The sequence below is a fragment of the Pantoea sp. AS142 genome (assembly GCF_037152305.1).
Taxonomy (GTDB): Bacteria; Pseudomonadota; Gammaproteobacteria; order Enterobacterales; family Enterobacteriaceae; genus Pantoea.
Map to the genome: position 1 here is coordinate 57,415 of NZ_JBBCMO010000003.1, position 115,343 is coordinate 172,757.

96 protein-coding genes, 4 pseudogenes and 1 riboswitch (2 of these 101 only partly in view) are annotated in these 115,343 nt (G+C 53.9%); of the genes and pseudogenes, 55 read left to right on the forward strand and 45 right to left on the reverse strand.

Annotated features, from left to right (window positions below):
* On the forward strand, positions 1-210 hold the end of the coding sequence (locus WFO64_RS08275; RefSeq protein WP_337010633.1) for a CGNR zinc finger domain-containing protein. Its footprint begins 378 nt before the window's first position; 210 of the gene's 588 nt are visible here — the last part of the coding sequence; the start codon falls outside the window, past its left edge; it ends in the stop codon at positions 208-210.
* Between the two features lie 216 nt (positions 211-426).
* On the opposite strand, the gene proP is transcribed toward WFO64_RS08275, so the two are convergent.
* Positions 427-1,893, reverse strand: coding sequence for a glycine betaine/L-proline transporter ProP (proP, locus tag WFO64_RS08280; RefSeq protein WP_337010635.1), 1,467 nt, complete (start codon positions 1,891-1,893; stop codon positions 427-429).
* Between the two features lie 308 nt (positions 1,894-2,201).
* On the reverse strand, positions 2,202-3,380 hold the full coding sequence (locus WFO64_RS08285) for an aminotransferase class I/II-fold pyridoxal phosphate-dependent enzyme (protein WP_337010637.1): 1,179 nt from the start codon (positions 3,378-3,380) through the stop codon (positions 2,202-2,204).
* 219 nt (positions 3,381-3,599) lie between these two features.
* On the opposite strand from WFO64_RS08285, the gene WFO64_RS08290 reads away from it, so the two are divergent.
* The 9 genes and pseudogenes from WFO64_RS08290 to WFO64_RS08330 all read left to right on the forward strand — a co-directional run bounded on the left by WFO64_RS08290 (position 3,600) and on the right by WFO64_RS08330 (position 12,912).
* Positions 3,600-4,412: a MetQ/NlpA family ABC transporter substrate-binding protein gene (locus WFO64_RS08290; protein WP_337010639.1), complete on the forward strand. Its 813-nt coding sequence runs from the start codon at positions 3,600-3,602 to the stop codon at positions 4,410-4,412.
* On the forward strand, positions 4,409-5,434 hold the full coding sequence (locus tag WFO64_RS08295; RefSeq protein WP_337010641.1) for a methionine ABC transporter ATP-binding protein: 1,026 nt from the start codon (positions 4,409-4,411) through the stop codon (positions 5,432-5,434). Before WFO64_RS08290 ends, WFO64_RS08295 begins: the two co-directional genes overlap by 4 nt.
* Positions 5,427-6,095 (forward strand): methionine ABC transporter permease, encoded by a 669-nt coding sequence (locus WFO64_RS08300; RefSeq protein WP_337010643.1) that lies wholly within the window; start codon positions 5,427-5,429, stop codon positions 6,093-6,095. The genes WFO64_RS08295 and WFO64_RS08300 overlap by 8 nt, the downstream gene beginning before the upstream one ends.
* Before the next feature lie 3 nt (positions 6,096-6,098).
* Positions 6,099-8,414 (forward strand): molybdopterin-dependent oxidoreductase, encoded by a 2,316-nt coding sequence (locus WFO64_RS08305; protein ID WP_337010645.1) that lies wholly within the window; start codon positions 6,099-6,101, stop codon positions 8,412-8,414.
* Positions 8,415-8,544: 130 nt separating this feature from the next.
* Positions 8,545-9,564 (forward strand): isopenicillin N synthase family dioxygenase, encoded by a 1,020-nt coding sequence (locus WFO64_RS08310; RefSeq protein ID WP_337010646.1) that lies wholly within the window; start codon positions 8,545-8,547, stop codon positions 9,562-9,564.
* Positions 9,565-9,586: 22 nt separating this feature from the next.
* On the forward strand, positions 9,587-10,390 hold the full coding sequence (locus tag WFO64_RS08315; RefSeq protein ID WP_337011029.1) for a MetQ/NlpA family ABC transporter substrate-binding protein: 804 nt from the start codon (positions 9,587-9,589) through the stop codon (positions 10,388-10,390).
* The gene (locus WFO64_RS08320; protein WP_337010648.1) at positions 10,383-11,171 is read left to right on the forward strand and encodes a methionine ABC transporter ATP-binding protein; all 789 of its coding nucleotides are present in this window, start codon (positions 10,383-10,385) and stop codon (positions 11,169-11,171) included. The genes WFO64_RS08315 and WFO64_RS08320 overlap by 8 nt, the downstream gene beginning before the upstream one ends.
* Positions 11,159-11,827, forward strand: a complete 669-nt coding sequence (locus WFO64_RS08325) for a methionine ABC transporter permease (RefSeq protein WP_337010650.1) — start codon at positions 11,159-11,161, stop codon at positions 11,825-11,827. The genes WFO64_RS08320 and WFO64_RS08325 overlap by 13 nt, the downstream gene beginning before the upstream one ends.
* A gap of 8 nt (positions 11,828-11,835) precedes the next feature.
* Positions 11,836-12,912: pseudogene (locus tag WFO64_RS08330) on the forward strand (iron-containing alcohol dehydrogenase family protein).
* A gap of 159 nt (positions 12,913-13,071) precedes the next feature.
* Here the strand turns inward: WFO64_RS08330 and malG are convergent.
* Positions 13,072-13,236: pseudogene (malG, locus tag WFO64_RS22545) on the reverse strand (maltose ABC transporter permease MalG); the annotation flags it as partial.
* 311 nt (positions 13,237-13,547) lie between these two features.
* Between malG and WFO64_RS08340 the strand changes: the two are divergent.
* The 4 genes from WFO64_RS08340 to WFO64_RS08355 all read left to right on the forward strand — a co-directional run bounded on the left by WFO64_RS08340 (position 13,548) and on the right by WFO64_RS08355 (position 16,257).
* Positions 13,548-14,114, forward strand: coding sequence for a YfiR family protein (locus tag WFO64_RS08340; protein WP_337010652.1), 567 nt, complete (start codon positions 13,548-13,550; stop codon positions 14,112-14,114).
* 1 nt (position 14,115) lies between these two features.
* On the forward strand, positions 14,116-15,330 hold the full coding sequence (locus WFO64_RS08345; protein ID WP_337010654.1) for a diguanylate cyclase domain-containing protein: 1,215 nt from the start codon (positions 14,116-14,118) through the stop codon (positions 15,328-15,330).
* A complete protein-coding gene (locus tag WFO64_RS08350) occupies positions 15,327-15,800 on the forward strand; it encodes an OmpA family protein (RefSeq protein ID WP_337010656.1) in 474 nt (157 codons plus the stop codon). The genes WFO64_RS08345 and WFO64_RS08350 overlap by 4 nt, the downstream gene beginning before the upstream one ends.
* Positions 15,801-15,867: 67 nt before the next feature.
* A complete protein-coding gene (locus WFO64_RS08355) occupies positions 15,868-16,257 on the forward strand; it encodes a hypothetical protein (RefSeq protein ID WP_337010658.1) in 390 nt (129 codons plus the stop codon).
* Between the two features lie 55 nt (positions 16,258-16,312).
* Here the strand turns inward: WFO64_RS08355 and WFO64_RS08360 are convergent, their stop codons facing one another.
* Positions 16,313-17,215: a LysR family transcriptional regulator gene (locus tag WFO64_RS08360; protein ID WP_337010660.1), complete on the reverse strand. Its 903-nt coding sequence runs from the start codon at positions 17,213-17,215 to the stop codon at positions 16,313-16,315.
* Positions 17,216-17,315: 100 nt separating this feature from the next.
* Here WFO64_RS08360 and WFO64_RS08365 point away from each other — a divergent pair, with 100 nt between their 5' ends.
* On the forward strand, positions 17,316-18,383 hold the full coding sequence (locus WFO64_RS08365) for an SDR family oxidoreductase (RefSeq protein WP_337010662.1): 1,068 nt from the start codon (positions 17,316-17,318) through the stop codon (positions 18,381-18,383).
* Between the two features lie 89 nt (positions 18,384-18,472).
* Complete coding sequence (locus tag WFO64_RS08370) at positions 18,473-19,129, forward strand: SDR family oxidoreductase (RefSeq protein ID WP_337010664.1); 657 nt, start codon at positions 18,473-18,475, stop codon at positions 19,127-19,129.
* Between the two features lie 302 nt (positions 19,130-19,431).
* On the opposite strand, the gene fumA is transcribed toward WFO64_RS08370, so the two are convergent.
* Both fumA and WFO64_RS08380 read right to left on the reverse strand, forming a co-directional pair.
* Complete coding sequence (gene fumA, locus WFO64_RS08375) at positions 19,432-21,078, reverse strand: class I fumarate hydratase FumA (protein WP_337010666.1); 1,647 nt, start codon at positions 21,076-21,078, stop codon at positions 19,432-19,434.
* A gap of 155 nt (positions 21,079-21,233) precedes the next feature.
* Entirely contained in the window at positions 21,234-22,742 is a 1,509-nt protein-coding gene (locus WFO64_RS08380; RefSeq protein ID WP_337010668.1) for an anion permease, read from the reverse strand.
* Positions 22,743-23,331: 589 nt separating this feature from the next.
* Here WFO64_RS08380 and WFO64_RS08385 point away from each other — a divergent pair.
* Positions 23,332-26,112, forward strand: a complete 2,781-nt coding sequence (locus tag WFO64_RS08385; RefSeq protein WP_337010670.1) for a flavocytochrome c — start codon at positions 23,332-23,334, stop codon at positions 26,110-26,112.
* Positions 26,113-26,175: 63 nt separating this feature from the next.
* Complete coding sequence (locus WFO64_RS08390; RefSeq protein ID WP_337010672.1) at positions 26,176-27,147, forward strand: FAD:protein FMN transferase; 972 nt, start codon at positions 26,176-26,178, stop codon at positions 27,145-27,147.
* Here WFO64_RS08390 and dcuR read toward each other — a convergent pair.
* Together dcuR and dcuS are read right to left on the reverse strand one after the other, a co-directional pair.
* On the reverse strand, positions 27,128-27,847 hold the full coding sequence (gene dcuR / locus WFO64_RS08395) for a two-component system response regulator DcuR (RefSeq protein WP_337010674.1): 720 nt from the start codon (positions 27,845-27,847) through the stop codon (positions 27,128-27,130). The two genes, WFO64_RS08390 and dcuR, sit on opposite strands and share 20 nt — an antisense overlap.
* Positions 27,844-29,478 carry a DcuS/MalK family sensor histidine kinase gene (gene dcuS / locus WFO64_RS08400; RefSeq protein ID WP_442956137.1) on the reverse strand — a complete coding sequence of 545 codons (1,635 nt, stop codon included), beginning with the start codon at positions 29,476-29,478 and terminating at the stop codon, positions 27,844-27,846. Before dcuS ends, dcuR begins: the two co-directional genes overlap by 4 nt.
* A 311-nt stretch (positions 29,479-29,789) precedes the next feature.
* On the opposite strand from dcuS, the gene mqo reads away from it, so the two are divergent.
* Positions 29,790-31,439 (forward strand): malate dehydrogenase (quinone), encoded by a 1,650-nt coding sequence (mqo, locus tag WFO64_RS08405; RefSeq protein WP_337010677.1) that lies wholly within the window; start codon positions 29,790-29,792, stop codon positions 31,437-31,439.
* Between the two features lie 74 nt (positions 31,440-31,513).
* On the opposite strand, the gene WFO64_RS08410 is transcribed toward mqo, so the two are convergent.
* The gene (locus WFO64_RS08410) at positions 31,514-31,825 is read right to left on the reverse strand and encodes a VF530 family protein (RefSeq protein ID WP_337011032.1); all 312 of its coding nucleotides are present in this window, start codon (positions 31,823-31,825) and stop codon (positions 31,514-31,516) included.
* A 209-nt stretch (positions 31,826-32,034) separates the two neighbouring features.
* Between WFO64_RS08410 and WFO64_RS08415 the strand changes: the two genes are divergently transcribed.
* The gene (locus WFO64_RS08415) at positions 32,035-33,348 is read left to right on the forward strand and encodes an MFS transporter (RefSeq protein WP_337010679.1); all 1,314 of its coding nucleotides are present in this window, start codon (positions 32,035-32,037) and stop codon (positions 33,346-33,348) included.
* Between the two features lie 319 nt (positions 33,349-33,667).
* Here the strand turns inward: WFO64_RS08415 and WFO64_RS08420 are convergent, their stop codons facing one another.
* Both WFO64_RS08420 and WFO64_RS08425 read right to left on the reverse strand, forming a co-directional pair.
* Positions 33,668-35,134 (reverse strand): pyridoxal phosphate-dependent decarboxylase family protein, encoded by a 1,467-nt coding sequence (locus WFO64_RS08420; protein WP_337010681.1) that lies wholly within the window; start codon positions 35,132-35,134, stop codon positions 33,668-33,670.
* 14 nt (positions 35,135-35,148) lie between these two features.
* Positions 35,149-36,534, reverse strand: coding sequence for a diaminobutyrate--2-oxoglutarate transaminase (locus WFO64_RS08425; protein ID WP_337010683.1), 1,386 nt, complete (start codon positions 36,532-36,534; stop codon positions 35,149-35,151).
* Positions 36,535-37,174: 640 nt separating this feature from the next.
* On the opposite strand from WFO64_RS08425, the pseudogene WFO64_RS08430 reads away from it, so the two are divergent.
* From WFO64_RS08430 to cspE, 3 genes and pseudogenes are all read left to right on the forward strand, one after another.
* A pseudogene (locus WFO64_RS08430) lies at positions 37,175-37,453 on the forward strand (ABC transporter six-transmembrane domain-containing protein); the annotation flags it as partial.
* Positions 37,454-37,887: 434 nt separating this feature from the next.
* Positions 37,888-39,075 carry an MFS transporter gene (locus WFO64_RS08435; protein WP_337010686.1) on the forward strand — a complete coding sequence of 396 codons (1,188 nt, stop codon included), beginning with the start codon at positions 37,888-37,890 and terminating at the stop codon, positions 39,073-39,075.
* A 436-nt stretch (positions 39,076-39,511) separates the two neighbouring features.
* Positions 39,512-39,724: a transcription antiterminator/RNA stability regulator CspE gene (gene cspE, locus WFO64_RS08440; RefSeq protein WP_003855207.1), complete on the forward strand. Its 213-nt coding sequence runs from the start codon at positions 39,512-39,514 to the stop codon at positions 39,722-39,724.
* 187 nt (positions 39,725-39,911) lie between these two features.
* Here cspE and WFO64_RS08445 read toward each other — a convergent pair whose 3' ends face one another.
* Both WFO64_RS08445 and WFO64_RS08450 read right to left on the reverse strand, forming a co-directional pair.
* Positions 39,912-40,928 carry a lipoate--protein ligase A gene (locus WFO64_RS08445; RefSeq protein ID WP_337010688.1) on the reverse strand — a complete coding sequence of 339 codons (1,017 nt, stop codon included), beginning with the start codon at positions 40,926-40,928 and terminating at the stop codon, positions 39,912-39,914.
* Positions 40,929-41,786: 858 nt separating this feature from the next.
* Positions 41,787-42,608 (reverse strand): alpha/beta fold hydrolase, encoded by an 822-nt coding sequence (locus WFO64_RS08450; RefSeq protein ID WP_337010690.1) that lies wholly within the window; start codon positions 42,606-42,608, stop codon positions 41,787-41,789.
* Between the two features lie 1,353 nt (positions 42,609-43,961).
* Here WFO64_RS08450 and WFO64_RS08455 point away from each other — a divergent pair.
* From WFO64_RS08455 to WFO64_RS08465, 3 genes are all read left to right on the forward strand, one after another.
* Entirely contained in the window at positions 43,962-45,860 is a 1,899-nt protein-coding gene (locus tag WFO64_RS08455) for a hypothetical protein (RefSeq protein ID WP_337010692.1), read from the forward strand.
* 405 nt (positions 45,861-46,265) lie between these two features.
* A complete protein-coding gene (fdhF, locus tag WFO64_RS08460; protein WP_337010694.1) occupies positions 46,266-49,238 on the forward strand; it encodes a formate dehydrogenase subunit alpha in 2,973 nt (990 codons plus the stop codon).
* Positions 49,238-49,723, forward strand: coding sequence for a DUF1641 domain-containing protein (locus WFO64_RS08465; RefSeq protein ID WP_337010696.1), 486 nt, complete (start codon positions 49,238-49,240; stop codon positions 49,721-49,723). Before fdhF ends, WFO64_RS08465 begins: the two co-directional genes overlap by 1 nt.
* Before the next feature lie 16 nt (positions 49,724-49,739).
* Here the strand turns inward: WFO64_RS08465 and WFO64_RS08470 are convergent, their stop codons facing one another.
* On the reverse strand, positions 49,740-50,150 hold the full coding sequence (locus WFO64_RS08470; RefSeq protein WP_337010698.1) for a GFA family protein: 411 nt from the start codon (positions 50,148-50,150) through the stop codon (positions 49,740-49,742).
* A gap of 43 nt (positions 50,151-50,193) precedes the next feature.
* Between WFO64_RS08470 and WFO64_RS08475 the strand changes: the two are divergent.
* Positions 50,194-50,312: pseudogene (locus WFO64_RS08475) on the forward strand (UilS family quorum-quenching N-acyl-homoserine lactonase); the annotation flags it as partial.
* Between the two features lie 35 nt (positions 50,313-50,347).
* Here the strand turns inward: WFO64_RS08475 and WFO64_RS08480 are convergent.
* The 4 genes from WFO64_RS08480 to WFO64_RS08495 all read right to left on the reverse strand — a co-directional run bounded on the left by WFO64_RS08480 (position 50,348) and on the right by WFO64_RS08495 (position 53,425).
* A complete protein-coding gene (locus tag WFO64_RS08480; RefSeq protein WP_337010700.1) occupies positions 50,348-50,989 on the reverse strand; it encodes a DUF1109 domain-containing protein in 642 nt (213 codons plus the stop codon).
* Complete coding sequence (locus WFO64_RS08485; RefSeq protein ID WP_337010702.1) at positions 50,976-51,530, reverse strand: sigma-70 family RNA polymerase sigma factor; 555 nt, start codon at positions 51,528-51,530, stop codon at positions 50,976-50,978. The genes WFO64_RS08480 and WFO64_RS08485 overlap by 14 nt, the downstream gene beginning before the upstream one ends.
* A 71-nt stretch (positions 51,531-51,601) precedes the next feature.
* Positions 51,602-52,843, reverse strand: coding sequence for a protein-disulfide reductase DsbD family protein (locus tag WFO64_RS08490; protein WP_337010704.1), 1,242 nt, complete (start codon positions 52,841-52,843; stop codon positions 51,602-51,604).
* Between the two features lie 24 nt (positions 52,844-52,867).
* Positions 52,868-53,425 carry a peroxiredoxin gene (locus WFO64_RS08495; RefSeq protein ID WP_337010706.1) on the reverse strand — a complete coding sequence of 186 codons (558 nt, stop codon included), beginning with the start codon at positions 53,423-53,425 and terminating at the stop codon, positions 52,868-52,870.
* Between the two features lie 366 nt (positions 53,426-53,791).
* On the opposite strand from WFO64_RS08495, the gene WFO64_RS08500 reads away from it, so the two are divergent.
* The 3 genes from WFO64_RS08500 (at position 53,792) to WFO64_RS08510 (ending at position 57,378) form a co-directional block, all read left to right on the forward strand.
* On the forward strand, positions 53,792-55,000 hold the full coding sequence (locus WFO64_RS08500; protein ID WP_337011034.1) for an aldose 1-epimerase family protein: 1,209 nt from the start codon (positions 53,792-53,794) through the stop codon (positions 54,998-55,000).
* 490 nt (positions 55,001-55,490) lie between these two features.
* Positions 55,491-56,261, forward strand: a complete 771-nt coding sequence (locus tag WFO64_RS08505; protein WP_337010708.1) for a transporter substrate-binding domain-containing protein — start codon at positions 55,491-55,493, stop codon at positions 56,259-56,261.
* Positions 56,262-56,298: 37 nt separating this feature from the next.
* Positions 56,299-57,378, forward strand: a complete 1,080-nt coding sequence (locus WFO64_RS08510) for a DUF2817 domain-containing protein (protein ID WP_337010710.1) — start codon at positions 56,299-56,301, stop codon at positions 57,376-57,378.
* Between the two features lie 2 nt (positions 57,379-57,380).
* On the opposite strand, the gene WFO64_RS08515 is transcribed toward WFO64_RS08510, so the two are convergent.
* Complete coding sequence (locus WFO64_RS08515) at positions 57,381-58,154, reverse strand: 2OG-Fe(II) oxygenase family protein (protein WP_337010712.1); 774 nt, start codon at positions 58,152-58,154, stop codon at positions 57,381-57,383.
* 99 nt (positions 58,155-58,253) lie between these two features.
* On the opposite strand from WFO64_RS08515, the gene WFO64_RS08520 reads away from it, so the two are divergent.
* A complete protein-coding gene (locus tag WFO64_RS08520; RefSeq protein ID WP_337010714.1) occupies positions 58,254-59,156 on the forward strand; it encodes a LysR substrate-binding domain-containing protein in 903 nt (300 codons plus the stop codon).
* Positions 59,157-59,266: 110 nt separating this feature from the next.
* Here the strand turns inward: WFO64_RS08520 and uca are convergent, their stop codons facing one another.
* The 6 genes from uca to WFO64_RS08550 all read right to left on the reverse strand — a co-directional run bounded on the left by uca (position 59,267) and on the right by WFO64_RS08550 (position 67,070).
* The gene (uca, locus tag WFO64_RS08525) at positions 59,267-62,872 is read right to left on the reverse strand and encodes an urea carboxylase (RefSeq protein ID WP_337010716.1); all 3,606 of its coding nucleotides are present in this window, start codon (positions 62,870-62,872) and stop codon (positions 59,267-59,269) included.
* A gap of 149 nt (positions 62,873-63,021) precedes the next feature.
* Complete coding sequence (locus WFO64_RS08530) at positions 63,022-63,657, reverse strand: urea amidolyase associated protein UAAP2 (RefSeq protein WP_337010718.1); 636 nt, start codon at positions 63,655-63,657, stop codon at positions 63,022-63,024.
* A 10-nt stretch (positions 63,658-63,667) separates the two neighbouring features.
* On the reverse strand, positions 63,668-64,396 hold the full coding sequence (locus tag WFO64_RS08535; RefSeq protein ID WP_337010720.1) for an urea amidolyase associated protein UAAP1: 729 nt from the start codon (positions 64,394-64,396) through the stop codon (positions 63,668-63,670).
* A complete protein-coding gene (locus WFO64_RS08540) occupies positions 64,393-65,178 on the reverse strand; it encodes an ABC transporter ATP-binding protein (protein ID WP_337010722.1) in 786 nt (261 codons plus the stop codon). The genes WFO64_RS08535 and WFO64_RS08540 overlap by 4 nt, the downstream gene beginning before the upstream one ends.
* Positions 65,175-65,990 (reverse strand): ABC transporter permease, encoded by an 816-nt coding sequence (locus WFO64_RS08545; protein WP_337010724.1) that lies wholly within the window; start codon positions 65,988-65,990, stop codon positions 65,175-65,177. Before WFO64_RS08545 ends, WFO64_RS08540 begins: the two co-directional genes overlap by 4 nt.
* 24 nt (positions 65,991-66,014) lie before the next feature.
* Complete coding sequence (locus WFO64_RS08550; protein ID WP_337010726.1) at positions 66,015-67,070, reverse strand: putative urea ABC transporter substrate-binding protein; 1,056 nt, start codon at positions 67,068-67,070, stop codon at positions 66,015-66,017.
* Positions 67,071-67,129: 59 nt separating this feature from the next.
* A riboswitch (guanidine-I (ykkC/yxkD leader) is annotated at positions 67,130-67,228 on the reverse strand.
* Positions 67,229-67,512: 284 nt separating this feature from the next.
* Between WFO64_RS08550 and WFO64_RS08555 the strand changes: the two genes are divergently transcribed.
* Both WFO64_RS08555 and WFO64_RS08560 read left to right on the forward strand, forming a co-directional pair.
* A complete protein-coding gene (locus tag WFO64_RS08555) occupies positions 67,513-68,562 on the forward strand; it encodes an ABC transporter substrate-binding protein (protein WP_337010727.1) in 1,050 nt (349 codons plus the stop codon).
* A complete protein-coding gene (locus WFO64_RS08560) occupies positions 68,562-69,248 on the forward strand; it encodes a molybdate ABC transporter substrate-binding protein (protein ID WP_337011036.1) in 687 nt (228 codons plus the stop codon). Before WFO64_RS08555 ends, WFO64_RS08560 begins: the two co-directional genes overlap by 1 nt.
* A gap of 49 nt (positions 69,249-69,297) precedes the next feature.
* Here the strand turns inward: WFO64_RS08560 and WFO64_RS08565 are convergent, their stop codons facing one another.
* Positions 69,298-69,879, reverse strand: coding sequence for a DJ-1/PfpI family protein (locus WFO64_RS08565; RefSeq protein ID WP_337010729.1), 582 nt, complete (start codon positions 69,877-69,879; stop codon positions 69,298-69,300).
* A gap of 167 nt (positions 69,880-70,046) precedes the next feature.
* Entirely contained in the window at positions 70,047-70,430 is a 384-nt protein-coding gene (locus WFO64_RS08570) for a cupin domain-containing protein (protein ID WP_337010731.1), read from the reverse strand.
* 284 nt (positions 70,431-70,714) lie between these two features.
* Here WFO64_RS08570 and WFO64_RS08575 point away from each other — a divergent pair, with 284 nt between their 5' ends.
* Positions 70,715-71,512, forward strand: a complete 798-nt coding sequence (locus tag WFO64_RS08575; protein ID WP_337010733.1) for a MetQ/NlpA family ABC transporter substrate-binding protein — start codon at positions 70,715-70,717, stop codon at positions 71,510-71,512.
* A gap of 128 nt (positions 71,513-71,640) precedes the next feature.
* Here WFO64_RS08575 and WFO64_RS08580 read toward each other — a convergent pair whose 3' ends face one another.
* Positions 71,641-72,348: a phage antirepressor KilAC domain-containing protein gene (locus WFO64_RS08580; RefSeq protein ID WP_337010735.1), complete on the reverse strand. Its 708-nt coding sequence runs from the start codon at positions 72,346-72,348 to the stop codon at positions 71,641-71,643.
* A 391-nt stretch (positions 72,349-72,739) separates the two neighbouring features.
* Between WFO64_RS08580 and WFO64_RS08585 the strand changes: the two genes are divergently transcribed.
* Positions 72,740-73,174 carry a 6,7-dimethyl-8-ribityllumazine synthase gene (locus WFO64_RS08585; protein ID WP_337010737.1) on the forward strand — a complete coding sequence of 145 codons (435 nt, stop codon included), beginning with the start codon at positions 72,740-72,742 and terminating at the stop codon, positions 73,172-73,174.
* A 50-nt stretch (positions 73,175-73,224) separates the two neighbouring features.
* Positions 73,225-73,698 carry a nuclear transport factor 2 family protein gene (locus WFO64_RS08590; protein ID WP_337010739.1) on the forward strand — a complete coding sequence of 158 codons (474 nt, stop codon included), beginning with the start codon at positions 73,225-73,227 and terminating at the stop codon, positions 73,696-73,698.
* Positions 73,699-73,744: 46 nt separating this feature from the next.
* Here the strand turns inward: WFO64_RS08590 and WFO64_RS08595 are convergent, their stop codons facing one another.
* Positions 73,745-74,140 carry a hypothetical protein gene (locus WFO64_RS08595; protein WP_337010741.1) on the reverse strand — a complete coding sequence of 132 codons (396 nt, stop codon included), beginning with the start codon at positions 74,138-74,140 and terminating at the stop codon, positions 73,745-73,747.
* Between the two features lie 356 nt (positions 74,141-74,496).
* Between WFO64_RS08595 and WFO64_RS08600 the strand changes: the two genes are divergently transcribed.
* The 3 genes from WFO64_RS08600 to WFO64_RS08610 all read left to right on the forward strand — a co-directional run bounded on the left by WFO64_RS08600 (position 74,497) and on the right by WFO64_RS08610 (position 77,518).
* Positions 74,497-75,267, forward strand: coding sequence for a MerR family transcriptional regulator (locus WFO64_RS08600; RefSeq protein WP_337010743.1), 771 nt, complete (start codon positions 74,497-74,499; stop codon positions 75,265-75,267).
* Positions 75,268-75,388: 121 nt separating this feature from the next.
* Positions 75,389-75,778: a DUF1090 domain-containing protein gene (locus WFO64_RS08605; RefSeq protein ID WP_337010745.1), complete on the forward strand. Its 390-nt coding sequence runs from the start codon at positions 75,389-75,391 to the stop codon at positions 75,776-75,778.
* 465 nt (positions 75,779-76,243) lie between these two features.
* Positions 76,244-77,518, forward strand: a complete 1,275-nt coding sequence (locus WFO64_RS08610; RefSeq protein WP_337010746.1) for a Glu/Leu/Phe/Val family dehydrogenase — start codon at positions 76,244-76,246, stop codon at positions 77,516-77,518.
* 42 nt (positions 77,519-77,560) lie between these two features.
* On the opposite strand, the gene WFO64_RS08615 is transcribed toward WFO64_RS08610, so the two are convergent.
* Positions 77,561-78,730 carry an ROK family transcriptional regulator gene (locus tag WFO64_RS08615; protein ID WP_337010747.1) on the reverse strand — a complete coding sequence of 390 codons (1,170 nt, stop codon included), beginning with the start codon at positions 78,728-78,730 and terminating at the stop codon, positions 77,561-77,563.
* 297 nt (positions 78,731-79,027) lie between these two features.
* Here WFO64_RS08615 and WFO64_RS08620 point away from each other — a divergent pair, with 297 nt between their 5' ends.
* The 6 genes from WFO64_RS08620 (at position 79,028) to WFO64_RS08650 (ending at position 86,320) form a co-directional block, all read left to right on the forward strand.
* Positions 79,028-80,275: an extracellular solute-binding protein gene (locus tag WFO64_RS08620; RefSeq protein ID WP_337010749.1), complete on the forward strand. Its 1,248-nt coding sequence runs from the start codon at positions 79,028-79,030 to the stop codon at positions 80,273-80,275.
* Between the two features lie 9 nt (positions 80,276-80,284).
* On the forward strand, positions 80,285-81,193 hold the full coding sequence (locus tag WFO64_RS08625; RefSeq protein ID WP_337011038.1) for a carbohydrate ABC transporter permease: 909 nt from the start codon (positions 80,285-80,287) through the stop codon (positions 81,191-81,193).
* Positions 81,183-82,022: a carbohydrate ABC transporter permease gene (locus WFO64_RS08630; RefSeq protein ID WP_337010751.1), complete on the forward strand. Its 840-nt coding sequence runs from the start codon at positions 81,183-81,185 to the stop codon at positions 82,020-82,022. Before WFO64_RS08625 ends, WFO64_RS08630 begins: the two co-directional genes overlap by 11 nt.
* A 2-nt stretch (positions 82,023-82,024) precedes the next feature.
* A complete protein-coding gene (locus WFO64_RS08635) occupies positions 82,025-82,972 on the forward strand; it encodes a carbohydrate kinase family protein (RefSeq protein ID WP_337010753.1) in 948 nt (315 codons plus the stop codon).
* Between the two features lie 2 nt (positions 82,973-82,974).
* Positions 82,975-84,060, forward strand: coding sequence for an ABC transporter ATP-binding protein (locus WFO64_RS08640; RefSeq protein WP_337010755.1), 1,086 nt, complete (start codon positions 82,975-82,977; stop codon positions 84,058-84,060).
* 1,132 nt (positions 84,061-85,192) lie between these two features.
* A complete protein-coding gene (locus WFO64_RS08650; RefSeq protein ID WP_337010757.1) occupies positions 85,193-86,320 on the forward strand; it encodes a Fic family protein in 1,128 nt (375 codons plus the stop codon).
* Positions 86,321-86,392: 72 nt separating this feature from the next.
* Here WFO64_RS08650 and WFO64_RS08655 read toward each other — a convergent pair whose 3' ends face one another.
* The 15 genes from WFO64_RS08655 to WFO64_RS08725 form a co-directional block, all read right to left on the reverse strand.
* Positions 86,393-87,787, reverse strand: coding sequence for a glycoside hydrolase family 1 protein (locus tag WFO64_RS08655; RefSeq protein ID WP_337010759.1), 1,395 nt, complete (start codon positions 87,785-87,787; stop codon positions 86,393-86,395).
* 11 nt (positions 87,788-87,798) lie between these two features.
* The gene (gene bglF, locus WFO64_RS08660) at positions 87,799-89,652 is read right to left on the reverse strand and encodes a PTS beta-glucoside transporter subunit IIABC (RefSeq protein ID WP_337010761.1); all 1,854 of its coding nucleotides are present in this window, start codon (positions 89,650-89,652) and stop codon (positions 87,799-87,801) included.
* Positions 89,653-89,787: 135 nt separating this feature from the next.
* Entirely contained in the window at positions 89,788-90,621 is an 834-nt protein-coding gene (licT, locus tag WFO64_RS08665) for a BglG family transcription antiterminator LicT (protein ID WP_337010763.1), read from the reverse strand.
* Between the two features lie 188 nt (positions 90,622-90,809).
* Positions 90,810-90,938, reverse strand: a complete 129-nt coding sequence (locus tag WFO64_RS08670) for a hypothetical protein (RefSeq protein WP_337010765.1) — start codon at positions 90,936-90,938, stop codon at positions 90,810-90,812.
* A 987-nt stretch (positions 90,939-91,925) separates the two neighbouring features.
* Complete coding sequence (locus WFO64_RS08675; RefSeq protein ID WP_337010767.1) at positions 91,926-92,267, reverse strand: YebG family protein; 342 nt, start codon at positions 92,265-92,267, stop codon at positions 91,926-91,928.
* A gap of 158 nt (positions 92,268-92,425) precedes the next feature.
* A complete protein-coding gene (locus WFO64_RS08680) occupies positions 92,426-93,220 on the reverse strand; it encodes an SIR2 family protein (RefSeq protein ID WP_337010769.1) in 795 nt (264 codons plus the stop codon).
* The gene (locus tag WFO64_RS08685) at positions 93,217-93,777 is read right to left on the reverse strand and encodes a non-canonical purine NTP pyrophosphatase (protein ID WP_337010771.1); all 561 of its coding nucleotides are present in this window, start codon (positions 93,775-93,777) and stop codon (positions 93,217-93,219) included. Before WFO64_RS08685 ends, WFO64_RS08680 begins: the two co-directional genes overlap by 4 nt.
* A 156-nt stretch (positions 93,778-93,933) precedes the next feature.
* Positions 93,934-94,833 (reverse strand): ABC transporter substrate-binding protein, encoded by a 900-nt coding sequence (locus WFO64_RS08690; protein WP_337010773.1) that lies wholly within the window; start codon positions 94,831-94,833, stop codon positions 93,934-93,936.
* Positions 94,830-95,624, reverse strand: a complete 795-nt coding sequence (locus WFO64_RS08695; protein ID WP_337010775.1) for an amino acid ABC transporter ATP-binding protein — start codon at positions 95,622-95,624, stop codon at positions 94,830-94,832. The genes WFO64_RS08690 and WFO64_RS08695 overlap by 4 nt, the downstream gene beginning before the upstream one ends.
* A complete protein-coding gene (locus WFO64_RS08700) occupies positions 95,608-96,534 on the reverse strand; it encodes an amino acid ABC transporter permease (protein WP_337010777.1) in 927 nt (308 codons plus the stop codon). Before WFO64_RS08700 ends, WFO64_RS08695 begins: the two co-directional genes overlap by 17 nt.
* 9 nt (positions 96,535-96,543) lie before the next feature.
* On the reverse strand, positions 96,544-97,056 hold the full coding sequence (locus WFO64_RS08705) for a GNAT family N-acetyltransferase (protein ID WP_337010779.1): 513 nt from the start codon (positions 97,054-97,056) through the stop codon (positions 96,544-96,546).
* 10 nt (positions 97,057-97,066) lie between these two features.
* Positions 97,067-98,008: an ABC transporter substrate-binding protein gene (locus tag WFO64_RS08710; RefSeq protein WP_337010781.1), complete on the reverse strand. Its 942-nt coding sequence runs from the start codon at positions 98,006-98,008 to the stop codon at positions 97,067-97,069.
* 11 nt (positions 98,009-98,019) lie between these two features.
* On the reverse strand, positions 98,020-99,333 hold the full coding sequence (locus WFO64_RS08715) for an LLM class flavin-dependent oxidoreductase (protein ID WP_337010782.1): 1,314 nt from the start codon (positions 99,331-99,333) through the stop codon (positions 98,020-98,022).
* 80 nt (positions 99,334-99,413) lie between these two features.
* Complete coding sequence (locus WFO64_RS08720) at positions 99,414-100,565, reverse strand: amidohydrolase (RefSeq protein WP_337010784.1); 1,152 nt, start codon at positions 100,563-100,565, stop codon at positions 99,414-99,416.
* A 19-nt stretch (positions 100,566-100,584) separates the two neighbouring features.
* Positions 100,585-101,583, reverse strand: a complete 999-nt coding sequence (locus tag WFO64_RS08725) for an MsnO8 family LLM class oxidoreductase (RefSeq protein WP_337010786.1) — start codon at positions 101,581-101,583, stop codon at positions 100,585-100,587.
* A gap of 658 nt (positions 101,584-102,241) precedes the next feature.
* On the opposite strand from WFO64_RS08725, the gene WFO64_RS08730 reads away from it, so the two are divergent.
* From WFO64_RS08730 to WFO64_RS08775, 10 genes are all read left to right on the forward strand, one after another.
* On the forward strand, positions 102,242-102,655 hold the full coding sequence (locus WFO64_RS08730) for a hypothetical protein (RefSeq protein ID WP_337010788.1): 414 nt from the start codon (positions 102,242-102,244) through the stop codon (positions 102,653-102,655).
* A gap of 821 nt (positions 102,656-103,476) precedes the next feature.
* Positions 103,477-105,030 carry a pyridoxal phosphate-dependent decarboxylase family protein gene (locus tag WFO64_RS08735; RefSeq protein ID WP_337010790.1) on the forward strand — a complete coding sequence of 518 codons (1,554 nt, stop codon included), beginning with the start codon at positions 103,477-103,479 and terminating at the stop codon, positions 105,028-105,030.
* A 10-nt stretch (positions 105,031-105,040) separates the two neighbouring features.
* Entirely contained in the window at positions 105,041-106,333 is a 1,293-nt protein-coding gene (locus WFO64_RS08740; protein ID WP_337010792.1) for a lysine N(6)-hydroxylase/L-ornithine N(5)-oxygenase family protein, read from the forward strand.
* Position 106,334: 1 nt separating this feature from the next.
* A complete protein-coding gene (locus WFO64_RS08745) occupies positions 106,335-108,686 on the forward strand; it encodes a GNAT family N-acetyltransferase (RefSeq protein ID WP_337010794.1) in 2,352 nt (783 codons plus the stop codon).
* A 78-nt stretch (positions 108,687-108,764) separates the two neighbouring features.
* A complete protein-coding gene (locus tag WFO64_RS08750; RefSeq protein ID WP_337010796.1) occupies positions 108,765-109,991 on the forward strand; it encodes an MFS transporter in 1,227 nt (408 codons plus the stop codon).
* 222 nt (positions 109,992-110,213) lie between these two features.
* Positions 110,214-111,848: a TIGR04028 family ABC transporter substrate-binding protein gene (locus WFO64_RS08755; RefSeq protein WP_337010798.1), complete on the forward strand. Its 1,635-nt coding sequence runs from the start codon at positions 110,214-110,216 to the stop codon at positions 111,846-111,848.
* Between the two features lie 13 nt (positions 111,849-111,861).
* The gene (locus WFO64_RS08760) at positions 111,862-112,803 is read left to right on the forward strand and encodes an ABC transporter permease (protein ID WP_337010800.1); all 942 of its coding nucleotides are present in this window, start codon (positions 111,862-111,864) and stop codon (positions 112,801-112,803) included.
* Positions 112,800-113,651 (forward strand): ABC transporter permease, encoded by an 852-nt coding sequence (locus WFO64_RS08765; RefSeq protein WP_337010802.1) that lies wholly within the window; start codon positions 112,800-112,802, stop codon positions 113,649-113,651. Before WFO64_RS08760 ends, WFO64_RS08765 begins: the two co-directional genes overlap by 4 nt.
* On the forward strand, positions 113,648-115,267 hold the full coding sequence (locus WFO64_RS08770) for an ABC transporter ATP-binding protein (RefSeq protein ID WP_337010804.1): 1,620 nt from the start codon (positions 113,648-113,650) through the stop codon (positions 115,265-115,267). The genes WFO64_RS08765 and WFO64_RS08770 overlap by 4 nt, the downstream gene beginning before the upstream one ends.
* A protein-coding gene (locus tag WFO64_RS08775) for a putative FMN-dependent luciferase-like monooxygenase (protein WP_337010806.1) crosses the window boundary here: on the forward strand, positions 115,264-115,343 show its start. Its footprint extends 928 nt past the window's final position; only the first 80 of its 1,008 coding nucleotides appear in the window; its start codon is at positions 115,264-115,266; the stop codon falls past the right edge of the window. The genes WFO64_RS08770 and WFO64_RS08775 overlap by 4 nt, the downstream gene beginning before the upstream one ends.

The following is a 115,343-nucleotide window of genomic DNA, read 5'->3' on the forward strand; positions in this document are numbered from 1 at the left end:
GTGATGCAGCGGCTGGGACAGGTTGCGGAACAGGCCGCAAGTTTGCTGGCGCAGGAGGACTTCAGCCGGGTCCGCGCCTGTGAACACCCCGCCTGTACCCTGTGGTTTTATGATCGTACCAAAGCCCATCGCCGCCGCTGGTGCAGCATGGCGCTGTGTGGCAATCGGGCGAAAGTCGCGCGTTTCAGAGCGATTAATTCAGGTGGCTAAAGAGACAGGACATCAGAGAAAGAACGTCTGCTGTGAGGCCGGTGCTGCACAGGTAACTCGGTCAGAGCGGAAAGGTGCAAAAGCCGCCGTCCGTGGCCGCCCGGCGCAGGGCGCTTTGCTTTTCCGCCCGCTTTCCCGGTGATGAGTATGATGCGTTGCGGCTAACAGATTGGCTGGCAGAAAAAAAACACCCTGCAGAGCAGGGTGTCAGAACACTTATTTAGCGGCTGTCGCGGCTGGCTTGTGCCGTTTACGCAGCTTGTCGATCAGTCGATGCGCTTCCGCTTTGGTCGCTACCGCAGGTGATGAACCGGTCAGCGGCTGACGGGCCGTCTCCCTCACCGTCAGGATGGTCAGCAGGCCAATCACGCCTGCGCCCATCATGTAGTAGGCCGGCATCATGTTGTTTTTGGTGGTATCAACCAGCCACGCTGTAATGAGCGGCGTCGTCCCCCCAAACAGTGACACGGAGAGGTTAAAGCCAATTGCCAGCGCGCTGTAACGGATATCGGTGGTAAACAGCGCGGGAAGCGTCGAGGGCATAGTGCCGCTAAAGCAGGTGTGCAGCACGCCCAGAATCAGCAGGCCACCAAAGACTGCCCACATATTGCCGGAGCCAATCAGCATAAAGCTAGGAATGGCGAGCAGGATCAGGCCCACAGCCCCAAAGCCAATCACCGGACGACGACCAATGCGATCGGTCCAGCGGCCCCACAGCAGCGTCAGCGGCATCATCACGAACATCGCTACCATCACCAGCAACAGGCCACTTAACTCTGGCAGACCCAGCACGCCGGTCAGATAACTCGGCATGTACGAGGTGAGCATGTAGTTAGAAACGTTAAACAGCAGGACCAGACCAATACATTTCAGCATTGGCGCGCGGTATTTGCTCAGCATCTGCATCAGCGTCAGACGCGGTTTGCTCTGCTCCAGCGCCTCCTGTTTTTCCATATGCTGCTGGAACGCTGGGGTCTCTTCCAGCTTTAGTCGCACATAGAGACCAAACAGGCCCAGTGGCGCGGCAATAAAGAATGGCACACGCCAGCCCCAGGACATCATCGCCTCATTCGACATCACGGTCGTCATCACCGTGACCAGGCTGGCACCCAGCAGGTAACCGCCAATGGTGCCGAACTCCAGGAAGCTGCCCATAAAGCCACGGCGTTTATCGGTGGAATACTCCGCGATAAAGGTCGCGGCACCGCCATATTCGCCGCCGGTTGAAAAGCCCTGAATCAGACGGGCCACCAGCAGCAGAATGGGGGCCATGATCCCTATCGAAGAATAGGCCGGTATTAGCCCGATACAGAATGTCCCGATCGACATCATGATCATCGTCATTGCCAGCACTTTCTGTCGGCCGATGCGGTCACCCAGTGGGCCAAACACCAGGCCGCCAATCGGACGCACCAGGAAGGCCGCCGCAAACGTACCAAAGGTCGCGATCAATTGCACCGCGTTGTTCGCATCCGGGAAGAAAACTTTGCCGATGATAACGGCGAGATAGCTGTATACGCCAAAGTCGAACCATTCCATCGCATTACCTAACGCCGCTGCGCCAACCGCACGCTTCAACATGTCGTTATCGATGACGGTAATGTCGTCAACAGTCAGCTCTTTTGGCTTTCTGTTCCAGAAATGTTTTTTTGGGTGTTCAGGCGATGAGTTTCTGGTGTCCATATTCTCCTCAGGTACATCAATGAAGGAGTCTTATAGCTTTCGCAGCCGCAAACAATGTTCAGAAGAAACCGTGGAAATGAAAGCTATAAGAAGCCGAATAATTTTAAGTGAAGCGGCAGAAACCGCAGCCGCTAAACCTTAGACTACGATTGTAATTTTTTGCAAGTTTTCAGCCGAAATAACTGCTTTTACTGACAAACATGGCATGGTGAACTTATTCGCGCCTGCTTACGGGCCTGAACATTTGGCCATATTACGCGTTAGGGCTCGGATTATTTCTGGCCCTGATTTAATCAGTTATACCGACGCTAACTAAACAGTTTCAGTTCATCGATGCGATTTAGTGCCTGCAGTAATGCCTCGGTCCCGGCGGTCAGGCTGATGCGAATATAATCCCGTCCGGCGGGGCCAAATCCGTGACCTGGTGCTACCAGCAGATGACACTCTTGCAGTAAGAGGCTGGCGAACTGCTCGCCGGTGAAACCGGGTGGCGCGGGCAGCCAGAGGAAAAAGGTGCCCTGGCGGGCGTGTACCGGCCATTTTATCTCTTCCAGCCGGGCTAATACCACGCGGCGCCGCTGGTGGTAGCGCTCTGCAAGCAATGATAATTGCTCAGCAGGCAGGGACAATGCAGTGATGGCGGCATCCTGCACGGCACCATAAACCGTGCTGTAACTGTGCGCATGCAGTTTCCTGAATGCCTTGATTATTGAGGCATTCCCGACCGCGAAACCCACCCGCCAGCCTGCCATCAATGCGCTTTTCGACAGCGTGTAAATTTCAACTCCCCAGGCTTTGCCATCGGGATGGGCCAGCAGACTCAGTGGCTGTTCGCCCGACTTACTTCCCAGGGTGGCATAGGCGAAGTCATGAATCAGCGGAATATGATGCTGGCGGGCGAAGGTCAGCGCGTCTGCGAACAGCGCGGGTGTTGCCAGTGCGCCGGTGGGATTATGGGGATAGTTGAGCAGCAGCAGGCCAGCACGCTCAGCAATCTCGTCCGGCACCCGCGTAAAATCAGGCAGAAAAACATTGTGCGCCTCCAGCGGAATGCCATAAAAATCGGCACCGGCCTGACGGGCCGCCGAACGGTAAAGCGGATAACAGGGATCGGTAGAGATTAAGACCTGCCCTGGATTGAGCAGGGCGCGGGGGAAGCCATTGACACCAATGTGCGCACCCTGAAACAGCGCCACTTCGGTATCAGGATCCAGCGTGACACCATAATGTTGCTGGTAAAAGGCTGCGATAGCCTGTCGCAGGGCGGGTTTGCCCCAAAATGAGGGATACTCATGATTTTCCGGCCGCGCCGCTGCAGCCTGTAAAGAAGCAATTATCGCGGGCGGCGTCGGCTGACGCGGACTGCCAGAGGAGAGATCGATAAGCGGTAACGTCGACTCATCCCGCTGTGCTGCCTGTTTTTCCAGTAGGCTGAAGAGGTTCTCTTCCAGCTCCCCGACCAAATCTGAAGCTGCAAACTCCGTCATAACGCTCCCGTAATAAAAAGTGTCAAGCAGAGAAGAATGACACAGCCGCGATTAATGTCTTTAGCAAAAATAACGCTGACTTTTGCCACGCTATGAATATTCAGCTTGCGACTATCGTTAGCATAAATAAGCCAAAGTCGGGGAGAGGTTTTGCCTGTTCCTGGCGGCGATGGCTGTGATTAAATCGATCGCTCTCACAATAATGAATCAGGGCAAGCTATGCGCATCACATCCCGGGGAATTATTCTGGTAATCACCTCTGCCACACTCTTTATTTCTGCCGCTCAGGCAGCAGGCCACAAAAAAATACGCATTGGATTTAATCCAGGTCCTTATAAAGAACAGTTTGAAAAAGGGGTGGCGCCTTGGTTAATTAAGCAGGGTTACACCCTGGAATATAAAGATTTCAGCGATGGGATTCAGGTTAATGATGCTGTCCATCGCGGCACGATTGACGCCAATATCATGCAGCATCCGGTCTATCTGAACTCGGTTAACGAGCGGCTTGGCATTGATAACGTCGGTATTGTGCAGGTGCCAACTCCGCCAATGGGGCTTTATTCTGAGCGGGTGAAGACGCTGACTCAACCCGCGCCGGGCAGCACGGTTTCTGTGCCAAACCAGCCCTCAAATGAGTACCGTGCGGCGTTGTTACTCCAGAGCATCGGCTGGCTTAAAATCAGTCCTGACAGTGATGTCGCCACCTTTTCGCAAAAAAATATCACGGCCAATCCTTACAAGATCGTGTTGAAAGAGATGGATAATGCGCAGCAGGTACGCGCACTGCCCGACGTCGACTATGGTGTCATTCAGGGTAACTTTGCAGTATCCAGTGGCATGAAACTCAATTCGGCACTCAAACTGGAAGCGTCCACCAGCCAGTTTATTAACGTGGTGACGGTAGCGGGTAAAAATAAGCAGGCTCAGTTTTCTCAGGACATTATTGCCGGGTATCACTCAGCTGAATTTAAAGCGTACATAACAGGTAATGCGCAATATGCGGATTATCTACTGCCAGACTATTTCAAATGAGTCAGGTAGCTATTGAGTTGCGCCAGGTCAGCAAAACTTTCGCACGCAACGGTGCAGAAGTGCAGGCGCTGGATGGGATCACTCTGCGCATTAATCAGGGCGATATCTTTGGCGTCATCGGCACCAGCGGCGCCGGTAAAAGTACGCTGCTGCGCCTGATTAATCATCTGGAAACCCCCACAGCTGGCACGGTGGCGGTGCAAGGTGAAGCGTTACAGGGGATCAGCAAAAAGCGGTTAATTGAAGTCAAAAAGCAGATTGGTATGATCTTTCAGCACTTCAACCTGCTCAATGCCCGAACGGTGTTTCACAACGTGGCCCTCCCGCTGATTTTGCAAGGGCGGGATCAAAAGTTCATTGCCGACCGCGTGGCGGAACTGCTGGCGTTCGTTAACCTCAGTGACAAAGCTCACAGCTACCCGGACGAACTCTCCGGCGGTCAAAAACAGCGCGTCGGTATTGCCCGCGCGCTGGCGACCAATCCTGCAATTCTACTGTGCGATGAGGCGACCTCCGCGCTGGATCCCCAAACCACGGTACAGATTCTGCTGCTGTTGCAGGAGATTAATCAGCGTTACGGCATCACCATTGTCCTGATCACCCATGAGATGTCGGTGGTCCAGAAGATCTGCAATCGGATGGCGGTCATGGCGCAGGGTCGCATCATTGAACAGGGCGATGTCCTTACGCTGTTTGCTGAACCGCAGCAGGCGGAAAGCGCCAGCTTTGTTCAGTCGGTGATCCACGATCGCCTGCCACAGCAGACGCTGGCGCTGCTGAGTCAGCATCCGGCAGTCAAGGTATTGCGGCTGGAGTTTGTCGGCAGCACGGCACAGCAGCCGATCATCAATCGTCTGATCCGTGAACATGAGGTTGAAGTCAATATCCTGTTCGCCAGCATGACTGAGGTGCAGCGTACCATTCTGGGTTTCATGATTGTGCAGATCAAAGGCGAGGCCGCCCCGCGCGAGGCGGCAATCCAGTTTCTCACCGCAACCGGAGTAAAAATCAGTGATGTCTGAACTTTTTGACACTGCCGTTACCGGTGATCAGTTTCTGACGGCGATGCAGGACACGTTAATCATGGTGGGGCTGTCGCTGGGCTTTGGGTCGCTGCTGGGACTGCCGCTTGGCATTATCCTGGTGATCTGTCGTCCAGGTGGCATACAGCCAAATCGTCTGGTGCATCAGCTGCTGAACCCGATCGTGAATATCATCCGTTCACTGCCCTTTATTATTCTGCTGATCACTATTCTGCCGCTGACGCGCCTGCTGGTAAACACCACCATCGGCACTGCCGGAGCCATTGTCCCGCTGGTGATATTTATTGCGCCCTATATTTCGCGGCTGGTGGAGAGTGCTCTGCTGGAGGTAGATGAGGGCATTCTCGAGTCAGCTAATGCGATGGGCGCCAACACGCTGCAGACCATCTGGTATTTCATGATTCCGGAAGCGGCCTCTTCGCTGGTGTTAGCGCTGACCACCGCCACCATCGGCCTGCTGGGGGCGACGGCGATGGCGGGCACGGTGGGCGGCGGCGGCATTGGGGATCTTGCTATTACGTATGGTTATCAGCGCTTTGATGCCTTTGCCACAATGTCGACTGCGCTGGTGCTGATCGTGATTGTCCAGCTCCTGCAAACCCTGGGTGCGCGCCTCTCGCGCCGTATCCGACGCGAGTAAACCATGAAAAAGAATGATTTAGCCGTTATGCACTGGGGAACCTATCACGTCACGACGGAAGGGGAGGCGCTGACGTCGGTCAGGCCGGTGGCGTGGGACCGTAATCCTTCTGCCATCGGGCAATCGTTGCCGGGCGCGGTGCAAAGCGAAACCCGGGTCAAAAATCCGGCAGTGAGGCTGGGTTATCTGCAGAATAGAAACGCATCACGTAACAGGCGTGGCAAAGAGCCATTTGTGGAGGTGAGCTGGGAGGTTGCGTTACAACTGGTGGCGGATGAGCTGGCGCGGGTAAAAACAGATCACGGTAATGAAGCGATCTACGCGGGCTCATATGGCTGGTCAAGTGCCGGACGTTTCCATCATGCCCAGAGTCAGCTTCACCGCTTCTTTAATCACTATGGCGGTTACAGCGCCAGCACTAATACCTACAGCATTGCGGCCGGTGAACGCACGTTGCCACACATCATTGGTAATCTGGATGAGTTACAACGTCACCATACTCACTGGCCGGTGCTGGCAGAACATTGTGAACTCTTTGTGGCCCTTGGCGGGTTGCCGCTGCGCAATGCCCAGGTCAATGGCGGTGGAGCTAACGATCATGCGCTGGCCTATTGGTTAACCACACTGAGGAAGAATGGCACCCGGTTTATCAACATCAGTCCGGTCAGAAACGATCTTACTGGGGTGGCAGATGCGGCGTGGCTGGCTATCAAGCCCGGCTCCGATACGGCGCTGTTACTGGCCATTGGGCAGGTTTTAATTGCGGAGTCCCTTTACGACGCGCCGTTTGTGGCGCGTTACACCGTGGGTTTTGAACCTTATGCGGCTTATCTGCGTGGGGAGCGCGACGGGATAGCCAAAACGCCAGAATGGGCCGCCACACTGACCGGGCTGGCGGCCGCGCAGATCCGTGGATTAGCACGTCAAATGGCGGCACATAAAACGATGATTAATATTGCCTGGTCAGTGCAGCGGGCGCGGCAGGGCGAGCAGGCTTTCTGGGCCACCGTTGCCACCACCGCCCTGCTGGGCCAGATTGGTACCCCTGGCGGCGGACTAGGATTTGGTTATGCCTCAACCAATCTGGCGGGGGCCGCCCGGCGTCAGTTCTCCGGGCCGAGACTCCCTGCTGGCCGTAACCCGGTGCAGCAGACTATTCCGGTGGCACGCATCGCCGACATGTTGCTTAATCCCGGTGGCCAGTATGAGTTTGATGGGCAACAGCGGGTCTATCCCGATATCCGGCTGGTCTATTGGGCGGGCGGTAACGTCTTTCATCATCATCAGGATATCAACAAACTTATACGCGCCTGGCACCAGCCTGAAACTGTGATTGTGCATGAGCAGTTCTGGACGGCGCAGGCAAAATTTGCCGATATCGTACTGCCCGCCACGACTTCGCTGGAGCGTGAAGATATCGGCAGTGCCAGCAACGACGGCTTTATCATCGCTATGCCGCAGCATTTACCGCCGTTTGGAACCGCAAAATCTGATTACGCGATTTTTGCCGCTCTGGCGCAGCGGCTCGGTTTTGCTGACGCCTTTACACAGGGACGTAATGAGCGCCAGTGGCTTCAGTCACTCTATGAAGAGTCCCGGCCACGCGCGGCGGAGCAGGGCATCGAACTCCCCCCATTTGAGACGTTCTGGTCACAGGGAATGCTGGAGTATCCTGCGCCCGGGACGCCGCAGATCCTGCTGAAAGCGTTTCGTGATAATCCGGAGTCAGCCCCGCTCAGCACGCCATCGGGTAAAATCGAGTTTTTTTCTCAGCGAGTGGCTGACTTTGGCTATGACGAAGCGCCCGGATTTGCCTGCTGGTATCTGCCGGAATATCAGGCGCAACAGCAGGAAAAGCAGCAGTGGCCGTTGCATCTGCTCTCCAGCCAGCCGCGGACCCGTCTGCATAGCCAGTACGATCATGGTCAGATCAGCCGAGCCACCAAAATTGCCGGACGCGAACCGCTCTGGATGCACCCGGAGGATGCGGTGTCGCGTGGCATTGAGGAGAACAGCATTGTTAAAGTGTTTAACGGACGTGGCGCGCTGCTGGCGGGCGTGCATCTGACGCAGGATATCCTGCCGGGTGTGGTACAGATGTCGACCGGTGCCTGGTATGACCCGCTCAATCAGCAGGAGGATCAGCCGCTGGATAAACACGGTAATCCCAATGTGCTGACCCAGGATTGCGGGAGTTCGCGACTGGGTCAGGGGTGCAGCGCTCAGACCTGTTTTGTTGAAATAGCGCTTTATCAGGCGCCGCTACCTGAGATTACGGCGTGGTCACCGCCAGAATTTGCAGGCTGGAATGCAGAGTAATCTGCGGGTGTGTGCCTTAGGTGTGGTGTGATATTCCCATCCGCCGCATATCCATAGCAGGTTTAGTTGGTAGTTAAGGCATAAATGGAATGGCAGTGTAAGGCTATTCCATGCCAACAGAGTGTTAATCATGAGCGCGTTAACCACATTAGAATTGCCGATAATTGATTTCGCCTTATTGTCAGGTAATCAACAACAGCAGCAACAGTCTCTGGAGAAATTAAATCAGGCCGCGCGTGATGTCGGTTTCTTTTATTTAATTAATCACGGTATCGACCGGGAATTATTAAATGAGGTTCAGCATGTCTCGCGGAAATTTTTTGCTCTGCCGCAAGCGGATAAATCCGCGGTGGCAATGGTCAACTCACCCCATTTTCGTGGCTATAACCTGGCGGGTGTGGAAATAACCCGCAGCCAGCCCGACTATCGTGAGCAGTTTGATATTGGCGCGGAACGTGATGCACTGCCCGTTACCCCCGATTCCCCTACCTGGCAACGGATGCAGGGACCGAATCAGTGGCCTGAAGCCTTACCAGAACTGCAAGCCGTGGTCACCCGCTGGCAGCAGCAGATGACAGCGGTGGCGCTTGAGCTACTGCGCGCCTTTGCCGAAGCGCTGAATCTGCCACGTAACGCCTTCGATAACCTCTACGGCGACTATCCCAACGAACATATCAAACTGATCCGCTATCCGGGCCGAACAGAGGGGGAATCACGTCAGGGTGTTGGCGCCCACAAAGATTCGGGTTTCCTGACGATGTTACTGCAGGACGACCAGCCGGGCTTACAGGTTGAAGTGACGCCGGACAACTGGATTGACGCGTCGCCACTGCCGGGCGCGTTTGTGGTCAACATTGGCGAACTGCTGGAGCTGGCGACCAACGGCTATCTGCGCGCAACGGTGCATCGCGTGGTGTCGCCGCCGCAGAGCAGCGAGCGTTTATCCATCGCTTTCTTCCTGGGTGCCCAGCTTGATGCGGTGGTGCCCATCTATCAATTGCCCCCGCAGCTGGCTGAGCTGGCCCAGGGACCGAGTAGCGATCCGCTTAACCCGCTGCTGCGCGAAGTCGGCTGGAACTACCTCAAAGGGCGGTTGCGTTCGCATCCGGAAGTCGCCCAGCGCTTCTACCCGGAACACACCTCCCACTGATAACGATAAGAGATAAATGATGATGATTAAAAAGCGCTTTCTGGCTCTTGCCGGTCTTTCACTCCTGATTGCACAAAGCTTACAAGCCGCGCCGCTGCGCGTAGCTGCGGATCCGGTGCCGCACGCGGAAATCCTGGAGTATGTCAAAACCCTGGATCCAAAACTGGATATCAAGATTGTTGAGTTAAGCGGGGGCGTGAATGCCAATGAACTGCTGGCATCCGGAGATGTAGATGCCAACTACTTCCAGCATTTACCCTACTTAAAAGATCAGGAGAAAGCGCTGGGGATAACCTTTGCCGTGGTCGCCAGCGTACATATTGAGCCTCTGGGTATTTACTCTCGCAAGGTGAAATCGCTGGCGGCATTACCAGAAGGAGCCAGCATTGCCGTTCCGAACAACACCACTAACCTGAGCCGTGCGCTCTGGCTGTTGCAGGACAAAGGGGTGATAAAACTTAACGCTCAGGGCAAAGCGGATTCGACGCTCGTCACGCCGAAAGATATCAGTGAAAATCCGAAGAAAATTAAAATCGTTGAGATTGAATCGCCGCAACTGCCACGCTCACTGGATGACGTTGAGGCTGCCGTCATTAATGGCAACTACGCGCTGGAAGCGGGGTTGACCCCGGCGAAAGATGCGCTGGGTCTGGAGTCGGCGGCGCAAAACCCTTACGCCAATCTGCTGGTGACCACGCCAGAACTGGCGAAAGATCCCCGCGTGTTACAGCTGGCAAAAGATCTGCGCTCGCCGCAGGTGGCGGAGTTTATCCGTAAAAGTTATCAGGGCTCTGTTATTCCGGTCGCGGACCAGCAGCATGATTAAACTCAGTCACCTCAGCAAGCAGTACGCTGGCGCGCACACGCCCGCGTTAGACAATATCTCACTCACCATTGAAGAGGGCACCATCTTTGGTATCCTGGGCCGGAGCGGAGCAGGTAAAAGTACACTGCTGCGCTGCCTGAATCGGCTGGAGAGTCCCTCCAGCGGACGGATTGAGATTGATGGACAGGATCTTGCCGCGATGAGCCTGGCGCAGTTGCGTCAGCAGCGACAGCAGATGGGCATGATTTTCCAGCACTTTAATCTGCTGCATTCGCGCAATGTGCATGACAATGTCGATCTGGCGTTAGAGATTGCCGGTCTGCCTGCGGCTGAACGCCGCCAGCGGGTCGCCTCGCTGCTGAAACTGGTGGGGCTGGAGTCTTATGCGGCGGCGTGGCCGTCGCAGCTCTCTGGTGGACAGAAACAGCGCGTCGGCATCGCCCGCGCACTGGCCGCCCGACCCCGATATCTGCTGTGCGATGAGGCGACCAGCGCGTTGGACCCGGAAACCACAGCCTCAATTCTCGACCTGCTGGCAGACATTCAGCAGCAGCTGACTATCACCATTGTGTTGATCACCCATGAAATGGCGGTAGTGAAACGCATCTGTGATGGTGCGGCGCTGCTGGAAAATGGCCAACTGGTCGAGAGCGGCAGTCTGAGTCAAATCATGGGACGTGAAGAGGGACGCCTGCGCAAAATGCTGCTGAAGGATGGTGAAGCAGACCGGGCGTTTATTGAAAAATATCAGCGTGAGGCATTACCCCGATGCGTAGCATGAGTCGTGATCGGTTTCAGGAACTGCTGCTGAACGCCACGGGAGAAACCCTGTATATGGTATTTCTGGCGGCACTTTTCACGGTCGCGATAGGGTTGCCAGTGGGCGTGCTGCTGTTTCTGACCCGCCCAAAAGGTATTCTGCCCAATCGCGCGATTTCACTGTTGCTGAATACGCTGGTGAACACCGGTCGCGCCTTGCCATTTGTGGTGCTGCTGATCGCGCTTATTCCCTTCACCCGTCTGTTGGTCGGCACCACTCTGGGCAGCACCGCTGCGATTGTGCCAATTACCCTGGGGGCGTTTCCCTTCTTTGCCCGCATCGTTGAGAACGCATTGGATGAAGTCGATCGCGGCCGCATTGAGGCGGTGGTGTCAATGGGCGGCACCCTGTGGCATATCGTCAGCCGGGTGCTGCTGCCAGAAGCGCTACCCGCGCTGGTGGCGGGCATTACCCTGACCATTGTGATGTTGATTGGCTTCTCGGCGATGGCGGGGGTAGTCGGGGGCGGCGGTCTGGGCGATTTGGCGATTCGCTACGGCTATCAGCGCTTCGATAACCAGATTATGGCGGCCACTATTGTGGTGCTTCTGGCGCTGGTGATGCTAATCCAGAAACTCGGTGACCGACTTGTACGTTCGCTGGCTTATCGACGATAAGGGCAAAGATGTTTCGTGTGATGTCGCCAAAAGGCTATCTGCAACGGGCAGGACTCAGGGCCGAAGTGGGTGGAATTATCCGGCCGCTTGCCTCCCATATCCATATCCTCAGCTCACCGCGTGCCTGGCAGGCAGTGAATCCCGCACTGAGCATCAGCCTGGAACAGGCGGGTATCCGCTGGCAACTCGACTATTTAAACGGCGAGTGTACCGATGCGGCGATTGCTGCCCTGCAACAGCAGGTGCTGGCGCAGGGCGCATCACTCATTCTGGCCGTGGGCGGTGGTCGGGTAATGGATTGTGCCAAAGCGGTCAATGATCGCCTGCCCGATGTCAGGCTGGTCAACGTCGCCACGCTGGCCGCGACCTGTGCTGCCTGGTCTCCGCTGGCGATTATCTATAATGAGCGCGGCGGTCATCAGCACAGCCAGCCGCTCAACGCCATGCCGGAATGGATTCTGGTGGACAGTGAAGTCATTGCCCGCAGCGATGTACGTTACCTGCGTGCCGGTATGGTGGATGCGCTGGCGAAATGGTTTGAATTTGAGCCTTATCAGCGGCAGACGCCACATCAGGCGGCGCTCGATCTCAAAGTTGCTGCGGCCTGGCAGGCGGTGACAGTGCTGAAACGCTGGGGCGAAACGGCGGTGGCGGATAACATCAGACAGCAGGTCACTCCGGCGCTGGAGAAAGTCACAGAAGCCAATATTGTGCTGGCGGGGCTGGCTAACAGTATTCAGGATGCGATGGCCACGCCTGGCTTTGCCCATATCATCCACGATCGTCTGACTCACCAGCCGGAACTGCATCACTGGCTGCATGGTTAAAAGGTCGGTTTCAGCTTACTGGTCCAGTCCTGGATTGAACAGCAGGGTAAGGGAGTCGATCCTGAACTGCTGGCGTTATTACGCCGTTTCCACTCTCCCCTGACGCTGCCTGCCGCGATCAACGCCGACCGGGTGCGGCAGATTGCGCAGCAGATCCACTTTCCCGCCGCCAGCCTGCCGCATCTTCCCTTTACTTTCGATCAGCATCAGCTGGAGCAGGCTTTACTGGCGACGGGCCGGTTAACCGGATCATCGTGAGCACAACGCGGCATGAAAGAGAGCGATAAAAAGGTAGCCTGCAGACCGCCGTATCATTCAACCTCAACCGGTGTTATGTAAGCAGGGGCAACTACAATGATGATCGTTTAGCCTTCCACCCCGCAGCCAGCGCTGCGCCAGCAGGAAAACCAGGGTGATTGGAATCGTGGAGTACACCGCCGCGGCCTCTTTCAGTGATCTGTCGATGGTTTCAACATTGCCCTTAATAGTCCAGACATGGCGCGCAATACCGCCCGGATAGGCGAAGATCACGCCACCAAGGGTATTCAGCCCGATAAAGGAAAGATACTGGCCGAATCGATCCGCCACTCACGTCACCGCCTGCGGCTTAACGCGGCGATCACTTTTCGCATAGGCTCGCGATAACGTGAATGGACAGGATATCTTAGCTGTAAGAAATATCCTACGGAGAGGCAAAGCCCTTCATTGACGCGCTCTTTTATGGCCGCTTACGGCAAACATAATGGCGCGAATAAGCGCGAAATATTATAAGAAAGTACAACCAGAGGGGGGGTATCGAATCAAAATCGGTGTACACCTTTAACTACCGCTGTGCTAATATTTCCGCGCTTACTAAGGCGTCCTGCCATGTATAGGATTTCCGGGAACGCAGTATGATCGATAATCATCAAATTCATCTTCGTCATGACGTTGATGTGCTGCTGTTCCTGCGCCACATCTGCAAAATGGTCTGTGCGGTACTTATTTCACTGCTGCTTATTCCTCATATCGCCTGTGCCGAAATAAAAGATGGCAAAGCCAATCGTATTGTCAGTGGTATTATTAGTTTCTCCCACTGGACAAATTTAAAAAACCCGCCTCAATTATGTGTTTTTTCTTCAGCCCGGCATCTCTCCTTGCCGGAAAACATCCCATCCTCAGCAGCGACATTCACCGTTGTTTATCTTGCTAACGCAAGCGACCTCCCGAGACAGAGATGCGACGCACTCTATTTCGGCAACGAGACGTCGCTACAGCAGGTTGAGGTTATTCAAAAACTTAAGGGAAAAGCCGTCCTTACCCTTGCGGAGAACAATGCGGACTGCTCCCGGGGCGCCGCTTTTTGCCTGATATTTCAACCGGAGCGCACGCTGTTTTCCGTTAATCTTGATTCGCTTGCCAGAAGCGGTGTCAGGGTGGATCCGGACGCGCTTTTGCTCTCCCGCGAGGGAAGCGATTAAAATGAAATTCAATAAATTAAAAAATGACAAATCATCGATACGCAATAAACTGCGAAAAATAAGCACTATCAATTCTGCGGTTATATTACTGTTGTGCTGGCTGTTGCTCTCTTCTACGTCACTGCTATTTATTAAAAATTATGAGAAACGAAACCTTGAATTAATCGGCGCGACGCTAAGTACCACACTAACCGCTGCGACTGTTTTTGCTGACAGTTACGACGCGCATACTAAAATCGCCCGGCTTGGCAATGAGGGTATGTACGATTCTGCGCAGCTGGTTACCAGGGAGCACCTTGTTTTGGTCCACTGGCATGCTTCGAAGGAACAGACAGGCTGGTATTCGCGGTTGTTGCGTGAGTGGATTTATCACAAACCTCTTCGCGTCAATATCATTCACTCTGACGTGATTGTCGGCACATTAACACTGGAAGGCACCGTTAACGGCGCGGTGAGTTTCATTCGTTACTCATTCATAATTCTTACCAGCGGTATGCTATCTGTACTGATTATCTCGCTTATGCTGAGTGAATTTCTGCATCGGGGGATCATCGCAACGCTGCGCAATATTACCAGCTCGATCCACTATGTCATTCATTCTGGGGATTTTTCCTTGCGTATACCGGGGAGCCCGACGAGTGAGTTTCAGCTGTTTTCAGACGACCTGAACTCATTGCTGATGGAAATGCAATCGCTTAAGGCTTCGCTTATACGTGATAATCGCTCGCTGGCAGCCAAAGCGCTGGAGGACCCGTTGACCGGGCTTGCAAACCGCAGCGCCTTTTCTGCACACCTTACCCGACTCCTCGACCAGCAATATGCGGAAAAGCGTTTTGCCTTATTGTTCCTTGATGGCGATCACTTTAAGAGCATCAACGACAATTGGGGCCATGCCGCTGGGGATGAGGTAATAAAAACGATAGGATCGCGTCTCTTATCATTGGCTTCTGAACAGGATTTAGTCGCCCGATTAGGGGGCGATGAATTTGCCATGCTGGTCAGCAGTCGGTCCAGTGAGGCACAATTACAGCTTCTCATGAAGAATATTCATGAAGCCATCATGCAAAAAATTTTTATCGCAGATGGTAAGCAGATAAATATCTCGGTTACTCTCGGCTACGCCTGGTCACAACACGGTGACACAGTGGCGTCTATTCTCGAACGTGCCGATACGAATATGTACAAGAATAAGCGAACAAGTAAGGCTCAAAGATGATAAAAAACATGTCGCTGGTGGTGCTTATTTTGGCGCTGGTCGGTTGTCAGTCGAAAGCGCGTTTTAGCGAGGCACAGATTGCAGCGATGAAGAGGGCGGGGTTCAGTCAAAATATGGAAGGCTGGGGATTAGGCTTGTCAGATAAGATCCTGTTTGGTGTAAACGAATCAGAACTGACACCGTCCAGCAAAAGTAATATTCAGGCGATGGCGAAAAACCTGGCGTCGACCGGTATTAAGCATGTGCGTATAGACGGACACACCGACAATTACGGTAAACCGGATTATAACCAACAGCTATCGTTAAAAAGAGCTAACGCGGTAGCGGCACAGTGGGCGAAAGGTGCGGCTATACCACATGAAAATATTATCACTCGTGGATTAGGCATGAATGCACCGGTTACCAGCAACACTCGCGCACAAGGGCGCGCGCAAAATCGGCGTGTGGCCATTGTGATCACTGCGCCGTGATAATCCGGCGAGGAGTGAAGAGTGCACTGACGCTGGGTCTCTATGCTGTCGTGCTCTGCAACCCGGCATGACTCGATTTCCCCTCCTGTCGTTGCTGATGACGGTATTGATAAATGGCTGGAACTCCACGTCATACACATCGATAGAACGCTTTTACCAGTCAGTAAGAAGAGTGGTTCAGCACGTTGCCTCGCTGAGTAACTGCACAGAAACCGGCTCAGGCAGGCGGGCAATGCCGCTTTCACCCACCCCTTATTTTTATTTTGGGCTAAATGATATTTCAAATTTAGTTCTGATTAAGTGCGTTCAAATCTTCCGCGATTTTATTTTAATGGGATTCCAGCCGGGAAAAATAAAGGCATTTAATGTAAGCGGGTTATTCGCCAGAATAATAAACCAGCTACCGTTCGGGCAGGGCAGGGCAGATCAGGGCGAAATCGGCGTCAGGAAAGATTAACTGAACACGGTCAGAATGAAACATCCCAACCGCAGTTAAGGGAATTAACCAAAGGTTAGCGAATGGTGAGTGCGTTCAGTGCCGATAATAGTGCGTCCACTTTTGGCAGGAACTGTTTGCGGCGTGGCCATACCACGCTCAGCGTCAGCCCGTCGGGCTGCAACTGCGGCAAAATAATCTCCAGTTCACCCGCTGCGACGGCGCGCTGAATCAGCCACGAGGGCATCTGTGCGACACCTAGCCCGGCGATGACCGCCTGCAGTTGTGCGTCAACGTCGCCCAGTGCCAGCCGGTACGGTACCTCGCGCCAGTGTGGTTGACCATCTTCGGTGGTAAACAGCCAGGGTTTGGCCGTGCCATCCACACGCTCATAAAGGATGGCAGGATGGTTCAGCAGCGCCGCTTCATTATCCGGACGTCCCTCGCGGGCCAGATATGCGGGGGAAGCACAGAACTGCATCTGCTCGCGGCCCATGTTACGCCAGCCTAGCGAGGCAGGCAGATCAGGCGTTCCGCCGATCCGTACCGCCACATCCACGCCCTCCTCAAACAGGTCAACGAAGCGATCAGATAAACTCAGGCTCAGGGCCAGTTCCGGGTGCTGCTGGCAAAATGGCATCAGCACCGGCATGACGTTGAGTCGGCCAAAGGTGGTGGGGACTGCCAGACGCAGTCGGCCGGAAGGAATGGTGCGCTGGGCCGCCAGCACCGCTTCTGCTTCGGCCAGATCCTCCAGGATGCGCAGGCAGGTCTGATAATAGGCGCTACCCGCGTCGGTAAGGTGCAGGCTCCGTGTAGTGCGTTCCAGCAGACGCGAGCCTAATCGCGTCTCCAGGCGGCTGACGCTTTTACTGACCGCCGAGCCGGTCACGTGCAGACGCTCAGCCGCGGCGGTAAAACTGCCGCACTCGACACTGGCAACAAACGGCAAAATATCTTTGAGGCGGTGATCGTGCATTGATTAATGAACTCAGGTTGAGAATGCTGTGAATTAATGCCAGAGATAAGAACTGAATTCTCTATTAGGCTTAGCATTACGCAAAACGAGGAGAATTCAAATGAAAAAGCACGCTTTGATTGTGGGCATTAGCGGCGTTATTGGTCGCGCTTTAGCCGATAAATTACAGCAGGAAGGCTGGCAGGTCAGCGGCCTGTCACGCGGACGCGGGGCAGTACCTGAAGGTGCTACCAGTCTGACGGCCGATCTGACCGATGTGGATGCCGTTCGTGACGCACTGAAAACGGTGAAACCGGATGCGCTGTTCTTTAGCGTCTGGGCGCGTCAGGAAAATGAAAAGGAGAATATCCGCGTCAACGGCGGCATGGTGCGCAATGTGATTGAAGCCCTCGGCGATCGTCTACAGGGTTCGCACGTAGCACTGGTCACCGGGTTGAAGCACTACCTGGGTCCGTTTGAAGCCTACGGCAAAGGTGCCGTGCCGGTTACCCCATTCCGTGAAGAGCAGGGCCGTCAGCCGGTCGATAACTTCTATTACGCGCAGGAAGATGAGCTGTTTGCTGGTGCAGAGAAATATGACTATCGCTGGAGCGTGCACCGTCCGCATACCATCATCGGCTATGCCGTGGGCAATGCGATGAATATGGGTCAGACGCTGGCAGTCTATGCGACCCTGTGTAAAGAGAAGGGCTGGCCCTTTATCTTCCCTGGCTCACCTGAGCAGTGGAATGGTGTGACTGATATGACCGATGCGGGTCTGCTGGCTGAACAGTTGCACTGGGCTGCGACTTCACCGAACGCTGCCAATCAGGATTTTAATGCGGTAAACGGCGACGTGTTCCGCTGGAACTGGATGTGGCCAAAACTGGCTGACTATTTCGGCATTGACGCTGCAGACTACCCGTCGCAGATAATGCCGCTGGAAGATCGGATGCAGGAAGCCGCCAGTGCCTGGCAGGCGATTGCTGAGCAGCATCAGCTGCGTGAGGTGGATATCACGAAGCTGGCCTCATGGTGGCATACCGATGCCGATCTGGGGCGTCCGATGGAAGCCTTTACCGATATGAGTAAAAGCCGCAAAGCGGGCTTCACCGGCTATCGCAGCACGCTCGACGCGTTTACTCAGTTATTTGATAAGCTGAAAGCGGAAAAAGTGATTCCGGAATAACTCCAGCAGGCGCCGCATCGGGTGCCTGTTTTGTTTATGGCTGATGACTATACTCTGGCATTCAATCAGTAAATGGAGGATTGGATCCTATGGCGACATGTTTCATTATCGGCGCAGCGGGCAAAGTGGGCCAAAAGCTGACCCGTCAGTTAAGCAGCAAAGGGCATACAGTGACGGCGCTGCATCGCAAAGCGGAACAGGCTGAGGCTCTTCAGGCCGCAGGTGCTACGCCGATGGCGGGCGATATCCAGAAGCTGAGCATAAGCGCACTGGCGGAGTTGATGACCGGTCACGACGTGGCAGTTTTTACTGCCGGTGCGGGCGGTGCCGGGATTGAGCTGACTAATGCCATTGATGGTGAAGGGCTGAAGCTGGCGGTAGCTGCTGCAGAGCAGGCAGGGGTATCACGCTTCATGCTGGTTTCCGCTTTTCCGGATGCGGGCCGCGGTCAAACACCTTCCCAGGGATTTGAGAACTACATGCGGGTGAAACGCCTGGCGGATGCGGAGTTGGTAGCGAGTAAGCTGGAGTGGGTGATCCTGCGACCGGGTACGCTGACCGATGAAGCCGGTACCGGTCGGGTTCATGCCGATCTGGCGATTCCGTATGGTGAGATCCCGCGCGAAGATGTCGCGGCGACACTGGTCGGCCTGATCGAAAATCCGGCGATTAAGTATCAGATCATCGAACTCACCAAAGGTGAAATGCAGATTGATGTGGCGTTGCAGCGGTTGCAGCGGGTCTAAAAAAACCGTTCTTGGTTTTAATCTGTAGTGAATGTCAGGCTCGTATCGCTTCAGGATTGCGCCGTGCTCAGGGAACAGGGTCAGATCGAGAAGACGCAAAAGCTGTCATCCATGACACGCTCGTCCCGCGCCGTCCTCTGACCGTGTTCCCTGCGCGTTAAGCTTATGCGTTGCTGACGGATTAACTCCGCTTTGGTTTATGAATGGGTTTACGACTCAGGCGCAGTCTGACAACGATACGCCCCCGATTTTTCCAACAAAAAAAGCCCCATAATCGGGGCTTTTTTTTCCTGATGCATATTCTACTTAACGCATTTCGCGCAGTGCGCGCGCTCGATGTGCTGGAAGAAGTCATTGCCTTTGTCATCAACCAGGATAAAGGCAGGGAAGTTCTCCACCTCAATTTTCCAGATCGCTTCCATTCCCAGTTCGGGATACTCCACGCATTCCAGACTTTTAATGCTCTGCTGAGCAAGAACCGCCGCCGGTCCACCGATACTGCCAAGATAGAAGCCACCATGTTTATGACAGGCATCTGTCACCTGCTGGCTGCGATTGCCTTTCGCCAGCATGATCTTACTGCCGCCATGGGCCTGCAGCAGATCCACGTAGGAATCCATACGTCCGGCGGTGGTCGGACCCAGTGAACCGGAAGCATAGCCTTCAGGCGTTTTGGCCGGACCGGCATAATAGACCGGGTGATCTTTGATGTACTGCGGTAATCCTTCGCCGTTATCGATGCGTTCTTTAAGTTTTGCATGCGCAATGTCGCGCGCTACGATAATAGTGCCGGTCAGCGACAGGCGGGTAGAAACCGGATAAGCGGAGAGCTGTGCCAGAATCTCTTCCATCGGACGGTTGAGATCAACCTGCAACACTTCACCTTCGCCCTGCTGACGCAGCGCTTCCGGGATCAGGCGGCCTGGGTTGGCTTCAAGTTTCTCAATCCAGATACCTTCACGGTTAATTTTCGCTTTGATGTTACGGTCTGCCGAGCAGGAGACACCCATGCCGATTGGGCAGGATGCGCCATGACGCGGCAGACGCACGACGCGGATGTCGTGTGCGAAATATTTGCCGCCAAACTGCGCACCCAGGCCGAGTTGCTGCGCCGCTTCCAGCAGTTCCTGCTCCAGCTGAACGTCGCGGAACGCCTGACCATGCTCGTTGCCTTCAGTCGGCAGCCCATCGTAATAGTGAGTCGAGGCGAGCTTAACGGTTTTCAGGGTGCTTTCTGCAGAAGTGCCGCCGATGACAAACGCAATATGGTAGGGCGGACAGGCAGCGGTGCCCAGAGTACGCATCTTATCCACCAGGTAATTTTTCAGCTTGCCTGGACTCAGCAGCGCTTTGGTTTCCTGATAGAGATAGGTTTTATTGGCGGAGCCGCCACCTTTGGCGATACAGAGGAACTTGTACTCATCGCCATCCACGCTATAGAGGTCAATCTGCGCCGGCAGGTTAGTTCCGGTATTCACCTCTTTATACATATCCAGCGCGGCATTCTGAGAATAGCGCAGGTTATCTTCGATATAGGTGTTGTAAATACCCTGTGACAGTGCAGCCTCATCTCCACCGCCGGTCCAGATGCGCTGGCCCTTTTTACCCATGATGATCGCGGTGCCGGTATCCTGACACGTTGGTAACACGCCTTTGGCGGCAATTTCAGAGTTTCTTAAAAACTGCAGAGCAACATATTTGTCATTGTCACTGGCTTCCGGGTCATCAAGGATAGAGGCAACCTGCTGCTGGTGGGCCGGACGCAGCATAAAAGAGGCGTCGTGGAATGCCTGCTGAGTCAGCAATGTTAGCGCTTGCGGGTCGACTTTGAGGATCTCCTGCCCCTCAAATTCAGCAACGGAGACATGCTCGCGACTCAGCAAATAGTATTCGGTATCTTCATGGGACAGTGGAAACGGGTTCTGATAGACAAAAGGTTTGTTCGACATTTTTTCTCACTTAATGACCGGCTGAACCTCCGCGGGCAGGCTGCGGGGCGCAACATCATAGGCGAATAATCGTTTATTATGCTTCCCCGCTGCGGTTGCGGCGGGGAAGTGGAGGAATGGTATCTTATAACGTGTTGATCTGCATGCTCTATCCGTCAGAACATCCACACCATCCACGGATAGGCAATCAGCATCATGGAGCCCAGGAAGATGGCACCGAAGATAGTACCCAGACGCCAGTAATCTTTGGTAGGCAGATAACCGCTGCCGTAGTAAATCGGGCTTGGGCCAGTGCCGTACGGCGTGATGATGCCCATCACACCCAGAGAGGTACACAACATCAGGCAGAAGACCGGCATATTAATGCCTGGGATTGAGGCTGCAATGGTCAACATGGCCGGTAACAGTGCGGTGGTGTGCGCGGTGGTACTGGCAAACAGGTAGTGCAGCAGGAAGAAGGCGATTAACAGGACCACTGCTGAAATCTGGGGGTCATAACCCTGCAACAGCATGCCACCTTCTTTACCTAACCAGGTGATAAAGCCGACGCGGGCCAGGCCATCTGCCAGCGCCACCAGGGTAGCGAACCAGGCAAAGGTATTCCAGGCCGGTTTATTACTGGTGATGTCGTTCCAGTTCAGTACGCCGGTCCACAGCATCAGCACCACCACCAGCAGCGCAGCCATCGCAGGCTCAATCCACGAGGTGGCGAAAATCCACATCAGCAGGGCACAGACCACAAACACCAGCAGCAGGATTTCATTGCGGGTCAGTCTGCCCAGTTTTTCAAGTTCAGAAATAGCCCATTTCGGTACTTCGTCGTTGATTTTGACTTCAGGTGGGTAGAACCAGTATGCCAGCAGCGGCATGGTCAGGATCAGCAGCACGCCCAGCGGCAAGAAGGCCAGGAACCACATCCCCCATGAGATATCAAAACCGATGATGCTTTTCACCAGCGCCAGTGCCAGCAGGTTGGGTGCCAGCGCAGAGAGAAACATGGAGCTGGTAATACAGGCTGCGGTAATCGCCACCCACATCAGATAGGAACCGATTTTTCGGGCGCTGGGGTCGTTAGGTTTAGAGCCGTAAAGCGGAGGCAGGTTGGCAATAATCGGGTAGATGGTACCGCCGCTGCGCGCCGTATTTGACGGTGTAAAGGGTGCAAGTAGCAGGTCAGCAAAGGTAATGGCATAACCCAGCGTCAGACTGCGGCGCCCCAGATACTTCACGAGAATCAGGGCCAGGCGACGACCGAACTGCGTTTTGTCATAACCCGCGGCGAACATAAAGGCACCGAAGATCAGCCAGACCGTAGAGTTACCAAAACCGCTGACCGCCCACTTAAAGGACTCACTGGCAATTTTGAATTTTGGGTTAGCCAGCTCAGCCGGGCTGAAGAGCAAAAACTGACTAAACAGCGCAATGACGACGACCCCGGTCAGGCCGATAACTGCGCCAGGCAGCGGTTCAAAGATCAAGCCGACAATCACGCCGACGAAGATGGCGAAGAAGTGCCAGGCGTAAGGTTCGAGTCCGGCTGGCGTCGGCACCAGCAACAACAACACGGCAACGATCACCGGCAGAGCAAGCATGATAGCTTTCTTTTTACCGGCTGCCGCAGGAGCAGCTTTAGGGGGTTCAGTTACAGCTGAGAGTGGTTTCATAGTATTTTATCTGCAAGTTAAGAAGAATGCGATTTGCGCCCCGGACCTTCACTGATGTCTTTCTTTGTTATTCTTAATAGTGTGAATAAACCGCGATGCACTGATTTTTTTAATCTACTGTTTAATCATTGAGCAGCATATTTAAATCCATGTAAATATGATGCGATTTTTGCAAATATAGATTTTGATCCAGATCAAAGAAATTAATTCATTATTCCCCATTTTTAACATTTATTTTCAACTTATATTTTTGATGCTGAAATTTTGACGGTTTTGTGAAGCTGCTCAACTAATCATCACGTCACTCAAACCGGATTTTATCTTTTAAATATATGATTTAAAAACGTTTATTTTTTATGTAAATGAGTGGTTGATTTTTGGTAACCCATGATTAACAATTAATATAACTTCACTTTATGCATTCGGCAAATAAAAAACTCTAAATCATTTAAAAGTTAAAAAAGTAAATTTATCGCTTATGAAATCAAAGAAACGGGTATATTACACTCATGACATCGGACCACTTAATTAAGCGATAATTTGCGTCCGCTAAAAATTTCCAGACTTTTAAATTTTGGAGTTTATCGCAATGAAATCTCTCACCCCCATCCTTAATCCACTTACCCTGCCTAACGGCGCTGTGTTAAAAAACAGACTGGTGATGGCACCGATGACTACCTGTACCGGATTTTATGACGGTACGGTCACCAGCGAGCTGGTCGAGTACTATCGCGCACGTGCAGGCAGCATCGGAACCGTGATTGTTGAGTGCTGCTTTATTGACAACCGCGGCCCGGCATTTCCAGGTGCCATTGCTATCGATAGCGACAACAAAATCCCCGGTCTGAAACGTATAGCGGACGCAATTAAATCTGAAGGTTCTACTGCCATTTTGCAGATCTATCACGGTGGCCGCATGGTCGAGCCGGAACTGATTGGCGGTAAAACACCGGTTGCGCCAAGCGCCATCGCCGCACCGCGTGAAGGAGCAACTAAACCCCTGGCGCTGAGCGCAGAAGAAGTCGAAACCATGATCACCAAATTTGGTGATGCAGTTAACCGCGCCATTAAGGCGGGTTTCGACGGCGTAGAAATTCACGGTGCAAACACTTATCTGATTCAGCAGTTCTATTCACCGAACTCTAACCAGCGTGATGACAAGTGGGGCGGCAGTCGCGATAACCGCGCGCGCTTCCCGCTGGAAGTGCTGGAAATCACCCACAAAATGGCTGAGCGCTTCGCCCATAACTCATTCATCATCGGTTATCGTTTCTCGCCGGAAGAGATAGAAGTGCCCGGCATCCGCTTTGACGACACACTCTATCTGCTGGAAAAGCTGGCCGCGCGAGGACTCGATTATGTTCACTTCTCAGTCGGTCAGTTGCTGCGTCCGTCAATCGTCGATACCCAGGATCCGACGCCTCTGATTGAGAAATTCGTCGCGATGCGCTCGCCTGAGTTGGCAAAAGTGCCGGTGATGGGTGTCGGTGGGGTGGTGAATAAAGCCGATGCTGAGCTGGCGCTGGAGAAAGGCTACGATCTGGTGGCGATTGGTAAAGCCTGTATTGCCTATCCGAACTGGGCTGACCGCATCATTAACAACGAACATCTTGATCTCTATATCGACAGCAATAAACGCGAAGCGCTGCAGATCCCGGAACCCCTGTGGCGCTTCTCACTGGTCGATGCGATGATTCGCGACACGAGCGAATCGGGCCGTAAATACAAAGCGGGCGTTTATCAGGAAAAAGTGGAAGCCGAAGCGCTGAAGCTGAAAATCAATGTCACGCTGGATACCGACCGTATAACCGACATCTCGCTGGTGCCGGATGACACACTGGATGTGGACTTTACTACCACCTTTGAAAGCCTGCGTAACCGCATTCTGGTAGCCAATAGCCCACACGTAGATGCGATTACCGGTGCGACTACCCAGAGTGAGGCGCTGAAAAAAGCAGTTTCCCGCGCGATGACCACTTCCAGCAAAGAGCATGTGATTGAAGAAGGCGGTAATCCTAATGCACCGCAGAACTACGATGTGGTGATTGTGGGCAGCGGTGGTGCAGGTCTGGCTGCAGCCATTCAGGCGCACGATGAAGGCGCTCGCGTGGTGATCATTGAGAAGATGCCGACCATTGGCGGTAATACCATTAAAGCATCAGTGGGCATGAATGCCGCTGAAACCCGTTTCCAGAAGCTCAAAGGCATCGACGACAGTAAAGAACTGTTTTACGAAGAGACGCTGAAAGGCGGTCAGTTCAAAAATAATCCGGTATTGCTGCGTGAGTTTGTTGACCTGGCACCGGAAGCGATTGAGTGGCTGGCGAATCACGGCATTGAGCTCAACGACATCACCATTACGGGCGGGATGAGCATCGACCGTACCCACCGTCCGGCTGACCGTTCAGCAGTTGGCGGCTTCCTGATCAGCGGTCTGGTTAAAAATATTAACAGTCGCAACATTGAAGTCCTGCTTGAAACCTCAGTCGCAGAGATCCTGTATGAGAATGGCGCGGTCACGGGTGTGAAAGTGGTCGATGAGTACAACGATAGCCGTATCCTGAACGCCAGAAGCGTGATTGTGGCAACCGGCGGATTCAGTGCGAACCGCGAACTGGTCGTGAAATATCGCCCTGAACTCGATGGATTTGTCACGACTAACCACAAAGGCGCGACCGGCAGCGGTATTGCGATGCTGGAGAAAATTGGTGCGGGTACCGTGGATATGGGTGAAATCCAGATTCATCCGACGGTTGAGCAGACCACCTCTTATCTGGTGTCCGAATCCATTCGTGGCGGCGGCGCTATTCTGGTCAGTCAGGCAGGCAAGCGTTTCTACAATGAAATGGAAACCCGCGACAAAGTCTCAGCGCAGATTATCGCTTTGCCAGAGAAGAGTGCCTGGATTGTGTTTGATGAGCAGGTGCGGATGAATAACAAAGCGGCTGACGAGTATATCGCCAAAGGCTTTGTGATTAGCGCGCCAACCGTGGCGGAACTGGCGGTGAAACTCAACATGAGTGAGCATCAAACGCTGGAAGCGACTCTGGCCCGCTATAACAACTTCGTTATTATGCAGAAAGACGAAGACTTCGGTCGCCAGACCGCGCTGCGCCATCCCCTGAATGAAGGACCGTTCTACGCGATTCGTATCGCACCGGGCGTACACCACACCATGGGCGGCGTGACCATCGACACGACCACAGCGGTGCTGGATAGCCAGAAACAGGTGATCAACGGTGCCTGGGCTTGCGGTGAGGTGGTCGGTGGCATCCATGGCGCTAACCGTATCGGCGGTAACGCGGTCGCGGATATCATTATCTTCGGTATCCTGGCAGGTGGAAACGCCGCTGCCTACGCCCGACGTTAACGGTACTCTCCGGCATCCGCGTTCCGCAGGTGCCGGTCTTTCCCTTTCAAAGCAGAGTCGCCTATGTTAACTGATGCGCGTGTCTATGCTTACTCCGCTGTTTTAATGGGTTCGCCCATCCTGCTCAAACTCTTCGAAGACAACCAGACCCTGGCCGGACAGGTTTTCCGTCTGATTAAACAGCAGGAGAATCTCTTCACTGTTAATCGCGCGGCATCCGAAGTTATGGCGATTAATCACGCGGCAGGGCAGCATCCGGTGGTCGTCAGTCAGCCGGTGTTTGACTTGATCGCCTGCGCGCATGCGGTGAGCCTGTTGCCCGATAGCCTGTTTAATCTGGCTATCGGCCCGCTAGTGAAGTGCTGGAAAATTGGCTTCCATGGACACAGCGTTCCGTCAGAAGCCGAGCTTGAGGCGCGCATAGCGCTGACTAATCCACAGGACGTGATACTTGATGCCGTCGCTCACAGCGTAATGCTGGCCCGGCCGGGGATGGGGATTGACCTGGGTGCCATCGCCAAAGGCTATATCGCCGACTTGGTACAGGCATTTTTGCGCCAGCAGCAGGTCAGCAGTGCGCTAATTAATCTGGGCGGAAACGTGCAAACGCTAGGTGCGCCGCCAGAAGAGGCGGGCTGGGCGATCGGCCTGAAAAAACCTTTTGGTGAGGCGGATGAGCTGATCGGGGTGATTGGCGTGAATAACCGCTCGGTGGTGACGTCCGGTATCTATGAGCGTTATTTCGAGCGGGGTGGAGTCTGTTATCACCACATCCTCGACCCACGTAGTGGTTATCCGCTGGATAATGAGCTGCTGAGCGTCACCGTGATCTCCGACCGTTCGCTGGATGGCGACATCTATACTACGCTGCTTTATGGCTTAGGGCTTGAACGGGGCATTGCCCACCTGGCCGACAAACCGGGCATCGAAGCGATATTTGTGACCCGTGACAGGCAGATCATCTGCTCGTCACAACGTCACTTTTCTTTTCAGTTACTGGACACTGATTATCGGTTCACTGGCAGTATTGTTTGAGCAAAGTGTGATATTCGGGCTGCAGGCGATAGCGGTAAACCGGACGGCCCGTGACCCCGTAATGAATGCTGGTGAACAGAATATTAATCTGCGCCAACCAGATCAGGTATTTACGGCAGGAGACGCGGGAGATATTCACTTCCGTTGCCAGTTCGTCGGTGGAGAATTCAGTTCCCGGATGGGTGTCGATCCACAGGCACAAGGTGCGCAGCGTCTGCGGCGTTAATCCTTTCGGCAGTCGTTTCTGCTCACTGGCACCTGGCGGATTGCCATGCAATAACTGATCAACGTCTGACTGCTGATAGAACTGATGATTATCCATCAGCGATTTTTTCTGTCGCCAGCCGGTCAGCGCCTCTTCAAAGCGGGCAAACTGGAAAGGCTTAATCAGGTAATCTACCACCCCATAGTTGAGCGAGGTTTTAATGGTGGCCGCATCGGCTGCTGACGAGATAATAATCACATCGATCGGACGTCCAGCGCTACGCAGTTCCGGCAGCAGGTCAAGCCCGTTTTCCTGCTGCATATAGATATCCAGCAGGATCAGATCAATCTGTGGCTCGGCCTCCGCCAGGCGCTCCTTGGCCTGCTGTAAGGTTGAGGCGGTGCCGCAGCAGGTAAAGCCTGGGATCTGTCCGATATAGCAGCGATTCAGCTCGGCTACCATGGCGTCATCATCGACAACTAACACATTGATCATTGGGTAATCATTCCTCTCTCCCACGGAAGTTGCACTAAGAATTGGGTAAATACACCCGGTTCCGACTCAACACTGACGTTGCCGCCCAGGCTTTCGGTCTGCTGCTTAACCAGAAACAATCCGACACCGCGATTTTCGCCTTTTGACGAGACGCCACGTTCAAAAATGGCGCTGAGCTGCATGCCGTCGATGCCCGGTCCGTCATCACTTACTTCACAAGCTAACCAGCCGTTCTGATAATGCAGCATGAGATGAATTTCCCCTTCGGTTTCCGGGTCCAGCGCCTCAAGGGCATTTTCAATTAAATTGCCCAGCACCGTAATCAGTACTGCGCTCTGCTCCTCGCTGCCGCAGTCGGGCAGGAAACTCGCCTCATCGATAATCAGCTGATGGCCTTCATCGGTCACCCGGTTAATTTTGCTAAGCAGGAAGCCGGCAATGATCGGTGATTTGATCTTTTGTAGCAGCGAACCGATTTCCGTCTGATAGGCGTTGGCGGTTTTCAGGATGTATTCTTCCATTTGCGCATAATTTTTCATATGCAGCAGGCCCAGAATCACATGCAGCTTATTCATGAACTCATGGGACCGCTCACGTAATGCGTCTACATAGTTTACCATGCCGTCCAGACGCTGCATTAGCTGGCTGATTTCGGTTTTGTCCCTGAAAGTTGTTACCGCGCCAATAATGCGCTCACGGCTGCGAACCGGCACGGTATTGCTGATTAGGATGCGATTACCCAGGGTCAGCTCCTGATCGTGCCAGGCTCTGCCCGCATGCAGCGCATCCTGCTGATGGCGGTGCATTACGCTCTCTTCGGCAATCAGGTCGCCGCTTGTTGGCATTTCGCGGGTGGTCTCGTGCAGCAACTGTTGGGCCGCCTGGTTGATCAGGCTGACGCGCGATTGATCGTCAACTGCAATCACCCCCTCTTTGATTGAATTCAGAATCGCCTGACGCTGCTCAAACAGGCTGGAAATTTCGTGCGGTTCCAGCCCCAGCAATATGGTTTTTAGCCGTCTGACCAGAATAAGAATACCCAGCAGGCCAACCAGACCGCCAAATAAGCCGGTCCAGATGATATTCCAGCGGCTCTTTGCAACCTGCGCTGCCACATCATTCAACGCAATACCGATCGCCACCACGCCAATTTGCTGATGCTGTGCGTTATAAACCGGTGTAAATACCCTCAGTGCCTCCACCAGGACGCCATGATTTACCGCTACATTTTCTCGGCCACCAAGAGTCGGATAGATATCATTGCCGACAAAATGTTTGCCAATTACCGCAGCATTGGGGTGTGAAAAGCGAATGCCGCGCATATTCGTCACCACCACAAATAGCAGGCCGTTACGTTCGCGCGCGGCTTCAGCCAGCGGCTGAATCTGGCTACTGCCGTCTGGTACCACTAACCCGCGTTGTACTTCCGGGCTGTCCGCCAGGGTACGCGCCACCGCCATCGCCTTATCTTTAAGATGTGATTGAGCAAAGTGATCAATCTGTACAAAATAGAGCAGATGGACAGCGACCAGAACAGTGAAGATAACTGCGGTCATCATCAGGGTGGTCAGAGTACTAAGTTTCATGGGTCGTTTAGTCACGGCATGTCGGTTATGTGGTTGGCTTGTCATTGGCGTTCAGTACGGGTGGGCGGTCGCCTGGAAACATACGCTAACTCACCGCATCAGTACAGTTTTAGCCATCCTTACGCGCACCGGGCAAGCGCACGATAACAATATTTGGGTTAGGGGATTGTATAATTCAAAAGACACTATTAATGTGTGGGCAAAATATGTGAGCAAAACAGCACGCCTTTTGTAATTAAATGAAGGGTAAATTGCTATTTTTAATTTTAAAACTATTTTCACATTAACTCATAAGTAACATTATTTTAAACTTTAAGAACTTTTTTTAACCAGTACCGTCCGAGCTGTAGATTAAAATGATGAATTCAAAGAAAGTAATACCTTCCCTTTCCCTCGCGGCATTGTTAGTTTCATCAGCACTTCATGCTGAAACCTCCCCAGAAAAAACCGACGTCCTGTTAATTGGCGGCGGCATTATGAGCGCCTCAATGGGCACTATGCTGGAAGAGCTGCAGCCTGGCTGGAAACAGATCATGGTCGAGAAGCTGGATGGCGTGGCACTGGAATCCTCTAACGGCTGGAATAATGCCGGCACCGGTCACTCTGCCAACATGGAGCTGAACTATACGCCTGAGCGTAAAGACGGCTCAATCGACGTGACCAAAGCGCTGGAAATCAACGAAGCCTTTATGGTTTCACGTCAGTTCTGGAGTTCACAGATTAAAGAGGGCGTGATGCACGATCCGCGTTCTTTCATCAACTCAACCCCACACATGAGCTTTGTCTGGGGCGAGAACGTCGACTTCCTGACCAAACGTTATGCCGCATTACAGAAAACTGCGCTCTTCCAGGGCATGAAGTTCTCTACCGATCACAAACAGATTGCGCAGTGGGCGCCGTTGGTCATGGAAGGGCGTGATCCAAAGCAAAAAGTGGCCGCAACCTGGACCCCAGTGGGCACCGACGTAAACTATGGTGAGATTACCCGTCAGTTGATCGGTAGCCTGAAGAAGAATGATAACTTCCGTCTGGAAACCTCGTCTGAAGTCACCGATTTCAAACGTAACGGCGATAACTCCTGGCACGTCACAATTAAAGATGCCAAAAGCGGCAACGAACGTGCGGTTGACGCGCGATATGTCTTCATTGGTGCGGGCGGCGGTGCGCTGAAATTACTGCAGAAGACCGGCATCCCGGAAGCGGAAAATTATGCAGGTTTCCCGGTGGGAGGGTCATTCCTGGTCACCGAAAATAGCGCAATTGCCGATCGGCACCTGGCGAAAGTCTATGGTCAGGCGTCAACGGGTGCACCTCCGATGTCCGTTCCGCATCTGGATACCCGTTATCTGGATGGCAAACGCGTCGTGCTGTTTGGACCCTTTGCGACCTTCTCAACCAAGTTCCTGAAAAACGGGTCGCTGTTTGATCTGCTGAGCACCACCACCACCCATAACATCGTGCCAATGACCGACGTGGGTATGGATAACTTCGACCTGGTGAAATACCTGGTTGGACAGGTAATGCTGACGGAAGAAGATCGCTTTGAAGCGCTGAAAGAGTACTACCCGGACGCGAAGAAAGAGGACTGGAAACTGATTCAGGCCGGTCAGCGTGTGCAGATCATCAAAAAAGATGCGGACAAAGGTGGCGTGTTGAAACTCGGTACAGAAATTGTGACCGATCAGCAGAAAACCGTAGCTGCACTGCTGGGCGCCTCTCCGGGCGCCTCTACCGCAGCACCTATCGCCTTAAGCGTGATGCAGAAGCTGTTCCCGGAAGAGTTCAAATCAGCGGAATGGCAGGCCAGGATCCACAAGATGATTCCAGGCTACGGTCAGAAACTGAATGACAACGTGCCTTTGCTGCAGCAGGTCTGGAATGAGACCGCGTCGACCCTGCAACTGACCACGCCGCCAGTGATTAACATGGATGGCAAATCAGCCGAGGCGCCGGCAGCACAGCCTGAGCCTGCAGCGCCTTCAGCAAAACACGACATGGCGCTCTAAAAGAGATCTGGCGTAAAAAAAAGCCCGCACAGGCTATCCTGCGCGGGCTTTTTTATTGTCGATTTGCTTGTCTGTTACTCCGGCTGGTTGCCACGCCAGTTACCCCAGGGATCTTCCACGGGTGCCTGATCCGCTTTTTCAGCCGGTTCGTTGCGAGATGCCGGTTTCACTTTTAACGAGTTGAGGTAGAGCGCTTCGACTTCAGCCCGCGCCCACGGCGTACGCCGTAAAAACTTCAGGCTCGATTTAACGCTGGGATCGCTTTTAAAACAGTTAATATTGATCCGTTTTCCCAGTTCCGCCCAGCCATACTGCGCCACCAGACTGTTTATCTGCATCTCCAGCGTTACGCCATGCAGAGGATCTTTTGAGGGTTGTGCGTTCATCATCTATCCGCCTGATTCAGTCAATGCCGCACATCCTGGCAATCGTCAAGCGGTTGTGCAAGGACCAGACGGTGAAAAAGGGCCGGTGGTGGCGCGCTAACCGCAGATTTATGTGTCTGTGTTAACGCGACAAGCAGAAGAACGCGCAGGAATGCAGCGATTGTGTTAATCATAAGCGACTGAGGATACTTCAAAAAGGATCGCCTGCCATGACTGCGCCCGTCGATAATCTGCTCAGCTCTGCCAGCCACAAACGTGCCCTGATTGCCGGTTCAGTAGGTAATTTTATTGAATGGTATGAATTTGCCGTTTATGGCTTTCTTGCCACCGTGATTGCGCAGAACTTTTTTCGGCTGGAAGGAGAGTCCGCATTGACCGGGCTGCTGCTGACTTACGCGTCATTCGCCATCGCCTTTTTCTTCCGTCCACTGGGCGCAATCATTTTTGGCCGGATAGGTGACCGAATCGGGCGCAAGCCTACGCTGATTTTTGTGTTGATCATGATGACGCTGGCGACGGCCGCTCTCGGCCTGGTCCCCACCTACGCTCAGCTTGGGGTGCTGGCACCCCTGATCGTGACCGGTCTGCGTATTCTGCAGGGGCTGTTCGCCGGGGGCGAGTATGGCGGGGCGGTGTCACTGATGACGGAGGTTGCGCCACTCGGCAAGCGGGGCCTGTATGGTGCGTGGCAATCCTTTACCGTGGCGCTGGGATTACTGACAGGCGCAGGCGTTGTAGCGCTGCTCTCAGTGCTGCTGTCGTCGGAGCAGATGCTGAGTTGGGGCTGGCGCATCCCGTTTTTGATCGCCCTGCCGCTGGGCGTTCTGGCACTCTGGCTGCGGGTTCAGATGGAGGAGACCCCGGCATTTATTAAGCAGCAGGCGCAACCCGTTGCGAAGGTTGACGCCAGCCTGCGAGATACGCTGAAAACGATTCTGCTCGGAATATGCCGGCTGATGGTATGGTCGGCAGCGGGTTACACCTGGCTGGTGGTTATGCCGACTTATCTGCAGTCATCGCTGCATACCGGCTTTAATCAGGCACTGCTGATTGCGGTGATATCGAACCTCGGCTTTGCTGCCACTATCATTCCGGCCGGAATGCTGAGCGACAGGGTTGGCCGCCGCACCGTGATGGTGGCGGCAGCGGTATTGCTGCTGGTGCTTTCGCTACCGCTGCTAAACGTGCTGCAGTCCGAAAGCGCCGGGCTACTGCTGAAAGCGCTGGTGGTGTTTATCGCGGGTGGGGTTGTTGGATTGCTGGCCGGGCCAGGACCCGCGATGCTGGCAGAGATGTTTCCGACGCGGGTACGCTATACCGGACTGGGTCTGGCCTATTCGCTTTCGAACGCGGTCTTTTCCGGCTGCGCTGGATTGATCATCACCGCGATGATTAAACAGACTGGTAATCCTGATATCCCCGCCTGGTATGTGATGGCGACAGCGCTGGTCAGTATTGTTGCGCTGATGACCCTCAACAAAGATGACCATCTTCGGCTACTGGATGAGCCACCGTCGCGCTGACGGGGCGTGGTAGCCAGCCTATCGCACCCTGGCTGTCGGCAATGAGAATAATTGCGGCCAATACTAAAGCCGCAAGAATGATTGCTATTTAACGCATACTAATAAAATTCATTTCCTGATAGTTCTGGCGTGATAGCTGATAAACAGAGATTGAATTCTGGCAGGTATAAACTTGATGACAACACGGATAGGGAGTGCTGGAGGGCAGATTTTCATTCTTTGTATCTGCTACAGAAACATCAGGAAAACCGACGGTGCAGGGGGCATATCTGAAAAAAGGGCGCCTTCAGGCGCCCTTTATTGAATGTGTGCTGGATAACTACACCCGCTGCTGTGCCGTGGTTTCCACCAACGTCAGCAACACTTTGATATCTTCCAGCGTCACTGTAGGGTTAAGCAGCGTCATCTTCAGGCAGGTCACGCCATCATGCTCGGTTACGCCAACGTTAGCGCGGCCTGACTCCAGCAGGGCATCACCGATACGCTGGTTCAGCAGGCCAAGATCCGCATTGCTGAAGTGTGCCAGATGTGCCGGACGATAGCGGAAAAGCACACTGGCCAGCTGCGGCTTCATCACCAGCTCCAGTGCAGGCTGCTCATCGACGTGTTGGGCAACCTGCTGCGCCAGTGTCACACCGTGATCAATGATTTCGGCATACTGCTTCTGACCCAGTGCTTCCAGACCCATCCACAGTTTTAGTGCATCAAAACGGCGGGTTGTCTGAAGGGATTTCGACACCAGGTTCGGCACGCCCTGCGCTTCATCAAATTCAGAGTTCAGGTAGGCCGCCTGGTAGCGCATCAGCTCGTAGTGACGCGCCTCCTTCAGCAGGAAAGCACCACAACTGATGGTCTGGAAGAACTGCTTGTGGAAGTCCAGGGTGATGGAATCGACCAACTCAATGCCATCCAGATAATCACGATACTGCTCAGAGAGCAGCAGCGCGCCACCCCAGGCTGCATCAACGTGCACCCAGATATTCTCTTTTGCCGCCAGCGCTGCAATTTCACGCAGGGGATCGATAGCACCGGCATCGGTGGTACCCGCCGTGGCAACAATCGCCAGAATCTGCTCGCCGTTGGCTTTGGAGGTGGTCAGCTTGTGGCGCAGGTCATCCATATCCATGCGGGCAAAGCGATCGGTTTTCACCTGCGTGACGGACTGATAGCCCAGACCCAGCAGCGCCATGTTTTTTTGTACCGAGAAGTGCGCGTTTTCTGAGCAGAAGACTTTGATCTTTTTAAGATCGCCGGTTAAGCCATCCTGCTGTACCGAATGCCCCTGGCGTGCAAACCAGGCGTCACGCGCCAGCATCAGGCCCATCAGGTTGCTCTGGGTGCCGCCGCTGGTGAAGACGCCTGCGTCGCCTGGCTGATAACCGACCTGCGTACGCAGCCACTCAATCAGCTTCATCTCAATCAGGGTGGCAGAAGGTGCCTGATCCCATGAATCCATGCTCTGATTGGTGGCGTTGATCAATACTTCCGCTGCCTGGCTGATGACCAGGCTCGGGCAGTGCAGATGCGCTACACACTGTGGGTGATGCACAGACAGGCTGTCCTTGAGGAAGTACTCAATGGCGCGTTCAATCGCGGCCTGGTTGCCCAGGCCCTGAGGATTGAAGTCCAGCTTGATGCGTTCACGCAGCTCTGCGACGGTTTTTCCCTGATACATCTCAGGTTGTTCCAGCCACTTAACGACGGCCGCACTACTCTGGGCAATCGCCTGCTGGTAGGCCTCGGTACTTTGTGCTGAGGCCGCCAGAATCGGGTTTAACCGGGACATTGCATTCACTCCACTCAAACTGGTTTCACGCCAGCACACAGCAGGGCGTTTTCAAATTTATCCATAAACACGTCCAGCTCTGCATCCGTGATCAGCAGGGATGGCAGCAGGCGTAATACGCTGCCGTGACGTCCGCCACGCTCCAGAATCAGGCCGTTCTCGAAACATTTTTTCTGCACCAGCGCGGAAAGCTCGCCGTCAGCCGGGAAGCTGCCCATATGGTCGGCGGCTTCGTCAGGTTTTACCAGCTCAATGCCGATCATCAGACCCAGACCACGCACGTTGCCGATCACCGGGTAACGCTGCTGCAGCTCGCCCAGTTTGCCTTTCAGCCATTCGCCCTGTGCCGCAACTTTGTCGGCGATGTTGTTGTCCTTCAGCAGCTTCAGCGTGGTCAGACCGGTCGCCATTGCCAGCTGGTTGCCGCGGAAGGTGCCGGTGTGATGACCCGGAGACCAGGCGTCGAACTCTTTCTTAATGCCCAATACCGCCAGTGGCAGACCGCCGCCGACCGCTTTTGACATTACGATAATGTCTGGCTCAATATCGGCGTGCTCAAAGGCGAAGAACTTACCGGTACGGGCAAAGCCCGCCTGCACTTCATCAAGGATAAGCAGAATGCCATGCTCTTTGGTCACTTTGCGGATGCGCTGCAGCCACTCAGCCGGAGCCGGGTTAACGCCGCCTTCACCCTGAACAGCTTCCAGAATCACCGCCGCAGGTTTGCGTACACCGCTCTCAACGTCGTTGATCAGGTTTTCGAAGTAGTAAGTCAGCGCTTTCACGCCGGCTTCTCCGCCAATGCCCAGCGGGCAGCGGTAGAGGTGCGGATAAGGCATGAACTGCACTTCCGGCATCATCCCGTCGACAGCTTCTTTTGGTGACAGATTGCCGGTGACTGACAAGGCACCGTGGGTCATACCGTGATAAGCACCAGAGAAACTGATCACGCCGGAACGGCCAGTATGTTTTTTCGCCAATTTCAGCGCCGCTTCAACAGCATCTGCACCGGACGGGCCGGTAAACTGCAGGCAGTATTCTTTGCCCTGGCCCGGTAATAAGGAGAGCAGGAACTCAGAAAACTCATCTTTTAACGGCGTGGTTAAATCGAGAGTATGTAACGGCAAGCCGCTGGTAATGACATGTTGAATGCTCTGCAGAACGTCTGGATGGTTATGACCTAACGCCAGCGTTCCGGCACCAGCAAGGCAATCGAGATACTGATTGTTCTCGACGTCGGTAATCCAGACACCCTGAGCTTTCGCAATTGCGAACGGCAATTTGCGAGGATAACTTCGAACGTTTGATTCAAATTCAGCCTGACGGGCTAAATAGGTTTCGTTGGTTGCGTTTAAGTTCTGTGCATTCAAACTATCAATACGGACTTTATCCGTCATCATATCTCTCCTACAACCGGGACGGGCGTCGCGTCACAGTTGAAAAAATGAATTAAAATCGGTGGCTATGTTTAAAGCGCGGCCAATATAGGTGTTTTTAAGGTCCGACTCAATGTTTAATTTCATCGGCAGATATCTGATTCTTTGCTATAGGAATCAATCATTTGGTGGGTTTATGAGCGCATACATTATTGCCGCTTCGTTAACGGCTTTCTAATAAATGGCGTAAAAACACCAGCTTACCCCGTTCCGTATGCACTAAGTTAATGATAATAATCTGTGTAAACAGCTGTTTCCGGCGAAAAACGCCATCAAAAAAGGGACTTTTCAGACGGAAAAAGCATAAGTCTGTTTAACTGCCGAAGTCGCACTTATAGCGACAAAAAACCGCAGACTAAATAAAATAACAAACCTTTTATTAACATTTAATTAAAATCTGGCCATGGCTTAACCTTAAATAATGCTATTAATCCGCTTTCTGACAGAACAAGATCAATAAACTGGGTTAAGTCAGCCAGCACTTCACTTGCTTTAGCTTCAGAAGGATTAATCGTGAGTAAATCGGCAGAGCCGTTAAGCATGGCGCTGATTTGACTGCCGGTGCGGGGAACATCAGTGCAACGCCCTGCTCCGACCGTGACGCCGTCACTTTGGCGTGCTGGCCAGCTTACAGATTCGTCTCTCCGATCGCGAAGCCTGCAGTTATCTGGCCATCGGAAGCGGGGTGGCTGTGCGGTTTGCTGTTACCATCGTGGTGATGTCCAGTCGTGGCGGTACCGATGTCGTCACATCTATTCGATTATTCGGTGATGACCTGGATGTGGATGCTTGCCAGGAGCCTGGATGATAGTCCGCAGCTACTGAAGACATATTCACAGCTGACGAATTGTGGCCGCCGGGTAAAAATACCGGCACGCACTGATTTGCCCGATTCAGCCTCTGCTTACGTTGAGGTTTACCTCCCTGCTAAGAGCATAAACATCCGCCCGACTTTAAACGGCGGCTGATCTTAAGTGTACTGACCCGGTCCAGGGCTGGCAGCAAGCGAGGCCTCGGGGCGGCCTAAAAGTCCAGTCCACCTGGTGCAAAAGCCCTGAATCCATATAAGACGACCTCTAGCCAGGCACCTCCGTGTCTGTGTCAACTCAAAACGTTTGAGACGGTTATCGGAAACGCCGTAACCCATAAAAAAGGGCCGGGTTACCGCTGCCGTCACGGTGCACCAGGCCACAAAATGGGTTGCTAAGCGCACCCTTACTTTTTATAGTCTGACCGCTTCATCCGGACGGGAACAGAGTCTGCTTTCTCCCTCCGGCTCACTTCAGTTTTTTCAGTTCAGGCCATTGGGAATCAATTTTGTTAAGAAAAAATCATAAAACCGACGATGCCGGTTTTGTCTGCTGGGCATTACTGGCGCTTGCGCTGGGCGGTTTTGGCATCGGCACGGGAGAGTTCATCATGATGGGCCTGCTGCCAGATGTTTCACGCTCACTGGCGATTACCGAACCCCAGGCGGGCAACGCCATCGCCAGTTACGCGCTGGGCGTGGTGATTGGCGCGCCATTTATTGCGGTGCTGGCAGCGCGGATGGCGCGGAAATCGCTGTTGCTGATCCTGATGGCGCTGTTCAGCATCGGCAATGTCGCCAGTGCGATGGCCGAGAGTTATCACGGACTGATCGTGGCGCGTTTTCTGACTGGCCTTCCGCACGGGGCTTACTTTGGTGTGGCCTCGCTGGTGGCAGCCTCATTGGTATCGATTGAACGGCGCGGCCGCGCACTGGCGTGGCTAATGCTGGGACTCACGGTGGCGACCCTCATTGGCGTGCCGCTGGGTTCCTGGATCGGGCAGTTATTTAGCTGGCACGTGGTGTTCACTTTTGTAGGTGCGATTGGTCTGCTGACCTGTTTGTTGATTGGCCGTTACGTGCCTTATACGCCTGGCGATGTGAATGCGCATCCGCTGCGCGAACTGGGTGCGCTGAAAAACGCGCAGGTGCTGTTGACCCTGCTGGTGGGCGCGGTGGGATTTGGCGGAATGTTCGCTATTTTCAGTTATATCGCACCGACGCTGATTAACATCGCCGGCATTTCTCCCTCGCTAATTCCCTGGGCGATGGTGGCGTTTGGGCTGGGGATGATCATCGGCAATTTGGTGGGTGGCAGACTGGCTGATGGCCCGGTGCTGTACATTATCGGCTGGACACTGTTGTGGAACGTGATGGTGATGCTGGCCTTCCCGTTACTGGTTCAGCACGTGGCAACCGGACTGCTGGCGACTTTCCTGATTGGCACCTGCTCGGTGCTACTGCCATCGTTACAGATTCGCCTGATGGATGTCGCCAATGATTCGCAAACGCTGGCGGCCGCAATGAACCACTCTGCGCTGAACATTGCCAATGCGATGGGTGCTTATCTGGGTGGCCTGACGGTGTCACTGGGCTATGGCTGGATTTCCACCGCCTGGGTGGGCGTTGCGCTGGGCGTGGCGGGTCTGCTGGTCTTTATAATAACGGCGCGACATGCTGCCCGTCATCAGGTTTAACTGGACTGATACCGGCAAAGCAGGGCGCAGTGATATTTGTTAGTGCATCACTGCGCTTTATTTGTACCTGGCCGCTGTATGGTTTTTCAACAACCTTCACGGCTGCGTTTTTATTTTCTGAACGTTCAGAGAATTTATCCTTCGGCCAGCCTGGAAGTTTAAAAAGGATAGGAAAATCAATAAAGGCGCTCCGGACGTCTGGATGTTAAAATTAAATTAAAATAATGTTTGCTAAAGTCAGACAGGCATGACTTAATAGCGTTCTCGGTTTGGAACACAGACCTTATCAAAGCAGTTTTAGTAAAGCAGTCCTCAGTGCAAGCGATATCACCAGATACCCCTTATTCATGAGTCTCCTCCTAAAAGCCTGGTAAGTTACCTTCTGAAAGACAGGCCATCTTCGCCACTCAGTGGCTCATAAATTAAGGAAATATCGATGTCTAATAAAATGACTGGTTTAGTAAAATGGTTTGACGCTGGTAAAGGTTTCGGTTTTATCTCTCCTCAGGATGGCAGCAAAGATGTATTCGTACATTTCTCTGCAATTCAGAGCAACGATTATAAAACTCTTGACGAAGGTCAGCAGGTCGAATTCACGATTGAAAACGGCGCTAAAGGCCCTTCAGCGGCAAACGTTGTTCCTATGTAAGCCTTAATGATCAATCACGCTTACAATCGCGATGACGGCAACAGCCTGAGCAGATAAGCATGAAATTGGTCGTTAATGAAAACCCGCCTTGTGCGGGTTTTTTGCGTTCAGGATTTGCTGAATGTCTGACCGTTGATTTTTGTCCGCGACAGATACCCGCACAAGTCGGTAAAGCGGCAAAAAGTATTCAACGCACGCTGGCACCCAGCCACTGCTGCAATGCTATTAGCTCCGTGCGCTGCTCTGGAAAATCGTCCATCAGCTGACTCAGCACAGCCTCCAGTGCATCGGGCCGATAGGTGGTACCCTGAAGCCGCTGCGCCAGCGTTTCCAGCGGCGCAGGATTAAGGCTGTCGCTGAAAATCTGACAGCGGCTGATCACGCCGCGTTCGACATCAAAGTGAATCTCTACACTGCCCCAGATAAAGCGCTGGTCCAGAAGGTGTAAGAAGTCAGGTGCCTGGCCGAAGTTCCACTCCCAGCTACTCTGCCGCGCAAACTGCTGTTCAAAACCGGGCAGGTCGGGCAGGGCGTCGGGAGAGATTATCTCCGGCTCGCAGCGCTCTCCGTAATGTTCAAAAAATGCGTCAGTCACCGCTGAGCAGATCGCCTGATAGCAGATTCCGGGCGTTAATTCCGCCAGATTAGCTACCCTGGCACGCACTGACGTTATGCCTTTAGCCTGCAATTTTTTCACATCAGGATTAAGGTAATCAGCCAGTCGTGAGAGGTCAGCATCCATCAGAATGGTGCCATGATGAAAACCACGATCCGGCGTTTCACGGTAGGCTGAACCCGAGATTTTGCGCTGTCCGTCAGAGGTGTTGACGACTAAATCATTGCGACCGGACGCTTCAGCGGGAACACCAAGCGAGGTCAGTGCCCGTAGGATGATGGCGGTAGAGACGCTTTTATCGTACTCCGGCTTACCGGCCATAAAGGTAAAACAGCAATTGCCGAGATCGTGAAACACCGCGCCACCGCCGCTGCTGCGGCGTGCCAGCCGGATGCCATCTTCGGCCATGCGTCGGGTGTTGCACTCTTTCCACGGATTCTGTGCCCGCCCAATGACCACCGTTTCCGCATTGCGCCACAAAAACAGCACCCGCTGGCTGGCGGGCATCTGGCAGAAAATGCATGCTTCTACCGCCAGATTAAACCAGGGATCGTTGGATTCAGATAAGAGTAAACGCAGTGTGGACATGGGTGGCTTCCGTTCCTGAAGAGATGAGGCCCCTGGGACAGGGCAGAATGCCGAGTCTATCAGCAGGGGGGCGGAGCCGCGTGCCTCTTTATGCCGTGATGCTGCGGAATAAAGCCAAATGCCGTCTGCAGGGCAATGACGGCTGTCCACAGCACAGTATCGTGCCGGTATCGATGCTGAGTGTGCTGACTCCCCTGCTTTTTGGGTTTTGACGGCAAAGAATTGGATCACGTGGTATCACTCCCGCTGACGATTCTGGCACAGCTTTCAAGAGAAATTGGCCGTTGGGCCTGCGAACGGGTGCTCCAGATAATTATCAGGCGGACTCCTCGCGTCAGCGCGCAGTGATGTCGGGTGCGCTGCTGTGCGCGACTCTTTCAGGGTGAGGAGCAACAGCGATAACCCTGCCGGACGATAGCTATGCTTACATTTATCTGTCGCGCGGCAGTGGCCGACAATTTAATGCCGGTGACGCGGCGAAGGGGCGCGATGAGAAAAGGCTGTCGTTCAGTCACGATGAAGGGGCGGAGGGGGCGTTATTCGTTCGGCATCCAAATCATGTCAATCATCCAACCCGCTAATGCTCAAACTGCGCAGTCACACCGCACAGTTTGAGATTGTTGATTAAATCTGTCATGGCGAGCTGTAAGAGCGAGCCTGCGCAGCGAATCCGGCCAGAACGGAAAGACGCGAAAGCCGTCCTTCCTGACTCGCTCGCACCGTCCCTGGCGTGGGATGCTTTCCTGTTCTGATCGTGTTCCCTGCGCGTTGAGCTTCTTCGTTGCGGCCAGATTCAGCCTGATTCGGGTTTGTCGGTAGTCTGGAACTGCGTGACCTCAGTTGCGCAGTGTTTTTGCATCACTGCGCGTTAAGAAACGCCAGCAGATCCTGATTCAGCTGTTCCTGATGCGTCACCGCAAAACCATGTGGCGCATTGTCATAAACCTTGAGTTCAGCACCCTCAATCATTTCAGCTACCACTTTGCCGGTAGATTCAAACGGGACGATCTGGTCGTTGCTGCCATGAATAACCAGCGTCGGTACATTCACTTTCGCCACGTCAGCACGGAAATCGGTTTCCGCGAAGGCGGTGACACAATCGACAGTGCTTTTCAGCGAGGCGAGCAATGCAATGTTCAGCGTCTGCGTCATAACGCCATCAGATACCGTCTGTCCTGCATTGGTGCCATAAAAGGGCGTAGCGAATGTTTTGATAAACTGCGCGCGATCCTTAAGCAGGCCATCACGAATCCCTTCAAACACCGACATATCGACACCCTGCGGGTAGTCTGCCGTTTTGCCAAGGATGGGCGTGACGGCACCGAGCAGCGCCAGCGCCGCGACCCGATCACTGCCATAACTGCCAATGTAACGCGTGATATCGCCGCCGCCCATAGAGAAACCAACCAGCGTCACATTCTGCAGGTCGAGATGGGTGATTAAATCGTTGATATCAGATGCAAAGGTATCGTAGTTATTACCGGACCAGGGCTGATCAGAGCGACCAAAGCCACGACGGTCAAATGCAATAACCCGGTAACCGTGCTCAGCCAGGAAGTTCATCTGGCTGTCCCACATATCTGCATCCAGCGGCCAGCCGTGGCTGAACAAAACAGGCTTACCGGTTCCCCAGTCTTTGAAGTAGATCTGTGTGCCGTCGGTCGTTTTAAACATGCTCATGGTATTGCCCTCGGTATGACGTGATGGATAATAAGATGGTGCTGCGCCAGTCACATTAGCGTCACCAAATAGTGAACCGTGGGTGAATTTTCACCCGGATGAAAAGCAAGAACCCGCTGCTCTATCTTTTACTTTGATGGCGTAGTGCGCTTTCTGACGCAGAGGGTCGACCCAGGAGCCGACCCCAAACATCTCAACGAATATGCCTGACTACAGAATAGCTTCATAAAGAGACCCGTTGAGGGTATTGCTGTATATCCTGCGTGCCGATGGTAAAAGCATATTCATCATCAATATTAATCCGTTATTCGTAATTCACCATGACCGGCCCGCGTTCGTTACAGATATTGCGCGCGGAAGCACTTATACCATTCCCCATCATAATGGGCCTGAGATCCCTATTAATCCGCCAGCGCCAGAGGGTGATCCCGCTCGACCTGCCGGGGTAACTACACAACAGCAGCGGCTTCAGAGCAGGCGATTGCGTCGGTTCTTTGCCGATGATATCGCGCAGGGCGTCAGGATTGATCCCTGGCGCTAAGCCGATTCGTCAGCGCGGGTTGTCACCGTCGCGGCGTCAATGTTTTATAAGATGTGATTCATAGAGGTCCAACAGCCTGATCATCACCGTTTTCCCCGGCGTGGCTAACCCTAATGTCATTGGTGATTTGCACCAGTACAATTTTCTATCGTGGTCTGGCGTTGATGTTTCTGCAAAGCATCGTATACAGAGTGCTTGCTTTTATGGTGAAAAAAAGTCAATGAAGCTCACTATATAGTTACAACATACGTATATATTATAGAATAGCCCTAATCATTATCCTGCAAAAGGGTTGTCTTGCAGTCGACTCTTTCAGCGAACCTGCCCGAGCTGAAGGCCATTACCTGAAAAATTATCAGATCCAGATTAAGACCAGAAAGCCGTAATAGAGTACTGAACACATGAATTTAGTCGAAAAATAATAACATTGTATCTTGAAAAACTTTCCCTATACGAAAGTTAGCAGAGGATATTAACTCATACAGTTTCAGCGTTTAACTGTTCGAATTTAACTCGGGATTTATTCACGAAATTATATTTTCTGTGGCCTGGGTGCTAAACGATAAACCTTTAATCTTCATGTTCCACTTCAGAGTGTAATAATCCTAAGGAAATTCTGTAAATCAAAAGCCCTGGCTATTTTTAATTTATTGACATTGAAAGGAATTATTTTGCTTTACATGGCAAAAAACGTTTTTATGAATCGAATAATCGATCAATGGCTGGATCTGTAGATTACGGCTGATGTTTGCAAGTTATACTCTTAGCTAGCATGTCATTCCCATTAACCTTCATACTCTGTGGGTGATACTATGTCTTCTGAACGATCCTATAACAGTAGTGAATACTCATCTTCTGGCCCTGTAGAAAATAATAGCCTGACAGTATATGACAAGGAGGGTAAACCTCTGCTTTTCGATCGGATAGTTATGGAACTGACTGCCAATAGTAATACCGGAAATACCGGCGTTACTACGCTGAATGTCATCGCGGATCTACGCAAATTTGAACCCACTTCTGCAGCACAAATTGCCGTGGTGATGGAATATAACGCCGGAACAAAAACAGGTGGTGGCATATTTGTTTATGATGCTGATGATAAAACGACGCCTGAAGATTTTGGCGTAACGATAGTTACCGCTAAAGGTGCCCGCTGGAAGCGTAATGTCGACAATCTCCGCAATCTTACGGTGTTAGCCTTTGGTGCGATAGAAGGCGGCAAGGTTGATACGGCAGAAGCAGTCATGCATATGTGGAAATGGTCGCAGAAATATAATCCTAACATAGGGATACAGTTCCCAGCCGGACGGTTTCTGATTTCTCATTTTGACATTTCTAAAAGTGAGACCGCTCATTTCCGCCTTGCCGGGGATAATGTCACCTTCGGTTATTCGCCCGCGACGACCCTGGTTTCCGACAAAAAAAATGGCGAAGTGATGTTTAGTGTTATGTCACGATATACAGAAATCAACAGTCTGGTGATTGATGGCGAGAGCACTGACAGCGCTAAAAACAACAAAGGGTTTTACATAAACTCCATTCAGGCCGGTCAATTTATCCGTATCAGTAATATTATGTTCCATAATCTGGGCGGAAAAGCGATTAGTATGCTCGATACCCTGGACTGTAAAATTGACCAATGGTACGCCAGCCATTGCTCTGATAGTGTTATCCATGCCACATGGTCGAATAATCCCCAGGGGAAATGGGATCATATTACTGCTATTGAACTCTCTAACTTCAACATCCAGTACAGCACTGGCAAACCTGCCATCGATCTCCAGCGCGCCACTCAGTCGTTAATCTGGAATGGCTGGATTGAACATACGGAGTTTCCTGGTAATCTATCGAATGGTAGCTGGTCTTTTAGAGGTTTTAATATTGAAGATTGCAGTAACCCTATGCAATGTCACTATACTCGTATTATTAATATCCAGTTCAATCTCCAGGGCGAAAATGGTCTGGATTTATCGGAGTCAGGTGACACCTGGGATACAATATCACTTTACGAACATGGCGATGTCCATATAGAAAACCATGGCATAACCATTGACGGTTCACTGGATTATGATTATCTCAGCTCGCAGAATAAAATGGATAATCGGACGGATAAAGAAAAGTGGTTTTATGTAGGAGAGCTCAAGCCCTCTCAGAATACCGTGCAAACCAAATTACGCATCATCGGCAGTGCCTCTTTTAATAGCCAGGGCGAAACGCAGACCGACTATTCAACCCGTACACCCGAGGGCAGTGCGGAAATCTACCTGCAGAAAATTAACGATACCGACTATATCGGTAGCTGGAAGGGCGAAGGCGCCTCGCCACTGACACGGGTATTATTTCAGCCGGGTTCAACGGCACAATCTATTAAAATCTACGTTAAAGTTGCCATGTATACAGGCTACTGCTCCGCATTTGTCGAAACTAACGACTACAATCGCTTTTCACATGGAGTGCGTTTTATCTTTGACAAAGCTTATACCGAGGTGACTGATAATGCAGAGCTGAAAAAGCTGGAAGAATTACCTGATAATTGCTTTCATCAACACTGGTCTGGAAAAAGCGGCGTAGGGATAGGTTTTAATAATGATAATGTCCTGCTGCTTAAGAGCGTTGAAGTCACCGCGGCTGAACTTGGAACCAGCAGTAAGTATCTTAAGGTTTTTGTAGATGGCAAAGCCTATGGTCTGGAACTGAAAGCATTGAAGTAGTTATTTCCTGAGGGTGAGCCATTATCCATAATGATATTCATGAGTTGCACTTCACGCCCCGCAGTTTGGGCGTGAGTCCCCATTGCTCAGGGCACGTTACTCCATTGTGACGTCATGATGAGTCAGTTCTGCTCATCTCCAGCCTGCCTTTCAATTTGCAGATTGTCATTCTTTCAATCTGAACATACGCGACCTGTAAAAACTGCCCTCAACCTTGCCTGTTAATATTGCCTGGTAAGATGTCATTACATTTAAAAAAGCCTTATCCGTCAGCTGTTAACCTCAATAAGCGTAGCGGTATTCATGGCGCGGCTGGTAATCCTCACTAAGCTTGTGAGGTAACCCTCTTAATGCAGGGATAATTTTCCAGCCTGCAGCTATTCGCAATGTCGCCATGGGGCTTTTATGAATGAAAATTACTGCACCATTGTTTTCAATGGTGAGCGGTTAAAAGGGTTAGCTGATCAACCACTGATCGATTTTCTGGATTCTCACGGAAAAAAATTACCTCATGTCTGTTACCATCCGGCGTTGCCGCCGCTGCAAAGCTGTGATGTTTGCTGGGTGGATGCTAATGGTGAGCGGGTTCGTGGCTGCACGCTTCGCTCTGAAGAAGGGCTGGCGGTGCAGAGTGAAGGTAATGCACTTAAGGCCGCGCAGCAGGAGGGCATGGACCGGCTGCTCAACCGTCATGAGCTTTACTGTACCGTCTGCGAGCACAATACCGGTGACTGCACGCTGCATAATGCCGTGGCCGATATGCACATTCCGATTCAGTACTATCCTCATCAGCCAAAGCCTTACGCAAAAGATCACTCTAATCCGTTTTATACCTACGATCCTGACCAGTGCATCTTATGCGGTCGCTGTGTCGAAGCATGCCAGAATGTTGAAGTCAATGAGACACTGTCGATTGACTACACCCAGGACCATCCACGCGTCTTATGGGATGGCGGAACCGAAATCGCCGGCTCCAGTTGTGTCAGCTGTGGACACTGCGTGACGGTTTGTCCCTGCAACGCGTTGCTGGAAAAGACCATGCAGCCCGATGCAGGCCCGTTCACCGCTATGGATCAGGGGCTGAAGCGACCCCTAATCGACTTTGTTAAAACGCTGGAGAACAGTATCGGCATGGGGCCGATTACCGGCGTATCTAATATTGATGTGGCGTTGCGTCAGTCTGAGATTAAACGTACCAAAACAGTCTGCACATATTGCGGCGTGGGCTGCAGCTTTGAGATCTGGACCCGCGATCGCCATATCCTGAAAATTCAGCCGGTCGCTCAGGCACCGGCCAACGGCATTTCTACCTGCGTTAAAGGTAAATTCGGCTGGGATTTCGTAAACAGTCCCACGCGACTCACCACTCCTCTGATCCGGGAAAATGGCCGGTTCCGACCTGCAAGCTGGGATGAGGCGCTGCAGCGGGTTGCCGAAGGGTTGCAAAGCATCGCTCAGAATTATGGTGGTGACGCGATTGGCTTTATCGGCTCCAGCAAGGCGAGTAATGAAGAAGCCTATCTGACGCAGAAAATAGCCCGGTTGATTTTTGGCACCAACAATGTTGATAACTCCTCGCGCTATTGTCAGAACCCGGCCACAGAAGGGCTGTTCCGCACCGTGGGCTACGGCGGCGATGCCGGGACGATTGAAGATCTACAACAGACCGAACTGATTGTGCTGGTTGGCAGTAATCTGGCGGAAAACCATCCGGTGATTGCTTCGCACATCAAACAAAGTCATAAACATCGCGGGCAGAAACTGCTGGTCGTTGATCCGCGCCGCCATGAAATGGCAGAACGCGCCGATTGTTATCTGCGCATCCGGCCCGGCACTGACCTCGTGTGGGCCTCTGCGATGGCGAAATATATGTTCGAGCACGGCTATGCTGATGATGCCTTTCTGGAGCAGCGGGTCAATCACACTGATGAGTACCGCGCCTCCCTCGCTCCTTTCACGCTGGCTTATGCCAGCGAGATCTGTGGTCTGAGCGAGGCAGAGCTGAGAGAATCGGCGGAGCTAATCGGCCAGGCGGGCAGCGCCTGTATATTGTGGGCGATGGGGATTACCCAGCACAGTCACGGCGCAGACACCAGCACCGCGCTATCGAACCTGCTGCTGGTCACCGGCAACTATGGCCGACCCGGCACCGGCGGCTACCCGATGCGCGGACATAACAATGTGCAGGGCGCCAGTGACTTTGGCTGCCTGAGCAATCTCTATCCTGGCTATGAAAAAGTCACGGACGCCGCGGTACGCGATAAATGGGCGCGTGCCTGGGGCGTCTCACCTGATGCACTTTCCGCTCAGCCTGGTGCAGATAACTTCAAAATGGTGCAGCAGGCCGGTGAAGGCAAGATTCGTGCAATGTATATCACCGGAGAAGAGACTGCGTTTGCGGATGCCGATGCCTCTTCGGTGCATGCTGCCTTCAGTAAGCTGGAATTTATGGTGGTACAGGACATTTTCATGTCACGCACTGCCGAATTTGCCGATGTAGTCCTCCCCGGTGCGCCCAGCGTTGAGAAAGAGGGCACATTTGTGAATACCGAGCGGCGAATCCAGCACTTTTCTCCCGCCATGAAACCGCTTGGCGATAGTCGTCCTGACTGGGAGATCTTTTGCGATCTTGCAGCCCGTCTCGGTCATCCATGGCATTACCCGAATCCGGGCGCGATTATGGCGGAAGCTGCGGGAATTGCAGAGATCTTCGCGGGGGTCAGCTATGAGCAGCTTGTCGGCTGGCAGTCGCAACTCTGGCCGGTGAGTGCCGCAGGTGAAAGCACGCCGCGTCTCTACACGGAGCGGTTTAATTTCCCGGATGGCAAAGCGCGACTTTATCCGCTGAACTGGCAGCCGCCCGCCGAACAGGACGATGCTGAATACAATCTGCTACTGAATAATGGCCGGATGCTGGAGCATTTCCAGTCAATGAACCAGACCGGGCAGGGCGGTCGCATGATGTCGTTGTCGCCCAATGCCTTTGTTGAGATTTCCCCGCTACTGGCCGCCTCGCGCGCACTGAGTGAAGGAGAATGGGTGCGCATTACCTCACGGCGTGGATCGCTGGATGTGCCTGTTATCATCACCGATCGCGTAGCGGGCAACGTTCTCTTCATGCCGATTCATCATGGTCAGGATGGCGTCAACGCGTTGACCGGCGAACATCACGATCCTGACGTCAACACGCCTGCTTATAAAGAGATCGCCGTAAACATGAAGCGCATCAATCGCCAGCCGCAGCTTAATCCGCTGCCGGTGCACAACTTCCGTCACGGCAGTCGTATCCCACTGGATCACCTGCCGATAGAGCAAAAATGGCAGCAGGCAGGCTATCGTGAGCCGCCTGAACATGTTGAGAAACCGGAGAAATTCTAATGGCAGAACGGATGAAATATCAGGTCACGCCAGCACGTACTGAGCCCACTGCCCGGGAGGCGATGGATGAGCTGATCGAAAATCTCCACCAGAACGGGTTTCTGCGGCTGGCGAACGATCTGGTTAAGTCTGACAGCGAGGTGGGCAAAATCCTGGTCTCGGGCCTTAATCAGCCGGGTACTCAGAACGCGCTACAGAATCTCTCGCTACTGATGATGACGCTGGGCAGCGTGCCGCCAGAACGGTTTAATCATTTGTTGTTGGCCGTTCGCGATGCCGCGATGGCCGTTAAACCGGCGCGCGATGAGGTCCGTCAGGAAAAAGCCGCGCCGGGCATCCGCGGCATTATCCGGCTACTTAATGATGAGGATCTGTGGCGCGGGCTGCGCCCGATCTTCGCGGCGCTTGAAGTCTTCTCACAACAGATTGACCGTGAAGAGCAGAAGCCGATTACCCGCTTCAGTGGCAAGCCCACACGGGAGTAATTCAGCCTGCGATCGTTCAGGATTGCGTGGGGGTGTAGCTCAGATGACCGGCTACACCGCCCGCGCCGCCATCTTTTGGGTGATTGATGCCATCGGAAACCGGCACATCGGTGAAATCAAACGGCGAAACCCCCTCAAGACAGGCGACATTGACCCCAAACTGATCGGGCTGTGAGCGACTCTGATGAAAGGTGTAAATGCCGCAGACGGAGCAAAAGTAGTGCCCAACCTGTTTGCTATTAAAGCGATACTCGGTAAGCTGCGCTTCACCGCGGATCAGCTCAACATTCGTCGCAAACACCACTACCGCGCCGCGCATCCGGCAAAATGAACAGTTGCAGCGGCGCACCGTATTAAATCCATCCTTCAGCGTCACTCGGTACGCCACCGCGCCACAGTGGCATTGTGCTGTCATTTCATTTTGCATCGTGATCGCCTGTGTAGTGAAACCAACCAGCTTTCAGCCTACGATTCTGTGTGACGGATTTTGCGGTATCCGGGAGATGCTGCCTGCGTTCGCAGAGGCTGTGATGCAGGCAGGTTACGCTACCGTTACCTATGACTACGCGATTTCGGCGACAGCGATGGTGTCACGAAATAATCTTTAAAGCGAACAGCAAGACATTACTCTCCCAGCCTGACCCAGCGGCGGCCTGCCAGCACCGTCAGCGCCACGATGGTGATGCCCGCAGCCAGATGCATAGAAAAATCGATGATATGCAGATGAGTGTCATGGCACAGCGACAGCAGCATTGATGAAGTAAACGCACTGCCACAGCCGCTCAGTGCCAGACTGCGACCGGGATAGAGTGAACGGGTGCGCTGCAGGGCGAATATAGACATCAGCATCATCGGCACGCTGGCCGACAGCATGAACAGATAGCAGTGTATCCCCTCACCAAACCGGTTCGCGCTTGTTGACGGGGTTGAAGATGACATCGTGATCAGATTCAGCGCCAGCCACATCACCGCCAGCAGCAGCGGCCAGCGCAGGCTGACCGGCTTTCTTCCTGCAATACTCAGCGTAAAGGCTGCCGCCATCGTGCTGCCCGCGATGATGAGTGACAGCAACAAGGCAACCAGCGCGAAGAACGCGCCAGGCTGTGACCAGTCAGTGAGCCTGTTGTGAAATGCCCAACTGGTCAGTGTGCCACAAGGCAAGGCAAGCGCGATCCAGCCCGCGACCCGCCAGGCTGTGGGCCAGACGCGCTGCACCGGCTGCGCAGACGCGCTGAGCTGATTAATTAACTGGTCATGATTTCTCATGATGACCCCGTCCATATTTACGAAGGTTGGCCATTGCGCGATGCAACAGGGATTTAACTGCAGAAAGAGACTGATGCGTTTCAACTGCTGTTTGCGCCAGGCTCTGCTCGCGCAGATGCACAGACTCGACGACCTCTCGCTGGCGACGCGGAAGGGTATCCAGATAACCGGAGAGGATATCCGTATCGGCTGTAGCCTCTTTACTTTCAGCAGGCTGACGCTGCAGCGCCTCCTCATCCTGTACTTCCTGGCGACGGGAGTGTTGACGCAGGGCGTCAATGGTTCGGGCAGAGGCGATAGCGGCAACCCAGGGGAGTATCGGACGCTGCGGGTCATAAGTATGCCGCACCCGATGGATCGCCAGCAGCGTTTCCTGAATCACATCCTCAACCCGTTCCTCATCGCGGATTTTTCTGCACACCAGTGCCCGGATGGCCGGAACCATCGCTTTCAGTAACTGGTTATAGGCCGCTTTGTCGCCCGCCTGCGCCCGGGACATTAATGCTGGCCATTGCTGTGCGCGTTGATCAGTCTTTGACATCGATCATCAGCAGTTCAGCATGTTGTCGCGGTGCCCTGACAACGCGTCAGGAGGTTGTTTAATCAATCGTCTCAGGTTTTCTTTCCTTTTTCCGTCGCCTGATCCAGCGCTGAAATCACAATGCCGGGCGTCAGCACCTGCGGCAGTACCACCGGTTTACCGCCGTTGGCCGGGTAAACCACGTAGAGGGGGAGTCCACCGCGTCCGAAATCGCTCAGCGCCTGTTCAACATCGGGATTGTATTTGGTGGAGTCTGCGACCATGTAAATGGTGCTGGTGCGCGCCATTGCCGCTTTTACCGCCTGCGTCGAAAGCGAGGTGCGATCGTTAACCTGGCAGGTAATACACCAGGACGCGGTAAAGTTCACCAGGATGGGCTTACCCTGACCTTTAATCGCATCAACGTTCTGCGGCGACCAGGCCACCGCGGCAGCAGCCTGTGAGGCGGTTTCCGTTTCAGCAGGCGCCTCGGCAAACCTGTTCAGGTTCATTAACGGGACCACGACCAGCGCCAGAAAGAATGCGGTAGCCACATGCAGCACCCTATGACGCTGTCCCATCATTCGGCGTTTTTGCGCCATGCCATACAGCCAGCCGGCGAAACTGAATAGCAAACAGCAGGCCAGAATGGCGGCGAGCGCCGCCGATCCCGCCTGACGTTCCAATACCCATATCAGCCAGCCCACCGCGCCCAACATTGGAAACGCCAGCCCCTGTTTTAACGTGATCATCCAGGCACCCGGTTTTGGCAATATCCGCGCCAGCACCGGGAAGAAAGAGATGAGTGTAAAGGGCGCAGCAAAGCCCAGCGCCAGCGAAATAAAGATCACCAGACTCACCAGCGGAGGCTGGGTAAGTGCATAGCCCACCGCGCTGGCCATAAAGGGCGCGCTGCAGGGCGTGGCGACAATGATGGCCAGCGCGCCGGTCAGTGCTGAACCCACTAAGCCACCGCGATCGCCGCCGACTTCGCCAACACGCTGTACCGACAATCCCACTTCAAACAGACCGAGCAGGTTGAGTGCCGAGCCCAGCATCACCAGAATTAGCGCGGCGATGACCAGTGGTGATTGCAGCTGGAATCCCCAGCCCACCGATGCACCACCTGCTCTGGCCAGTAACAGTACCGCGGTCAGGGCAACCATTGTGACTACAACGCCCAGCAAAAAGGCCAGGCCCTCCGCGCGGGCCATCGAAGATGATTCGTGATGACGGATCAGGCTCAGTGCTTTCAGCGAGATTACCGGAAACACGCAGGGCATGAGGTTCAGAATAATGCCGCCAAGAAAGGCGGCTGCAATCGCAGTCAGCATGTTGTACCTGCTCTGGAGATGACGTTATGCCGGATTGGCCTGACGATATTTTTTAACAGCATCCATCGCTTTCTGAATATGCGTATCAGGATTTTTATCGGTGAAGCTCAGCAGGATTTTGCCATCGGGTGCAATCACATAGGAGGTGCGGTCTGAAAGCTTCTGACCTTTCATCTCCATTGTACTCTTATATTCCGCCGCGACTTTGGCGCCTGGATCGGCTGCTACGGTGAATTTGTCACGACATTCAAGCTGCGAGAATTTCGCAATCTGATCGGTATTGCCAGCAGTAACACCAATCACGGTCGCACCCTGTTTTTTAAATTCATCTGTCGCTTCAGCAAAATCGTGCGCTTCAAGCGTACAGCCAGCACTGAACGCAACCGGGAAGAAGTAGAGCACAACCGGGCCTTTCTGCAAGGCCTGCTGTAAAGAGAAAGTGGTCGACTTACCCGCCAGAGCGGCGTCGAGTTTAAAGTCCGGCGCTTTTTCACCGACCTGTAACGCCGCAAAAGCGGATGTTGCCGGAACAGTCAGTGCCAGCAGCGTAGCGACGGCAAGGGTTTTCAGGGTGTAATTCATGGGCATTCCTCTCTCCATTGACGAACAGACGGCGTTGTCTGACGTCTCTGATTAAGGTTCGTTTAAAACGGGAAAAAGTTGCGCAATTTTTAAATTTTTTTAATATTTTTTTTATGTCAGGTTATCTTGCTGTTATCGTTCATAAAAACTGGTAATAGCTGAATCGAATACAGCTCCTTCCTCATCACACATAAATTCAGTCGTAATTATTCCTTTTTACCTGTTCATTATGTGATTTAACCCACAATAACGCCGCTTAAAAGCGCCGATTTACCGGCAGGTGAGCATCGTCACGTTTCTCATTATCCTCAGCCAGTAAATTTCGCTTATGGTCTGAAAAAACGATTCAGCAATTGAGGAAGTATGATGAAGATTAAACTGGCGTTAACGGTACTGGCAGTGCTGGTTTCGGGTTCTGCAACGGCTAAAACCTGGGTGCTGACGAGTGCTGAACAGGGAACAGAGCAGGGAAACTGGCAGATTTCCAGCAGTGAGCTGAAGTTTCAGGGTAAACCGTTCAGCATCGAGCAGAAAGTCCTGCACGGCGGCAAACAGGAAGGCAGTAAAATTCTGACGATCCACAGTCAGGATGGCCTGACAATCACGCTCAGCCCGACCCGTGGCATGAACTTATTACGCGTTGAAGGCTTTGGTTCCCGTATGGGGTGGGATTCACCGGTGAAAGAGGTGGTCAATCCTGCTTACATCAATCTTGAAAGCCGCAACGGTCTGGGCTGGCTGGACGGCTTCAACGAGATGATGGTGCGCTGCGGCTATGAATGGACCGGTCATCCGGTAACTGATGAAGGCCGAATCTATACGCTGCACGGTAAAGCGGGCAATACGCCAGTCTCTCAGCTTGAAGTCGACGTAGCCGACGCGCCACCGCATGCGATCCGTATTCGTGGCCTGATCAAAGAGAGCACCTTTAAGAAAACGGATTTGCAAACCATGACCGAGTTGCGCTACGTGCCGGGTAGTAACAGTTTCAGCCTGCATGATGTGTTAACTAACCACGCTGACTATCCGCACGATTACCAGATTATCTATCACAGCAACTTCGGCAAACCCATTCTGGAAGAGGGTGCGCGCTTCCTTGCTCCGATGTCCAGCATAAGCCCGTTCAATGACTACGCTAAAGCCGGGTTAAAGGAGTGGCAGACTTACAAAGGTCAGACCAAAGACTTTGATGAGATGGTGTTCAACATTAAGCCACTTTCCGACAGCAATCATCAGACCGTGGCTGCGGTGGTGAATAAAGCCGGAAACAGCGGCGCATCGATTCAGTTCGATACGCGTCAGCTTCCGATGCTGACTTTGTGGAAAAATACGGACACCTTTAAACAGGGCTACGTGACCGGTATTGAGCCAGGTACCAGTTATGCTTATCCGGTCACCATTGAACGCGAGCAAAAGCGCGTGAAGCAGTTGCAACCGGGCGCCAGCACACAATTTGATTTGACTTACACCTTGCTGCACAGCAGCGAACAGGTTAATGACGTTGAGAAACGTATTAAGAGCATCCAGGGTGAGACAAAGATTGATGAAAGTGAAACGCCGATAGCGAAAGAGTAACTGGACGGTAAAAAGTCCCGACACTTTGTGTTGGGACTTTTCTTTTATAGCTATACCGGCAGGCGTAGATTGAAGAGCGTCGCTGACCGTTTTTGATCTCACGTTGGGATTACTGACAGTAACAGAACCGTATAGAAACAGAGGGGCGGCGTGAGAATGGTTAAATGTGAGGAATGAAGGCGCAATGCGCCTTTTAATTTAACATAAGATAGATTATGCGCACTTACGGAGGAGAGGGTATTGGTGTAAACAACATCGTGAATATTTCGCAGCTCATGTCTGGATCTAACGAATCCCCTACTCTGACCTCAATCAAATAATGTCACCAGCATTAAGTAAACATTAATACCGTAGCAATAATCTCCACACTCACTGAATAATATAAGATTTTAATCTGGTTGAATGCCGCTTATTCGCTGGCAGCAAAATGGACCGCATGTTATTAAATTTGGATGTCGTGCGTAAACTCACCTGCATCGGGAAATAAAACATGAAAAAGAGCTTCTCCCTCGCGTTACTGTTTTCGCTGACAGCGTTCGCCCAGGGTGCACTGGCGCAGCAGACACTGCGCTTTGGCGTTGATCCGACGTTCCCGCCGTTTGAATCCAAGGCGGCTGATGGATCATTGCAGGGTTTTGATATCGATCTGGGCAATGCCATCTGTGCTCAGGCGAAGGTAAAATGCCAGTGGGTGCAAATGGGATTTGATAGCAGCATTCCTGCTCTTCAGGCAAAGAAATTTGATGCCATCCTGTCAGCAATGTCGATGACCGATAAGCGCCGTCAGCAGGTAGCTTTTAGCGATATGTTGTATAACACGCCCAGTGCCCTGCTGGCGCCGGCGGCCAGCACACTGACGACCAACGTTGCCTCGCTGCGTGGTAAAACCATTGGTGTGGCACAGGGCACCATCCAGGAAACCTACGCCAAAACCAAATGGGAACCGCAAGGCGTCAAAGTCATCTCTTACCCTAATCAGATGGAAGTCTATCCCGACCTGGTGGCCGGGCGTCTTGACGGCAGCCTGGCTAATGCCGTCTCCGCCGAACAGGGATTTCTCACCAAGCCAGAAGGCAAAGCGTACGCTATCAAAGGAACACTGGTGGATAAAGTGATTTTTGGTGATGGTGTGGGCATCGCGTTACGTAAGGGGGATGAGGCAAACCTGAAGATGATTAACACGGCGCTGGCGGAGATTCATAAAAGCGGTGCCTACGATCAGCTGACCCAAAAATACTTTAAATTCAAGGTTTATCCCTGATCTGCGCCGCGTGAAGAATCGCAGGAGTCTGCATAATATGGCATTGCCCGATTACCGCGTTCAGCGCGCACGCTTTCTGACCGCTGCGCAGAACAAAGGTGCAGTAATCACAACTTATCAACATCCTCTGCCAGGTCCGAAAGGAGAAACGCTTTATACGGATGTGGCACGTTTAGGACCGGTCACCGCCTCACGCCTGATGCTGGTCGTTTCCGGCACACATGGCGTTGAAGGCTATTATGGTTCGGATTGTCAGATAGCCTGGCTCGACACGCTGGATGAACAATCGTTGCCTGCTGACACCGGGTTGTTGCTGGTTCACCTGCTTAATCCCTGGGGAACGGCGCATTTACGACGAGTGAACGAAGACAATATCGACCTTAACCGTCATTTTCTCGACTTCAGTCAGCCGCTCCCCGCCAACCCGGATTATGCTCTGTGGCACGGAATCTATCATGGCGACCGTGCCAGCGCCGATCGGCAACTGGCTGAAGCACTGGACGGTGCTGGCTGGCAGGCGGTTAAACGGGTGGTAGAAGCAGGACAGTATGCCTTTGCTGAAGGCTTTTTTTTCGGAGGCTTCAGGCCCTGCTGGTCACATCTCACGATGTCGGCGATCATTGAACAGCACCTCACTGCCGCGAAAACCATCATCAGTTTTGACCTCCATACCGGTGCAGGGGCATGGGGTCATCCAATGCTGCTCGCTATTGCAGAGCAGCGTTATACTGCGCATGACTGGGGCAAAGCCATTTACGGTGAGTGGCTGACATTACTGTTTACCGGCGCTGGGCGTGACAGTGTAACGGGTGTAACCGCCACGGCGACGGGATATTTGTCGCAATACCTCCTGAACTCGCTCCCTCATACCCTGATTTTGCCTCTGGTGGTCGAATGCGGAACTTACGAGGGGCAGGATATGCATCAGCGGGTGCGTGAAGATCACTGGCTGCATCTCTATGGCGATTCCACCCGCATTGACGGTCAGGCGCTAAAACAGCATTTGGTCGAGGGATTCTGGCCCAGCGATGGTGACTGGCGTGCGTTAGTGGCTTTCCGCACGCAGCAAATTTTTCTGCGCGGCTGGCGGGCCCTTTCAGACACGCCTTTGGCCTGATTTTACAGTCTGCCGTAAAAGGTCATACGCGCGGTTTCTGATAATGCGATGTCGGGCTGAGTATTGTAAGCCAGCACGGCCAGCATCCGGGTGACCTCTCCTTCGGTTGGGGTCACCCGGTGCAGGGAATTACGGCCACGAAATAGCACCAAATCTCCGGCATTAATTTCCAGCGCGTCAACCGGCTGGCGCTCGTCCAGCACAGCGTCGACACCCGCAAAGTTCATCTCACCGGCATCGGCATTCCGCAGATCCTTTACGTACTGAAACACCCCGCCAGCCCGCGGTTTTTGCACCAGTAAGGTGATAGCAAATGAGGAGTTGTCAAAGTGCCAGCCCAGTTCCTGGCCGTGAGAGGCATAGTGCAGGTTGATCGACGAAAGTGGATCGGCGTAGGGATACAGTGCTTCCTCACCCAGCACATCGCACAGGAAACTTTTGAACAGGTCATCATTATAAAGCTGGCGCAGCGGCGATTCAGCAGCAATAACATCATCGGTAATACAGCCTTTCGTGCTGATCACATCCCGATTACGCGGGTGATCAACGCTAAAAGCATCATCAGGTTTCATCAGATAAGCATTATGTTTGCTGAGGGTGTGATAAGCGAGATGACGCTGGGTATTTCCCTCTTCAATGATTGCCTCTAAGGCTCTGCGTTGTAAGAACTGCCTTAGTACCAGCGCGCCAGACTGGTTTAATTGTTCACGACAGCGTTGACGCCAGTCATGATCGGCCAGCGGATGAAGATCGAGACGAATAAGGGAACCAGACATAGCAACAATTCTCATGATGAGCAGGTGTAATGTTACTCTACCTGTCGTCTGCAACGCTGCGTAACGATAAAAACTTACTACCCTGATAAGGAAGAGTTAATGCCTGCCCATGTGTCAAGGTTGCCAAAAATCAGCGTCATACAGTCATTTAAAGTGGCCGCCGAACTGGGCAGCCTGGCAAAAGCGGCCGCCCAGTTAGCCCTGACACCGGCTGCGGTCAGTCAGCAGATTCGTCAGCTGGAAGAGCAACTCGGCAGCACCCTGTTTTTACGCACCCAGAGCGGCGTGATGCTGACTGAAACCGGAAAAGAGTACTTGCGCTATGTCACCGAAGCCTTCGATATTTTGCACCTCGGTCAGCAAAACATCCGCCATGCGGCCAGCGCGCCAAAGCTGACGGTTTATTCATTACCGGCGCTGGCATCAAAATGGCTGTTGCCTCAACTGGCGAGCTGGCGCGACCATTGCCCGAATATCGATCTCTCACTAAACGGTACCCACACCCAGGTCGATTTCACGGCAATGCCTGCCGATTTTGTTATCTGCTTTGGTGAAGATCGTTACCCACAGTTAGATAAGCGGTGGTTATTTCATGATGAAGTACTGCCCGTGGCCAGCCCGGCTTTATTACAACGCTTTACATCAGAAACGATCTTCAGCAAAGCGCCTTTAATCCACCTGGACTGGGGTAATGAAGGGCGCTTTCTGCCTGACTGGCGGAGCTGGTTTCAGGCCAGAGGTATGGATGAACCCCAGCCACGGCCCGGATTTAGCTTTAATCTGACCTCACTGGCCATTGATGCGGCCGTCGCGGGTGCCGGACTGCTGCTAGGGCAACGACGGCTTATCGCGCCGGAACTGGCGCGTGGCGATCTGGTGGTAGTGGATGATCTTTACCTGCCGCTGAGTAAACCCTATTACCTTGCCTGGCCGCAACGTACGCTGAGCCAGCCAGGCAGTGAGGAGCTGATCAACTGGTTAAGTGAACTGGCCGCGAGCTGATGATAGCCAGTGGCTGGAACGCGAGCCGCCTGCGCCCGCCGTGTGAAACCGCCAGCGGGCGCAGCGTAAGGTTATTACTGCCTCGTCAGGTTCGCCTGTTGTCGTAATCCTTACGCATTATCCTCAACAATCACTACCACGCGTTGCCCTGCGCGCACTGCGCTACCTGGCTGCACGCTGACCTGCTGAATAATGCCGTCACACGGCGCCAGAAGTGGAATCTCCATCTTCATCGACTCCAGCACCACCAGGATATCGCCCGCCCGCACCCGGCTGCCGGCCGTCGCCTGCACCTGCCATAAGTTGCCGGAAACCGGGCTTTCGACCCCCTGCTCGCCCGGCTGCAGCGGCGTGTCACCGCGCAGATCCGCCACACGCTCCGGGCTGTCAAAATGGACCTGGTCGCGGGCTATCCAGCGGTCACGTTCAGCATTAAACGCGCCTTGCTGATGATCGCGAAACTTGCCGATACTCTCCGCTTCACGGGCGAGAAAATTCTGATACTCCGCCAGCCGCAGGCTGCTGTGCTCAATGCGCAGCGGATAGCGCCCAAGTGGAAAATCGCGGCGAATCTGTAGCAGTTCACTGGCCGATACCGGATAAAAACGGAGTTGATCGAAAAAGCGCAGCAGCCAGGGTTTGCCCGCAAAATCGGCCACTTCATGATATCGATTCCACATCTGCAGTGTGCGGCCCACAAACTGATAGCCGCCTGGCCCCTCCATGCCATAGACACAGAGATAAGCGCCGCCAATCCCTACCGAGTTTTCTGCCGTCCAGGTGCGGGCCGGGTTATATTTTGTCGTCACCAGACGATGGCGGGGATCCAGCGGCGTAGCGACTGGCGCACCAAGATAGACATCCCCCAGGCCCATCACCAGATAGCTGGCATCAAATACGGTGTCCCGGACGGCCTGTTCATCAGGCAGATCGTTTATCCGGCGGATAAACTCCAGATTACTCGGGCACCAGGGCGCGTCCTGCCGCACGGTGGTCATATATTTTTCGATGGCCGTGTGACAGGCCGGATCGTCCCAGGAGAGCGGCAGATGGACCACGCGTGTCGGGACCTGAAGATCGTCACTGATGCAGACCGTCTCCCACTCAGCGTGCACCCACGTCAGCAAAACGTCAGGTGATAGTGTCTCCGGCTGGAAGTGGATTTGCAGTGTGCGGATCCCCGGCGTGATATCAATAATGCCGTCAGGGGATTGCGCCTCCAGCGCCTGCATCAATGCGTGCATGCGAAAGCGCAGCACCAGATCCAGTTCCGGCTCACCGGCCTCAAGCAGCAGATGCGTATCGCCAGAGAGACGCGCCACCAGACGTTTATCCGCTTCGCCGCAGGTCATCACAATGGGCGAAAGCAGCGGCGCAGGCTGCCAGTGAGTTTCCTGTGTCTGGAGTGTGTTCAGCTCTGTGCGTCGCGCCTCAGCCAGCCGCCTTGCGGTAAGAATATCTACTGCGACAAAACGCACTTTATCACCGGCGCTGAGCTGTCCTGACTGCCAGAGATCAGCTTCTATTATTGTTACCGGGCAGACGAATCCGCCGAGGCTGGGGCCATCCGGACCGAGGATCACTGGCATATCGCCGGTGAAATCGACCGCGCCCACGGCGTAAGGATTATCATGAATGTTGGACGGGTGCAGCCCCGCTTCTCCGCCGCTGTCGCGTGTCCAGATTGGCTTTGGCCCAATCAGGCGCACGCCAGTGCGGCTGGAGTTAAAATGGACTTCCCATTCCGTTGCAAAAAACGTCTCCATATATTCCGGCGTAAAAAACTCAGGTGCGCCGTGGGGGCCATAAATCACTCTCAGCGTGCGTACCGATGCGAGTTCGGTGCGCAGCGCCAAGGGCAATTCAGTGCCGCTACGGCGCGCGGCGCGCGGTGCCAGATGCAACACGTCGCCGCTGCGCAGCGCCCGTCCGCCATGTCCACCAAATTGACCCAGGGTAAAGGTACTTTTACTGCCTAAATAGTCCGGCACCTGAATGCCACCGCTGAGACAGAGATAGCTTCTTACCCCCGCGCCATTTATCGCCCCCAGCTTCAGTGTGGCTCCAGCCGGAAGGGTGAAAACAGTGTCCATCGGTTGCGCGACGCCATTCAGCGAGACCGCCAGCGGTGCGCCGCAGATGACCGCCTGTATCGCGGTATTAAATTTCAGGGTTGGGCCGTTCAGGGTGATTTCCAGCGCGGCATCCCCTTCAGCATTACCCAGCAGACGGTTTCCGAAACGCAGGGCGCGGTCATCCATCGGTCCTGATGGCGGCACACCCACCGCCCAGTATCCCAGACGCCCAGGGTAGTCCTGAATGGTGGTCTGGGTACCGGCACTCAGCACCTCAACGGTTGCCGCCTGATAGCCGAGTTGTTCCAGACAGCGGGTCCAGGGTTCGCCCCCGGTAAAGGGCGCAAAGGCTAAAATCTGCAGCAGATAGCGGCGATTGGTTTCTACGCCATAGAGCCGGGTTTCCGCCAGCGCCTGTGCCAGGCTGATAATGGCTTCATCACGGGTGGGATGCCAGGCGATGATTTTTGCCAGCATCGGGTCGAAGAATGGTGGGACTTCGCATCCCGCTTCCACCCAGCGGTCAATGCGCAGGAGCTTGTCCTCTGCCGCCGGGAAGAAGACTTCGGTTAACAGTCCCGGCGAAGGCTGGAACTGCCGCCCCGGATCTTCGGCATAAATTCTCGCCTGAACGGCATGTCCGCTGGGCTTCAGACTGGCCGCTAGCTGCTCCAGTAACGGTAAATCCCCCGCCGCCAGCTCAATCATCCACTGCACCAGGTCTACGCCCCAAACCTGCTCCGTCACGCCATGTTCAACCTGAAGTCGGGTATTCACTTCGAGAAAATAGAATTGGTGTGCCGTACTGTCATAAACAAACTCCACCGTCCCGGCGCTACGATAGTTCACCGCTTTTCCCAGGGCGATGGCGGCCGCGCACAATGCCGCCTCCATGCCAGCGGGCAGATTCGGCGCTGGCGTCTCTTCAATCACTTTCTGATTACGCCGCTGTACCGAGCAGTCGCGAACACCCAGCGCGATCACCTCGCCCTTTCCGTCACCGAAAATCTGCACTTCAAGATGACGGGCGCGTTCAATATATTTTTCGAGAAATACCCCGGCGTTGCTGAAGTTGTTCTGACCGAGCCGCTGCACCGTTTCAAACGCCTCTGACAGCGTATGCGCATCACAACAAACGCGCATACCAATGCCGCCACCGCCCGCGGTACTTTTAAGCATCACCGGATAGCCGACGATCTCCGCTGCCTGACGGGCTTCATCAATGTCCGCCAGCAGTTCACTGCCTTCCAGCAACGGCAGATCCTGAGCTTTCGCCAGCGCGCGGGCGGTGTGTTTGAGGCCAAAGGTCCGCAGCTGCTGCGGCGTGGGGCCGACAAAAATCAAACCAGCAGCTTCGCACGCTTCGGCAAAAGCGGCGTTTTCCGAAAGAAAACCATAGCCGGGATGTATCGCTTCGGCCCCGCTCTGCAGCGCGGCGGCAATGATTTTTTCCGTCATCAGATAGGTTTGTGCGGCCGCCCCCTCACCCAGGCTTAGCGCCACATCCGCCTCACGGATATGTAAACTGCTCAGGTCAGCTTCGGCGTAAACGGCAACGCCTTTCACCTGCATGGCACGCAGTGTGCGCAGGATACGACAGGCGATCGCGCCGCGATTGGCAATCAGTAAGGTATCAAACATAAGCGCACTCTCAGGGAGGCGGGTCGTCCCGCAAAAATCACTATTCCCTGGGGCCGTCCCCGGGGCTGACCGGCACTTAACAGGCGTGCGCTGGCGGCGTGTTCATAGGGATGGCATGAAAAGCTGATGTCGACACGGTGACACCTGACTCAGTTCCATACCAGTACTTCTGCGGGCGTGGGGTTCCAGCCGTTACAGGGGTTATTCAGCTGCGGACAGTTGGAGATCAGCACCATCACGTGACATTCGGCAAGTAGCTCAACGTATTTGCCAGGCGCGGATACTCCATCCTCAAAGGTCAGACCACCTTCAGGCGTGACCGGAACGTTCATAAAAAAATTGATGTTGGCGCCGATATCGCGCTTATGAAGGCGGCCATCGTGCAGGCAGGCGCAGAGAAAGTTATCCCGACAGCTGTGCATGTAGCGTTTATTCTGGGCGTAGCGCACGGTGTTGCTTTCCTGCGAGCAGGCACCGCCCAGTGTATCGTGGCGACCACAGGTATCGGCGACAATTGTCAGCAGCGGATTGCCGAGACTGGAATAGAGCACGCTGCCGGTGGTCAGATAGACTTTTCCCTGACGACGCAGCGTGCGCTGAGGATCATAACGTTCCCGCGGGTTATCGGCGTTGTAAAACAGGGTATCAATGGCCTGATTACCTTCGAGGTCGAGCAGGCGAAGCGTTTGCCCTTGTTTAACGTCGAACAGCCACGGCTCCCCTGCCGGGATCACATGGCGATAGAAAGCATCTTCAGGACGACGATCAGAGATGATAAAAGTCATCGTAATCTCCTTATAGGGCAAAAAGTTGGGTATTGTGAAACGCGCGCTGATTTTCATCGCGTGTCAGCATGGCATCCGTGACGGCTTCTGTTCTGTCGGCCTGATACCAGCTCAACTGCACCGGACGTGGGAGATATTCAGTGGCAGGATCCTGTGGATGTGGCAGCGCGGTCAGGACCATCAGCACGTCCATTGGCGCGTACAGCTCAACGAAATCGCCGGCGCGGCTGTTATCCGCGCTGAACCGGAAACGGCTTTCTTCATCAACCGTGACCTTGCTGAAAAAGTTGACCACCATCAGCAGGTCTTCCAGGCCCAAATCCCATTTGCCCATTTCAACCAGCAGATTATCCACGCCATTTCGGTAAAAGCCGTTGCGCAGTTCCTGGTAGCGCCCGGCTCCATACTTTTCGAGCGTTTCAGCAGCGTTGAGTACGCCACCAAACGGGTCATGCCAGCCGCAGCTATCCGCAACGATTGCGGCCAGTACGCGCCCCATGTCGGAGTAGAAACAGTGGCCAGTGGTCAGGCGAGCGGTGTGCTGACCTTTCAGGGTGTCGGGCAGATTCAGTCGTTCACTTTTTTCGTGAGGATTGAGCATCATCATGCTGACGTTAGCCCCGCCGTCGATATCGGTCAGACGCAGGATGTGCCCTTTGCGCAAAATCAGCGAGGTATGCGCTCCGCCAGGCAGCGGCTCGTCGTGCAGGCTTGGTGCTGAATGAAAAAGTGCAGTCATTGGGCGATCTCCTTTAAGGGATAAATGTTGTTTTTACTGCTGGTCGCCAGCTGAGAGAGCCGCGTCTCATTGAGCGGGATGTCGTAAGTGATACGTGCGCCCCATGCATTAGGGGCTTGAGGGTCGATGCGCACCTTGTCGAACACCAGCAGCCGGGTGCCAAGATTGAAACCTTCTGCGAGATCGTGAGTGACCATAAAGACTGTCATTCGGGTTTCACTCCACAACTGGAGCAGCAGTGCATGCATATCTTTGCGGATGCCAGGGTCCAGCGCGCCGAATGGCTCATCCAATAGCAGCACGCGTGGTTGCATCACAAACGCCTGGGCAATCGCTAGCCGCTGCTGCATGCCGCCTGAAAGCTGCGCCGGATATTTATTGAGCGAATGGCCAAGTCCGACTTTCTCCAGCATCTGTCTGGCCTGCTCACGGGCATGGCGTTTTCTGGCACCAAACAGCCTGCCAAAAAATGGTGAAGCCGGAAGTTCGAGGCCAATGGCGACGTTATCCAGCGCGTTGAGATGAGGAAAAACGGAATAGCGCTGAAACACTACGCCACGACTGTGATCGGGTTCCGCTGGCAGCAGGTCGCCATCCAGCGTGATAGATCCCCGCGTTGGCTTCTCCTGACCGAGCAGCAGGCGTAAAAATGTCGACTTCCCACAACCGGATGCCCCTACCAGTGAGCAGAACTCTCCCTCTTTAACCTGCAGATTGATGCGTTCCAGCACCACATGGTCGCCATACTCCTGCCAGATATTTTTGATATCGATAAAGCTCATTCCCGGCCTCCCTCCGCCCAGGCGAAACAGGCTTTGTGCAATTGACGCAAAGCGAGATCCATCAGCCACGCCAGCAGCGTTATCCAGATCACATAAGGAATGATGACATCCATCGCCATATAGCGGCGGACCAGGAAAATGCGATAGCCCAATCCGGCGGTAGCGGAAATCGCCTCGGCAGAGATCAGAAAGAGCCATGCAGATCCCAACAGCAGGCGCAGCGAGGTAGTCAGCCGCGATAAGAGCTGCGGGAGTACGACCCGCAGCACCACTGTCCAGCTATTCGCCCCCAGGGTCTGCGCTTTAATCAACAGTTCGGTGGGGATTTCCCGCGCCCGCTGTTCCAGGTCGCGTGCCAGCATCGGCGTAATGCCGATAACAATGAGCATCACTTTTGACACCTCATCCAGCCCGAAGACGATAAACAGCATTGGCAGCAGCGCCAGTGGTGGGATCATCGATACCACGGTCATGAACGGTGACAGCGCTGCGCGGGGCATCGGGAAGACGCCAACGGCAATACCGATGCCAAGGCCGATCAGTGAAGAGATCACCAGGCCGGTCAGCAGACGGCTTAAACTGATCCACGTATCTGCCCACAGCAGAAACTCGCCGCTGCGCTTATCCGGGGTGAATGCCATCCGGTCGAGGGCCGCGATCATCTGCGACAGGCCGGGCAGCAGTTTGTCCTGAGGATTGACCTCCAGACGCACCGCCGAACTAATGAACCAGATGGCAATCAGCAATACAAAAGGCAATAGCATCAGCGTCAGGCGCATTCCCTGCCGGGGATAGCGGTTGATGTGGCGCATGGCATAAACTCCTGAGGTCGGTGATTACAGCTTGCCTGCAGCAGCCAACTTCAGATAGCTGTCGTCAAAGCGCAGTTTGATGTTTGCTTTATCACCAACGGTGATGTTGCCAGGGAAGCTCATACCGATGAAGTCAGCGCTTTGCGCCCCGTCTCCCAGTAAGCCTTTATCAAACGAGAACGTGGCGACGCGCTGCATGGTTTTCGCCAGATCGGGTGAGGAAATAAATACCTGCGTATCGGATGGGGTCCAGAACAGGTGGGTAGTTTTCAGCTGCGCCTTGTAACCGGCGAGGTCAGTACCGGAATCGGCAGCCATCGCACTCAGCACCTGCGTCTCTCCGGCCTGCATTTTCGCCATCATCTCAAACCAGGCTCCAGTCAGCGCTTTGCCCAGCGCGGGGTTATCTTTCAGGACTTCTGTATTGACGACCATCATGTCGATCAGCTCGCCTGGCACGGCCGAAGAGCTGAACACCTCTGTGGTTTGTGGGGTCTTCTTGATCACTGAAAGTTGCGGATTCCAGGCAACCGCCGCCTGCACGCTGCTGGTACCAAAGGCGGAGACGATATCGGCATCGGAAGTGTTCACGACTTTAACGTCTTTCTCCTGCAGTCCGGCTTTTTCCAGCCCACGGACCAGCAGATAATGCGAAACCGACAGTGCGGGAAGATAGACTGACAGCCCCTTCAGGTCGCTGAGTTTTTTATTCACCCCTTTCAGCACCACGCCGTCGTTACCCTCGGAATAACTGCCGGTAATCAGTGCCGTGGAATCAACGCCCCCCGCCGCAGGAATGGTCAGCGCATCCATGTTGGTCATGGTGCAGCCGTCAAACTGACCCGCGGTGTACTGGTTGATCGACTCGATATAGTCATTCAGCTGGGTGATATGAATTTTGATGCCGTATTTGCTGGCCCATTTATCGATGATTTTCTCGTTGCTGATAGTGCCCCACGGCATCCAGCCCGCGTAAATGGTCCAGCAGAGGTTAAACTCTTTTTTGACCGCGGCGAAAGACGGAATGCTGACCATCAGCGTCAGCGACAGAATTAGCGTCAGGAGTGGTGATTTCTTCATGGTTGACCTCTGGTTGGCACAACAAACGGGCGCAGCGCAAGACACCAGATGGTGCCGCTGTCTCCCGGGCTTTTGTCCCGCCGTGTAACCTCGCAGAGGTCGCCAGCTCTTGGACCAGACATTCACCTGCGTGAACCGGAACCCTAGCCAGCTATTTGCTATTAATTGCGTCGTACGCTGCTTACTGCTGAGGCTTGTGCAATTGGCGTACCAGAAATTAAATCATTTTAAATCAGTGTAATAGACTATTGAAAATCCAGAAGGCACCGGGATGGTGAGTCAGCAATGGGCGTTGCACATAATCAGTGCCGGGCTGTGACATGACTGTTCGCTCAGACAGCCTCTTTCGTACTCACTTCAACGCCTGAACAATGACCCGAGCCGTGACGCAGATGACTTATCGCTATACAATTCGCTACATAACGAATTTCGAGGATAGTTTATGAAGCGCTTCTGGCAGGCATGCACACTCGGTTTACTGATATTCCTTCCGCTCTCTTCCCAGGCATCGCGCCAGATAACCGATCAGATTGGCCGTCAGGTCACGATTCCTGACCACGTAGATCGTATTGTGGTGTTGCAGCATCAGACGCTCAACCTGCTGGTGCAGATGAACGCCACCGATAAAATCGTCGGTGTGATGGCGAACTGGAAGCAGCAGCTGGGGGATGGTTATGCCCGCCTGGCTCCTGAGCTGAACCGCATAACCACGCTGGGGGACCTGACGCATGTCGACCCGGAAAAACTGGTGGCACTGCATCCACAGGTGGTGTTTGTGACCAACTATGCGCCGCATGAGATGATCGACAGCATTACCGCACTTGGCATTCCGGTGGTGGCGATCTCACTGCGTCATGACAATGCGGATGATAAGGCAAAAATGAATCCGACCCTCGACGACGAGGAAATGGCCTACAACAAAGGGTTACGTGAGGGGATTACGCTTATCGGCGAAATCGTCAATAAACCCGCTGAGGCGAAAGCGCTGATTGAGGCAACCGATCAGGGTCGCAAAATAGTTAGCGACCGCCTGAAGGATATTCCAGCCGAGAAACGTATTCGTGCCTATATGGCAAACCCGGAACTGACCACCTACGGCTCAGGGAAATATACCGGCCTGATGATGCTGCATGCGGGGGCGGTTAACGTCGCTGCGGCTACCGTGAAGGGATACAAAACCGTGTCGATGGAGCAGGTTATCGCCTGGGATCCGCAGGTGATTTTTGTGCAGGATCGCTACCCCTCTGTTGTGAATGAAATCAACCATTCACCGCAATGGCAGGCGATCGACGCAGTAAAAAATCATCGTGTCTATCTGATGCCGGACTACGCCAAAGCCTGGGGCTATCCGATGCCGGAAGCCATGGGAATTGGCGAATTGTGGATGGCGAAAAGACTCTATCCGCAGAAGTTTCAGGATGTAGATATGAAGAAGCTGGCTAATCGCTGGTATCAGCGCTTCTATCGCACTTCGTATCAGGAAACAAAATGATCCGTGTACTGGCGGCGGGTAGCCTGAAACCAGTCTGGCCCGCGCTGATGGCATACTTCCCTGCGTCAGTCGAAACCCGGTTTGGTCCCGCTGGTCTCCTCCGCGAACGGATTGAAGCCGGTGAGCCCTGCGATCTCTTTGCTTCAGCCAGTGAGGACCATCCGCAGAAACTGCTGGATGACCGGAGAGCGCTGGCCATCATGCCGTTTGCGACCAACAGGCTCTGTATTACGGTTCGCAGCGATCGGCTGCAGTTGGGAGACGACTGGTACCAGCTGCTCACCCGCGACGCGCTACGGATCGCAACCTCCACGCCAGCAGCTGATCCCTCTGGTGATTACGCACAGGCGCTTTTTTCTCTGATGGGAGAAGCCGGTGAAGCGGTACGCCAGCGCGCACGACCACTGGTTGGCGGGCGTAACTCTGCAGCGATTCCCCCAGACAGGCTGGCGGCAGAATGGATTCTCCTGGAAGATCACGCCGATCTGTTTATCGGCTATGCCAGTTACAGTGCGGCCCTGAGCCAGATTGCCGGGCTGACAGTTGTTGAGATCCCTGCGGCTTTTAATCCTGTTGCGCGCTATGCCTGCGCGCTCATCACGCCAGCCGCACAGCGGCTGGCGGATTTTTTAGCATCGGCGCAGGCAAAAGCGGTACTGCGGCAAGCAGGGTTTTGCCGTGAGTAAAAGGTGCGTCCCGCCAGCATGTCGTTTCAGTGCGCGAAAACGCTGACAATTAAACCTTAGCGAAATCCATATTTAGCGGGTGGCTGATGTGTTCAGCCTGTTCGGTGACGCTTTCGCCCTCACCTGTCAGGCTAAATGCAATCGCGAAGGCGAAGTCAAATGCGGCGCCCAGGTCTTGTCCAGTGAGCAGGTTGCCATCTTTTATGACGGGTGCCTTGACGTAAACGCCATCGCTTACACCTTTTGATGAAGTGCCGGAACTGACATAGCGACGCCCCCTCAAAAGACCGTGTGGCGCCAGGACTCTGGCCGCTGCGGAGCAGATTGGGCAGATCAGGCGACCCGCTTCATCATGTCGGCGTATAAAATCGATGACTGCAGCACTGGCCGCCAGATTTTTGCTGCCGTCAGGACCGCCCGGTACAATCACCGCGTCATACAGCGACTCCCCATTTGCCCCCAGCAACTCATCGGCGATAACCTTCACATGGTGATAGCTGGTTACCTCCCGGTGAGGCTGACATGCCAGGGTTGTAACGCGAATGCCAAGGCGTGAAAGGATATCGAGTGTGATAATGGCTTCAGCTTCTTCAAAGCCAGGGGCGAGCAGCAGGGCAACGTTCTTATCCATGAAAAAATCCCTTTTACATTGGTGGGGTGGATGAAGCAGAAACGTTTAATCCTGGGCTTTATAGGTGTGCAATTTACTGATCTCAATCAAGTCTGAGCGGGCTCTGATTTGGGTTTAATCACGGCAGCAGGCGATGCTGCCGTGATGCGCCATGATGAACATTGAACTCAAAACTCTTCAGGTTCCCCCGGCAATGGCTCCGTCAGATTCTGCCCTTTTACACCGGCATAGGTAATTACCAGTTCGGCTGGCTCCTCCAGGGTATAGCCCCGATGCGCACTGTTGACCGTCTCATTGAGGGCTTCACCCGCCTGGAAAGTGCGTTGTTCGCCGCTCTCTTTGTCCTCAACAATCAGGGTGCCGGAAAGAATAAACGCCGCATTAGGCATCGGATGGGTGTGCCAGGGTAATGACGTATGGGCAGGCAATGACAACCGCATGACCGTGAGTTCCGGTTCGCCGTTGGGATAAGCGTCAATAACCTCACCATTCCAGGCCTGGCTGCTTCGCATCACTTCAATTGCGTTAATCCCGTTATCCTGCTTTGACATAGTTAATCCCTGTTAATAATCAATAAATGCCCGTAATGACGGATTACTAAGCGTAGAAGAAAATTGCGTTGATGCCCGCCTGAGTATGAATACGCTTATTGACAGGAAAATATCAGCCAACTGATGACCGGGATAACGCCAGTCATTAACAGACAGCCTACGTCACTGGTTAATGAATGTTCAAAATCAGCATTATGGTTATAAGATATATTCCACAGCAAGTACGCAACCTGTGAGTTCTGTATTATCTTTGAAACCCTCTACTACCTGAGGGATTTCTGATAATGAAAGGTCTGTTTACGGCATTACTCGCCAGTTCTGTTTTATTATTATCCGCCTGCTCAAAAGATGACGATAACAAAGTTAAAGTCGCAATTAATACCGGGCCTGATGAAGCGATCTGGCAGGTGGTTAAGCAGGTTGCGAAAGATAAATATAAACTTGATGTTGAAGTGCTTAACTTCAATGATTATGTACTGCCAAATGAAGCGCTGAATAACAAAGAAGTTGATGCCAACGCCTTCCAGAGCCTGCCTTATCTTGAGTCACAGTCTAAAGAGCGTGGCTATAAGTTTGCCGTGGTAGGTAAGACTTTCGTCTTCCCGATTGCGGCTTATTCGCACAAAATTAAAAACATCAGTGAACTGCAGAATGGAGCCACGATCACCCTCTCTAACGAAGCCACCACGCTGGGACGCAGCCTGCTGCTGCTTCAGGCGCAGGGTCTGATTAAACTCAAAGAAGGTGTGGGTTATTTACCGACCTCGCTGGATATCATCGAAAATCCAAAAAACCTGAAGCTGGTTGAAGTGGATACGCCACAGCTGACCCGTACTTTAGACGATCCAAACGTTGTTCTGTCGATCATCAATACCAACTTCTCAGCTCAGGCTGGATTATCAGCACACCGCGATGGCTTATTTATGGAAAGTGCCTCGTCGCCTTACGTCAATGCGCTGGTATCACGTGAAGATAATAAAGACAGTGACAAAATTCAGAAGCTGAAGTCTGCGCTGCAATCGCCGGAAGTTGCGGCAAAAGCTCAGGAAGTCTACAAAGGTGATGCCATCAAAGGCTGGTAAACCGCCACCTGACCGATTCTTATCGATCAAAAAGGCCGCACTCTGTTGCGGCCTTTTTGATATCTGCTTTTTAACCTGCACATCTGCCTGCACTGTCACATCAGCGACAACCCGGAGCACAGGTGCAGTTACGCTGCTGCCCCTTTTGGCTGAGCAGAGAGATGCCCTGCCCACAGCCTGGCGACCCATTTCACCCCTTTAGACGTGAAACGTGCCTGAGAAAAAGCGTGCTGGTTTTCGCCAGTTCCGGTATGCAGCGTAAAGTATCCCGCCTGCAGATGGTCGTGCTGTGGCGTCAGGGTTCCTTTCGCGCGATACATGATGTTGCGCTCCAGCAGGAACCGGCGGAACTCAGGTTCTTTCACTTTCAGCATTTTGCAGAGCTGGCGAAAGCCCAGACTATCATCAACCTTAACGAAGTTATCAAAGAACGCCGCCTTGGGTGCTGACAGAGCCAGCTGCTGCTCCGCTGCCTGACGCTGTTCAAACTGCTCAGCCCAGGCGCGTGCTGCTTCAGCCGGATTGGTAAAGTCAGGCAAATGTGAAACTTTTTCGCGATCCTGCCAGCGATCCAGGGCTTCTGCAGTGAAGCCAGGCGACAGACGTGCCACGGCCAGCAGCGAATCTCGCTTGCTGAGACGGTACTCCTGACGCACTTCCCCTTCCCACTCATATTCATTCATTCTGAGTGGCTGGGAGAGACGCTGAGCCGTCTCCAGACTTTTGATTAATCGCTTCACTTCTCCGTGTGTAATACCGGTCATCTGAGCCAGTTCACGGCTGCTCATTGTGACCGATTGTTCCAGAGATTTGAGGCTTTCAGTCGAAATCATCATGGATTTACCCCTCACTAACACTACCGATACCCGTGGGACAGTGGATTTATTATACAAATACCTGTTCAAATATCCAGTATTTTATTTGAGCAGTAACGTAACTGGAACCTGTTGCGCAAAAAGCGGGGTGAGTGGACGCTTTCGGGTGTGAGTAGTACGTTTTAAACGCCGTTTCTGGCACTTTCCGATCTTCTGCGATTATCAGAGGATGCTGATCAGCACACCATTCGTTCACATATCATCACAATGATGGACACAGACCCTTTACATTACAGTATAGTGAAGGCTGTTAGCAGGTTACTGGCCTGCCAGGCTCACTATTTTCTATTCGGGGTGCAGGGCCTCAGTCTGACCCGTTACTACTGGATGTCACCTTTTACTGGAGTAAGTCATGCAGCCGTTGAAAGTCGCTTTTATTAAAGCTAACTGGCACAGCGAAATCGTTTCTCAGGTTCTGACCGGATTCGAGCAGGAACTGGAACGTCGCGGAACGTCATATGAGATGAAAACATGGGATGTTCCGGGCGCTTTTGAAATGCCGCTGCTGGCGCAACGTCTGGCACAGACTGGCAATTACGATGCGATTGTCTGTGCGGCACTGGTGGTGGATGGGGGTATCTATCGCCATGATTTCGTCGCGCAGGCTGTCGTCAGTGGCCTGATGCAGGCGCAACTGGCTACTAATGTGCCGGTCTTCTCGGTGTCGCTTACGCCGCATAATTTCCAGCCGTCGGCAGAGTTTGTCGACTTTTACACCCAGCACTTCGTCAAAAAAGGCCAGGAAGCGGCGCGTGCAGTCTGTCAGATCCACGCCCTTGAACTCTGATGATCCCGGCTGCCTGTAAGGCATCTAGCTGCGTTATTAAGGAGAGAAAGTTGGAAAATTCACGTCCGCCTTTACCGCCATTTACCCGGCCCGAACAAGCGATAGAAAAAGTACGCCTGGCTGAGGATGGCTGGAACAGCCGGGATGCAGAGCGAGTCGCTCTGGCCTATTCAGCAGATAGCACATGGCGTAATCGCGATACCTTTCTGACCGGCAGGGCAGAAATTATCGCTTTCCTGCAGCAAAAGTGGCAGCGGGAGCAGCAGTATCGGCTGATTAAAGAGCTATGGAGTTTTGACCACAATCGGATTGCAGTGCGGTTTGCCTATGAATGGCATGATGAACAACGACAATGGTATCGCTCGTATGGCAACGAGAATTGGGCGTTTAATGAGCAGGGCTTAATGATGCAGCGCTTTGCCAGCATCAACGATCTGAAAATCAGTGATGAACAGCGGCTGTTCCACTGGCCACAGGGCCGGCGCCCTGACAACCACCCTTCACTGAGCGAACTCGGCTTATAGCTCTGGCATTACCAGCGGAGAGCGGGGGCTCTCCGCCGTCATCAACTCAGCCCTGCTCACCCTTATTCTCAACAAAGGTCGCTTTGTTGCGCGTGACCGTGTAAGCCACTTTTTTAACATCTTGTGGTGACGTGGTCACTTCTACCGGCGCAATGGTCACCCGACCCATACCAAACAGCGTCGGAACATAACCGCCAATCTGGTGTTTTCCGGCCGGAACATGTAGCAGCATGCTTTCACCATTCGGCAATCTACCGGCGTCTTTACCATCAACAGTCAGGAACACACTGGAGCCATCATCTGCGCGGGTCTTGATGTGTGAGACATCAATCTGCGTGGGGCCAGCGGCAAATTCATCTGGTGCATCACTTGCGGCATGTTTCGCACAACCGGTCAGTACAGCAGCAGCCGTCACAACGGCGAGAATAAAACGATAACGCATTTGGCACTCTTTCTCCTGATCATCAGAACCCACTATTTTAACGGTTTATAGGGTGGATTAAAGGGGACAGAGGTCAGCATGCTCTTAAAAAAGTTTAATCTCCCCTGACCGGTATATTTACGTAAAGAATGTTTACTGAATAAATACACAGTCTTTCTGTTGCCGGCTGGCGGCATGCTTAACCCACTGATCAGCATGAATTTAATTATAGAATAATGGAGAATAAGCGCAGCGTCACGGGGGTTAATTGACGATTTTGCCCGGTTATTCTTCTGTTAATTCTCTGTTATAAGGTTCATAGTAGTGTTTCATCCCCGGTTAGTGCCGGCGGCCTTTCCCTCTCCAGAGGGCACGATATGCATTCTTATACTACCGATACTGTTTGTGCGATAACTGGCGCGCATCCCGCGAACCTCAAGCGCTGGATGAAGCAGGGATTACTGACGCCGCAGCAGAATCCAGAAAACTGGAGTGAGACTCACCTCACTGAAATCTATACCCTGGTTGGCTTGACGGCCACTGGCGCGACGCTTGAAGAAATCAGGCAGGGTCAACTGGGCGCTTCAAAGGTCACTACTTTTGGCTGGGAAGCACGAAAAGGCGACATGCTCTGGCAGCTTGAATTTGGCACACCGTTGTCGCTTTCTCGTCAGATGCACCATATGTCCAGCAACTACAGTGGTGATGATTTCATCATCAATTTGCTACGCCCTCTGAGCGTATGGCTTTATGCCGATCAACGTCAGGGAGCGTCACGCCGTCTCGATCGATTTGAGCAAACGGTTCAGCAGCAGGCTGATAAAGTCATGCGCATCTCATCACGTAACGAATCATCGATTCCTCTGTTTCTGGAAGCGGTAAGCGTACTTGATAAAACTGAAATCTGGCTGGAAGCGATTCGTCTTACCGCAATGGGCTTTAATGTCGAGGTTGACTCGCGAGCAACTGGACAGCCTGCACTCAAAACCAGGCTTCATCAACATCATGTGATGTGGTGTGGTGCCGGGATCAATCAGGAGATGCAGGACTATTTTGAACAGCAGCGTCAGATTGGTCATTCGGTGATGCTCAGTGGACCTGATTGTAATTTGCATTACATCCAGTCTTCCACATCTACCGCCGCCTGACAGCAGGCAGCTTTTCCTTTCCCTCCTTTTCTCACGCCAGTAAATATTTTTTTTCGTTAAGAATCTCTTAAGGTGGCTTTGTATACTGGTGCCACAACCCTGACTCATTGACGAGACTATGATGAAAAAGACTTTACTGACCTTCAGCCTTTGCCTGTTACCGCTTACTTTTACTGCTGCTCACGCGGCTTCTGCCCTGACTGGTTGTGCCGCCAAAAAGCAGGAGATTGAGACCCAACTCTCTTTTGCCCGCCAGCACAATAATACCCATCAGGTTGCCGGCCTTGAAAAAGCGCTGCGCGAAGTTGAGCAGAACTGTACCGAAGGCAGCTTGTTAAAGCAGCGCCAGGAAAAAGTGGCAGAGAAAAAGATAAAGGTGCAGGAACGTGAACAGGAACTGGCAAAAGCAAAAATGGAAGGTCGCAGTGCCAGCAAGATCCAGAAGCGTGAATATAAACTGGCTGAAGCGCGCGAGGAGTTGAAAGACGCCGAACAGGCTCTGCATCAGTAATGCTGTCAGGCCAGCCCATTGTGCTGGCCCTTTCATTTTAATGACTCTACCCCTGCATAATCCCTCTCTTCTACTTAACTGATTAGCCACGATTATTTCTGCACAATACATTACTTTATATAATCCTTTGATTACTTATTCTCATGCACTTAATTGGTGCAGCAAAGTCAATATGGTTACGATCAATTATTTAACTTTTTGAACACCCTCAAAGAATTGCAAGATAGCGATACTTTCCGCCACATGCATAAACGCCGCACTTCAGATGCATTTTCATGCATTTATTGGCGAAAAAAACGATAATCTCATTCAATTATACTGACCCATACATGGGCATTACTACGCTTCAGGGTGTCAGGTACCCCATCTTATTTGTTTCAGGAGTGTTAGATTATGTCTGCGCACTGCAGTGCGCTCACCATCCATGGCTCCCACAACAAATAACTTCATTAAGAAAGGTTTTTTATGGATAAGTTATCTTATGCGTCTGAAAGCAGCACATCTGCCTGGTCCACCTACTTACAGCAAATCGACCGGGTTGCGCCTTATCTGGGTGACCTTTCACGTTGGATAGATACTTTGCGTCATCCAAAACGTGCATTGATTGTTGATATTCCCCTCCAGATGGATGATGGTTCAATTCGCCATTTCGAAGGCTATCGCGTTCAGCACAACCTTTCGCGCGGCCCAGGTAAAGGCGGTATTCGCTATCATCCTGATGTCGATCTTAATGAAGTCATGGCGCTATCCGCGTGGATGACCATCAAATGTGCTGCGGTTAATCTACCTTACGGTGGTGCCAAGGGGGGCATCCGGGTTGATCCATTCAAGCTTTCCGAAAGTGAACTCGAGCGTCTCACTCGCCGCTATACCAGCGAGATTGGGATTATCATCGGGCCGCAGAAGGATATCCCGGCACCGGACGTAGGCACCAACAGCAAAGTAATGGCCTGGATGATGGACACCTACTCCATGAATCTCGGCACCACCGTCACCGGCGTTGTGACTGGTAAACCGATCCACCTTGGCGGTTCTCTGGGTCGCGAAAAAGCCACGGGACGCGGCGTGTTCATCACCGGACGCGAAGTGGCACGCCGCGCAGGTATTGAAATTGAAGGCGCACGTGTGGCAGTTCAGGGCTTTGGTAACGTCGGCAGCGAAGCGGCACGCCTGTTTGATGAGGCGGGCGCACATGTTGTGGTGATTCAGGATCATACCGCTACGCTGTTTAATGCAGACGGCATCAATATGGCTGCCCTGACCGAATGGCAGATCGCCCATAAGCAAATAGCAGGTTTCCCCGGCGCACAAAACATTGAGAAAGAGGCGTTCTGGCGTACTGAGATGGATATTCTAATTCCGGCCGCGCTGGAGGGTCAGATTACCCGTGAGCGCGCAGAGATCCTGCGCTGCAAAATCGTGCTGGAAGGTGCAAACGGCCCAACCTATCCGGATGCGGATGATATGCTGGCCACGCGCGGCATTATCGTGGTGCCGGATGTCATCTGTAATGCCGGCGGCGTGACCGTCAGCTACTTCGAATGGGTTCAGGACATGGCCAGCTTCTTCTGGAGTGAAGATGAGATCAATCGTCGCTCAGATAAGATTATGACGGAAGCCATGGTTCACGTCTGGGAAAAGTCGAAGGAGAAAGATTGCTCGCTGCGCACCGCGGCTTATATCGTGGCGTGTGAGCGTATTCTGATGGCGCGTAAAGATCGCGGTATCTATCCGGGTTAATGCTCATGGCGCTGTTGCCTGCAACAGCGCCATTTTCCTCACCTACTTCATCAGCACCTGAAACTGCGGGTTGAATTCATCGAAAATCGGCAAGGCTGCGGCCCCGAGTGCTGCGGTATCACTGCCGGTCATGCCGATCTTCAGCCGCATTTCGTTCATATAGCGTCCGCGCACCGACTGATAAAGTGGCGGTAAACGCTCGACTATCTGCTCCAGCAATGGCGCAGGCATCATCCCGCCGATAATTACCGCTTCAGCATCAAATACCGACTCCAGAATATTGATCGCCTGACGCAAGGGCGTCGTAACACTCTCAATCCAGGCGATGAATCGCGCGGATTCAATCTGCAACAGATCTTCCGGCAACGCACGCATCGGATCGAGGCCGCAAAATTCATAGGCGGCCTGTAACGACACATAGCGTTCAAGGCAGCCCTGATTACCGCAGTAGCAGTCGCGACCGCCCGGCTCAACAACTATGTGTCCAATCTCGCCCGCATTATGGGCGTGGCCGGTATAGATATGGCCATCGGTGAAAATCCCCGCGCCCAGGCCGGTGCCAATATAGAGATAGATAAAGGAGTTAAGGTGACGCGCCGTGCCGTGAAAGCGTTCGCCGATGGCGGCGACCGTGGCGTCGTTTTCCAGCGTCACCGGCAGGCCGCTGATCGTGCCCAGTTCAGCCTCGATATCGACCTGCTCCCAGCCGTTCAGCGTGGTCGGTCCCACCGATGAAAGGCCCTCCACGCCAAAAGGCCCCGGCATCACCACGCCAATTCCCAGGACTTTCTGCCACTGCGTGCCGAGGAAGGCGCGCATCTCCTGCAGCACGCTGGCAATGCACGCCAGAGTGGCAGCGGGCTGGGGCTTTTGCACCAGCTCGAGGCGGCGGAAATGCACTTCTCCGCTGAGATCGACCAGCACCAGCAGCAGCGTCTGGTGGTCAAGATGAATGCCGATTGACCAGGCACTGGTGGGATTTAACGTAACTGGAATTGAAGGCTGTCCCCGCCCGCTGCGGCGCGGCTGGCGGCGGGTCAGCAGTTCTGCCTGCTCCAGCTCGGCAACGATATTTGAGACGGTCTGCGGTGTCAGCGCTGTCATGCGTGCCAGCTCAGCGCGGGTCAGCTCACCGTGCAGCCGAATAGCTTCAATCACGACACGCCGGTTGTGCGCCCGCGCATGTTCAAGGTTCGTACCCGAAGTTTTCATGTTGTTTTCCATTACAGCGCAACCCGACAGTATTGGTCTTCGAAAGTATTCGGGCAAACAATATCTTTGATGCTGCACGCAATTTCCACGCGTCAGCATAGGCAATATTGCCATAAAAGCGCAGTGTGGGTTTCAGCATTGTTACGGCTTTGTTTCATAGTCATCCGGCGATGTGGCATGCCGTTTGCTTAAATGTCGACAGGTCAGCGCACATACTGACCTGAATTACGCCCTTTATTAAATCAATCAAATTGATTTAATTAACCGACAGCCTGTTGCTGCCTAGTGGAGAAGATCATGTCACAGCATTATATCCCCCAATTGAAAGCCGGTTTTGCCGCGTTACTGATGTTAAGCGCAGGCAGCGCGTCGGCAGCGAGCCAGATTAACGCGCTGTTTATGACCCAGGCAGCCTATAGCGAAAACGATATCCGCGCGATGACGCAAAATTTTCACAAGCAACACCCGGATGTCAGCGTCAACCTGGAGTTTGTCCCTTATGAAGCGCTGCACGACAAGATCGTAGCGGCGCGTGGGGCTGGCGGCAATGGCTACGATGTAGTGCTGTTCGATGCCATCTGGCCAGCGGAGTTCGCCCGTTTCGATCTGCTGCAGGATGTCAGCGCACGCATTACGCCAGAGGATAAACAAAAGGTGTTCCCGGGCGCGATGAACACGGTGGTTTACAAAGGTAAAACGCTGGGTATGCCGTGGATCCTCGATACCAAATACCTTTACTACAACAAAGCGATGCTGACTAAAGCGGGTATTACCACGCCGCCACAGACCTGGCAGCAGGTGCTGAATGACGCAAAAATTATCAAGGAGAAAAAGATTGTCACTTATCCGCTGGTCTGGAGCTGGTCCCAGGCTGAGGCGCTGGTATGTGACTACACCACGCTGGTGTCAGGATTTGGTGGTCACTTCTATCAGAACGGCAAGCTCAATTTCTCCAGCCCCGCATCACTAAAGGCGCTGAACCTGATGAAAAGCTCGCTTGATGATGGCCTCACTAATCCGGCTTCCCGTGAATATCTGGAAGAGGATGTACGCAAATCGTTTTCTAATGGCGACGCGGCTTTCGCGCTGAACTGGACCTACATGTACAACATGGCGAACGATCCGAAGCAGAGCAACGTGGCGGGCGAGGTTGGCATCATGCCTGCGCCGGGCGATGCGCCGGGAAAAGTTGGTGCGGTCAACGGCTCAATGGGGCTGGGGATCACTAAAGGCAGCACGCATGCTAATGAAGCATGGCAATACATTCAGTACATGACCTCACAGCCGGTACAGAATCAATATGCGAAGCTTAGTTTGCCGATCTGGAAATCCTCCTATCAGGATGAGGCGGTGAAAAAAGATCAGGAGAGCCTGATAGCCGCGGCGGATAAATCGCTAAACGTGATGTTGTCACGTCCAGAGACCGCTGACTACTCGCGCCTGTCCAACCAGTTGCAGCAGCAGTTACAGCAGGTGTTGCTGGGTAAAACCCCGGCGCAGGACGCGATGGCGACGGTTGATAAAAGCGCCGCCCGGCTGCGTTAAGGAGTCATGATGCTGAGTTTGCGTCAACGCGAACAGCGTCAGGCATGGGTGCTACTGGCACCCATGCTGCTGGTGATGCTGTTATTAACTGCCTGGCCTCTGCTGCGCACCATCTGGCTCAGCTTTACTGATGCCGCGCTGATTGCCAGTGGTGAAACACCTGCCTGGATTGGGCTGGATAACTACCTCTATGCACTCAGCGACGCCGATTTTCGAGCGTCGATCTGGCGCACGCTCTATTTCACCTTGGTGTCGGTCACCTTTGAAGGGATTATCGGCATGCTGGTGGCGCTGCTGCTGAACCAGAAATTCATCGGGCGCAACCTGTTACGCGTGCTGGTGATTTTGCCGTGGGCGCTGCCGACCATCGTCAATGCCATGATGTGGCGGCTGAACTTCAATCCTGATTACGGCAGTATCAATGCCCTGCTCAGCCAGCTCGGCTTTATTGATAGCTATCGCAGCTGGCTGGGATCGCCGGATGCGGCGCTCAATGCGGTGATGTTCGCAGATATCTGGAAAAACTATCCGCTGGTCACCCTGCTGGTGTTAGCGGCACTGCAGTCGATCCCTGAGGATTTGTTTGAAGCGGCACGGCTGGATGGTGCATCCGCCTGGCGTCGTTTCCGGGCGATTACCTTTCCGGCGATTGTTGCACCACTTGGCGTTGCGCTGGTGTTACGCACCATCGATGCCTTTAAGATCTTCGACATCATCTACGTGATGACGCGCGGCGGCCCAGTGGACAGCACCAAAACCCTGAGCTTTTTCGTTTATCAGGAATCGTTCAGCTATCTGCGTGCCGGCAGCGGTGCCGCTTACGCGATACTGATGACGCTGATGTGTGCCCTGCTTATCACGCTTTATCTGCTGATGTTATGGCACCAGCGCCGCCGGAGTTCTGCTTATGAAAACTAAACTGCGGCGGATGCTGCGTTATGGGGCCGCGCTGCTGATCGCCATCAGCATTCTGGCCCCGATGGGCTGGCTGTTTCTGATGAGCGTCAGTTCTGCCAGCGATCTCTCCCGCGTACCGCTAGAGTGGCTACCGCGTCAGTGGGATTTCAGCCGCTATCAGGGGTTGTTATCACTGGAACCGAATCAACCGGGTCATATTTTTCTGCATGCCCTCGGCAACAGCCTGCTAGTGGCTACGGTGGCTACGGCGATCTCACTGCTGTTGGCGATACCGGCGGCGTTCAGCTTCTCGCGCTACAGTGGTCGCGATGCCTGGCTTTCCGGCGCGCTGGCGATCTATATGGTGCCGCCCGTAGCGTTTGTGCTGCCGCTCTACTTTCTGCTGCAACAACTGGGGCTGCTCAACACCCGTCCCGGTCTGGTAATGGTTTACTGCTCGCTGATCCTGCCGTTTCTGACCTGGATGCTGAAGAATCAGTTCGACTCGCTACCGCGTGATATCGAACAGGCGGCTCGGCTTGATGGCCTGCGTTTCTGGCAGGTTCTGCTGCGCATCACACTACCGCTGGCGAAGCCGGTGCTGGGTGCCGCCGCACTGTTTGGCTGGCTGCTTGCATGGGATGAGTTTTTCTACGCGCTGTTGTTCACCAGCAATATTTCGGCACAGACCCTGCCGGTGGCGATTGCCGGTTTTACCGCCGGACGCGCAACTGATGACGGGCTGATCGCGGCGATCGGCATTCTGGCTTCGGTGCCGCCACTGTTTATTGCACTCTGGTTGCAGAAGACGCTGGTCAGCGGTCTCACCAGCGGCGGAAGTAAGGGATAATTATGGTCAATACCCTCACGTCTACCCTGTATGTGGTGGGCAATATCAATGTTGATTTAATCATGAGCACGCTCAGCGACTGGCCGCAGCGCGGTACGGAAGTGATGCTGCAGCACAGCGAGTTACGTCCCGGTGGATCAGCAGGTAACTGCGCGCTGGCGCTGGAGGCGATGCAGGTCCCGCATCGGGCTATCGCCAATCAAGGCGATGATGGTTTCAGTCACTGGCTTGCCAGCCACTTCCCCCACAGTGCTGCGCACTGGCCACGCTATGCCTGTGAGACTTCGCTGACGGTGGGCGTGACCCATCCCGATAACGAACGATCCTTTCTCAGCAATCACGGCCATATTGCCGTGCTGACCGCTGAAGATGTGCTGGGTCAGTTGCCGTTGCAGGCGACGCCGGGCGACATCGTGCTGCTGTGCGGCACCTTTCTCTGTCTCGCACTCTATGAACACTATCCGGCGCTGCTGACGGCACTGCAGCAACGTGGCTTCTGTGTGGCCGTCGATACCGGCTGGCCGCCAGCGGGCTGGAGCGAAGAACTCCGTTTACAGGTTGGCAACTGGTTAGCGGAATGTGACTGGCTGCTGCTGAATGAGGTGGAAGCGCTGGGTTTAGCGGGTGCAGACCTGCTGGAGCGAAGCGGTAAACGGCTGGCATCCCAGCTCAGTGGTCGCGGCGGTTGCGTGATCAAGTGTGGCGCAGAGGGCGCGCGTCTCTGGTCTGCCGCCTCTGTACAGTATGCCGCCGCACAGCCCGTGACGGTGGTCGATACCATTGGTGCCGGTGACAGTTTTAATGCCGGTTTTCTCACTGCACTGCTCTACCGCCAGTCATCGCACACGGCGCTGCGTTGGGGTATTGAAGTCGCATCGCAGGCGATAAGCAGTTCTCCACGCCGCTATCCCAGCTGGCAACAACTCCAACTATCAAATGAGGTGCGCTGAACATGGCCAGTATTGAACTTGTACAGGTGGCGAAGCGTTACGGTAAACAGAGCGTACTGCACCCGCTGGATTTAACTATCCTTGATGGCAGTTTCACTGTGCTGGTCGGTCCCTCCGGCTGTGGTAAATCCACCCTGCTGCGCCTGCTTGCTGGTCTGGATACCGTCTCTGACGGGGCGATCATGTTGAACAAGAAACGTATTAACGATCTCGATCCTGCCGACCGGGATATCGCCATGGTGTTTCAGAGTTATGCGCTCTATCCGCATCTCACCGTTGCGGAGAATCTGGCGTTTCACATGCAGGTGAAAAAGGTGAAGCGCGAGGAGCAGAAAAGCAAAATCGCCCGTATTGCTGGCATTCTTGGCATCGATCAGCTGTTACAGCGTTATCCCCGGGCGTTGTCGGGTGGACAGCGACAGCGCGTGGCGATGGGACGGGCCATGGTACGTAATCCGCAGGTATTTTTGTTTGATGAGCCACTCTCTAACCTTGATGCGCAGTTACGCATGGAGTTGCGCGCCGAGATCAAATCGCTGCATCAGCGTTTCAAAACCACTATGGTCTATGTCACCCACGATCAGGTCGAGGCGATGACGCTGGCGGATCAAATTGTGGTGATGAAAGAAGGGGTCATTGTGCAACAGGGCGCGCCGCTGGCAATTTACGACCGGCCGGTTAACACCTTTGTGGCGCGGTTTATCGGTTCGCCGCCGATGAATCTGCTGAATGCCTGTTTCCAGTTTCAGGATGGACTGCCTGGCGTCTGCTGTGGCAAGCAGTGGCTGCCATTGCCGCGTCGCTGGCACAGTGCAGCGCAGCAACAGACCGGTCAGCCGGTTACGTTGGGCGTACGACCACACGATCTGATTAGCGATATCAGCGGCCAACCGGCGGCAGTGAATATCGTTGAGATCACCGGCGAATCGACCCTGTTGCATCTGACCTGGCAGGGTTTTCCGCTGCATATGCAGCTGACCGGTCGCAGCGATGCCGTGCCGGGCGGCACGCTGCCGGTGACCGTTAATCCAGATAAAATGCACCTGTTTGATGCCACCAGCGGCATGCGGCTGACGGAACAGTCATAAACATAAACCCGCCAGCGGCGGGTTTTTAAATCAGTGCGTCAGATACTGGATCAGGGAGTATATGCCTTTCGCTAATACGCAAAAGAACGATCCCTGGCAGCCCATCGCGTTAAGTGAAGTGTCAGACGTGACGATCGCCTTTATGGTGCCCTGAGCGATAATCCTGGCAGGCACTCAGGTGATCAACGTCGGCACACTCTTATAGGCATAGCTGCCCTGCGGTGCCTGACCCGCCTGTGGGGTGAACTCAGCATCGCGGCTATCAAACGCATTCTGTTCGAATATCACCGACATCGACAGATAATCAGAATTCGCGCGCAGCGCTTACGCCATCACCCTGTCGACCGCTTTCCGATCGGTGATACCGGCGGGAGGCAAGACCCGACTTTGCCCAAGATAACTGACATTATCGCGCGCATGACTCAGCTCCTGCTGTATTTGTCAGCCACGGTTCGGTGCAATCTGCTGCAGAGTTTTTTTTGCCCGTGCTTGCTGCTCTTTACCTGACTGACCGCTGAGAACGCTGATAGTCACGGTCTATCTCAGCCTTATCGTCAAACTAACCATGATCAGCCTCTGGGCACGGGTATTCATTTTTTTCTTATGTGTTAACTGGCGCTTCCCCTGGAATTTACCCTTTCCTTGATCTCCATAGGATTACCTTGCTCGTAAGAACCTCTATTGGCAGCGATTTTGAACGTTAATGGCCTTTATCACGTCGTGATAATGGTCTCACAGTGCGTAATTCCTGGAACTTGATCGGGAAGGGATTATTGCGTTGCTATTGACCAGGCTTTTTTTGATCTACAGCAATACAGCCGCCCGCCTTTACTGTCAGTTTATGTCAACAGTTGCTGTCGTTCCCATATCACCGAGGAGAGATCAATGATCGGTAAATCAGGATTAGCCATTGGGATGTTTGTCTGGTTAGCGTATGTCGCCTGGATCGTCCACTACTATTCAGACACGTTTATGCAATTCTCCCGTTAAGCAAACTGGACCTTCGGGTCCTTTTTTTTGCCCTTAATTCAGCTCGGTTGGCCTGTGAGCCAAAAATTCGCTATCATCGACTCACCAAATGAGCCGAATACCATCTTTTATTCGGCTCATCTCCTTTTACTGTGAGCCGACTATGAGCGTTAAGTGGATCTGGCAACAGCCAGACTGGCCCCATTTTCAGTGGCAGGATGCCGTGCTGTTACCGCGCCTGCGCCATCTGCAGCAGCTGCGCGGACTGCTGCTGGGCCGTGCCAGTCTCCATTCAGATAGCGAAACCCAGACGCTGGATACCCTGCTGAGTAATATCCTTTCCTCTTCCGCGATTGAAGAGGAGCAGGTCAACGTGCAATCGGTCCGATCATCGCTCGCGCGCCGGTTAGGCGTCACGGAAGAGCAACCCTATCCTGTCTCGGATCGCTCAGAAGGTCTGGCTGCCATGATGCTCGATGCAATCAACAACCGTAGCCAGCCGCTGACGCTGGAACGTCTCTATCAATGGCATCAATGGCTCTTCCCGGCAGATGAATGGACTGTGCGGCGCCTGAGCGTCGGCACGCTGCGCGGCAGTGAGCCGATGCAGGTCATCTCAGGTCGCATTGATCGCCCCACAGTGCATTTTGAAGCACCACCGCGAGACGGACTAGAGCAACAGCTGGCGCATTTTATGGAGTGGTTTAACAACAGTCAGCATGATGTCATGCTAGACCCATTGCTGCGCGCCGCCATCTGCCATCTGTGGTTTGTCACCCTGCACCCTTTTGATGACGGTAATGGTCGTATCACGCGAGCGTTAACCGATCTGGCGCTGGCGCAGGCCGACAGTCAGAGCATCCGCCTGTATGCCATGTCACCCGCTATTCTGGCGCAGCGTGCAGGTTATTACCGCATCCTTGAACAGACGCAGAAGGGCGACCTTGATATCACCCGCTGGCTGGATTGGTTTCTGGATATCCTGGATGAGAGCCTGCAACAGGCGATAAACGTCATCGATCGCACCCAAATGAAAGCGCGTTTCTGGCTGCGGCATCAGGGGATGGGGTTTAATCCGGAACAGGTAAAAGTGCTGAACCGGTTATTAGACGGCGGCGAACAGGGATTCGAACTGGGGATCAGCGCCAGTCAGTATCAGAAGGTAGCCAGAGTGAGTAAAGCCACCGCTACCCGGCATCTGGCAGATCTGGTTGAAAAAGGCTGCCTTTACCGGCTGGAGGGTGGCGGCAGGAGCACCCGTTATCAGATTAAAACCTGCAATACGCACTGAATGGGGCTGTTTTGACCGCTGAGAACGGAGCGGTACATCGCGATAGCCGCGACGTACCGCTCAGCGTGGAGATTAGCCTTTGAGAGAGGCCCCGTTTGTCGTAATGACCTCTTTATACCAGTAGAAGCTTTTCTTTCGGCTGCGAGCCAGCGAACCTTCTCCATTGTCATCGCGGTCAACATAAATAAAACCGTAACGTTTAGACAATTCGGCTTTAGAGGCGCTAACAAGATCGATCGGCCCCCAACTGGTATAACCCATGACCTCAACACCATCTTCAATGGCCTGACGCACCTGAACCAAATGATCATTGAGATAGCTGATGCGGTAGTCATCCTGCACGACGCCAGTTGCATCCGGAATGTCTTTGGCGCCCAGTCCGTTCTCAACGATAAACAGTGGCTTTTGATAACGATCCCACAGCAGATTCAGCAAGGTACGCAAGCCTAGTGGGTCAATCTGCCAGCCCCACTCAGAACTTTGTAAATGTGGATTTGGCACCATGCTCAGAATATTACCCCGTATCTGCTGCTTCAGCGCCTCATCGGCGGTGGCGCAGCCGGACATATAGTAGCTGAACGAGATAAAATCAACGGTCGATTTGAGTATCTGGCGATCGTCATTAGTGATATCCAGTTGAATATTACTCTCGCGGAAGAACCGCAACATATAGCCCGGATAAGCACCACGGCACTGGACGTCGCCAAAAAATTGCCATTTCCGGTTTTCCTGCAGCGCTTCCAGCACATCATCAGGTTTACAGCTCAGCGGATAGACCAGACCACCCAGCAGCATATTGCCGATTCTGGCATCAGGATTTATCTCGTGACAGGCTTTAACTGCCAGAGCACTGGCGACCAGTTGATGGTGAATCGCCTGATAAATCTCGCCTTTGCTGCTGGTTTCAGGCAGACCCACGCCGGTCATCGGCGCATGAAGAGACATGTTGATTTCGTTGAAGGTTAGCCAGAGTTTGACTTTCTTCTGGTAGCGGGTAAACACCGTGCGGGCATAATGCTCAAAGAAGCCAATCACCTGGCGATTACCCCAGCCACCATACTGCCTCACCAGGTTCCAGGGCATTTCATAATGTGACAGCGTAACAAATGGGGCAATGTGATGTGCTGCAAGCTCATCAAATAACCTGTCATAAAAGGCCAGACCCGCTTCATTGGGTCGATGCTCGTCACCATTTGGAAAAATACGCGTCCATGCGATTGAAACACGCAGACAGCTAAATCCCATCTCTGCAAACAACCGGATGTCGTCCGGGTAGCGGTGATAAAAATCGATCGCCACATCTTTAAGGCTTTGGCTGCCTGCAACGCGCGCCAGTACCGGGCCAAAAATTCCCTGTGGCTGAACATCAGAGGTTGAGAGGCCTTTACCCTCTTCACGCCATGCGCCTTCAACCTGATTAGCGGCAACAGCTCCGCCCCATAAAAATGAATCCGGGAAAGTTTTCATCCTGTTCTCCTTTATCGATGAGTTACGCTGAGTAACGGCGTTTTTGCTGTGACAGCGGCCCCCGCCACGGTCATCACCTCACGATACTCATCGCTGTTAGTGATAATGATCGGGGTTGCCAGGTCATATCCGGCATCAAGAATGGCCTGACGATCAAACTCCAGCAGCAGATCGCCGGGCTTAAAGGTATCGCCCACTGTTACATGTGCCGTGAACGGTTTGCCGTCGAGCCTGACAGTATCGATTCCCACATGGATCAGCAGCTCAATCCCACTATGGCTCAGCAGCCCGATGGCGTGCCGGGTCTGAAACAGGGAGGCAACCTCACCCGCGAAGGGAGCCATGACTTTGTTGTCGGCAGGAATGATGGCCGCGCCCTGACCCAGCAGGCCACTGGCAAAGGTTGGATCCGGCACCTGATCAAGCGCCAGGACGGTACCGGTCATCGGTGAAAGAATGTCATCTTCACCAGGGATCACCGGCATAACCGCGCCTGAGGGCGTGGCACCGGGCATACCCGCAACCAGCGTCATGCCGCAGCTCAGGATCAGCGCCAGTAGCGTCCCGACAATACCGCCCCACAATGTGGCATCGACCCCGCCAGGCGGGATCATCTGGGCGATAGTGAAGATGTTGGCAAAGCCAAAAGAATAAACGTGCGTATTGCTGAAACCGATAATGGCACCGCCGATAGCTCCGGCCACACAACCAAAGATAAAGGGACGCCGCAGCGGCAGATTAACGGCATAGACAGCCGGCTCGGTAATACCAAAAATCCCAGCGGTCACGGATGAGCCCGCCAGCATCTTCTGCCGCGCATCTCGACTGCGCAGAAAAACGCCGAGCGCCGCGCCAACCTGGCCCGTGACAGCAGGCAACAACATGGGCAGCATTGAGTCATGTCCCAGCACCGCAAGATTGTTGATCATCAGTGGCACCAATCCCCAGTGCAAACCAAAAATCACACAGACCTGCCACAGCGCGCCCATGGCCGCCCCAGCTAGCCAGGGGGCCAGCGCATAAATCCACTGGTAACCATTCGCCAGCATCTGACTTAAGCCAGTAGCCAGTGGGCCAATCACCAGGAATGTCAGCGGCACAGTGATGCTCAGACAGATCAATGGCGCAAAAAAGGTTTTCATAGCGGCGGGCAGTCGCCGGGTACTCTGTTTTTCCAGCCAGCAACTCACCCAGGCAGCAAGGATAATAGGGATAACCGACGCGCTGTAATTAAACCAGGTCACAGGGATGCCGAGAAACGCTTCCGTCATCGCACCGGACTGCTGGCTGGCATTAAAGGCGGTAATTATCGTCGGATGGGTCAGCGCCCCGCCAATCACCATGGTAATAAAAGGATTACCGCCAAACTTTTTTCCGGCGGTGTAGCCCAGCACCAGTGGAAAAAAGAAAAACAGTGCATCACTTGCTGCAAACCAGATTTTATAGGTTCCACTGTCAATAGAAAGCCAGCCGCAGACCACGGCCAGCGCCAGTAAACCTTTAAGAATACCTGAGGCGGCAAGAACGCCGATAAACGGGGTAAAAATACCTGACACATTGTCGATCAGGCGGCTGAAAAGATGACCCTCGGCCTGTGGTTCTACAGCGTTCTCGTCAGCCAGGCCCGCTTCAGCATGCACGGCCTGCCAGACATCATTAACATGGTTGCCAATCACCACCTGAAACTGACCGCCGCTTTCAACGACCATAATAATGCCCGGATTTTTCTTCAGTCCTTCAGCATCGGCTTTGTGATTATCTTTCAGTTTAAAACGAAGCCGGGTGGCACAATGAACCAGACTTACGATGTTATCCCTGCCACCGATATGGCTGAGGATATCCTGAGCCAGCGTATGATATTCCATCTCGATTTCCTTAAACCGATGCCCGTGGACATCCATTGACTGAGCCAAAAAAAAAACCTGAGAACGTCCTCCTTTCAGAGAGGCCGCACTCAGGTTTTGCCTGCGTTAAGCAGTAACAATCCCGTTTTATGGGGCTTATTGCCCCTCTTTCCTCACCCTTTCAATATGAATGGCAAGAAACATAATCTCTTCCGCGGTCAGCTCACGCTGATAGTTTTGTTGCAAATGCTGCGCAATTTTCACCGCGCATTTCCAGGCTCTGGGATAGTTATCTTTTACTGCTGTATGCAGCGACACATCGTCATCCTTTACCACGGTAAGCGTCAGCATTCGTTGAGCAAAAAACTTCAGATGGGTGACAAACCGCTGGTAACTCAGTGACGATTCGTTGTATTCCAGATGCAATTGATACTTCACTAATTGCAAAATCTCCTGCATGACCCGAGTGACATGCATCACTTCCGGCATTTCGTTATTAAGCTGTGCCGTCACCAGATGAAGAGCGATGAATCCGGCTTCATCCTCAGCCAGTTCGACATTCAGACGACGGGAAATGATAGCCCTGGCCTGCTGACCCAGTTCGAACTCTTTGGGATAGAGGCGTCTGATATCCCACAGCAACACATTTTTAATCGCCAGACCTTTGTTCTGCCTTTCAATGGCAAAATAGCAGTGGTCAGTCAACGTGATATACAAGCTATCCTGCAATTTCCCCAAACGTTGTGTCGCAAGATCAATAATGCGGTCGCAGGTGGTCATCACTTCAGGAGGGATTTGGTGTAACAACTCCTCCAGCCGACGTACCAGCAGATCACTTTGCAGCGCGAACACTTTCTCAATTAGCGCAGCATTGAGACTGTCACCGACGCGCTTCTGGAAGGCCAGTCCACGCCCCATGACGACCTGCTCGCGCCCCTGCTCATCCTGAGCCATCACCACGTTATTATTAAGAATTTTGGCGATTTTCATCGGAACCCCAGAAACAAAAAAAACCTGACATCGGGCAGAGGCCAGAAGTCAGGTTTTGCCTGCCTAAGCAGTAACAATCCAGTTCGGGCACTCTATCAGTTTTAGTCGCGACCTCAATCTGTCGTAGCAAAAAGCGTGACGGCGATCGAGATCCTCTTGTTCGCTTAAAAAGTTACTCCTGTTCTACGTTAGGTTATCCAGGCATCCTGCGTGTGGAATATATCCGCCAGACGATGCCAGCGCTGAACACCGGGTTGCAGTTCCAGCCAGCTCAGTCGGGTAATAGATTGGCCCCCCATCTCTACTGTGGGGATCATTAATATTCATCCGAAGATCCTGCACGCGTCGGGTCGTCAGATCGTCGGTGTGCTTACGGTAGACGATATCTGCGTCGAGAGGTGCATCGGGAATATGGGGTCACCGTGACAAATCCTGAATAAAGGTTAAAGCTAATTGCTTAATATAGGCGATATGTGAGGCATGATTGTATCCGCTGCCGCCATTCCAGCTCATTTTATTCCGATACTCCGGGTTATGAGTTAATCCATTATCATTAAGCGTTTTACGAAAGCAGAACCTCTCACCCAGAACAGGAACCGGGGGATTGAAACCCTACTACAGTAATATTGCGGGACAATTAGGTTTTGCCTGATGCCCGGTTACAATCCGTTGCTGAAATCAGCAGCACCTTATCACTGCTTTTTAACATTAACTTGCACGGGTAGTTTATATTTTGAGAAAATGTGAGCCCATTAACGCTTAATATCAGGAAGGCCGCCCTGAAAGTGATAACGATTAATTTAAGAGCGCATGAATCTCAACGAAAAAAACCTGACTAATTTTTTAATGAAAAGCGCCGTGTACAGGCGAAAGGCTATTAATTAATCTCCGCGACAGCGAATCGTTTAAACCTGTTCGCCAGAAATACTATCGTTTCTTAGTTAATGTCAGGTAGATAAGCGTGATAAACATTATGACTGCCTGAACAAAAAGCGTGAGCTATGCATTCAGGTCAGTGGGGGATTAAGCCAGCACTCAGCCCCCACATTCTTATGACGGTTTCACTGAGAATCTACGTAAAACTACAGACAAAAAGCAGTGCGGATCCAGGCAACACGCTAGCTTCTGTGTTTTGACCAACCTCGTTCTGAGAGATAAGCGATAACGACCGAGGTAAAAGTAGCAGCAATCATTGAGGGTAATATCGTGGAAGGGTCACTTTCCCTGAATGCCGTGGCACAGAAATGGGCAGCACGCATTCAAAAACAGCAACGCCGGAAGGTTCGCTTCCGGCGTTGTGGCGATTAAGCGGCTTTAACGGCGCGCACTTTCTTTGCAGCAGGCTCTTCTGCCTGCTCATCTGCACCATCGCCTGACACGGCTTCAGGCTGTAAGACGGTTGCTGCTGCTTCGGGCAGTTTACTGGTGCGCAGAATATGCTGAACCGCCTCTTTCTGCTCTGCCATCAGCAGGCCCAGCGTTTCTGCCTGAGATTCATCCAATGCAGGTTGATGCTGTAGCAGCCAGTCAGTGAAGGCTTCGGCCATATCGAGCATTTTGTCGTAGGCATCGGCCTCTTTCTTATTGGCAAACGTCATCTTCTCTTCACCCTTTCTGACTACTACAAATTTTGTTTCAACAGCCATCTTTTCGCCCTCAGGTACTGTGTATTCATACAGTGTATCATGCCTGTTATGCTTTGCCAGCAGAGAATAGCGTTAACAGGTTATCTGCAGGGTAAACTTAACCCGGGACACGCTTTTTTTATTTCTCGTGGCTTATTCTCTACCGCGAGGTCAGCTGACTAGATCAGCAACTCTTCGAGAAACATCGCCAGCGCTTTTCGCGGATCGTCCTCTTCGGAGACGATCACTTCGATTCCCCATTGCCCCAGCACCTCTTTAGCCACCGGGTTATTCCGGTTAGTGAACAGGTACGATTTTGGCCGTGCTGTCGTCAGCCCGGTGCGGCCCCACATTTTGGTCAGACGATAAAAAAGCAGGCGAATGTTGAAATCACTAATGCTGTAGCCGACAAACAGCACTGAATTCCCCATTACGTCGTGGGTCAGTTTGATGTCGAGCGGCGAGTCAAAATAGAGACGCTCAAAATAGCTGCTTTCATCAAGCACAATGGAAGTATCATCATCGAAATCACCGTGCAGCTTGATGATATGACGCTTATCTTCGGTCAGCGAGACCAGGTCCGCAGCGTTCGCCACTTTATAATAGGGTACGCCGTGCGCATCGTGCGCCGCTTCCAGCCAGCGATCGTAATTAGTAGTGTAGATACGCGAAAAATTACCCTGCGTAATCATGGTATGAATTTCAGAAGACCGGACATCGATATCCGGGCGGTGCCACTCCCGGTCCATCCAGCTGCGCAATGGGCCAAGCGAACCTTTTTTCTGTTTGTAATATTCCGCCAGCGACAGATGTGTGCCATAGGTATTAAAGATTTTTGAATCGTAGCCCAACTCGTTAGCGAGATGGGAAATCAGTTCATGCCACTCGGGTAGGCCAAAATTGCGCGAAATACCGGCGCCGGCAAAAAGAATCAATTTACCGGAATCATAGGCGCGTTTGAGTTCAGGTTTCATGCCACTCCCCGCGAGTTTTTTAAAAAGGTGGCGAAGCTATCCAGCGCGATGCGCCGCATCGAGAGCTCATTCTTGAGTTCGCCCATTTCTGCAAAGGTCTGCTCATAACCTTCGGGAATAAATACGCAGTCCCACTGAAAGCCGCGCGTTCCGGCAGGTTTAGCGGCAATGGTGCCGCGCAGTTCGCCCGAAAACTGGTACATTTTGCGACCATCGCAGTAGCCCAGCACCGTTTTGGCCGTCACAGCCTGGCTGTCGAGCCCCTGCACCAGCGCGGTAAAGCGCTCAGCATGCAGGCGGTTCCAGAAGATGCGGGTCAGACCAGCGGGGAGACCATTCAGGCCATCCAGATAGAGACCGGTATGCTCCACAAACAGGGGGCGACCAATCAGCGAAAACGCTTTGGTCAGTTTGTCGCGCACCAGATCAAGCTCGTTTTCGGTCTGAATTTCTTCGATGCGACGGGCGATGGGCAAGACTTCAACCCCGACAGGTTCAAGTATTTTGCGCACCTCCGCCAGCTTTTGCTCATTGGCAGAAAGGAATCTGATTTTCATGGGGCTTCCAGGTCAATTACTCCGCCACGCAGTGAGGATTTTATGAAAACAGGCGGGCAGGATAAATCACTAACGCTGGAGAGTGTAGTTCAATTCTGTAGTCATCAGGTTGCAGAGTGCAGAACCGGCAGCAACTGGGGAGCCGGTTCTGCAGATTCAGTAAATAATGCCCGGTGGATTGACCGTGGAGTGAGTGATCGCTTCATCCTGTTCGCCCCAGCGGGCCAGCACCTGCTGATACTGCCCCCCCGAGAGGGTACCATCCAGTGCAGCCTGCAGCGCGGGTGCCAGACCATTACCCTTTTTTGTGGTCACGGCAACCCAGGCACGAAACGGCCCACTGCCCACCAGCTTTATCTGTCCGCGTGACGCCACTTTCCAGGCCGCCATGGAGTGGGGCCCGAACATCGCATCGGCGCGTCCCGACAGCAGCGTCAGCGTAGCCGATGCATCATCGGTGAGGTAAATCGGCGTCACGGCAGGCAGACCTTTAGCCCGGTTCTGCTGATCCCAGCTCAGCAATATGCGCTCCTGATTGGTCCCTGAAGAGACGATAATGCGCTTACCGGCAATATCCGCCGGGCTATTAATCACGCTGATTTTACTGTCGCTTTTTACCGCAAAGGCGTGGTTATCAGCGCGATAGGTTGCAAAATCGAACTTCTTCTTGCGCTCTTCAGTAACGGCAATATTAAACATTGCGACATCATAGCGTCCGGCGCTGATACCCAGCGGCCAATCCTCCCAGGAGGCAGGAACCAGCTTCAGCTTTAAGCCCAGGCTGTCAGCCAGCAGCCTGGCGATGTCCGGGTCGCTGCCGATCCGCGTGACGTTGTCAGAGGCCAGCAACGACAGCGGCGGTGAGTGGGTCGCCGAGGTCGCAACCGTCAGCGTGCCGGGTTCGATAAAGTGAAAGTCAGCCGGAATTTTCGCGATTGCCTGCGGATTAGCCGGGGCATGGATTGGCGTCTCGTTTTGCAGGACATCGAGTTTCTCAGCCGCCGAACAGGTCAGCACCGGGAGCAGCGTCAGCGCTGTTAACGTCAGCGCCCTCATAAAACGCGCGCCAGAAAACGGCGGGTGCGCTCATGGCGCGGATTGTTGAGCACCTGCGTGGTGCTGCCCTGCTCGACAATCCGGCCATCCACCATAAAGACCACGTTGTCCGCCACTTCACGGGCAAAGCCGATCTCATGGGTCACAATCACCAGCGTGGTGCCGGAACGCGCCAGCTTTTTAATCACATCCAGCACTTCACCGACCAGCTCCGGGTCCAGCGCCGAGGTTGGCTCATCGAACAGCATCACGCGGGGATTGAGCATCAGGGCGCGCGCAATGGCGATGCGCTGCTGCTGCCCGCCCGACAGATGACGCGGCCAGGCATCGGCTTTATAGCGCAGGCCGACAATATCCAGCAGTTCGCCCGCCCGCGCTATTGCTTCAGATTTCGTCAGCTGACGATGGGCAATCGGCGCTTCAATCAGGTTATCCAGCACGCTGAGGTGCGGAAACAGATTGAAGTTCTGAAACACGTAGCCGACGTTGATGCGTTGCCGCAGAATCGCCTGCTCTTTCAGTTCATAGAGCTTATTGCCGCGCTGCTGATAGCCAATGTAGTCACCGTCAATCTGAATGAATCCCTCGTCGACCCGCTCCAGATGATTGATGGTTCGCAACAGTGTCGATTTGCCGGAGCCGGATGGCCCCAGAATCACCGTGACCGATCCGGGTTCCAGCGACAGCGAAACATCATCCAGCGCTTTGTGTTTACCAAAACGCTTGGTCACGCCGGTAATGCTGATAGCACCTGTTGTGTGTGAAGTGCGGTAATCAATGGCTTCGGACATGGCTGATCTCCTCGGTCGGATGACGTGGCGTGACGCGATTGCGCCATTGTTTCCAGCGCGAAGGCTGAGGTTGACGGTTCACGCTGCGGGCCAGCCAGCGCTCAACGTAAAACTGAATCACGGACAAGACGGTGGTGATAATCAGATACCAGGCGGCACCGACCATTAGCAGCGGGATCACTTCCTGATTACGGTTGTAAATCATCTGGATGGTGTAAAACAGCTCGGGCATCGCCAGCACGTAAACCATCGAGGTGCCTTTTGCCAGACTGATGATCTCATTGAATGCGGTCGGAATAATCGCGCGCAGCGCCTGCGGCAGAATGATGCGAAAGGTCCGGCGCGAGGCGGACAGACCCAGCGCGGATGCGGCTTCAACCTGACCGTGATCGACGCCGAGGATCCCGCCGCGGATAATCTCCGCACTGTAGGCCGCCTGCACCAGCGTCAGACCGATTACCGCCGCCGGGAACTGGCCCAGCACGTTAATCGTCTGAAACGCGCCCCACGACAGGCCAGTAAACGGAATGCCAATCGACAGCGTGTCGTAGAGGTAGGAGAAGTTATAAAGAATGATCAGCACTACGATCAGCGGCAGTGAACGGAACAGCCAGATGTAGCCCCACGCCAGCGTGCTCAGCAGCCACGACGAGGAGAGGCGTGCCAGCGCCAGCAGACCGCCAAAAAAGAGGCTGAATATCGTGCCCAGCAGGGTCAGTAGCAGTGTCTGACCCAGGCCGTGCAGGATCACCGGATCAAAAAACCAGCGGGCAAACACGCCCCATTCCCAGCGCGGGTTAAAGGCCACTGACTGCACCACGCCCGCCAGTATGAACAGCGCCACGATAGCACCTGCGGTGCGTGCCGGATAACGCGCCGGGACCACCTGAAGATGTTGATGTTTGCTCATCGTCACTCCTTAACTCGCCTCAGCGACGTTACAAACGCCGATCACTTTAATAAAACGCAGGCGCCCGTCATGCGGCGGCTGGCCGTAACGCTCCAGATCGCCGCTCAGATCAAACTGTGGCTGATAGCCGTGACCGGTATAAAGGCGCACCGCCTCCGGCTGGCGAAAGCCGGTGGTGAGAAACAGCCGCTGATAGCCCGCCTGCAGGGCGCGCCGTTCCAGCTCCTGCAACACCACCAGCGCCAGCCCCTGACGGCGCAGATCGCTACGGGTCCAGATGCGCTTCAGCTCAGCGGTCTGTGGGTCATAAGGTTTGTAAGCGCCCATCGCGATGATCTCACCGTCGCGTTCCAGCACAATAAACAGCCCCTGCGGCGGCAGATACCATTCGGTCAGTTCCTGTTCTTTATGGCGGGCAAAATAGTCACCATAACGCGCGGAATATTCACCAAACAGGCCGCCCAGAATCGGTTGCAGCTCTGGTGCTTCGGGCGAGACCTCACGAAAAGTGGATTCACTCATGGTCAACTCCTTAGTCGCCCAGCCCGGCGGGGTTGATTTCAGAACGATCGATATGCTCAACACCTTCACCCCAGCGGTTCAGCACTTTCTGATAATCGCCATTGGTGATGACGCCATTCAGCGCAGTGCTGATCGGTTCCGCCAGACCGCTGCCTTTCTTCACCGTAACGGCAATGTGCGCCGCTTTTGGCCAGCCGCCATCCACACTGCCGACCAGCCGGGTTTTACCGGTCAGCGCCGCTTTCCAGGCACCAATCACGTTAGGACCAAAGTAGGCATCGGCTCGCCCCGCCTGCAGTGCCAGCGTCTGTGCGGCATCATCTTTGGCGTAGATCGGGGTAAAGGCTTTCAGACCCTTTGCCTGATTCTCTTTATCCCATGCCAGCAGAATCGCCTCCTGATTGGTGCCGGATCCCACAATGATCCGCAATCCGGCAATGTCTTCCGCCTTGGTCAGTGACTTAATCGGGCTGCTGGTTTTGACATAAAAGCCGAGTGAGTCTTTGCGGTAAGTCGCGAAGTCGAACTTCTCTTTGCGCGCTTTAGTCACGGTAATGTTGGAGATCGCCGCATCATATTTGCCCGAGGCCACACCCAGCGGCCAGCCTTCCCACGACGTCGATATGACATTGAGTTTTAATCCCAGGCTGTCAGCAACCAGTCGTGCAATATCCACCTCGCTACCGAGCAGGGTTTTGTTGTCATCGGAAAACACCGTCAGCGGCGGAGAGTTCAGCGCCGCTACGGCCACGGTAAAGGAGCCAGGTACCACAAAGTGATGGCCCGTGGGCAGTTGCGCGATGGCGTCGGGATTCTTCACCGTATTAATCGGCGCTTTATTGGCTTCCAGGCTGACGCGCTGGCCGTTATAAGAAACGCTGGTGCCTTCAGCCAGTACGTTGCTGCTGGCGGCCAGAATAAGCAGGGCGATAAGACGCGATGATGTTTGCATGGCTTGTGCTCTTATTGTGAGGTGAACTGATTAACGGGTTGTTTCAGGGCGAAGCTGTCGCGCAAAGTACTGCCCGGGTAGTCGCGGCGCGTCAGGCCGCGTGCCTGCAGAATCGGTACCACACGGTCGACAAAACGTTCAAAGGTATCGGGTGTGCCGCCGTTAATGATGAAGCCGTCAGCAGCACCGGTCTCAAACCAGTGCTGTAAGCCATCCGCCACCTCTTCCGGCGTGCCGTGGAACAACGGGCGCGGCGTTGCCGCTTCCAGCGCAGCCTGGCGCAAGGTGTGCCCCTGCTGCTGCGCTTTACGTTTGATCTCGTCGGTGGTGCTGCGGAAACTGTTCTGCCCGATATCACCGATGTCCGGGAATGGCTGATCCAGCGGGTATTGTGAAAAGTCATGATGGTCGAAGAAACGGCCGAGATAGTTAAGCGCATCGGTAATCGACACCAGCGCCGCCGTGGTCTGATACTGGCGCTCCACATCCTCCGCATCATCGCCAACGATCACACTGACCCCCTGGAAGATGTGCAGATCGTCTGGCTGACGGCCGTTCGTCACCAGTTGCTGTTTCACATCCTGGTAAAACGCCTGTGCTTCCTCGCGGGTCGGCTGATGGGTAAAGATGGCGTCCGCATGGCGCGCCGCCAGCTTTTTACCGTCATCGGACGCACCCGCCTGGAAGATAATCGGACGGCCCTGCGGCGTGCGGGCGATGTTCAGCGGCCCCTGAACCTGGAAGAAGTCACCGTGATGATCGAGCGTGTGCAGCTTTGTCGGGTCGAAGAACTGTCCGCTCACTTTGTCCCGCACAAAGGCATCCTGCTCCCACGAATCCCATAACCCTTTCACCACCTGCAGATATTCATCGGCGATGCGATAACGCAACGCATGCTCAGGATGTTTCTGCCGAGAGAAGTTTTTCGCTGATCCTTCCAGCGGCGAGGTCACCACGTTCCAGCCCGCGCGACCGCCGCTGAGATGATCGAGGCTGGCAAACTGACGGGCCACGGTGAACGGCTCGCTGTAAGAGGTGGAGACCGTGCCGACCAGCCCCAGATGTTCAGTGACACCGGCCAGTGCCGAGAGCAACGTCAGCGGTTCAAAGCGATTGAGAAAGTGCGGGATCGACTTTTCATTAATGAACAACCCGTCAGCGACAAACAGAAAATCGAGCTTGCCCTGTTCCGCTTTGCGGGCGATTTTTTTGGCGTACTCCAGGTTAATGCTGGCATCGGCCTGCGCCGCCGGATGGCGCCAGGCGGACATATTTCCTGATGCGCCATGCAGAATAGTGCCCAGCCGAAGTTGTCTTGTGGTCATGATGCTCTCTCTTTTTTAGTCGTAGCGATGCCCGACGACGGTTGTCAGAACAATCGTGTTTTAGCGGATTGCAGATGAATTCAGTTCAGAATGGCTTCCCGACATCGCGCATTGAGATGTTGCAGCGCCTGGCGGGCCAGTCGGGCGAAATAGTCGGCGGCAGGAGCAATCAGCGCCTCATCCGGGGTAAAGCTGGCATGGTGCAGACCAAAGTCACTGGCGCTGCCGATGCTGACAAACGCGCCCGGCACCTGTTGCAGATAGAAGGCAAAATCTTCACCCAGCAGATGCAAATCGGCGGTCTGCACCCGATAGCCCACCTGCTGCGCCACTTCACTGCTGAAGTTCGCCCAGTGCGCATCATTGATCAGCACCGGCGGGCCGGGATGCCAGCTCAGGGTCGCCTGCGCGCCATTGGCTTCAGCGAAGTGTTCAACCAGGTTGCGAACCCGTTGTTCCAGTTCGGCGCGCAGTTGTAAATCGTGGGTACGGGCCGTGCCGCCAAACTCCACGCCGCCAGGTAATACATTCCAGCTTTTGCCACCGTCGATGCGGGTAATGCTTAGCACCAGGCTGTCCAGAGCGTTGAAACTGCGGCTGGTGAGTCCCTGTAACGCCTGGATAATCTGGCTAGCGGTCACAATGCTGTCGACGCCCTGTTCCGGGTAGGCGGCATGGGCGCCTTTACCGGTGACGCGGATAATAAATTTGTCAGCATTGGCGTAAAAGGCCCCGCTGCGGGTGGCGAATGTGCCGACGGGCAGCGACGGCTCGTTGTGCAAGCCGAAAATGGCCTGAACTTCATCCAGCACGCCCGCTTTGATAAACTGACGCGCCCCGCGCGCTATCTCTTCTGCGGGCTGGAACAGGATGCGCACCCGGCCAGGCAGTTGATCGGCCTGTTCGTTGAGCTGTAACGCCGCGCCCAGCATCACCGCGCTGTGCAGGTCATGACCGCAGGCGTGCATCACGCCGGGATGGCGGGAGTGAAAACGTACCCCACTCGCCTCATGGATCGGCAGAGCGTCGATATCGGCACGCAGTGCTATCACCGTCTCTCCACTGCCAATCTCTGCCACCACGCCGGTCTCCAGCGGATAGTCTGGCAGCCGGATACCCGCCGCCTGCAACCAGCTACGCAGTCGCGCGGTGGTGGCGAATTCCTGACCCGATAACTCCGGCCAGGTGTGCAGTTCACGTCGCCATTCAATCAGTTGTGACTCTGGGTTCATGATGACTCTCCACTGAGGATCAGGCTGCAACCAGATGATGCGTTGCCAGCAGTTCAAGTGACTGCAGGCGGGCAACCGGCTCGGTAATCGGCGTGTCGATAACGAACTCATCAATATCGAAATTATGGTGCAATGCGTCCAGCTGGGCATGAACCTGTGCTGCCGTGCCTTTCAGCAGTGATGGCGTGCGCGGCTCAATCTGATAATCGCGGTATCCGCCCTGACGCACATAGCGCTCCGCCTGCTCAAGACTGGCGACATTGACGCCCGGTCCCCCTTTCACCGCCACATGGTAATGACGCAGCGTGGAAACCAGCAGGTCAGCCCCGGCGGGTGAGTCCGCCACCACCACTTGCACTGCCACCAGTGCGCGCTGCCCGGAACTCAGACGGGAGTAGGTACTCAGCGCGTGCTCCAGCAACTGACGATCGCCATTAAGGTGAGCCGCAAAGACAAACTGCCAGCCCAGACTGGCGGCCAGCCGGGCGCTCTCTTCACTGGCACCCAGCAGAAAACGGCTGACAGGACGTGACGGCAGCGGCGTTGCGGCTAAGCCCTCGTCATCGGGATGCGCCTGAGCGGGCGTCAGCCAGCTATCCAGCAACTGAAGCTGTTCGGCAAAGCTCCCTTTTTTCGTTGCATCGACACCCTGTTGCAGTGCATGGGTGGAGAGCGGCAGTCCGCCCGGCGCTTTACCTACGCCGAGATCGATGCGGCCCGGTGCCAGGGAGGCGAGCAGGTTAAAGTTTTCGGCCACTTTATAAGGGCTGTAATGCTGCAACATCACCCCGCCCGATCCGATGCGAATATGACGGGTCTGGGCAATGATCCAGGCAATCAACACTTCCGGTGAAGGGCTGGCGAGCTGCGCGGTGTTGTGATGTTCCGCCAGCCAGAAGCGGTGATAACCCCACTCTTCTGCCAGTTGCGCCAGTTGCAGCGTGCGCTGTAGCGCCGCAGTGGGCGACTCGCCCTGCAATACGGGTGCTTTGTCTAACAGACTTAATCGATATGCCATTCACCTGATCCTTATTGATTCCGGTTGCTGACCAGTGTGCTGCGCAGACGATTATTGGTAAAACATCATATTGTTTTATGCTTTATTGAATTCGTCATAATGGGAACGGCGTGAAGTAAAAGGCGTTGAACGGGTGCTGAAACAGAGATTTACCCCGCTATTTTGCGCGTAATTCTCATCGTTTACGGAGGTTTGCGTAATTGAAACCGGTGAAGTGGCAAAGGATTGCAGAAAAACGTCTTAACGTATCGAGATCTGACAGGCGTCATGTGTGAGCGTTAAAAGAATATCATCCATACGGCACTTTTAAGTTTTTTTACTAAAAAATCCTGTAAAGATAAAGTCAAAGTTGAATTGTCCGATTGCTGAGAAACCCCAGATGAGCGTGTGAGTAACGTTTCTGCAGCGTATTACAAAATATTTACTGAAAAGCCCGGAACGGGGTGGATACGGGCGAATTGAGCTGCTCCTGAAGCATTAACGAAAACTGTTCACGTAATGGAAGAAAATAACCTGCTATTGCCAATCTACGAGGCGTTGAATCCCACGGAGAAACAGAATGATGGGCATAATGAATAAACTGCAATTTTATTAGTCAATGTCTGGCGGAGAGAGTGTTTTCCATAAAGAATGCATCTTCGGTGAAAGCGAAAAATGTATGAGTCCCTATTATTCCGCCACTGGGTATCAGGTTATGTCTGCGTGCGAAATCGAAAAATGTGGAAAACCTTATCTTAACTTACCTGTGCATATTATTGAGAATAAAAGAGCTGTAGTTATACCCACGTTGCGTAATTTGGAGTTCATCCACGATTTTCGCAACGTCTCAGTGATTGAGTCGGGAAAAGTTCGTGCCCTTAAATTTAATGCTCCCTCCTCAGAAATAGGGATAGCAGATGATGGTTACCTGTTCGGACGGAAGCATTCCGTGCCACAGGTGACAACTGAAAAGCTCATATCCAATGCCTGTATGCTGCCAGAGAGCTGTGATCATTTTGTAATAACTGTCGAAATGCTTTGCGATGAGTTTCGTGAATGGCAGGAAAGCACGCTGGAGCTTATCGTCAATTAACCCGGCGAACTGCCTGAAGACATACGCATCAAATGGTGGCCTGCAGTCAATATTGTGCCCGCGCTGTTACCGGGGTGAAGCAAGATACTCTGCCATCCCTGACGTGGCCAGATATTGTTGCGTCCGGGATAATTAAACCCGTATCTGGGCAATGATAGACAGTGATCTTATCGAGTCGGCCTCTGATCCCTGGATGTAAGGAAGCGTGAATGCGCTTTTACCCTCAGCCACAACGGCAATACCCGTTCCCGGATAACGCAGGCAAGGAAGAGACGACAGCTTTCTTTAAACGCTGGCTTAGAACGGCGTCCTGCTTTTCTGAAATACCCTTTGTGGCTGCTGGGTGTTAACGGGATGATAGCGCGAGAAGTCTTTCTGCATCCCGCTTCACAATAAACCGACCCTTCTCACTGGCTCACTGGCACGCTTTCGTGCGACGCGTTTGCCCGGCAAATATTCACTTTTCTGACCCCCGCTAGCACTGATCATCGAAAAAAAAGACTATTCCGATCCTGAAAAGTGATCCACGTCACATTTTCAACATTAGACATACTAATAAATAAAATTTAACAACAAATCAATTGAATGATAATGATTAACATTTACACTCTCATCTGAATACAACAAAGCGTTAAACGCTGATTAATCCACAAATAATATGCGGTATTTACTCTTTTTGAGGTGAAAACACTAACCCATTTAGTGGTCAGGGTTCTTATCTGGTTAGTTAGTTTTATGTTTACTGGAGTTGTTGAGCGGACATCCAACACTGCTGACTTTGCGTCGGCAGGGTTATAGGTATTAACGCACAGGAACTGAACATGCTTTTACGCTCATCCACTCAAGCGGCACTGGAGCTCGCGCCAGCATCCAATGCCAGCGGTGCCGAAACGGCAATTTTTAACGATCAGCAACTGGCGGCCTGGTCGCAGCAGACTCAGGAGGTGCTGGCGCTGATGACCCGCACTGTAACCGGTGTAGAGAAGCCCTTCAGCGGTATTCTGCCACACGAACTGGCGGCGGAGTTCAGCGAGGTCGATCTCGACCGTCCGCTGGGTAATAACGATGCCGCACTGACGGAGTTGAGCCAGCTCTATCTTCGTGACGCCGTGTGGTTTCACCATCCTAAATACCTGGCGCACCTGAACTGCCCGGTCGTGCTGCCCTCTCTGATGGCTGAGCAGATTATGGCGGCGGTGAACAGTTCAGTCGATACCTGGGATCAGAGTGCCGGGGGCACGCTGATTGAGCAGAAGGTGATTGACTGGACGCTTGGCCGCATCGGTCTGCCTGCCGGATCCGATGGGATCTTTACCAGTGGCGGCACCCAATCTAACCTGATGGCAATGCTGCTGGCGCGTGACAGCTGGTGTGCGGCGCATCATAGCGGCCATCTTATTAAGCATCGCGGCCTGCCTGAGACCGCGTCGAAATGGCGAGTGTTTACTTCTAAACTCAGCCACTTCAGTATCCAGAAATCGATGGCGATTTTAGGGCTGGGCTATGACGCGGTTATCGCCGTTGACCACGACGCCCACTACCGCATGGATGCTGCATGCCTGGCGCAGGAGATCGAACGCTGCCGCAGTGAAGGACTGATTCCGATTGCCGTGGTCGCTACCAGCGGCACTACGGACTTTGGCAGCATTGATCCACTGCCAGAAATCGCCCGTCTCTGTGACGATTATGGTTTGTGGATGCACGTTGATGCCGCCTATGGCTGTGGGCTACTGGTCTCTGAGAATCATCGCTCACGTCTGAATGGCATCGAGCGGGCTGATTCCGTCACCGTCGACTACCACAAATCTTTCTTCCAGACTGTCAGCTGTGGGGCCTTCTTTGTACGAGACAGCCATAATCTGAAGCATGTCACGCACCACGCGGATTACCTGAATCCGCTCAGCGCACAGCAGGAAGGTACGCCTAATCTGGTTAACAAGAGCATTCAGACCACCCGCCGTTTTGATGCACTGAAAATGTGGCTGACACTGCGCGTGATGGGCCCGGCAGCGCTGGGTGACGCATTCGATACGCTGATACAGTTGACAGAGTCCGCTCATGAGCTGTTACGTGCGCATCCCGCCATTGAAGTGCTGCACGCGCCTGAGCTGACCACCCAGATTTTCCGCTATGTTCCCGGCAAAAATGCCAGCGATGCGCAGATCGACGAAATCAACGCCGCCATCCGTAAAGCGCTGTTCCGCTCGGGTAATGCTGTGATTGCCGGAACCAAAGTCGATGGGCGTCAGTACCTGAAATTCACCCTGTTAAATCCCACCACGACCGTCGCTGACATCGAAGATGTGTTGAGCCTGATTGCGCATTATGGCCGCGAACAGGTCCGTGCGTCTGCGCTGAGCGCGGCGAATCAGTGAGAGCTCTGAAATGAATAATCCCGTTTATGATTTTATTGGTATCGGCATCGGCCCTTTCAACCTGAGTCTGGCGTGTCTGAGTGAGCCAGTAGAGGGGCTGAACGGTCTTTTCCTGGATGAGAATCCGGGATTTGACTGGCACACCGGCATGATGCTGGAAAATGCCCATCTGCAAACGCCCTTTATGGCCGACCTGGTAACGCTTGCCGATCCCACCAGCCCCTATAGCCTGCTTAACTATATGAAGCAGAAAGGAAAGCTATACTCTTTTTATATCCGTGAAGACTTCTTCCTGATGCGAAAAGAGTATAACCAGTACTGCCAGTGGGCCAGTTCACGGCTCTCTAATCTACGCTGGAACAGCCATGTGGAATACGTCAGCTATGATGAGGCAGCCGGGATTTATAGCCTGCAGGTGACCGACACCATTAACGGTCAGAAACAGAGTTATCGGGCACGTCATCTGATCCTCGGCACTGGGCCTAAAGCCTGGATGCCGGAATGCAGCCAGCCGCACTGTCAGCACCTGACACACTCCAGTGACTATCTGGTCAACAAAGCGGCACTGCAGCAGAAACGTTCGATCACCGTGCTGGGTAGTGGTCAGAGCGCAGCGGAAATTTACTACGACCTGCTGACCGATATCGACCGCTTTGGCTATCAGCTCAACTGGATCACCCGCGCGCCCCGCTTCTACCCGCTGGAGTACACCAAACTGACGCTGGAGATGACCTCACCAGAGTGGGTCGACTATTTCCACGCCCTGCCCGCCAGCACCCGCGATGAGCTAAATGCGCGTCATAAAAATCTCTACAAGGGAATCAACAGCAGCTTAATCAATGACATTTACGATCTGATGTATGTCAAACAGCTTGACGGAGAGCTCAACGTTAACCTTTTCACCCACTCGGCCCTGACCGCTATGCGCTGGCTACCGCAGGGAGAATTCGAGCTGACGCTGCATCAGGAGGAGCAGGATTGCACCTTTACCCGTCGCACCGAAGGACTGGTTATGGCGACCGGCTATCACTACCGGCCACCGATGTTTTTAGAGGGCATCAACGCGCGCTTGCGCTGGGATGACAAAGGCCGCTACGACGTGCAGCGCAACTACAGCATTGACTATCACAATCAGATCTTTGTGCAGAACGCCGAGCTACATACCCACGGATTTGTCACACCGGATCTGGGCATGGCCTGCTACCGCAACTCGGTACTGCTGCGCGAACTGACCGGACGCGAGGTCTATCCGGTTGAGCGTCAGATCGCCTTCCAGACCTTTCCGGCTAAATCGGAGCGCTGATATGAATTCACAAACGCTGTTCAGTGCCGATCGTCCCGCCGGCCTGTTTACCCTCAGACCGATGCTTGAGAGCGATGCGCCGCTGATCCATAACTGGGTAACCCGCGATTACGCCCGCTTCTGGGGAATGCAGCAGCAGAGCCTGAAGCAGGTCGCTGAGTTCTATCACACGCTGACCGCTTCGGACCCCAATGCGGCGCTGATTGGCTGCTGCAACGACCAGCCAGTCTGTCTGATTGAGTGCTATCGCGCCTGCGACGATGAGGTTGGCAAATTTTATTCTGCCGCGCCCGACGATTACGGCATGCACATTCTGATTGCCCCTGTCAGCCAGCCGGTAAAGGCTTTTAGCTGGCAGGTCTTCACACTGGTCATGGACTACATGTTCAGCCGTCCTGAGGTGCGCCGTGTGGTGGTGGAGCCGGATGTGCGCAATGAGAAGATTCACATACTGAATAAGCGCGCCGGTTTCCGTTACCAGCACACTATCGATATGGGTCATAAAACCGCCTGGCTGGCTTTTTGCCAGCGGGAAGATTATCAACACGCGTTACTGGAGTCGCAGATTATGAACACCCCCTCTTCACTGATGAACGGCACACATCTGACAGGCGACGACTGGAGCCAGGCAAACCGCATGCTGATCCGCAAAGCGATTGCCGAGTTCGCGCATGAAAAAATCATTACGCCACAGCAATCCGGCGACGGCAGCTATCAGCTCGCAGTGCCGGGCGGTGAAGCGAGTTACCATTTTCGCGCCGCGCGGCTGGCGCTGGATCACTGGGAAATCGACGTTGATTCACTGCGCAAGCAGGAGAACGGGCACGATCTGCCGCTGGACGCATTGCAGTTTATCGTTGAGTTCAATGGGGAGATCGGCATTACGCAGGCACTGCTGGCGACCTATATGGAGGAGATCAGCAGCACGCTTTGCAGCAGCGTTTATAAGCTGCAGAAGAATAATCCCGACAGCCAGGCGCTGGTCTCAGCCGATTTCCAGACGGTGGAAGCCGCGATGACCGAAGGTCATCCTTGCTTTGTCGCCAACAATGGACGTATTGGATTTGATGCGCACGACTATCTGGCGTTTGCACCGGAAGCCGCCGCGCCCGTTCATCTCCTCTGGGTCGCGGTTCACCGCCGCAACGCGCATTTCTCCAGCCTGAGCGAGCTGAGCTATGAGCAGTTAATGCGTGACGAGCTGGGCGACACGACCGTGGAACAGTTTAATGCGCAGCTGGTGAATAAAGGGCTGGCGGTTGAGGAGTATATCCTGATGCCGGTGCATCCGTGGCAGTGGCAAAACAAGCTACTGACCGTCTTTGCGGCAGACATCGCCAGTCACGATATTGTTTATCTCGGTACCGGCGACGATGCTTACCAGGCGCAGCAGTCGATCCGCACCTTCTTTAACCGCAGCCAGCCCTCGAAGCGCTACGTGAAAACCGCCCTGTCGGTACTTAACATGGGCTTTATGCGCGGTCTGTCGCCCTACTATATGGCGACAACGCCCGCGATAAATGGCTGGCTGGAACAACTGGTCGCAGGCGATGCGTGGCTGAATCGCTGTGATTTCCGCATCCTGCGCGAAGTCGCGGCGGTCGGCTATCACAACCGCTATTATGAGCAGGCGATCAAAGGCGACTCCGCCTATAAAAAGATGTTCGCTGCCCTGTGGCGGGATAATCCTGCGGCCAGCCTGCAACCCGGTCAGCGTCTGATGACCATGGCCTCTTTCCTGCACGTCGATCAACATCAGCAGGCACTGCTGCCTGCGCTGATAGCGAATTCCGGTTTGCCCGCGAAGCAGTGGATAGAACGTTACCTGACCTGCTATCTCAGCCCGCTGCTGCACTGCTTCTATCAGCACGACCTGGTGTTCATGCCGCACGGTGAAAACCTCATCATGCTGCTGGAGAACAACGTGCCGGTCAGTGCATACATGAAGGATATCGGCGAAGAGATCGCCGTGATGAACCCGGATGCCGTGCTGCCGGAAGGCGTGCAGCGTCTGGCGGTGGATGTGCCGGAGAACCTGAAGCTGCTCTCGATTTTCACCGATGTGTTTGACTGCATCTTCCGCTTTATCAGCGCGATCCTGCATCAGTCAGGGACGCTGCCGGAGGAAGAATTCTGGCAGGCGGTGGCGCAATGCGTGAAGGATTACCAGCAGGCGCACCCGGAGCATGCCCTTAAGTTCGCGCGCTATGACATGTTCGCGCCGGAATTTACCCGTTCCTGCCTGAACCGCCTCCAGTTGGCGAACAACCAGCAGATGATAAACCTCGCCGATCCTGCGGAGAACCTTAAGTTCGCCGGAACCCTGGTCAACCCCATTGCCCGCTGGCGCTAAACGTTACGCTGTCACGAAATAATCTATGCGGTCACCCTGGTGGCCGCTTTTTTAATGGCCTTATCGCAGGTATCCGTAATGGCTTCTTTTGAACCAGTAGCGCACCTCACCGGGCGACAACTGATCTTTCCGCTGTCACTGGTATTATTTGAGCTCGCTACCTATATCGCCCATGACATGATCCAGCCCGGCATGCTGCTGGTGACGCAGGAATTTAAGGTCGGGCCGGAGTGGGTCTCCACTTCACTCACCGCCTACCTGGCCGGTGGCATTATGCTGCAATGGCTGCTTGGCCCCCTCTCTGACCGCATCGGACGGCGTCCGGTTCTGCTCAGCGGCGTGGCCTTTTTTATGCTCTCGTGTGTGGCGACGCACTGGGTGCAAAGCATTGAGCAGTTCGTCCTGCTGCGTTTTATTCAGGGGATCAGCCTCTGTTTTATCGGTGCAGTAGGTTACGCGGCTGTGCAGGAGGTCTTCACAGAGTCGCTGAGCATCAAAATGATGGCGCTGATGGCAAACGTCGCTCTGCTGGCCCCGCTGGTCGGTCCGCTGGCGGGCGCGGCTTTTCTTACCGTGGGTGAATGGCGCACCCTGTTCTGGCTCATTGGTGCTGTCGCGGCCCTCGCCCTGGCCGGGTTATGGTATGCCATGCCTGAGACGGCAGGGGATCGGCAGAAATCGCTGTCGCTGCGGTCAATAGGGCGTGGTTACCTGGTGTTGCTGAAGGATCGTCAGGTGATGCGCGGTTCACTGGCTATCGGGCTGGTCACCGTACCCTGCATCGCATGGGTCGCGTTATCGCCGGTGATTTTAATCCACGATGCGGGACTCAGCCGCATCGACTATGCGTTATTACAGCTGCCGGTCTTCGCCGCGATGATTGCGGGCAATCTGACGCTGGGGCGGTTAGCCAGCCGTCACCCCATTGAACAACCGTTACGGCTCGGTGCCTGGCCGGTCGTCTGCGGGCTGGCAATCGCAGGAACAGCTACCCTGCTAAATCCGCAAAGCTATCTGTGGCTGACCACCGGGCTCAGTCTTTATGGATTCGGAACCGGGCTGGTCAGCGCCGGACTCTATCGCATGACGCTTTTTTCCAGCCGTGCGGGGAAAGGCAGCGTGGCAGCGATGCTCGGCATGGTGAGTATTCTGATCATTGCGCTGGGCATTGAAGCCGCTAAAGCCGCCTATTTCCGCTACGGCACCGGGGGGTTCAGTCTGGTGAATCTGACCTGTGGCGTGCTGTGGCTGGTGCTGGTCAGCGCTTTCCTGCGTGCAGGTCAGCGGAAATTATGCGCGGAATAGCGATCCATAATTAATGAGCTGAAGGCAGTTAAAAATATCACCTGGCGGAATGGCAGAGAGTGATTTGCCATTCCGCCGGTTCTACGCACAGATGAAATCCCACTCATTCCCCGCATTTATTTTTTTCAGATAAGCTTTGACCAAATCGTTACTTTATCTGTGTGTTGCGTCATTCGATGATGATTCCGCCTGCTGAGGCAATTGATAACAAAGGAATTCACCATGAAGACGTTATTTCCCCTTACACCGCGCTCACGGACGCTGGTTTTTACTTTACTTGCCGGGACTCTTACTTTTAATGCGGCAGCCGCGCCGGTCAAAGGCGGCACGCTGATCTATCTGGAACAGCAGGCACATACCAATCTCTATCCGCCCGCCGGTGGCTTTTACCCTAATGGCGGCATTCTCAATCAGATCACCGATAAATTAACCTGGCAGAACCCCGAAACGCTGCAGGTTGAACCCTGGATTGCGGAAAGCTGGACCACCAACGCCGACAAAACTGAATACACCTTTAAATTGCGTCCGGGCGTGACCTTTTCTGATGGCACGCCATTAGATGCGAACGCAGTGGCGAAAAACTTTGATACCTACGGGCTGGGAAATAAAGCGCTGCGCCTGCCGGTATCGGAAGTGATTAATAACTATGAACGCAGCCAAGTTATCGACCCACTGACGGTGAAGTTCTATTTCAAAAAGCCGTCACCTGGGTTTTTGCAGGGCACCGCCACGATTGGCTCTGGCCTGATCTCGCTGAGTACGTTGGCGCGCAGTTTCGATCAGCTGGGTGATGCCCGTCATATCATCGGTTCCGGGCCGTTTGTGGTCAGTGATGAGAAGCTCGGTCGGGAAGTGGATCTGGTGGCGCGCAAAGATTATCAGTGGGGACCGAAAAACATTCAGCAGCAGGGGCCGGCCAATCTCGACGCGATTAAAGTGATTGTGACGCCGGAAGACAGCGTGCGCATCGGTGCACTGCTGGCGGGCCAGGCGGGGTTGATCCGTCAGGTTCAGGCCTACGATGAGAAGCAGGCTAAAGATCAGAACTTCCCGGTCTATGCCGCGCCGACACGTGGCGTCAACGACAGCCTGAGCTTCCGACCCGATAATCCACTGGTCAGCGATATCCGGGTACGTCAGGCGCTGCTGCACGCCACCAATGCGAAACAGGTGGTTGAGACGCTCTTCTCGCCGAACTATCCACAGGCCACCTCGGTCGTGGCGACCACCGCCGCCGGTTACGTCAATCTGGCGGACAAACTCACGTTTGATCTGGCAAAAGCGAAAGCATTGCTGGACCAGGCGGGCTGGCAACCGGGCGCAGATGGCATCCGTGAGAAAGCGGGTCAGCGACTGGCGTTAACCGTCTATGAATCGCTGCCGCAGCCGCAAAACAAAGAGGTACTGCAACTGGTGGCCCAGCAGTGGCGACAGGCGGGCGTTGCCCTTACCGTTAAAGCTGGTGATGCGGGCAGCAAAACGCTGGATAACCTCGATCCCCTTAAAACGCCGCTTAACGTCACCGAAGTCGGCCGCGCCGATCCCGACGTGATCAAAAGCAGCTTCTACCCTGCCAACCGTGACAACCTGCTGCAGAAAGGCGGCTCAAGCAACAAAGTGAAAAACTTCCGCGACGACAAACTCAATGAGCTGCTGGTGGCGATCTCCGCTGAGGTTGATCCCGCAAAACGGCTGCAACTGACCGGTGACGTTCAGCGTTATCTGCTGGATCAGGCTTATGTGATTCCGATTTTCGAAGAGCCGCAGGTTTATGCTGGCGCGCCCTGGCTGAAAGGCGTCAGTTTTGAAGCGGTGGGCCGTCCGGCACTGTATAGCGCCTGGCTGGAAAAACAGTAAGCGGGAGGTAAAGATGCGTCATTATCTGCTGCAACGCGCTGGCCTGGGACTTCTGGTATTGTGGGCCGCGTTTACCCTGTCATTTGTGCTGTTGCAGGTGCTGCCCGGCGATGCGGTGCTGATCAAGTTTCAGAATCCCGATCTTGGCCTGAGCCCACAGCAGATTGCTGAGATGCGTCAGGCCTATGGCGCGGACAGCCCGCTGTGGCAGCAATATCTGCACACGCTGTTGGCGATGTTGCGTGGCGATTTCGGCTATTCCGTTCAGGCGGGCGTGCCGGTCAATGAACTGCTGACCAGCAACCTGCCCGGCACGCTGCGTCTTGCCCTGTGCGGTTTTTTGCTGGCGACGCTGCTGGCATTTTTGCTGGCGACACTGTCGCGGCTACCTGCCCTGCGCGGCCTGCGCAATTTGCTTCAGTCACTGCCCGCGCTGTTTATCTCCGTTCCGACCTTCTGGCTCGGCATCGCCCTGATTCAGCTCTTCTCATTTCAGCTGCGCTGGATCCCGGTGATCAATCCTTCGCCGTGGCAGGGACTGATTCTGCCCATTATCACGGTTGCCGTGCCTATCTCTGCGCCGCTGGCACAGATTCTGCTGCGCAGTATTGATGAGGTTTCAACCCGACCTTTTGTGGCCGTGGCGCGCGCTAAAGGGGCCAGCGAGCAATATGTATTGTGGCGGCATATCCTGCGCAACGCCATGCTGCCGGTGCTCACCGTCGCGGGCCTGCTGCTGGGCGAACTGATTGCCGGCGCACTGATTACAGAAACCGTGTTTGGCCTGGGCGGTCTGGGCCAGCTGACGCAGCAGGCGGTAAACAATCAGGATGTGGCGGTGTTGCAGGCGGTGGTGATGATCTCCGCGCTGGGTTTTGTGGTGATCAATCTGCTGGTGGATCTGTTGATGCCCTTGTTTGACCCGCGTTTACAACTGTTACGAGGTGCAACATGAGCCTGGTTGATTACGCTGCCGCCCGGCAACCCGTGGTGTCGAAGAGACGCAGTGTGCGTTTCGCGCCGGGCCTGTGGCTGGCCGTACTGGTCATGCTGCTGGCCATCCTGGCGGCATTATTCCCGTTACTCTTTACCCAGGCCAGCCCGGTTGAAGGGGTTGCGGGCGCACAGCGACTGGCTCCGCAGGCCGGACACTGGCTGGGCACCGATCAGCTCGGCCGTGATCTCTTTGCTCGTATTGTCTATGGCGCATCCCATTCGCTCTCTGCCGCAATAATGGCGGTGACGATTGGACTGCTGGCCGGTACCGCGTTGGGCGTACTCGCCGGTGCCCTGGGCAGTAAAACCGAATCAGTATTGATGCGTGCAGTGGATGTCCTGCTGGCCATTCCAGCGTTGCTGCTCTCCCTGAGCGTGTTAATTTTACTGGGCTTCGGCACTCTGAATGCCGCCCTCGCGGTGGGCATCGCCTCCGTCGCGAGCTTTGCCCGGCTGGCGCGCGCCGAAGTAGTGCGCATCCGTCACAGTGAATATGTTGAAGCGGCTTACGGCAGCGGCGGCCGCTTTTTCAGCGTGCTGTGGCGTCATATTCTGCCCAATGCACTGATGCCAGTGATCGCTTATGCCGCCCTGCAGTTTGGACAGGCGATTCTGGCGCTGTCGACCCTGAGCTTTCTCGGCTACGGCACCCCGCCGCCTGTGCCGGAATGGGGTCTGTTAATCGCTGAAGGACGGAATTATCTGGCTACCGCCTGGTGGCTGACCACATTCCCTGGTGTGGTGGTGGTCGCTGTAGTGCTCGCCGCCAACCGCATCAGCCAGCAACTTTCAGGAGGACGCCGATGAGCGCTCAGCCGTTACTCGCGGTCAACAATCTGACGCTAAGCTATCGCAGTGGCAACCGTTGGCAGCCGGTGGTGCATAACATCAGCTTCGAACTGCATGCCGGTGAGATGGTCGCGCTGGTCGGGGAGTCCGGTTCCGGTAAGACCACCACGGCGCAGGCGATAATGGGCCTGATGGCGGAAAATGGCCGTCGCGACGCAGGCGAAATCCGGCTCAATGGCGTGGATATCAGTCAGTGGTCGCAACAGCGCATTGATACACTGCGCGGTGCGCGTATCAGTCTGGTGCCACAGGACCCCGGCAACTCTCTGAATCCGGTTAAAACGGTCGGCGAACAGGTTGAAGAAATTCTGCGGCTGCATCTGCGATTACCGGCAGTACAGCGCCAGCAGCGGGTGATCGATCTGCTGAGCCGCGTAGGTCTCAGCCACCCGGAACAGCGGGTTAAGCAATATCCGCATCAGCTGTCGGGCGGCATGAAACAGCGGGTGCTGATCGCCATTGCCCTGGCCCTGCAGCCGGAAATGATCATTGCGGATGAGCCGACCAGCGCACTGGATGTCACGGTGCAAAAACGCATTCTCGATCTGCTGGACACTCTGCGGCATGAATCCAATACCGCCGTGCTGTTTGTCACCCACGACCTGGCGCTGGCGGCTCAGCGCGCAGACCGCATTATTGTGTTTCGCCACGGTGAGATTCAGGAATCGGGGCGCACCGCGCAGCTGATTAGCGCGCCATCACACCCCTACACCCGTCAGTTACTGAATGATGCGGCACCAAAGCGGCCCACCCGGATTAAACCTGCTGCCGCCCGTTTTTCTGCGCCTGCAATCCGGGCAACTGGCGTCATGAAAAGCTTTTCGCTTGGCAAACTGCAGCGTTTACAGGCGCTGAACAACGTCAGTTTTCAGGTGGCGCGTGGCACCACGCATGCGCTGGTGGGCGAGTCCGGTTCCGGCAAAACCACGCTGGCACGCATCGTTATGGGTTTTGAAACCGCCGATAGCGGTGAGGTGACGCTGGATGGCATTGTGGTCAACGGATTACGCGGCGAAGCCTTGCGTCAGTTGCGCCGTAAGATCCAGTTTGTCTATCAGAACCCGTTTGCTTCGCTCGATCCACGTCAGACGCTGTTTGCGATCATCGAAGAACCGCTACGTAATTTTGAACAACTGCCCCGCGGCCAGCGCCGCAAGCGGGTAGAAGCGATCACCACGCGAGTGGCGCTGCCGCTCTCTTTGTTGTCACGCCAGCCTCACGAGCTATCCGGCGGTCAGCGGCAGCGTGTCGCGCTGGCGCGTGCGCTGATCTGTGAGCCGGAGATACTGGTGCTGGATGAAGCAACCTCGGCATTGGACGTTACGGTGCAGGCGCAAATCCTCGACCTGCTGCAGCAGCTTCAGGTCGAACTGGGTCTGACCTACCTGTTTATCACGCACGACCTGACGACGGTGCGACAGATTGCCGACAGCGTCACGGTGTTAAAAGCGGGCGAAGTGGCGGAGCAAGGTGACGTTGTCACGATATTCACTGCGCCGACGCATCCCTACACACGCGAATTGATTGCGGCTATTCCTCCGATCGTTCCATTAACTCACAAGGAGTCAGCATGAGCCGACGTCTCGGATTTTTTAGCCGGCTGCTGGATAAAGTTCCGGCGAAACAGCGCTATCAGCTGGCCACCGAACA

Coding starts and splice junctions, on each gene's coding strand:
- WFO64_RS08680 (WP_337010769.1), bottom strand. CDS start 93,220: ATGAAACCTGAACTCAAACGCGCCTATGATTCCGGTAAATTGATTCTT.
- WFO64_RS08760 (WP_337010800.1), top strand. CDS start 111,862: ATGCGTCATTATCTGCTGCAACGCGCTGGCCTGGGACTTCTGGTATTG.
- WFO64_RS08510 (WP_337010710.1), top strand. CDS start 56,299: ATGGCATTGCCCGATTACCGCGTTCAGCGCGCACGCTTTCTGACCGCT.
- WFO64_RS08385 (WP_337010670.1), top strand. CDS start 23,332: ATGAAATCTCTCACCCCCATCCTTAATCCACTTACCCTGCCTAACGGC.
- mqo (WP_337010677.1), top strand. CDS start 29,790: ATGATGAATTCAAAGAAAGTAATACCTTCCCTTTCCCTCGCGGCATTG.
- WFO64_RS08755 (WP_337010798.1), top strand. CDS start 110,214: ATGAAGACGTTATTTCCCCTTACACCGCGCTCACGGACGCTGGTTTTT.
- WFO64_RS08735 (WP_337010790.1), top strand. CDS start 103,477: ATGCTTTTACGCTCATCCACTCAAGCGGCACTGGAGCTCGCGCCAGCA.
- WFO64_RS08495 (WP_337010706.1), bottom strand. CDS start 53,425: ATGAATTACACCCTGAAAACCCTTGCCGTCGCTACGCTGCTGGCACTG.
- bglF (WP_337010761.1), bottom strand. CDS start 89,652: ATGGAATATCATACGCTGGCTCAGGATATCCTCAGCCATATCGGTGGC.
- WFO64_RS08515 (WP_337010712.1), bottom strand. CDS start 58,154: ATGTCTGGTTCCCTTATTCGTCTCGATCTTCATCCGCTGGCCGATCAT.
- WFO64_RS08765 (WP_337010802.1), top strand. CDS start 112,800: ATGAGCCTGGTTGATTACGCTGCCGCCCGGCAACCCGTGGTGTCGAAG.
- WFO64_RS08415 (WP_337010679.1), top strand. CDS start 32,035: ATGACTGCGCCCGTCGATAATCTGCTCAGCTCTGCCAGCCACAAACGT.
- WFO64_RS08390 (WP_337010672.1), top strand. CDS start 26,176: ATGTTAACTGATGCGCGTGTCTATGCTTACTCCGCTGTTTTAATGGGT.
- WFO64_RS08470 (WP_337010698.1), bottom strand. CDS start 50,150: ATGCAAAATGAAATGACAGCACAATGCCACTGTGGCGCGGTGGCGTAC.
- WFO64_RS08710 (WP_337010781.1), bottom strand. CDS start 98,008: ATGCAAACATCATCGCGTCTTATCGCCCTGCTTATTCTGGCCGCCAGC.
- WFO64_RS08465 (WP_337010696.1), top strand. CDS start 49,238: ATGGCAGAACGGATGAAATATCAGGTCACGCCAGCACGTACTGAGCCC.
- proP (WP_337010635.1), bottom strand. CDS start 1,893: ATGGACACCAGAAACTCATCGCCTGAACACCCAAAAAAACATTTCTGG.
- WFO64_RS08545 (WP_337010724.1), bottom strand. CDS start 65,990: ATGCGCCACATCAACCGCTATCCCCGGCAGGGAATGCGCCTGACGCTG.
- WFO64_RS08580 (WP_337010735.1), bottom strand. CDS start 72,348: ATGATGATTTCGACTGAAAGCCTCAAATCTCTGGAACAATCGGTCACA.
- WFO64_RS08705 (WP_337010779.1), bottom strand. CDS start 97,056: ATGAGTGAATCCACTTTTCGTGAGGTCTCGCCCGAAGCACCAGAGCTG.
- WFO64_RS08480 (WP_337010700.1), bottom strand. CDS start 50,989: ATGAGAAATCATGACCAGTTAATTAATCAGCTCAGCGCGTCTGCGCAG.
- WFO64_RS08575 (WP_337010733.1), top strand. CDS start 70,715: ATGAAAGGTCTGTTTACGGCATTACTCGCCAGTTCTGTTTTATTATTA.
- WFO64_RS08320 (WP_337010648.1), top strand. CDS start 10,383: ATGATTAAACTCAGTCACCTCAGCAAGCAGTACGCTGGCGCGCACACG.
- WFO64_RS08345 (WP_337010654.1), top strand. CDS start 14,116: ATGAAATTCAATAAATTAAAAAATGACAAATCATCGATACGCAATAAA.
- WFO64_RS08490 (WP_337010704.1), bottom strand. CDS start 52,843: ATGCTGACTGCGATTGCAGCCGCCTTTCTTGGCGGCATTATTCTGAAC.
- WFO64_RS08620 (WP_337010749.1), top strand. CDS start 79,028: ATGTCACAGCATTATATCCCCCAATTGAAAGCCGGTTTTGCCGCGTTA.
- WFO64_RS08725 (WP_337010786.1), bottom strand. CDS start 101,583: ATGGCATATCGATTAAGTCTGTTAGACAAAGCACCCGTATTGCAGGGC.
- WFO64_RS08565 (WP_337010729.1), bottom strand. CDS start 69,879: ATGGATAAGAACGTTGCCCTGCTGCTCGCCCCTGGCTTTGAAGAAGCT.
- WFO64_RS08745 (WP_337010794.1), top strand. CDS start 106,335: ATGAATTCACAAACGCTGTTCAGTGCCGATCGTCCCGCCGGCCTGTTT.
- fdhF (WP_337010694.1), top strand. CDS start 46,266: ATGAATGAAAATTACTGCACCATTGTTTTCAATGGTGAGCGGTTAAAA.
- WFO64_RS08350 (WP_337010656.1), top strand. CDS start 15,327: ATGATAAAAAACATGTCGCTGGTGGTGCTTATTTTGGCGCTGGTCGGT.
- WFO64_RS08740 (WP_337010792.1), top strand. CDS start 105,041: ATGAATAATCCCGTTTATGATTTTATTGGTATCGGCATCGGCCCTTTC.
- WFO64_RS08530 (WP_337010718.1), bottom strand. CDS start 63,657: ATGACTTTTATCATCTCTGATCGTCGTCCTGAAGATGCTTTCTATCGC.
- WFO64_RS08595 (WP_337010741.1), bottom strand. CDS start 74,140: ATGCGTTATCGTTTTATTCTCGCCGTTGTGACGGCTGCTGCTGTACTG.
- WFO64_RS08455 (WP_337010692.1), top strand. CDS start 43,962: ATGTCTTCTGAACGATCCTATAACAGTAGTGAATACTCATCTTCTGGC.
- WFO64_RS08625 (WP_337011038.1), top strand. CDS start 80,285: ATGCTGAGTTTGCGTCAACGCGAACAGCGTCAGGCATGGGTGCTACTG.
- WFO64_RS08720 (WP_337010784.1), bottom strand. CDS start 100,565: ATGAACCCAGAGTCACAACTGATTGAATGGCGACGTGAACTGCACACC.
- WFO64_RS08715 (WP_337010782.1), bottom strand. CDS start 99,333: ATGACCACAAGACAACTTCGGCTGGGCACTATTCTGCATGGCGCATCA.
- WFO64_RS08615 (WP_337010747.1), bottom strand. CDS start 78,730: ATGAAAACTTCGGGTACGAACCTTGAACATGCGCGGGCGCACAACCGG.
- WFO64_RS08690 (WP_337010773.1), bottom strand. CDS start 94,833: ATGAGGGCGCTGACGTTAACAGCGCTGACGCTGCTCCCGGTGCTGACC.
- WFO64_RS08505 (WP_337010708.1), top strand. CDS start 55,491: ATGAAAAAGAGCTTCTCCCTCGCGTTACTGTTTTCGCTGACAGCGTTC.
- WFO64_RS08640 (WP_337010755.1), top strand. CDS start 82,975: ATGGCCAGTATTGAACTTGTACAGGTGGCGAAGCGTTACGGTAAACAG.
- WFO64_RS08630 (WP_337010751.1), top strand. CDS start 81,183: ATGAAAACTAAACTGCGGCGGATGCTGCGTTATGGGGCCGCGCTGCTG.
- WFO64_RS08380 (WP_337010668.1), bottom strand. CDS start 22,742: ATGAAACCACTCTCAGCTGTAACTGAACCCCCTAAAGCTGCTCCTGCG.
- WFO64_RS08300 (WP_337010643.1), top strand. CDS start 5,427: ATGTCTGAACTTTTTGACACTGCCGTTACCGGTGATCAGTTTCTGACG.
- uca (WP_337010716.1), bottom strand. CDS start 62,872: ATGTTTGATACCTTACTGATTGCCAATCGCGGCGCGATCGCCTGTCGT.
- WFO64_RS08295 (WP_337010641.1), top strand. CDS start 4,409: ATGAGTCAGGTAGCTATTGAGTTGCGCCAGGTCAGCAAAACTTTCGCA.
- WFO64_RS08650 (WP_337010757.1), top strand. CDS start 85,193: ATGAGCGTTAAGTGGATCTGGCAACAGCCAGACTGGCCCCATTTTCAG.
- cspE (WP_003855207.1), top strand. CDS start 39,512: ATGTCTAATAAAATGACTGGTTTAGTAAAATGGTTTGACGCTGGTAAA.
- WFO64_RS08555 (WP_337010727.1), top strand. CDS start 67,513: ATGAAGCGCTTCTGGCAGGCATGCACACTCGGTTTACTGATATTCCTT.
- WFO64_RS08670 (WP_337010765.1), bottom strand. CDS start 90,938: ATGATCCCCACAGTAGAGATGGGGGGCCAATCTATTACCCGACTGAGC.
- WFO64_RS08370 (WP_337010664.1), top strand. CDS start 18,473: ATGGCGACATGTTTCATTATCGGCGCAGCGGGCAAAGTGGGCCAAAAG.
- WFO64_RS08605 (WP_337010745.1), top strand. CDS start 75,389: ATGAAAAAGACTTTACTGACCTTCAGCCTTTGCCTGTTACCGCTTACT.
- WFO64_RS08550 (WP_337010726.1), bottom strand. CDS start 67,070: ATGAAGAAATCACCACTCCTGACGCTAATTCTGTCGCTGACGCTGATG.
- WFO64_RS08410 (WP_337011032.1), bottom strand. CDS start 31,825: ATGAACGCACAACCCTCAAAAGATCCTCTGCATGGCGTAACGCTGGAG.
- WFO64_RS08700 (WP_337010777.1), bottom strand. CDS start 96,534: ATGAGCAAACATCAACATCTTCAGGTGGTCCCGGCGCGTTATCCGGCA.
- licT (WP_337010763.1), bottom strand. CDS start 90,621: ATGAAAATCGCCAAAATTCTTAATAATAACGTGGTGATGGCTCAGGAT.
- WFO64_RS08315 (WP_337011029.1), top strand. CDS start 9,587: ATGATTAAAAAGCGCTTTCTGGCTCTTGCCGGTCTTTCACTCCTGATT.
- WFO64_RS08570 (WP_337010731.1), bottom strand. CDS start 70,430: ATGTCAAAGCAGGATAACGGGATTAACGCAATTGAAGTGATGCGAAGC.
- WFO64_RS08355 (WP_337010658.1), top strand. CDS start 15,868: ATGACTCGATTTCCCCTCCTGTCGTTGCTGATGACGGTATTGATAAAT.
- dcuR (WP_337010674.1), bottom strand. CDS start 27,847: ATGATCAATGTGTTAGTTGTCGATGATGACGCCATGGTAGCCGAGCTG.
- WFO64_RS08485 (WP_337010702.1), bottom strand. CDS start 51,530: ATGTCAAAGACTGATCAACGCGCACAGCAATGGCCAGCATTAATGTCC.
- WFO64_RS08610 (WP_337010746.1), top strand. CDS start 76,244: ATGGATAAGTTATCTTATGCGTCTGAAAGCAGCACATCTGCCTGGTCC.
- WFO64_RS08600 (WP_337010743.1), top strand. CDS start 74,497: ATGCATTCTTATACTACCGATACTGTTTGTGCGATAACTGGCGCGCAT.
- WFO64_RS08730 (WP_337010788.1), top strand. CDS start 102,242: ATGAGTCCCTATTATTCCGCCACTGGGTATCAGGTTATGTCTGCGTGC.
- WFO64_RS08425 (WP_337010683.1), bottom strand. CDS start 36,534: ATGATGACGGATAAAGTCCGTATTGATAGTTTGAATGCACAGAACTTA.
- WFO64_RS08585 (WP_337010737.1), top strand. CDS start 72,740: ATGCAGCCGTTGAAAGTCGCTTTTATTAAAGCTAACTGGCACAGCGAA.
- WFO64_RS08500 (WP_337011034.1), top strand. CDS start 53,792: ATGAAGATTAAACTGGCGTTAACGGTACTGGCAGTGCTGGTTTCGGGT.
- WFO64_RS08635 (WP_337010753.1), top strand. CDS start 82,025: ATGGTCAATACCCTCACGTCTACCCTGTATGTGGTGGGCAATATCAAT.
- WFO64_RS08285 (WP_337010637.1), bottom strand. CDS start 3,380: ATGACGGAGTTTGCAGCTTCAGATTTGGTCGGGGAGCTGGAAGAGAAC.
- WFO64_RS08360 (WP_337010660.1), bottom strand. CDS start 17,215: ATGCACGATCACCGCCTCAAAGATATTTTGCCGTTTGTTGCCAGTGTC.
- WFO64_RS08675 (WP_337010767.1), bottom strand. CDS start 92,267: ATGGCTGTTGAAACAAAATTTGTAGTAGTCAGAAAGGGTGAAGAGAAG.
- WFO64_RS08340 (WP_337010652.1), top strand. CDS start 13,548: ATGATCGATAATCATCAAATTCATCTTCGTCATGACGTTGATGTGCTG.
- dcuS (WP_442956137.1), bottom strand. CDS start 29,478: ATGACAAGCCAACCACATAACCGACATGCCGTGACTAAACGACCCATG.
- fumA (WP_337010666.1), bottom strand. CDS start 21,078: ATGTCGAACAAACCTTTTGTCTATCAGAACCCGTTTCCACTGTCCCAT.
- WFO64_RS08420 (WP_337010681.1), bottom strand. CDS start 35,134: ATGTCCCGGTTAAACCCGATTCTGGCGGCCTCAGCACAAAGTACCGAG.
- WFO64_RS08325 (WP_337010650.1), top strand. CDS start 11,159: ATGCGTAGCATGAGTCGTGATCGGTTTCAGGAACTGCTGCTGAACGCC.
- WFO64_RS08365 (WP_337010662.1), top strand. CDS start 17,316: ATGAAAAAGCACGCTTTGATTGTGGGCATTAGCGGCGTTATTGGTCGC.
- WFO64_RS08770 (WP_337010804.1), top strand. CDS start 113,648: ATGAGCGCTCAGCCGTTACTCGCGGTCAACAATCTGACGCTAAGCTAT.
- WFO64_RS08750 (WP_337010796.1), top strand. CDS start 108,765: ATGGCTTCTTTTGAACCAGTAGCGCACCTCACCGGGCGACAACTGATC.
- WFO64_RS08290 (WP_337010639.1), top strand. CDS start 3,600: ATGCGCATCACATCCCGGGGAATTATTCTGGTAATCACCTCTGCCACA.
- WFO64_RS08310 (WP_337010646.1), top strand. CDS start 8,545: ATGAGCGCGTTAACCACATTAGAATTGCCGATAATTGATTTCGCCTTA.
- WFO64_RS08685 (WP_337010771.1), bottom strand. CDS start 93,777: ATGAAAATCAGATTCCTTTCTGCCAATGAGCAAAAGCTGGCGGAGGTG.
- WFO64_RS08305 (WP_337010645.1), top strand. CDS start 6,099: ATGAAAAAGAATGATTTAGCCGTTATGCACTGGGGAACCTATCACGTC.
- WFO64_RS08450 (WP_337010690.1), bottom strand. CDS start 42,608: ATGAGCATGTTTAAAACGACCGACGGCACACAGATCTACTTCAAAGAC.
- WFO64_RS08535 (WP_337010720.1), bottom strand. CDS start 64,396: ATGACTGCACTTTTTCATTCAGCACCAAGCCTGCACGACGAGCCGCTG.
- WFO64_RS08540 (WP_337010722.1), bottom strand. CDS start 65,178: ATGAGCTTTATCGATATCAAAAATATCTGGCAGGAGTATGGCGACCAT.
- WFO64_RS08655 (WP_337010759.1), bottom strand. CDS start 87,787: ATGAAAACTTTCCCGGATTCATTTTTATGGGGCGGAGCTGTTGCCGCT.
- WFO64_RS08445 (WP_337010688.1), bottom strand. CDS start 40,928: ATGTCCACACTGCGTTTACTCTTATCTGAATCCAACGATCCCTGGTTT.
- WFO64_RS08520 (WP_337010714.1), top strand. CDS start 58,254: ATGCCTGCCCATGTGTCAAGGTTGCCAAAAATCAGCGTCATACAGTCA.
- WFO64_RS08695 (WP_337010775.1), bottom strand. CDS start 95,624: ATGTCCGAAGCCATTGATTACCGCACTTCACACACAACAGGTGCTATC.